The sequence below is a fragment of the Streptomyces sp. NPDC104814 genome (assembly GCF_055583185.1).
Genome location: NZ_JBVJOL010000005.1, coordinates 57672 through 169670 on the forward strand (window position 1 = coordinate 57672; position 111999 = coordinate 169670).

The 111999-nt window shown below is 70.9% G+C and carries 110 protein-coding genes, 1 pseudogene and 1 riboswitch (2 of these 112 running past the window's edge); of the genes and pseudogenes, 60 read left to right on the forward strand and 51 right to left on the reverse strand.

Translation table 11 applies throughout. The features are described from left to right. Positions 1-519 carry the 3' end of a sensor histidine kinase gene (locus tag ACZ64A_RS18560; protein ID WP_469811439.1) on the forward strand. The gene continues 927 nt to the left of window position 1, outside the view, so 519 of the gene's 1446 nt are visible here — the last part of the coding sequence; its start codon lies beyond the left edge, outside the window; its stop codon occupies positions 517-519. Between the two features lie 67 nt (positions 520-586). On the opposite strand, the gene ACZ64A_RS18565 is transcribed toward ACZ64A_RS18560, so the two are convergent. After that, positions 587-1207, reverse strand: coding sequence for a CGNR zinc finger domain-containing protein (locus ACZ64A_RS18565; RefSeq protein WP_469811440.1), 621 nt, complete (start codon positions 1205-1207; stop codon positions 587-589). Positions 1208-1300: 93 nt separating this feature from the next. On the opposite strand from ACZ64A_RS18565, the gene ACZ64A_RS18570 reads away from it, so the two are divergent. Beyond that, positions 1301-2077, forward strand: coding sequence for an MBL fold metallo-hydrolase (locus ACZ64A_RS18570; RefSeq protein WP_469811441.1), 777 nt, complete (start codon positions 1301-1303; stop codon positions 2075-2077). A gap of 151 nt (positions 2078-2228) precedes the next feature. Then, a complete protein-coding gene (locus ACZ64A_RS18575) occupies positions 2229-2768 on the forward strand; it encodes a flavoprotein (RefSeq protein WP_469811443.1) in 540 nt (179 codons plus the stop codon). Between the two features lie 82 nt (positions 2769-2850). On the opposite strand, the gene ACZ64A_RS18580 is transcribed toward ACZ64A_RS18575, so the two are convergent. From ACZ64A_RS18580 to ACZ64A_RS18590, 3 genes are all read right to left on the reverse strand, one after another. After that, a complete protein-coding gene (locus ACZ64A_RS18580; protein WP_469811444.1) occupies positions 2851-4035 on the reverse strand; it encodes an SPFH domain-containing protein in 1185 nt (394 codons plus the stop codon). 11 nt (positions 4036-4046) lie between these two features. After that, positions 4047-4298, reverse strand: a complete 252-nt coding sequence (locus ACZ64A_RS18585; protein ID WP_469811445.1) for a hypothetical protein — start codon at positions 4296-4298, stop codon at positions 4047-4049. Between the two features lie 124 nt (positions 4299-4422). Next, entirely contained in the window at positions 4423-5076 is a 654-nt protein-coding gene (locus ACZ64A_RS18590; protein ID WP_469811447.1) for a hypothetical protein, read from the reverse strand. Positions 5077-5370: 294 nt separating this feature from the next. Here ACZ64A_RS18590 and hemL point away from each other — a divergent pair, with 294 nt between their 5' ends. The 7 genes from hemL to ccsB all read left to right on the forward strand — a co-directional run bounded on the left by hemL (position 5371) and on the right by ccsB (position 13236). Next, positions 5371-6687, forward strand: coding sequence for a glutamate-1-semialdehyde 2,1-aminomutase (hemL, locus tag ACZ64A_RS18595; protein WP_469811448.1), 1317 nt, complete (start codon positions 5371-5373; stop codon positions 6685-6687). A 35-nt stretch (positions 6688-6722) separates the two neighbouring features. Continuing rightward, positions 6723-7370 (forward strand): histidine phosphatase family protein, encoded by a 648-nt coding sequence (locus ACZ64A_RS18600; RefSeq protein ID WP_469811898.1) that lies wholly within the window; start codon positions 6723-6725, stop codon positions 7368-7370. Positions 7371-7543: 173 nt separating this feature from the next. Beyond that, entirely contained in the window at positions 7544-8797 is a 1254-nt protein-coding gene (locus ACZ64A_RS18605) for a polysaccharide deacetylase family protein (RefSeq protein ID WP_469811449.1), read from the forward strand. Positions 8798-8999: 202 nt separating this feature from the next. Then, complete coding sequence (locus tag ACZ64A_RS18610) at positions 9000-9632, forward strand: TlpA family protein disulfide reductase (RefSeq protein ID WP_469811451.1); 633 nt, start codon at positions 9000-9002, stop codon at positions 9630-9632. Between the two features lies 1 nt (position 9633). Next, complete coding sequence (locus ACZ64A_RS18615; protein WP_469811452.1) at positions 9634-10413, forward strand: cytochrome c biogenesis CcdA family protein; 780 nt, start codon at positions 9634-9636, stop codon at positions 10411-10413. A 4-nt stretch (positions 10414-10417) separates the two neighbouring features. Then, positions 10418-12160 carry a cytochrome c biogenesis protein ResB gene (gene resB, locus ACZ64A_RS18620; RefSeq protein WP_469811453.1) on the forward strand — a complete coding sequence of 581 codons (1743 nt, stop codon included), beginning with the start codon at positions 10418-10420 and terminating at the stop codon, positions 12158-12160. Then, entirely contained in the window at positions 12157-13236 is a 1080-nt protein-coding gene (gene ccsB, locus ACZ64A_RS18625) for a c-type cytochrome biogenesis protein CcsB (RefSeq protein WP_469811454.1), read from the forward strand. Before resB ends, ccsB begins: the two co-directional genes overlap by 4 nt. A 142-nt stretch (positions 13237-13378) precedes the next feature. Here the strand turns inward: ccsB and ACZ64A_RS18630 are convergent, their stop codons facing one another. Next, entirely contained in the window at positions 13379-15307 is a 1929-nt protein-coding gene (locus tag ACZ64A_RS18630; RefSeq protein WP_469811455.1) for an AMP-dependent synthetase/ligase, read from the reverse strand. Positions 15308-15626: 319 nt separating this feature from the next. Here ACZ64A_RS18630 and ACZ64A_RS18635 point away from each other — a divergent pair, with 319 nt between their 5' ends. Further along, positions 15627-16508 carry a MaoC family dehydratase gene (locus ACZ64A_RS18635; protein ID WP_469811456.1) on the forward strand — a complete coding sequence of 294 codons (882 nt, stop codon included), beginning with the start codon at positions 15627-15629 and terminating at the stop codon, positions 16506-16508. Between the two features lie 52 nt (positions 16509-16560). Here ACZ64A_RS18635 and ACZ64A_RS18640 read toward each other — a convergent pair whose 3' ends face one another. The 11 genes from ACZ64A_RS18640 to ACZ64A_RS18690 form a co-directional block, all read right to left on the reverse strand. Beyond that, positions 16561-17211, reverse strand: a complete 651-nt coding sequence (locus tag ACZ64A_RS18640) for a TetR/AcrR family transcriptional regulator (protein ID WP_469811457.1) — start codon at positions 17209-17211, stop codon at positions 16561-16563. An 89-nt stretch (positions 17212-17300) separates the two neighbouring features. After that, the gene (locus ACZ64A_RS18645) at positions 17301-18614 is read right to left on the reverse strand and encodes a dicarboxylate/amino acid:cation symporter (protein ID WP_469811458.1); all 1314 of its coding nucleotides are present in this window, start codon (positions 18612-18614) and stop codon (positions 17301-17303) included. 64 nt (positions 18615-18678) lie between these two features. Beyond that, positions 18679-18780, reverse strand: a complete 102-nt coding sequence (locus tag ACZ64A_RS18650; RefSeq protein WP_361637927.1) for a putative leader peptide — start codon at positions 18778-18780, stop codon at positions 18679-18681. 132 nt (positions 18781-18912) lie between these two features. Beyond that, positions 18913-19224 (reverse strand): DUF4229 domain-containing protein, encoded by a 312-nt coding sequence (locus ACZ64A_RS18655; RefSeq protein ID WP_469811459.1) that lies wholly within the window; start codon positions 19222-19224, stop codon positions 18913-18915. Positions 19225-19309: 85 nt separating this feature from the next. Next, a complete protein-coding gene (locus ACZ64A_RS18660) occupies positions 19310-19834 on the reverse strand; it encodes a GNAT family N-acetyltransferase (protein ID WP_469811460.1) in 525 nt (174 codons plus the stop codon). A gap of 16 nt (positions 19835-19850) precedes the next feature. Beyond that, the gene (locus ACZ64A_RS18665; protein WP_469811461.1) at positions 19851-20498 is read right to left on the reverse strand and encodes a UdgX family uracil-DNA binding protein; all 648 of its coding nucleotides are present in this window, start codon (positions 20496-20498) and stop codon (positions 19851-19853) included. Positions 20499-20606: 108 nt separating this feature from the next. Beyond that, positions 20607-21770, reverse strand: coding sequence for an aminofutalosine synthase MqnE (gene mqnE, locus ACZ64A_RS18670; protein WP_469811462.1), 1164 nt, complete (start codon positions 21768-21770; stop codon positions 20607-20609). Between the two features lie 38 nt (positions 21771-21808). Continuing rightward, on the reverse strand, positions 21809-22264 hold the full coding sequence (locus ACZ64A_RS18675) for an Lrp/AsnC family transcriptional regulator (protein ID WP_469811463.1): 456 nt from the start codon (positions 22262-22264) through the stop codon (positions 21809-21811). A gap of 58 nt (positions 22265-22322) precedes the next feature. Beyond that, positions 22323-22991, reverse strand: coding sequence for a UbiX family flavin prenyltransferase (locus ACZ64A_RS18680; protein ID WP_469811464.1), 669 nt, complete (start codon positions 22989-22991; stop codon positions 22323-22325). A gap of 52 nt (positions 22992-23043) precedes the next feature. Continuing rightward, on the reverse strand, positions 23044-23946 hold the full coding sequence (mqnP, locus tag ACZ64A_RS18685) for a menaquinone biosynthesis prenyltransferase MqnP (protein ID WP_469811466.1): 903 nt from the start codon (positions 23944-23946) through the stop codon (positions 23044-23046). Then, complete coding sequence (locus tag ACZ64A_RS18690; RefSeq protein ID WP_469811467.1) at positions 23943-25394, reverse strand: menaquinone biosynthesis decarboxylase; 1452 nt, start codon at positions 25392-25394, stop codon at positions 23943-23945. The genes mqnP and ACZ64A_RS18690 overlap by 4 nt, the downstream gene beginning before the upstream one ends. An 88-nt stretch (positions 25395-25482) precedes the next feature. Between ACZ64A_RS18690 and ACZ64A_RS18695 the strand changes: the two genes are divergently transcribed. Both ACZ64A_RS18695 and ACZ64A_RS18700 read left to right on the forward strand, forming a co-directional pair. After that, positions 25483-25878, forward strand: a complete 396-nt coding sequence (locus ACZ64A_RS18695; RefSeq protein WP_469811468.1) for a PLD nuclease N-terminal domain-containing protein — start codon at positions 25483-25485, stop codon at positions 25876-25878. Then, positions 25878-26759, forward strand: a complete 882-nt coding sequence (locus ACZ64A_RS18700; protein ID WP_469811469.1) for a LysR family transcriptional regulator — start codon at positions 25878-25880, stop codon at positions 26757-26759. Before ACZ64A_RS18695 ends, ACZ64A_RS18700 begins: the two co-directional genes overlap by 1 nt. Positions 26760-26832: 73 nt before the next feature. Here ACZ64A_RS18700 and ACZ64A_RS18705 read toward each other — a convergent pair. Both ACZ64A_RS18705 and ACZ64A_RS18710 read right to left on the reverse strand, forming a co-directional pair. Then, positions 26833-27774 (reverse strand): annotated as a pseudogene (locus tag ACZ64A_RS18705) (DMT family transporter); the annotation flags it as partial. Between the two features lie 92 nt (positions 27775-27866). Further along, positions 27867-29864, reverse strand: coding sequence for a serine/threonine-protein kinase (locus ACZ64A_RS18710; protein WP_469811470.1), 1998 nt, complete (start codon positions 29862-29864; stop codon positions 27867-27869). A gap of 184 nt (positions 29865-30048) precedes the next feature. Here ACZ64A_RS18710 and ACZ64A_RS18715 point away from each other — a divergent pair, with 184 nt between their 5' ends. Next, entirely contained in the window at positions 30049-30642 is a 594-nt protein-coding gene (locus ACZ64A_RS18715) for a TetR/AcrR family transcriptional regulator (RefSeq protein ID WP_469811471.1), read from the forward strand. Positions 30643-31170: 528 nt separating this feature from the next. Here the strand turns inward: ACZ64A_RS18715 and ACZ64A_RS18720 are convergent. Both ACZ64A_RS18720 and ACZ64A_RS18725 read right to left on the reverse strand, forming a co-directional pair. After that, the gene (locus ACZ64A_RS18720; RefSeq protein WP_469811472.1) at positions 31171-31485 is read right to left on the reverse strand and encodes an AzlD domain-containing protein; all 315 of its coding nucleotides are present in this window, start codon (positions 31483-31485) and stop codon (positions 31171-31173) included. Beyond that, positions 31482-32165 carry an AzlC family ABC transporter permease gene (locus tag ACZ64A_RS18725; protein WP_469811474.1) on the reverse strand — a complete coding sequence of 228 codons (684 nt, stop codon included), beginning with the start codon at positions 32163-32165 and terminating at the stop codon, positions 31482-31484. Before ACZ64A_RS18725 ends, ACZ64A_RS18720 begins: the two co-directional genes overlap by 4 nt. A 71-nt stretch (positions 32166-32236) precedes the next feature. On the opposite strand from ACZ64A_RS18725, the gene ACZ64A_RS18730 reads away from it, so the two are divergent. Then, entirely contained in the window at positions 32237-32812 is a 576-nt protein-coding gene (locus ACZ64A_RS18730) for a helix-turn-helix domain-containing protein (RefSeq protein ID WP_469811476.1), read from the forward strand. A gap of 88 nt (positions 32813-32900) precedes the next feature. Here the strand turns inward: ACZ64A_RS18730 and ACZ64A_RS18735 are convergent, their stop codons facing one another. Next, complete coding sequence (locus ACZ64A_RS18735; protein WP_004984723.1) at positions 32901-33104, reverse strand: cold-shock protein; 204 nt, start codon at positions 33102-33104, stop codon at positions 32901-32903. Between the two features lie 288 nt (positions 33105-33392). On the opposite strand from ACZ64A_RS18735, the gene ACZ64A_RS18740 reads away from it, so the two are divergent. Both ACZ64A_RS18740 and ACZ64A_RS18745 read left to right on the forward strand, forming a co-directional pair. Beyond that, entirely contained in the window at positions 33393-34241 is an 849-nt protein-coding gene (locus tag ACZ64A_RS18740) for a menaquinone biosynthetic enzyme MqnA/MqnD family protein (protein ID WP_469811478.1), read from the forward strand. 722 nt (positions 34242-34963) lie between these two features. Continuing rightward, positions 34964-39439 (forward strand): FtsK/SpoIIIE domain-containing protein, encoded by a 4476-nt coding sequence (locus ACZ64A_RS18745; RefSeq protein WP_469811480.1) that lies wholly within the window; start codon positions 34964-34966, stop codon positions 39437-39439. Positions 39440-39517: 78 nt separating this feature from the next. Here ACZ64A_RS18745 and ACZ64A_RS18750 read toward each other — a convergent pair whose 3' ends face one another. Next, positions 39518-39778, reverse strand: a complete 261-nt coding sequence (locus ACZ64A_RS18750) for a WXG100 family type VII secretion target (protein ID WP_361630904.1) — start codon at positions 39776-39778, stop codon at positions 39518-39520. 206 nt (positions 39779-39984) lie between these two features. On the opposite strand from ACZ64A_RS18750, the gene ACZ64A_RS18755 reads away from it, so the two are divergent. The 5 genes from ACZ64A_RS18755 (at position 39985) to ACZ64A_RS18775 (ending at position 43832) form a co-directional block, all read left to right on the forward strand. Then, positions 39985-40245 (forward strand): WXG100 family type VII secretion target, encoded by a 261-nt coding sequence (locus ACZ64A_RS18755; protein ID WP_469811481.1) that lies wholly within the window; start codon positions 39985-39987, stop codon positions 40243-40245. Between the two features lie 36 nt (positions 40246-40281). Next, on the forward strand, positions 40282-41121 hold the full coding sequence (locus ACZ64A_RS18760; protein ID WP_469811482.1) for a hypothetical protein: 840 nt from the start codon (positions 40282-40284) through the stop codon (positions 41119-41121). Positions 41122-41140: 19 nt separating this feature from the next. Beyond that, entirely contained in the window at positions 41141-42586 is a 1446-nt protein-coding gene (locus ACZ64A_RS18765; RefSeq protein ID WP_469811483.1) for a PE-PGRS family protein, read from the forward strand. A 46-nt stretch (positions 42587-42632) separates the two neighbouring features. Further along, positions 42633-43196, forward strand: coding sequence for a hypothetical protein (locus ACZ64A_RS18770; RefSeq protein ID WP_469811485.1), 564 nt, complete (start codon positions 42633-42635; stop codon positions 43194-43196). A 183-nt stretch (positions 43197-43379) separates the two neighbouring features. Beyond that, positions 43380-43832 (forward strand): hypothetical protein, encoded by a 453-nt coding sequence (locus tag ACZ64A_RS18775; RefSeq protein WP_469811486.1) that lies wholly within the window; start codon positions 43380-43382, stop codon positions 43830-43832. Between the two features lie 7 nt (positions 43833-43839). On the opposite strand, the gene ACZ64A_RS18780 is transcribed toward ACZ64A_RS18775, so the two are convergent. From ACZ64A_RS18780 to ACZ64A_RS18835, 12 genes are all read right to left on the reverse strand, one after another. Continuing rightward, a complete protein-coding gene (locus tag ACZ64A_RS18780) occupies positions 43840-45276 on the reverse strand; it encodes a PE-PGRS family protein (protein WP_469811487.1) in 1437 nt (478 codons plus the stop codon). 125 nt (positions 45277-45401) lie between these two features. Next, positions 45402-46082 (reverse strand): hypothetical protein, encoded by a 681-nt coding sequence (locus ACZ64A_RS18785; RefSeq protein ID WP_469811488.1) that lies wholly within the window; start codon positions 46080-46082, stop codon positions 45402-45404. Positions 46083-46162: 80 nt separating this feature from the next. Next, complete coding sequence (locus ACZ64A_RS18790) at positions 46163-46897, reverse strand: hypothetical protein (protein ID WP_469811490.1); 735 nt, start codon at positions 46895-46897, stop codon at positions 46163-46165. 10 nt (positions 46898-46907) lie between these two features. Beyond that, positions 46908-47237: a hypothetical protein gene (locus tag ACZ64A_RS18795; protein WP_469811491.1), complete on the reverse strand. Its 330-nt coding sequence runs from the start codon at positions 47235-47237 to the stop codon at positions 46908-46910. Further along, positions 47227-48717: a C2 family cysteine protease gene (locus tag ACZ64A_RS18800; protein WP_469811492.1), complete on the reverse strand. Its 1491-nt coding sequence runs from the start codon at positions 48715-48717 to the stop codon at positions 47227-47229. The genes ACZ64A_RS18795 and ACZ64A_RS18800 overlap by 11 nt, the downstream gene beginning before the upstream one ends. Further along, the gene (locus ACZ64A_RS18805; protein WP_469811493.1) at positions 48717-49070 is read right to left on the reverse strand and encodes a hypothetical protein; all 354 of its coding nucleotides are present in this window, start codon (positions 49068-49070) and stop codon (positions 48717-48719) included. The genes ACZ64A_RS18800 and ACZ64A_RS18805 overlap by 1 nt, the downstream gene beginning before the upstream one ends. Positions 49071-49280: 210 nt before the next feature. Next, a complete protein-coding gene (locus tag ACZ64A_RS18810) occupies positions 49281-49856 on the reverse strand; it encodes a hypothetical protein (RefSeq protein WP_469811494.1) in 576 nt (191 codons plus the stop codon). 50 nt (positions 49857-49906) lie between these two features. Then, on the reverse strand, positions 49907-50803 hold the full coding sequence (locus tag ACZ64A_RS18815) for a hypothetical protein (RefSeq protein WP_469811495.1): 897 nt from the start codon (positions 50801-50803) through the stop codon (positions 49907-49909). A gap of 159 nt (positions 50804-50962) precedes the next feature. Then, the gene (locus tag ACZ64A_RS18820) at positions 50963-51346 is read right to left on the reverse strand and encodes a hypothetical protein (RefSeq protein ID WP_469811496.1); all 384 of its coding nucleotides are present in this window, start codon (positions 51344-51346) and stop codon (positions 50963-50965) included. Between the two features lie 175 nt (positions 51347-51521). Beyond that, the gene (locus ACZ64A_RS18825; protein WP_469811497.1) at positions 51522-51869 is read right to left on the reverse strand and encodes a hypothetical protein; all 348 of its coding nucleotides are present in this window, start codon (positions 51867-51869) and stop codon (positions 51522-51524) included. Further along, positions 51866-52210: a hypothetical protein gene (locus ACZ64A_RS18830; RefSeq protein ID WP_469811498.1), complete on the reverse strand. Its 345-nt coding sequence runs from the start codon at positions 52208-52210 to the stop codon at positions 51866-51868. The genes ACZ64A_RS18825 and ACZ64A_RS18830 overlap by 4 nt, the downstream gene beginning before the upstream one ends. A 17-nt stretch (positions 52211-52227) precedes the next feature. Further along, positions 52228-54414, reverse strand: coding sequence for an alpha/beta hydrolase (locus ACZ64A_RS18835; protein ID WP_469811500.1), 2187 nt, complete (start codon positions 54412-54414; stop codon positions 52228-52230). Between the two features lie 87 nt (positions 54415-54501). Here ACZ64A_RS18835 and ACZ64A_RS18840 point away from each other — a divergent pair, with 87 nt between their 5' ends. After that, the gene (locus tag ACZ64A_RS18840; RefSeq protein WP_469811501.1) at positions 54502-54747 is read left to right on the forward strand and encodes a hypothetical protein; all 246 of its coding nucleotides are present in this window, start codon (positions 54502-54504) and stop codon (positions 54745-54747) included. Positions 54748-54773: 26 nt separating this feature from the next. On the opposite strand, the gene ACZ64A_RS18845 is transcribed toward ACZ64A_RS18840, so the two are convergent. From ACZ64A_RS18845 to ACZ64A_RS18860, 4 genes are all read right to left on the reverse strand, one after another. Beyond that, a complete protein-coding gene (locus ACZ64A_RS18845) occupies positions 54774-55337 on the reverse strand; it encodes a hypothetical protein (RefSeq protein WP_469811502.1) in 564 nt (187 codons plus the stop codon). Positions 55338-55375: 38 nt separating this feature from the next. After that, positions 55376-55840: a hypothetical protein gene (locus ACZ64A_RS18850; RefSeq protein WP_469811503.1), complete on the reverse strand. Its 465-nt coding sequence runs from the start codon at positions 55838-55840 to the stop codon at positions 55376-55378. A gap of 55 nt (positions 55841-55895) precedes the next feature. Then, the gene (locus ACZ64A_RS18855; protein ID WP_469811504.1) at positions 55896-56789 is read right to left on the reverse strand and encodes a hypothetical protein; all 894 of its coding nucleotides are present in this window, start codon (positions 56787-56789) and stop codon (positions 55896-55898) included. 152 nt (positions 56790-56941) lie between these two features. Next, entirely contained in the window at positions 56942-57586 is a 645-nt protein-coding gene (locus tag ACZ64A_RS18860; protein ID WP_469811506.1) for a hypothetical protein, read from the reverse strand. A gap of 796 nt (positions 57587-58382) precedes the next feature. Here ACZ64A_RS18860 and ACZ64A_RS18865 point away from each other — a divergent pair. The 18 genes from ACZ64A_RS18865 (at position 58383) to ACZ64A_RS18950 (ending at position 74608) form a co-directional block, all read left to right on the forward strand. Continuing rightward, positions 58383-59102, forward strand: a complete 720-nt coding sequence (locus ACZ64A_RS18865) for a hypothetical protein (RefSeq protein ID WP_469811507.1) — start codon at positions 58383-58385, stop codon at positions 59100-59102. Between the two features lie 17 nt (positions 59103-59119). Continuing rightward, positions 59120-59980 (forward strand): hypothetical protein, encoded by an 861-nt coding sequence (locus ACZ64A_RS18870; protein WP_469811509.1) that lies wholly within the window; start codon positions 59120-59122, stop codon positions 59978-59980. After that, complete coding sequence (locus ACZ64A_RS18875) at positions 59977-61284, forward strand: CpaF family protein (RefSeq protein WP_469811510.1); 1308 nt, start codon at positions 59977-59979, stop codon at positions 61282-61284. Before ACZ64A_RS18870 ends, ACZ64A_RS18875 begins: the two co-directional genes overlap by 4 nt. Before the next feature lie 5 nt (positions 61285-61289). After that, positions 61290-62267 carry a type II secretion system F family protein gene (locus ACZ64A_RS18880; protein ID WP_469811511.1) on the forward strand — a complete coding sequence of 326 codons (978 nt, stop codon included), beginning with the start codon at positions 61290-61292 and terminating at the stop codon, positions 62265-62267. Further along, on the forward strand, positions 62264-63184 hold the full coding sequence (locus tag ACZ64A_RS18885) for a type II secretion system F family protein (RefSeq protein WP_469811513.1): 921 nt from the start codon (positions 62264-62266) through the stop codon (positions 63182-63184). The genes ACZ64A_RS18880 and ACZ64A_RS18885 overlap by 4 nt, the downstream gene beginning before the upstream one ends. 74 nt (positions 63185-63258) lie before the next feature. Then, positions 63259-63510: a hypothetical protein gene (locus ACZ64A_RS18890; RefSeq protein ID WP_103780267.1), complete on the forward strand. Its 252-nt coding sequence runs from the start codon at positions 63259-63261 to the stop codon at positions 63508-63510. Between the two features lie 62 nt (positions 63511-63572). Further along, positions 63573-63998 carry a TadE family protein gene (locus ACZ64A_RS18895; protein WP_469811514.1) on the forward strand — a complete coding sequence of 142 codons (426 nt, stop codon included), beginning with the start codon at positions 63573-63575 and terminating at the stop codon, positions 63996-63998. Between the two features lie 138 nt (positions 63999-64136). Beyond that, on the forward strand, positions 64137-64562 hold the full coding sequence (locus ACZ64A_RS18900; RefSeq protein WP_469811899.1) for a TadE/TadG family type IV pilus assembly protein: 426 nt from the start codon (positions 64137-64139) through the stop codon (positions 64560-64562). Continuing rightward, positions 64559-65008: a TadE/TadG family type IV pilus assembly protein gene (locus ACZ64A_RS18905; protein ID WP_469811516.1), complete on the forward strand. Its 450-nt coding sequence runs from the start codon at positions 64559-64561 to the stop codon at positions 65006-65008. Before ACZ64A_RS18900 ends, ACZ64A_RS18905 begins: the two co-directional genes overlap by 4 nt. Before the next feature lie 55 nt (positions 65009-65063). Further along, positions 65064-65717 (forward strand): hypothetical protein, encoded by a 654-nt coding sequence (locus ACZ64A_RS18910; RefSeq protein ID WP_469811517.1) that lies wholly within the window; start codon positions 65064-65066, stop codon positions 65715-65717. Next, a complete protein-coding gene (locus tag ACZ64A_RS18915) occupies positions 65717-66769 on the forward strand; it encodes a hypothetical protein (RefSeq protein ID WP_469811519.1) in 1053 nt (350 codons plus the stop codon). Before ACZ64A_RS18910 ends, ACZ64A_RS18915 begins: the two co-directional genes overlap by 1 nt. 23 nt (positions 66770-66792) lie before the next feature. Further along, complete coding sequence (locus ACZ64A_RS18920; RefSeq protein WP_469811520.1) at positions 66793-67287, forward strand: hypothetical protein; 495 nt, start codon at positions 66793-66795, stop codon at positions 67285-67287. A gap of 13 nt (positions 67288-67300) precedes the next feature. Then, entirely contained in the window at positions 67301-67720 is a 420-nt protein-coding gene (locus tag ACZ64A_RS18925; protein WP_469811521.1) for an RDD family protein, read from the forward strand. Positions 67721-68130: 410 nt separating this feature from the next. Then, entirely contained in the window at positions 68131-71124 is a 2994-nt protein-coding gene (locus tag ACZ64A_RS18930) for a BTAD domain-containing putative transcriptional regulator (protein WP_469811522.1), read from the forward strand. Continuing rightward, on the forward strand, positions 71121-71879 hold the full coding sequence (locus ACZ64A_RS18935; RefSeq protein ID WP_469811523.1) for a prepilin peptidase: 759 nt from the start codon (positions 71121-71123) through the stop codon (positions 71877-71879). Before ACZ64A_RS18930 ends, ACZ64A_RS18935 begins: the two co-directional genes overlap by 4 nt. A gap of 100 nt (positions 71880-71979) precedes the next feature. Then, positions 71980-73179 carry a cyclic dehypoxanthinyl futalosine synthase gene (gene mqnC, locus ACZ64A_RS18940; RefSeq protein ID WP_469811524.1) on the forward strand — a complete coding sequence of 400 codons (1200 nt, stop codon included), beginning with the start codon at positions 71980-71982 and terminating at the stop codon, positions 73177-73179. A gap of 7 nt (positions 73180-73186) precedes the next feature. Further along, positions 73187-73792, forward strand: coding sequence for an imidazolonepropionase-like domain-containing protein (locus ACZ64A_RS18945; protein WP_469811525.1), 606 nt, complete (start codon positions 73187-73189; stop codon positions 73790-73792). Between the two features lie 120 nt (positions 73793-73912). Continuing rightward, positions 73913-74608: a demethylmenaquinone methyltransferase gene (locus ACZ64A_RS18950; RefSeq protein ID WP_469811527.1), complete on the forward strand. Its 696-nt coding sequence runs from the start codon at positions 73913-73915 to the stop codon at positions 74606-74608. Between the two features lie 128 nt (positions 74609-74736). Here ACZ64A_RS18950 and ACZ64A_RS18955 read toward each other — a convergent pair whose 3' ends face one another. Continuing rightward, positions 74737-75078 carry a PASTA domain-containing protein gene (locus ACZ64A_RS18955; protein ID WP_469811528.1) on the reverse strand — a complete coding sequence of 114 codons (342 nt, stop codon included), beginning with the start codon at positions 75076-75078 and terminating at the stop codon, positions 74737-74739. Between the two features lie 93 nt (positions 75079-75171). Beyond that, positions 75172-75678, reverse strand: coding sequence for a GNAT family N-acetyltransferase (locus tag ACZ64A_RS18960; RefSeq protein ID WP_469811529.1), 507 nt, complete (start codon positions 75676-75678; stop codon positions 75172-75174). Positions 75679-75775: 97 nt separating this feature from the next. On the opposite strand from ACZ64A_RS18960, the gene ACZ64A_RS18965 reads away from it, so the two are divergent. Next, positions 75776-77068 carry a geranylgeranyl reductase family protein gene (locus tag ACZ64A_RS18965; protein ID WP_469811530.1) on the forward strand — a complete coding sequence of 431 codons (1293 nt, stop codon included), beginning with the start codon at positions 75776-75778 and terminating at the stop codon, positions 77066-77068. A gap of 181 nt (positions 77069-77249) precedes the next feature. On the opposite strand, the gene ACZ64A_RS18970 is transcribed toward ACZ64A_RS18965, so the two are convergent. Continuing rightward, positions 77250-78077, reverse strand: a complete 828-nt coding sequence (locus tag ACZ64A_RS18970; protein ID WP_469811532.1) for a C40 family peptidase — start codon at positions 78075-78077, stop codon at positions 77250-77252. A 766-nt stretch (positions 78078-78843) separates the two neighbouring features. Here ACZ64A_RS18970 and ACZ64A_RS18975 point away from each other — a divergent pair. Genes ACZ64A_RS18975 through nuoN form a run of 14 tightly spaced genes read left to right on the forward strand, consistent with a single transcriptional unit; the run spans position 78844 to position 94919 of the window. Then, complete coding sequence (locus ACZ64A_RS18975; protein WP_003992243.1) at positions 78844-79203, forward strand: NADH-quinone oxidoreductase subunit A; 360 nt, start codon at positions 78844-78846, stop codon at positions 79201-79203. Positions 79204-79217: 14 nt separating this feature from the next. Continuing rightward, on the forward strand, positions 79218-79772 hold the full coding sequence (locus tag ACZ64A_RS18980) for a NuoB/complex I 20 kDa subunit family protein (RefSeq protein WP_007383964.1): 555 nt from the start codon (positions 79218-79220) through the stop codon (positions 79770-79772). Continuing rightward, a complete protein-coding gene (locus ACZ64A_RS18985; RefSeq protein WP_469811534.1) occupies positions 79769-80530 on the forward strand; it encodes an NADH-quinone oxidoreductase subunit C in 762 nt (253 codons plus the stop codon). The genes ACZ64A_RS18980 and ACZ64A_RS18985 overlap by 4 nt, the downstream gene beginning before the upstream one ends. After that, complete coding sequence (locus ACZ64A_RS18990) at positions 80527-81867, forward strand: NADH-quinone oxidoreductase subunit D (protein WP_469811535.1); 1341 nt, start codon at positions 80527-80529, stop codon at positions 81865-81867. Before ACZ64A_RS18985 ends, ACZ64A_RS18990 begins: the two co-directional genes overlap by 4 nt. Next, positions 81864-82730 (forward strand): NADH-quinone oxidoreductase subunit NuoE, encoded by an 867-nt coding sequence (nuoE, locus tag ACZ64A_RS18995; RefSeq protein ID WP_469811537.1) that lies wholly within the window; start codon positions 81864-81866, stop codon positions 82728-82730. Before ACZ64A_RS18990 ends, nuoE begins: the two co-directional genes overlap by 4 nt. Then, positions 82730-84076, forward strand: a complete 1347-nt coding sequence (gene nuoF, locus ACZ64A_RS19000; RefSeq protein WP_469811539.1) for an NADH-quinone oxidoreductase subunit NuoF — start codon at positions 82730-82732, stop codon at positions 84074-84076. Before nuoE ends, nuoF begins: the two co-directional genes overlap by 1 nt. Then, complete coding sequence (locus tag ACZ64A_RS19005) at positions 84073-86577, forward strand: NADH-quinone oxidoreductase subunit G (protein ID WP_469811540.1); 2505 nt, start codon at positions 84073-84075, stop codon at positions 86575-86577. Before nuoF ends, ACZ64A_RS19005 begins: the two co-directional genes overlap by 4 nt. Beyond that, on the forward strand, positions 86574-87947 hold the full coding sequence (gene nuoH, locus ACZ64A_RS19010) for an NADH-quinone oxidoreductase subunit NuoH (RefSeq protein ID WP_469811541.1): 1374 nt from the start codon (positions 86574-86576) through the stop codon (positions 87945-87947). The genes ACZ64A_RS19005 and nuoH overlap by 4 nt, the downstream gene beginning before the upstream one ends. Then, positions 87940-88581 (forward strand): NADH-quinone oxidoreductase subunit NuoI, encoded by a 642-nt coding sequence (gene nuoI / locus ACZ64A_RS19015; RefSeq protein ID WP_469811542.1) that lies wholly within the window; start codon positions 87940-87942, stop codon positions 88579-88581. Before nuoH ends, nuoI begins: the two co-directional genes overlap by 8 nt. Beyond that, entirely contained in the window at positions 88578-89420 is an 843-nt protein-coding gene (locus tag ACZ64A_RS19020) for an NADH-quinone oxidoreductase subunit J (protein WP_469811543.1), read from the forward strand. Before nuoI ends, ACZ64A_RS19020 begins: the two co-directional genes overlap by 4 nt. Continuing rightward, positions 89417-89716: an NADH-quinone oxidoreductase subunit NuoK gene (nuoK, locus tag ACZ64A_RS19025; RefSeq protein WP_003974374.1), complete on the forward strand. Its 300-nt coding sequence runs from the start codon at positions 89417-89419 to the stop codon at positions 89714-89716. Before ACZ64A_RS19020 ends, nuoK begins: the two co-directional genes overlap by 4 nt. A 15-nt stretch (positions 89717-89731) precedes the next feature. After that, positions 89732-91696: an NADH-quinone oxidoreductase subunit L gene (gene nuoL / locus ACZ64A_RS19030; RefSeq protein ID WP_469811544.1), complete on the forward strand. Its 1965-nt coding sequence runs from the start codon at positions 89732-89734 to the stop codon at positions 91694-91696. A gap of 5 nt (positions 91697-91701) precedes the next feature. Further along, entirely contained in the window at positions 91702-93273 is a 1572-nt protein-coding gene (locus ACZ64A_RS19035; protein ID WP_469811545.1) for an NADH-quinone oxidoreductase subunit M, read from the forward strand. Then, on the forward strand, positions 93270-94919 hold the full coding sequence (gene nuoN, locus ACZ64A_RS19040; protein ID WP_469811546.1) for an NADH-quinone oxidoreductase subunit NuoN: 1650 nt from the start codon (positions 93270-93272) through the stop codon (positions 94917-94919). The genes ACZ64A_RS19035 and nuoN overlap by 4 nt, the downstream gene beginning before the upstream one ends. A 142-nt stretch (positions 94920-95061) precedes the next feature. Here nuoN and ACZ64A_RS19045 read toward each other — a convergent pair whose 3' ends face one another. Then, complete coding sequence (locus ACZ64A_RS19045) at positions 95062-95598, reverse strand: hypothetical protein (protein ID WP_469811547.1); 537 nt, start codon at positions 95596-95598, stop codon at positions 95062-95064. A 254-nt stretch (positions 95599-95852) separates the two neighbouring features. Here ACZ64A_RS19045 and recQ point away from each other — a divergent pair, with 254 nt between their 5' ends. After that, positions 95853-97889 carry a DNA helicase RecQ gene (recQ, locus tag ACZ64A_RS19050; RefSeq protein WP_469811901.1) on the forward strand — a complete coding sequence of 679 codons (2037 nt, stop codon included), beginning with the start codon at positions 95853-95855 and terminating at the stop codon, positions 97887-97889. Between the two features lie 63 nt (positions 97890-97952). Here the strand turns inward: recQ and ACZ64A_RS19055 are convergent, their stop codons facing one another. From ACZ64A_RS19055 to fahA, 8 genes are all read right to left on the reverse strand, one after another. Continuing rightward, positions 97953-100754 (reverse strand): fumarate reductase/succinate dehydrogenase flavoprotein subunit, encoded by a 2802-nt coding sequence (locus ACZ64A_RS19055; protein WP_469811548.1) that lies wholly within the window; start codon positions 100752-100754, stop codon positions 97953-97955. A gap of 20 nt (positions 100755-100774) precedes the next feature. Continuing rightward, the gene (locus ACZ64A_RS19060; RefSeq protein WP_469811549.1) at positions 100775-101569 is read right to left on the reverse strand and encodes an ABC transporter ATP-binding protein; all 795 of its coding nucleotides are present in this window, start codon (positions 101567-101569) and stop codon (positions 100775-100777) included. Beyond that, the gene (locus tag ACZ64A_RS19065; RefSeq protein ID WP_469811550.1) at positions 101553-102434 is read right to left on the reverse strand and encodes an ABC transporter permease; all 882 of its coding nucleotides are present in this window, start codon (positions 102432-102434) and stop codon (positions 101553-101555) included. The genes ACZ64A_RS19060 and ACZ64A_RS19065 overlap by 17 nt, the downstream gene beginning before the upstream one ends. Then, positions 102431-103774: an ABC transporter substrate-binding protein gene (locus tag ACZ64A_RS19070; protein ID WP_469811551.1), complete on the reverse strand. Its 1344-nt coding sequence runs from the start codon at positions 103772-103774 to the stop codon at positions 102431-102433. The genes ACZ64A_RS19065 and ACZ64A_RS19070 overlap by 4 nt, the downstream gene beginning before the upstream one ends. 16 nt (positions 103775-103790) lie before the next feature. After that, positions 103791-104018, reverse strand: coding sequence for a 4Fe-4S dicluster domain-containing protein (locus ACZ64A_RS19075; protein WP_053852588.1), 228 nt, complete (start codon positions 104016-104018; stop codon positions 103791-103793). Between the two features lie 133 nt (positions 104019-104151). Then, complete coding sequence (locus ACZ64A_RS19080; protein WP_469811552.1) at positions 104152-104940, reverse strand: GntR family transcriptional regulator; 789 nt, start codon at positions 104938-104940, stop codon at positions 104152-104154. Between the two features lie 204 nt (positions 104941-105144). Beyond that, positions 105145-106083 (reverse strand): M56 family metallopeptidase, encoded by a 939-nt coding sequence (locus ACZ64A_RS19085; protein ID WP_469811553.1) that lies wholly within the window; start codon positions 106081-106083, stop codon positions 105145-105147. Positions 106084-106317: 234 nt separating this feature from the next. Continuing rightward, positions 106318-107532, reverse strand: a complete 1215-nt coding sequence (gene fahA / locus ACZ64A_RS19090; RefSeq protein WP_469811555.1) for a fumarylacetoacetase — start codon at positions 107530-107532, stop codon at positions 106318-106320. 246 nt (positions 107533-107778) lie between these two features. Between fahA and ACZ64A_RS19095 the strand changes: the two genes are divergently transcribed. From ACZ64A_RS19095 to ACZ64A_RS19105, 3 genes are all read left to right on the forward strand, one after another. Continuing rightward, on the forward strand, positions 107779-109035 hold the full coding sequence (locus ACZ64A_RS19095; protein WP_469811903.1) for a carboxylate--amine ligase: 1257 nt from the start codon (positions 107779-107781) through the stop codon (positions 109033-109035). Between the two features lie 131 nt (positions 109036-109166). Further along, on the forward strand, positions 109167-110369 hold the full coding sequence (locus tag ACZ64A_RS19100; protein WP_469811557.1) for an FAD-dependent oxidoreductase: 1203 nt from the start codon (positions 109167-109169) through the stop codon (positions 110367-110369). A gap of 223 nt (positions 110370-110592) precedes the next feature. Then, entirely contained in the window at positions 110593-111399 is an 807-nt protein-coding gene (locus ACZ64A_RS19105) for an HAD family hydrolase (RefSeq protein WP_469811558.1), read from the forward strand. An 8-nt stretch (positions 111400-111407) separates the two neighbouring features. Here ACZ64A_RS19105 and ACZ64A_RS19110 read toward each other — a convergent pair whose 3' ends face one another. Continuing rightward, a complete protein-coding gene (locus ACZ64A_RS19110; protein ID WP_469811559.1) occupies positions 111408-111899 on the reverse strand; it encodes a transglycosylase SLT domain-containing protein in 492 nt (163 codons plus the stop codon). 3 nt (positions 111900-111902) lie between these two features. Further along, positions 111903-111999: riboswitch (cyclic di-AMP (ydaO/yuaA leader) on the reverse strand; it runs 88 nt beyond the window's last position.

Consider the following 111999-nt stretch of genomic DNA (forward strand, 5'->3'; position numbering starts at 1 on the left):
GAGCTGGTCGACCTCGCCGCCGGGCAGTCCGACAGCGAGCCGCCGCAGCGGGTGGACCTCGCCGACCTCGCCGAGGACGTCGCGGGCCTCGCCCGCCGCCGCAGCGGCCGCGAGATCGTGCTGCGCGCGAGCGGCGACACGACGACGTACGGCCGGCCGGGCATGCTCCAGCGGGCGGTGTCGAACCTGGTGGAGAACGCGACCAAGTTCGACCGCGACGGTACTGCGCCGATCGAGATCAACGTGGCCGGTCCGGCCCGCCCCGGCACGGTGCGTGTCGAGGTCCTGGACCGCGGGCCCGGCATCACCGACAGCGATCTGCTGCGCGTCTTCGACCGCTTCTACCGCGCCGCCGACGCGCGCTCCCTGCCCGGCTCCGGCCTCGGCCTGTCCATCGTGCGCGAGGTGGCCCTGGCCCACGGCGGAGCGCCGTTCGCGCAGCACCGCGAGGGCGGCGGCTCGGTGATCGGCTTCACGGTCGCGGGGGCGCCGTCCCGGCGGGAGAACGAGGCGGGCTGAGCCCGCGACGGGTCCCGAGCACGTCGAGCAGGTTCGCCGCGGACGGCTTCCCCCCGAACAGAGAGCGTCAGTCCTGGGGTTCCCGGCCCGTGCGGCGGGCGTAGGCGCGGGCCGCGCGGGCGCGGTCGCCGCAGCGCGTGGAGCACCACTGGCGGCGGCCGTGCCGCAGCAGGTAACGGGTGCACGGGGGTGAGCCGCAGGCGGTGAGGCGGTCGGCGTCGGGGCCGGTCAGCAGGTCGGCGGCGTCGGCGGCGAGCGTCGCCAGGGCGTGTTCGAGGATCTGGGTGGTGGGGTGGGCGGCGGCCCGGTGCAAGCCGCGCGTGGTGTCCCAGTGCAGCAGCGCGGTGGCCGGGGCCTTGGTCATCGCCTCGTTGACCGTCGCCAGGGCGCCGGCCGGGGCGGGCTGTCCCTCGACGCGGGAGGCGATCAGCGCGCGGATCTGCTCCCGCAGCGAGCGCAGTTGCGCCGCGCACACCTCCCGCAGACCGGCGTCGGCCGGGGCGAGGCCGCGTTCGGCCAGCCAGTGGTTGGCGTCCGCCGGGCCGATGAGCAGGTCGACGGTCTGCCCGCCGGGCAGGGCCATCGCGCTGTTGGCGAGGTCGAGCGACAGGTACTGCTCGGCGCCCGGCGCGGGCGGAGCGGCCGGTTCCAGGGGTTCGGCGAGCGCGGTCTCCGTCATGTATCTCATGGTACGGCTTGCGTGCATCCGTGAGAAACAGCTACCGTCTCTCACGGATAGCCGCTTGGTCATCCGTGAGACTCTTCTGTGAGGTGCTGCTCCGTGTCCGCTTCCGTCTCCTCGCCCGAGCTCCCCGTCCACCGCTACGGCGGTCCCACCGCCCTCTTCGAGTACGGCGGCCTGCGCTTCCTCACCGACCCCACCTTCGACGAGCCCGGCGTCTACCCGATCGGCGGCGGCCGCACCCTGACCAAGCTCGCCCCCTCCCGCACCACCCCGGCAGCGCTGGGCCGCGTCGACGTCGTGCTGCTCTCGCACGACGAGCATCCCGACAACCTCGACCACTCCGGCCGCGCCCTGCTCGCCGATGTGCCGCTCACGCTGACCACGACCGGTGGGGCGCGGCGGATCGGCGCCGGGGCCAGGGGGCTCGCGGACTGGGAGTCGGTCGAGCTGGACCGGCCCGGCGGCGGCACGGTGACGGTCACCGGCGTCCCCGCCGTGCACGGCCCCGGCACCAAGGAGCAGGTCGAGCCCGTCGCCGGCCAGGTCACCGGCTTCGTCCTGACCGGCGAGGGGCTGCCCACGGTGTACGTCAGCGGCGACAACGCCTCCCTGGACGCGGTCCGGGAGATCGCCGACCGGTTCGGCCCCGTCGACACCGCGGTGCTGTTCGCCGGAGCGCCCCGCACCGGCATCTTCGACGACGCGCTGCTCGTCCTGGACGGTGCCGGCGCCGCCGAGGCCGCCGGGCTGCTCGGCGCCCGTCATGTGGTGCCCGTCCACTGCGACAGCTGGGCCCACTTCACGGAGGGCCGCGAGCACGTGGTCAAGGCCTTCGCCGAGGCCGGGCTCGGCGACCGGCTCACCGAGGACTGACGCCGGCCCCGCTCCCCGGGGCTGTGCGCTCGGGTCGGCACCGCTCGCCCCGCCGGGGCCGTGCCCCCGGAGCCCGCCGTGTCCCGGTGCCGGCCGTTCCCCGTACGCTGCCGGAACCGCACCACGTCAGCCGACCCCCGGGGGAGCCCGCGTGACCACGCCTCGCAAACAGCCGTTCCTCTACGTCGTCGTCTGTGCGGCCGGGGTCGCCGGTGACGTCGGCAAGCTGATCTCGGCCGCGCAGGGGCAGGGCTGGGAGGTCGGCGTCGTCGCCACCCCGCAGGGCCTCGGCTTCATCGACGCCGCGGCGGTCGAGGCGCAGACAGGTCACCCGATCCGTTCCGCCTGGCGGCGCCCGGGTGACCCGCGCCCGCTGCCGCCGGCGGACGCGATCGCCGTCGCCCCGGCCACCTTCAACACGATCAACAAGTGGGCCGCGGGCATCTCCGACACCCTCGCCCTGGGCATCCTGTGCGAGGCGTACGGCATGGGCGTACCCATCGCCGCCCTGCCCTGCCTGAACGCGGCCCAGGCCGCCCATCCCGCGTACCGGCAGAGCCTGGAACGGCTACGCGAGATGGGCGTCCGGATCGGCGGCGCGGAGCCGTACCGGGGGACGGAGGCCGGGCGGGACGCGTTCTCCTTCCGCTGGGAGGAGGCGCTGGACCTGCTGGAGCCCGGGCGCACGTGACGGCGGCAGCCGTCCGGCGTCGGCGTCGGGGAGGGGGCCGGCCCGGGGAGGGCCGGCCGGGGAGGTGCGCCCGCCGGCGGGCTCAGTCGACGTCCACCCGGCCGTCGTTCGGCTTCTGCTCCTTGCCCGCGGCCAGTCGGAGCAGGCCGTTGTCCTCGTTCTTCTCGGGGCGGTGGCCGTCGGAGTCCTGGCCGTTCAGGTTCTGCCGGACCGAGTCGAGGATCGTCAGGCCCTGGGACACCAGGCCGGCGGCGATCTCGCCGAGGCCGTCGGCACCGTTGAGGACGTTGACGTTGGCGCCGGCGAGACCGCCGGCGGCCTCCTTGACGATCTGCGGGAGCTGGTCGATCAGCATCCGGTCGAGCGCGACCCGGTCGTACGAGGCCGCCGCCTCCGCCTGGATCTTCATCCGCTGTGCCTCGGCGGCCGCGAGGATCCTGACCCGCTCGGCCTCGGCCTCGGCGGGCTTCACGATCTCGGCCACCAACTGCTGCTGACGCAACTCGGCCTGCCTCTGGGCCAGTTCCGTCTGGGCGGCGAGCACCTCCTGCTGGGCGTCGGCCTGCGCGAGCGGTCCGGCCTGCGCGGACTTGGCCTGGGCGCGGTCCACCTCGGCCGAGTACTCGGCCTTGACGATGGCGGTCTGCCGGGCGTACTCGGCCTGCGCGCGGGCCGCCGCCTGCTCCGCCTCGGCCGCGGCCTGGGTGGCCTGCGCCTGCGCGATCTGGGCCTGCCGCTGGATGGCCGCCTTGTGCGGCGCGGACATCGCCTCGATGTAACCGGTGTCGCCGTCGTCGATCGACTGGATCTGCAGGGAGTCGACGGTCAGGCCGATCTTGGCCATCTCGACCTTGGAGGTGTCCAGGACCTCCGCGGCGAGCTTCTGCCGTTCGGTGACGATCTCCTCGACCGTCATCGAGCCGATGATCGCCCGCAGATGACCGGCGAAGATCCGGCCGGTGAGCACCGACATCTGCTCCTGGTCGGAGAGGAAGCGCTGGCCCGCGTTGATGATGCTTTCATGATCGTTGCCGACCTTGAAGGCGATGACCGCGCGGACGTGCAACGCGATGCCCTGCCTGGTCACACAGGTCTCGGTGACCTCGGACTCGCACATGGACAGGGTGAGGAACCGGACCTTGCGGAAGACCGGGAGCACGAACTTGCCATGCCCCGTCACCACGCGAAACGGCGCACCCCCCAGGCCCCGCCTTCCTCCCGAGATCAGCATCGCCTCGTCGGGGGCGGGGACGCGGTAACCGAACATGCCTGTACTCCTCAGTCGGCGTCGGCGGTGTGCTCGCCGAGCGCGTCCAATGGATCCACCCACTCGATGACACCGACCTCACGGCATCCCCGCGATTCGATCACGAGCACCGTCGCGCCCGCCGACAGGGGGTTCTCCGACCAGGCGAGGAAGGTCTCGGAACCGCCTCTGACCCGGACCAGGATCTCGCCGGGGCCCGCGGATCCGCGCGTTCCTATGAGTACCGTCCCCGTGCAGCCGACCACGGCCTCGTCCTGTGGCATCACCGGCCGTCCTCCTCGTCCTGGCCCCGTGATTCCGACGATAGACCCACCCCGGCCGGGACCCAACGGGCCGGAGCTCTCCTCGGCGCCGCCCGCGGGAATCCCCGCGAGCATCACCGCCGGCTCAGGGCCACACCAGGCAATAAGGCTGGTGACCGGCCTCGTGGAGCCGGTGTGAGAAGTCCTGCCACTCGTGCAGCAGCTGGTACACGTTGAACGCGTCCCGGGGGCCGCCGCGGTCCGGGACCGTGGACCAGATGAACGCCGCCGCGCCGACCGCTTCCTCGCCGATGTCGCGCAGGGGGTCGACGACCGTCATGGGGAGTTTCACGACCGCGTAGTCGGGGTGCAGGACGACCAGCTCCAGGGGCGGGACCTTGTGCAGGGGGACGCCCTCGATGCCCGTCAGGACCATCGCGGCCATCGTCTCCGGCTTGATCTTGGTGAACATGCCGTTCATGCCGAGCTCGTCGCCGCCGAGTTCCTCGGGGCGCATCGAGATCGGGACGCGGGCCGCCGTCGCACCGTCCGGCGCGCCGAAGTACTTGTACGTCACCCCCACCCGACCACCATTCCTGCTCCCCGCCCCGAGGCGGTCCACCCGGCTCAGCCGGTCCGGCCGCTCCGGGCCGATCGGCCGCTCGGGCTCGTTCGGTGCACCCTGTGCCTGCTGACGTGCGTCGTTCGCTGCCTCCGCGTCGCGCCGGTGCCTTCCCCGCCGGGCGCGTCGAGGACCCAGGTCATCGGTCCCCTCGCCCAGTCCGCCACCGCGATGCATATCTCCACCCGACTGCTTTTCTAGGCTGCGTGCCCGGGGCTGCGCAACCCGATCATCGTGTCAGTGACCTCCCCCACGGTCACACGCCGAAACGTGAGCTGGAACAGCTGTCCGCAGGTTTTGTCGAAAAGCCCCCGACACGACCCTTCGTCATGTCCATACGTATGCGGGGACCAGTTTCTCAGATGGGCGGGGTGCGGATCTCTCGTATCGGCGTGGTCGGCCTACCCTGAGGAGGTCACCCGGCAGCCCAGCCGGAGAAGGTCCCGGAAGAGGTCGGAGAAGCCGCACGTCATGAGCGAACTGCCCTATCCCTACGAAGCGCCTGCCTCCCAGGCACTGTTCGACCGTGCGGCGGTCGTCACGCCGGGTGGCGTGAACTCGCCGGTGCGGGCCTTCCGCGCCGTCGGCGGCACGCCCCGGTTCATGGTGTCCGGCAAGGGCCCGTACCTCACCGACGCCGACGGCCGCGAGTACGTCGACCTGGTCTGCTCCTGGGGCCCCATGATCCTCGGGCACGCGCACCCCGAGGTGCTCGCCGCCGTGCAGGAGGCCGTCGCCCGCGGTACGTCCTTCGGCACGCCCGGTGAGGGCGAGGTCGCGCTCGCCGAGGAGATCGTCGCCCGGGTGGAGCCCGTCGAGCAGGTCCGGCTCGTCTCCAGCGGCACCGAGGCCACCATGTCGGCCATCCGGCTCGCCCGCGGGTTCACCCGGCGCTCCAAGGTCATCAAGTTCGCCGGGTGCTACCACGGCCACGTCGACTCGCTGCTCGCCTCCGCCGGGTCCGGTGTGGCGACCTTCGCGCTGCCGGACACCCCGGGTGTCACCGGCGCGCAGGCCTCCGACACGATCGTGCTGCCGTACAACGACCTGGAAGCCGTGCAGGAGGCCTTCCACCGGCACCCCGGCGAGATCGCCTGTGTGATCACCGAGGCGTCGCCCGGCAACATGGGTGTCGTGCCGCCGCAGCCCGGCTTCAACCAGGGGCTGAAGGACGCCTGCCAGAAGAACGGCGCGCTGTACATCTCCGACGAGGTCATGACCGGCTTCCGGACCAGCCGCGCCGGGTGGTACGGCATCGACGGGGTCAAGCCCGACCTGATGACCTTCGGCAAGGTGATGGGCGGTGGCTTCCCCGCCGCCGCGTTCGGCGGCCGCGCCGACGTCATGGCCCACCTCGCCCCGGCCGGCCCCGTCTACCAGGCCGGCACCCTCTCCGGGAACCCCGTCGCCACCGCCGCCGGCCTCGCCCAGCTGCGCCTCCTCGACGACGCCGCCTACGACCGGGTGAACGCCGTGTCGGAGCAGATCCGCACGCTCGTCACCGAGGCGCTGGCCAAGGAGGGCGTCGCGCACCGGCTGCAGACCGCCTCCAACATGTTCTCCGTGTTCTTCACCGACCGTGAGGTGCGGAACTACGAGGAGGCGAAGAAGCAGGAGTCGTTCCGCTTCACCGCGTTCTTCCACGCCCTGCTGGAGAACGGTGTGTACCTGCCGCCGTCGTCCTTCGAGTCGTGGTTCGTGTCCACCGCGCACGACGAGCGGGCCATCCAGAAGATCGCCGACGCCCTCCCGGCGGCGGCCCGAGCCGCGGCGGAGGCCACCGCGTGAGCGACAGCAGCAAGGACATCACCGTCGTCCATCTGATGCGGCACGGCGAGGTCGCCAACCCGGACGGCATCCTCTACGGCCGGCTGCCCGGGTACCACCTGTCCGAGCTGGGCCGGAAGATGGCCGAGCGGGTCGCCGACCATCTCTCCTCCCGGGACGTGACGTACGTGTGCGCGTCCCCGCTGGAGCGGGCGCAGGAGACGGCCACCCCGATCGCCAAGGCGCACGGGCTGGACCTCGCCACCGACGAGCGGCTCATCGAGGCGGAGAACGTCTTCCAGGGCAAGACCTTCGGCGTCGGCGACGGCGCGCTGCGCAAGCCGGACAACTGGAAGCACCTGTTCAACCCGTTCAAGCCGTCCTGGGGCGAGCCGTACGTCGACCAGGTGGTGCGGATGATGGGCGCGCTGAACGCCGCGAAGGACGCCGCCCGCGGGCACGAGGCCGTGCTCGTCAGCCATCAGCTGCCGATCTGGATCGTGCGCAGTTACGTCGAGCGGCGCCGGCTGTGGCACGACCCGCGCAAGCGGCAGTGCACGCTCGCCTCGCTGACGACGTTCACCTACCAGGGCGACCGGATCGTCTCCGTCGGCTACACCGAGCCGGCCCGCGACCTGGTCCCGGCCCATCTGCTGTCCGGCGCCAAGCCAGTGAAGGGCCAGGGCAAGGCGTTCGGCGCGTGACGCGGCGCTGTCGGCTCAGCCGGCCGGGGGGAGCCGGCTCGTAGCTGACGGCGCGTCACTTGTCGCAATTTTGTTACGTTCGTGGCGTAACGCATACCCGCTCGCGGAACCCCCCGGATCGTCGCGCCCTCTGACTGGGTGACCACCCAAGGACGTGACGAATCGGGGAACTCATGCGCACCTTCTCCCGCAGGGGAATGCTCGGCCTGGGCGCGGGCGCCGCGGCGGCCGCCTCACTCGCGGGCTGCGGCACCTCGTCGGGCGGGTCGGACCACGGGTCCGGCTCGGGCGGCGGCGACGGTTCCGGGAAGGATCCCTCCGGCACCCCCACGACCGCCGCCCGTCCGATAGGGGACGGCTCGACGGCGTTCAGCGGCAAGCAGCCGCACCAGCCGGACGCGCCGCAGCCGCTGGAGCCGGGGCAGGAGCCGCCGCAGTTCGTCATCTTCTCCTGGGACGGCGCCGGCGAGGTGGGCAACGGCCTCTTCCCCCGCTTCCTGGACCTCGCCAAGGAGCACGGGGCGAGCATGACCTTCTTCCTGTCCGGGCTGTATCTGCTGCCCGAGTCGAAGAAGCGCCTGTACGACCCGCCGAACAACCGGCGCGGCGCGTCCGACATCGGCTACCTCACCGACGCCCACATCAAGTCCACGCTGGAGAACGTCCGCCGCGCCTGGCTCGAGGGCCACGAGATAGGCACCCACTTCAACGGCCACTTCTGCTCCGGGCACGGCACCGTCGCCCACTGGACGCCGCAGCAGTGGCGCAGCGAGATCGACCAGGCGAAGTCGTTCGTGAAGCAGTGGAAGACCAACACCGGCTGGAGCGACCTGCCGCCGCTGCCGTTCGACTACGACAAGGAGCTGGTCGGCGGCCGTACGCCGTGTCTGCTGGGCCAGAACAACCTGCTGCCCACCGCCCGCGAGCTCGGCTGGCGCTACGACGCCTCCTCGCCGGGCGGCCGTCAGATGTGGCCGTCCAAGAAGCTGGGCATCTGGGACCTCCCGCTCCAGCAGATCCCGTTCCCCGGCCGCCGCTTCGAGGTGCTGTCGATGGACTACAACATGCTGGCCAACCAGTCCGTCAACTCCACGAAGGCCCCGCCGGCCAACTACCCGGGCTGGCGGCAGCAGTCCGCCCAGGCGTACATATCCGGCTTCCAGCGGGCATACGAGACAAACCGGGCGCCGTTCTTCATCGGCAACCACTTCGAGCACTGGAACGGCGGCATCTACATGGACGCCGTCGAGGAGGCGTTCAAACACATCGCGCGCGAGAAGGAGAAGGGCGCGGACGTGCGCCTGGTCTCCTTCCGGCAGTTCGTGGACTGGATGGACGTGCAGAAGCCCGAGGTGCTCGCCAAGCTGCGCACCCTGGAGGTCGGGCAGCGCCCGGCCGGCGGCTGGAAGCAGTTCCTCACCGCGTGACCGCCCGCGAGCACGCCTCGGGCGGCTCGCACGACGCGTCCTGGACGGCTCGCGGCACGCGCCGCCGGCGGATTCCGCAACGCGCCCAGAGCGGGGCGCGCGACGCGCCGCGGGCGGCTCGCGAAATGCCGCCTGAAATGCGGGTTTCCGCCCGCAAGGGGGGTGCCCAAGATCCCCGATACGGACATGCGAAACTTTTCACATGAGTGCCGCCAGCCGCGCCCCCCAGCGCTCGTCCCGCACCCGGGCCGCCCGTAGCCGTGCCGCCTTGTTCGCCGTGACGGCCGCGGCGGCCGCGCTGACCCTGTCCGCGTGCAGCTCCGGCGGCACCTCCGGCGGAGGCGGCCAGAGCAACTTCGTCATGGGCAAGAACGGCATCGCCACCGCCGGCAAGGGCGAGCGCGACGACGCACCCGACCTGTCAGGCGAGACCGTCGACGGCAAGCAGCTCGACGTCGCCGACTTCAAGGGCAAGGTCGTCGTCATCAACGTGTGGGGCTCCTGGTGCCCCCCCTGCCGCGCCGAGGCGCCCGGCTTCGAGAACGTCTACCAGGAGCTCAAGGGCCAGGGCGTGCAGTTCGTCGGCATCAACACGCGCGACACCTCCACCGGCCCGGCGCGCGCCTTCGACAAGGAGTTCGGCATCAGCTACCCGAGCCTGTACGACCCCACGGGCAAGCTGATGCTGCGCTTCAAGAAGGGCACGCTCAACCCGCAGTCCATCCCGTCCACGCTCGTCATCGACCGCACCGGGAAGATCGCGGCCCGTACGCTGCAGCCCCTGTCGGAGGACAAGCTGCGGACGATGATCAAGCCGGTCCTGGCGGAGAAGTGACGTGAGCGAAGTCACCACGCTCGCCGCGGCGGCGGTCTCCGACCCCAACGGCACGGTGCTCAACGGAGCCCTGCTGGTGGCGCTGCCCATCGCGCTGCTCGGCGGGCTCGTCTCCTTCTTCTCGCCCTGCGTCCTGCCGCTCGTCCCCGGCTACCTCTCCTACGTCACCGGGGTCAGCGGCACCGACCTCGCCGACGCCCGGCGCGGCCGGATGGTCGCCGGCGCCTCCCTGTTCGTCCTCGGCTTCACCGCCGTCTACGTCTCCACCGGCGCCTTCTTCGGCTACTTCGGCCAGAGCGTCCAGCAGCACAAGGACGTCCTGAGCAAGGTCCTCGGCGTCGTCATGATCCTCATGGGCGTCTTCTTCATGGGCCTGATGCCGTGGCTGACGCAGCGCGAGTTCCGCTTCCACACCCGGCCGGTGGCCGGACTCGTCGGCGCGCCCGTCCTCGGCGCGCTGTTCGGCATCGGCTGGACCCCCTGCATCGGCCCGACCCTCGCCGCCGTGCAGGGACTGGCCATGGACCAGGCGAGCGCGGGCCGCGGCGCCCTGCTGACCGTCGCCTACTGCGTCGGTCTCGGTGTGCCCTTCGTGCTCACCGCGGTCGCCTTCCGCAAGGCGCTCGGCGCCTTCGGCTGGATCAAGCGCCACTATGTCTGGGTGATGCGCGTCGGCGGCACCATGATGATCGCGACCGGTCTGCTGCTGCTGACCGGCGCCTGGGACCGCCTCGTGCAGGACATGCAGACCTGGTCCGACGGCTTCACTGTGGGGATCTGACTCGATGAGCACTACCTCGAAGTACGGGTCCGACCCGACTCCGTCCGACGCCGAGGACCTCGGAGCGGCCGGCTCCCAGCTCTCCACGGCCCCCCGCGAGGAGCTGTCCGCGCCCCTCTCGCTCGGCGTCATCGGCTGGGCCCGCTGGTTCTGGCGCCAGCTCACCTCCATGCGGGTGGCGCTGCTGCTGCTCCTGCTGCTGTCGCTGGGCGCCATCCCCGGCTCCCTCATCCCGCAGACCGGCATCGACGCCACCAAGGTCGAGCTGTTCCGCCGGGACCACCCCACCCTCTCGCCGGTCTACGACAAGCTCGGCCTGTTCCACGTCTACAGCTCGGTGTGGTTCTCCGCGATCTACATCCTGCTGTTCGTCTCCCTCATCGGCTGCATCGTGCCGCGCACCTGGCAGTTCGTCGGACAGCTGCGCGGCCGCCCGCCGGGCGCGCCCAAGCGGCTGACCCGGCTGCCCGCGCACACCACCTGGCGCACCGAGGCCGGCCCCGAGCAGGTCCGCGAGGCCGCGCTCGCCCTGCTGAAGAAGCGCGGCTTCCGCGCCCATGTCGCGGGTGACGCCGTCGCCGCCGAGAAGGGCTATGTGCGCGAGCTGGGCAACCTGGTCTTCCACATCGCGCTGATCGTGATGCTGGTGGCGTTCGCCGCGGGCCAGCTGTTCAAGTCCGAGGGCGACAAGCTGATCGTCGAGGGCGGCGGCTTCTCCAACACGCTCACCCAGTACGACGACTTCAAGTCCGGCAGCCTCTTCTCCTCCGACGACCTGGAGCCGTTCAGCTTCAAGCTCGACGACTTCAAGGGGACGTACGAGGTCACCGGGCCCAACCGGGGCACGCCGCGCACCTACGAGGCGCACCTCACCTACAGCGTCGGCGCCTACGGCAAGGACACGAAGACCACCGTCAAGGTGAACGAGCCGCTGGAGATCGGCGCCTCCAAGGTCTACCTCGTCAGCCACGGCTACGCGCCCGTCGTCACCGTGCGCGACGGCAAGGGCAACGTCGTGATGAAGGACGCGGTGCCGCTGCTGCCGCAGGACGGCAACGTCACCTCCTCCGGTGCGATCAAGGTGATGGACGGCTACCGCAACCCGCAGGGGCAGAAGGACCAGCTCGGTTTCCAGGCCGTGTTCATCCCGACCTTCGCCGGCGAGGGCCGGGGCACGATGCTCTCCCAGTTCCCCGCGCTGCTGAACCCCCGCCTCGCGCTGAACGCCTACCACGGCGACCTGGGCGTGAACGCGGGCATCCCGCAGAGCGTGTACCAGCTCGACACCCAGCACCTGAAGCAGTTCAAGAAGGCGAACGGCGACCCCCTCGCCGAGCGTCTGAAGGTCGGCCAGACCATGCAGCTCCCGAACGGGGCCGGCTCGATCACCTTCGACGGCGTCAAGGAGTGGGCGGGCTTCCAGGTCACCCGGCAGCCCGCGAGCGGCTGGGCCCTGGGCGGCGCCATCGCCGCGATCTTCGGTCTCGCCGCGTCGCTGTTCATCCAGCGCCGCCGCGTCTGGGTGCGCGCGGTCCGGGGCGCCGACGGCGTCACGGTCGTCGAGATGGCCGGGCTCGGCCGCAGCGAGTCCGCGAAGGTACCCGAGGAGCTGGGGCAGCTCGCCGGAATCCTCTACGACCAGGCACCGGGCGCCCCCGAGCCCGAATCCGGCCCCGAGTCCGACCCCGGCCCCGCAGCCGACCCCTCAGAAGTCTCCGTACCCGCCGAAGGGGCTGAGAAGAAGTGACCCTCGCCGCCGCCACCAACGAACATCTCGCGAACATCAGCAATGTGCTGATCTACTCCTCGATGGCCGTCTACACCCTGGCCTTCTTCGCCTACATCGCCGAGTGGCTCTTCGGCAGCCGCAGCAAGGTCGCCCGCACCGCGGCCGCGCTGACCGCCGACCCGAAGGCGGCGAACGCCCCGGCCGTCACCGTCACCAAGGCCGGCGGCACCGCCGTACTGGAGCGGCCCAAGGTGACCGTCCGGTCCGCCACGGGCTCCCGCGACGTGCCCGACGGGCCCGGCGCGCACGGCGGGGACGCGCAGGGCGACCTGTACGGCCGGATCGCGATCTCCCTGACCGTGCTCGCCTTCCTGGTGGAGTTCGGCGGGGTCCTCACCCGCGCGCTGTCCGTGCAGCGGGCGCCGTGGGGCAACATGTACGAGTTCAACATCACCTTCTCCACCGTCGCGGTCGGCGTGTACCTCGGCCTGCTGGCGCTGAAGAAGAACGTCCGCTGGCTCGGCCTGTTCCTGATCACCACGGTCCTGCTCGACCTCGGTCTCGCGGTGACCGTGCTGTACACGGCGAGCGACCAGCTGGTGCCCGCGCTGCACTCGTACTGGCTGTACATCCACGTCTCCACCGCGATCTTCTGCGGCGCGACGTTCTACGTCGGCGCGGTCGCGACGATCATGTACCTGTTCAAGGACGCGTACGAGAACAAGCTCGCGACCGGCGGCAAGCCCGGCACCTTCGCCCGCTCCGTGCTGGAGCGCCTGCCCTCGTCGTCCTCGCTGGACAAGTTCTCCTACCGGATCAACGCGGCCGTCTTCCCGCTGTGGACGTTCACGATCATCGCGGGCGCCATCTGGGCCGGTGACGCCTGGGGCCGCTACTGGGGCTGGGACCCGAAGGAGACCTGGTCCTTCATCACCTGGGTCGCCTACGCCTGCTACCTGCACGCCCGCGCCACCGCCGGCTGGAAGGGCCGCAAGGCCGCCTACCTGGCGCTGCTCGCGTTCGCCTGCTGGCTGTTCAACTACTACGGCGTGAACCTCTTCGTCACCGGCAAGCACTCCTACGCCGGCGTCTGACCGGCAGGCGCGCGGGCCGGCCGCCGCAGGCACAAAAGGGGCGCGGGGAACTGCGCGACCAGCCACAACGAGACCCGCAGACGACAACGCACCCGGCGCCGCAGGCACGACGCGCCCGCCGGGTGCCGTGCCGTCCGGAGGTTCAGGCGCGCTCGGGGTACAGCCCCTCGACCACGTCCGCGAACGCCCGCAGGATCGTGTCGCGGCGGAGTTTCATCGACGGGGTGAGGTGTCCCGCCTCCTCGGTGAAGTCCACCGGCAGGACGGCGAAGCGGCGGACGGACTCGGGGCGGGAGACCATCCGGTTCGCCTCGTCGATCGCGCGTTGCAGGAGGGCGTACAGCTCCTCGTCGCCGATGAGCAGCTCGGCCGGCACCGGGTGCTTGCCGTTCATCCGGCGCCAGTGGCTGACGCCGTCCATGTCGAGGGTGATCAGGGCCGAGACATAGGGGCGGCCGTCGCCGACCAGCATGACCTGGGAGATCAGCGGGTGTGAGCGCAGCCAGTTCTCCAGCGGCGCCGGCGCGACGCTCTTGCCGCCGGCCGTGATCAGCAGTTCCTTCTTGCGGCCGGTGATCGTCAGGTACCCCTCGTCGTCCAGCTCGCCGAGGTCGCCCGTGGCCAGCCAGCCGTCCTGCGCGGCCGGGACCACACCACCGGCCGCCGGGTCCCAGTAGCCGCGCAGCACATGGTCGCCGGCGACCAGGATCTCGCCGTCGGCGGCGATCCGGATGCGGGTGCCGGGCAGGGGCCAGCCGACCGTGCCCAGACGCGGCTTGAGCGGCGGCGTCACCGTCGTCGCGCCGGTGGTCTCGGTCAGGCCGTAGCCCTCGAAGATCTCGATGCCGGCGCCCGCGTAGAACGCGGCGAGGCGCCGGCCGAGCGGGGAGCCGCCGCAGATGGCGTACCGCACCCGGCCGCCCATCGCCTGCCGGATCTTGCGGTAGACCAGCGGGTCGTACAGCGCCCGCCCCGCCTTGAGCGCCGCCGCAGGACCGCTGCCGGTGCCGGTCTGCCGGTCCTCGACCGCCTCGCCGTAGCGCCGGGCCACCGCCACCGCCCGGTCGAAGGCGCCCAGCTTGCCGCCCGACTCGGCCTTGGCGCGGGCCGAGTTGAAGACCTTCTCCAGCATGTAGGGGATGGTCAGCAGACAGGTGGGCCGGAAGGCCGCCAGGTCGGGCAGCAGTTCGTCCGGCTTCAGGCTGGGGGCGTGGCCGAGCCGGACCCGGGCGCGTATGCAGGCGATCGCCACCATGCGGCCGAAGACGTGGGACATCGGCAGGAACAACAGCACCGACGGCTCGTCCTCGCTCTTCGCCCGGAACACCGGGTAGAGCAGCTCGATGGCGTTGTCGACCTCGGCGAAGAAGTTGCCGTGGCTGAGCGCGCAGCCCTTGGGGCGGCCGGTGGTGCCGGAGGTGTAGATCAGGGTGGCGAGGGTGTCGGGGCCGAGCATCCCGCGCCGTACGTCCACCTCCTGGTCGGGGACGTGCGCCGCGCCGACCTCGGCGAGCTGCTCCACGTGGCCCTTCTCCATCACCCACACATGCCGCAGGTCCGGCAGGTGCGCCCGCTCGGGGCCGATCGCGGCGGCCTGCGCGACGGTCTCGGTGATCAGCGTGACGGCGCCGGAGTCCTGCAGGATCCAGCGGGTCTGGAAGGGCGAGGAGGTGGGGTAGACCGGCACGGTGACCAGGCCGGCCGCCCAGGCGGCGAAGTCGAGCAGGGTCCACTCGTACGTGGTGCGCGCCATGATCGCGATGCGGTCGCCCGGCACCAGGCCCTCGGAGATCAGGCCCTTGGCCACCGCCTGGACCTGCGCGGCGAACTCGGCGGCCGTCACGTCCGTCCACCGGCCGTCCGGATGGCGCCGGCTGAGGACCACCGCGCCGGGCGCGGCATCCGCGTTGTCGAAGGGCAGGTCGGCGAGGGAGCCGTGGCGGACGGGCTGGGCGAGGGGCGGGACGTACGCCTCGCGCACCGCCCCGCCCAGCCGCTTGGTCTCCGGTGCCACCAGGACGGGGCCCCGGGGAGCGGCGTAGTCGGCGGAAGTGGGGAACGGCGTGGACACGGGCGGCTCCTGGTGCGTGCAGCAGCGGCACTGCTTGCTGCAAGACGTACGTGCCTCGCCCGGCGGGGCGTTCACCGCTGGTGGCGTGAGCGGACGGTCACCGGCGGTTGGGCAGGGGAATCGTACGGGGCCCCTGTGGGGGCCTTGTGCGGGTTCCGAGGGGGTCCGGGGCCGGGGCTGTGCAGCGTCCGGAACCGTGTGAGAGAGGCTCATGTAGCCCAGGTCACACGGCAGTTGGCGCAACCACGGCCGGTCGACATAGACTTACCATCGGTAACCTTACTCCGGAGTAAGCAAATTGTGTCCAGCTGGGGGCGTGATGCGCGAGAAGACCCTCACCCGGCCGCCGGCCCTCACACCCCTGCTGGTGCGCGGAGCGCTGCTGGCCCCGCTGAAGCGGCCCCGCCCGGACGCGGCGGCCCCGGACGGCCGGCTGCCGCCCGGACTGCGCGTGTCCGGCCTGCACGTCGACCTCGCCCGCCTGGCCGCCTACGAGCGGGTGTGCGGCTTCGCCGCCGCCGGCGACGCCCTGCCGGTCACCTACCCGCACGTCCTCGGCTTCCCGCTCGCCCTGCGGCTGATGAGCGCCCGCACCTTCCCGCTGCCGCTGCCGGGGCTGGTCCACACGTCGATCGAGATCACCCGGCACACGGCACTCGCCGCCACGGGGACGTACGACGTGGGGGTGCGCGTGGACCGGCTGGTACCGCACCGGCGCGGCACCGAGGCGGTCGTGGTCACCGAACTGCGGGACGGCGGGGCCGTCGTGTGGGAGTCGACGAGCACCTACCTGGCACGGCACCGCACGTCGGCGGCCGCCACCGCGCCGGCCGGGTACGCGCCCGCCGGGGACGCGCCCGAGCCGCCCGTGGTCGCCGAGTGGCGGCTCGGCGGGGACCTCGGCCGCCGCTACGGCGCCGTCTCCGGCGACCGCAACCCCATCCACCTGCACCCGCTCACCGCCCGGCTGTTCGGCTTCCCGCGGGCCGTCGCGCACGGCATGTGGAGCGTGGCACGCTGCCTGGCCGCGCACGGCGTGCCCGACGCGGCCCACGTGCGGGCCGAGTTCCGGGCGCCGGTGCTGCTGCCGGGCACGGTGCGCTACGCACAGGACGGCGAGGGCCGGTTCGCGCTGCGCGGCGCCGACAGGGTCCACCTGAGAGGACTCGCGGTACCGCTCGGCTCACGCGGGCGGGGGTGACACCCGGGGGCCGAGGCTCACGCGGACGGGGGTGACACCCCGGGCGCGGTGCTCAGGCCGGTGGGGGTGACCAGCGGTGGCCCGCCATCAGGTTGCCGAGGCCGGACCAGGCGAAGTTCATCAGGGTCGCCGCCGACTGCCGGGCCGAGACGCCGTCGGTGGCGTTCCCCCATGCGGCGAGGGACTCCGCGGCGCCGACCAGGGCCTCGGCCAGCCCGGCGACCTCACGCTCGGCCAGGTCGGGATTGTGGTGGGCGTCGCGGGCGGCGACCACGATCAGCCGGGTCACGACGGCGACGAGTTCCGCACGCCGCGCGGCGACCTCGCTCGCGAACGGCTCGCCATGGGTGCGGGCTTGGAGATGCAGCACGGACCAGGCGTCCGGATGCTGCGCGGTGTGCGTGAAGAACGCCAGCAGCCCGTCCCACAGTTGGCGGTCGGCGGGCAGCCGCGGATCGACGGCACCGCGCACCGCCTCCGTGAGCGCCGCGGCCTCCCGGCGGATGACGGCCGTGAACAGGTCTTCCTTGGAGTTCAGGTACAGATACACCAACGGCTTGGAGACACCGGCGAGTTCGGCGATGTCGTCCATCGAGGCGGCCATGTAGCCGCGCTGCCCGAAGATGCGCACGGCCGCGTCCAGCATCTGCCGTTCACGGACCGCCCGGGGCATCCGCTTGGTCTTCACCGCACCCGAACCCATGCGCACCAGCGTACGGGCCGCGTCCAGCCTTCCGGATACGCCGAGGGCGGCGAGGCAGTTCGCCCCGCCGCCCTCCGGGCACGCTCGGGTCAGGCCGCCGCGGCCACCGGCTCGCGGTCCTCGGCCCGCTCCGGCTCGTCCACCAGCGAGGCGCCGCCCGCCGCGTCGTAGGCCGCGCGGTCCAGGAGGTTCTCCCGGGCCGCGACGATGACCGGGACCAGGGCCTGGCCCGCCACGTTGGTGGCGGTGCGCATCATGTCCAGGATCGGGTCGATGGCGAGGAGCAGGCCGACGCCCTCCATCGGCAGGCCCAGCGTGGACAGGGTGAGCGTCAGCATGACCGTCGCGCCGGTGAGGCCTGCGGTGGCGGCCGAGCCGACCACGGAGACGAACGCGATGAGCAGGTAGTCGCCCACGTTCAGGCCGATGCCGAAGATCTGCGCGACGAAGATCGCGGCGATCGCCGGGTAGATCGCGGCGCAGCCGTCCATCTTGGTGGTCGCGCCGAACGGCACCGCGAAGGAGGCGTACTCCTTCGGCACGCCGAGGCGCTCGGTGACCTTCTGCGTGACCGGCATGGTGCCGACCGAGGAGCGGGAGACGAACGCCAGCTGGATCGCGGGCCAGGCGCCCTTGAAGAACTGCAGCGGGTTGGCCTTGGCGACGGTCGCCAGCAGCGTCGGGTAGACGACGAAGAGGACGAGCGCGCAGCCGACGTAGATGTCGGCGGTGAAGGTGGCGTACTTGCCGATCAGGTCCCAGCCGTAGGTGGCGATGGCGTTGCCGATGAGGCCGACGGTGCCGAGCGGGGCGAGCCGGATGACCCACCACAGCGCCTTCTGCAGCAGCTCCAGCACGGACTCGCTGAGGGTGAGGATCGGCTGGGCCTTGTCGCCGAGCTGGAGCGCGGCGATACCGGCGACGGCCGCCATGAAGACGATCTGCAGCACGTTCAGCTCGGTGAACGGCGTGATGACGTCGGTCGGGACGATGCCGGTGAGGAAGTCCAGCCAGGAACCGGTGTGCTTGGGCTTGCCGCCGTCGGCCGGGGTGAGGCCGGTACCGGCGCCGGGGTTGGTGAGCAGGCCGATGGCCAGGCCGATGCTCACCGCGATCAGCGACGTGATCATGAACCACAGCAGGGTCCGGGACGCCAGGCGCGCCGCGTTGTTGACCTTCCGCAGGTTGGTGATCGAGACGAGGATCGCGAAGAAGACGAGCGGGGCGACGGCGAGCTTCAGCAGGCCGATGAAGATGTCGCCGATCTTCTCCAGCGTGGTCACCAGCCAGGACACGTCCTGGCTGCGGGCGATCCAGCCGAGCAGGACGCCCAGGACGAGGCCGGCGACTATCTGGGCCCAGAAGGGCAGCTTGAAGGACTTCGTGTTCGAGGACACGGACATGCTCCGTTGGGGACGCGTAGGGGCTGACGTGGACGGGGGGTCGCGAGACGGGGGTCGCGAGACGTCAGGGGCGACAGATCCCGGACGCGCACCGGCAGAGATCCACGTGCAGGCGCGCCACGAGCAGAAGGCTCGGGAGATGAGGGGACGCGGCTGCTGACTTCACCCTAAGACGTTAACACTTGAACTTTGGGAATCCCAAAGCCTTGCTTTGAGAGGCCGGACGCCGTATCCACCCATACAACGCAAAGCGCCCCGGCGACCGAGGTCACCGGGGCGCTCCGAAGCGCTGCGGGTGCTACGACGCCTGTCCCTGCGCGCGGGCGGCGTCGTCGGCGACGTCCTCCTGGCTCTGGTTCGCCTGGAGGTTCGCCTGCATGTTGGCACGCATGCGGTCGACCTTGGGCGCGATCTTCCGCGACGCCCGGTCCCGCTCCCCGCGCAGCGCGACGAAGCTGATGGGGGCGGAGATCACCAGGGAGAGCAGGACGACCCACATGCCGTTGGACGAGCCGAGGCCGCGCGGAACGACACCGGAGTAGACGAGACCCCAGACCACCACGAGGCAGCCCACGAAGATCCCGAGGCGCATCAGCGTGTAGCGGAGCATCTCAATCCACTCTTCCGATTCCAAACAGGGACAGTCTCCAGTGAAGCACGCCCCCGCAGCGATCACCGACGGGGGTGCCCCCGCGTCAGGGCAGCGGCAGCAGCATGGTGATGTCGTCGCGGTCGTCCCCCGGCGCCACCCGGATCGCCCCCGGCACCCGGCCGACCTCCTTGTAGCCGCAGGAGCCGTAGAACCGCTCCAGGCCGAGGCCGCCCCGGCAGGTCAGCCGGATCGCCTCGATGCCCTCGAAGCCGCGGGCCGCGTCCGCGGCGGCCGCCAGCAGGTCACGGCCGTAGCCCTTGCCCTGGTGGCGCGGGTGCACCATCACCGTGTACAGCCAGACCCAGTGCGTCATCAGCCGGTGGCTGTTGAAGGAGTAGAAGGCGGTCGCCGCCACCCGCCCGTCCTCGTCGTGGCCGACCAGCAGCCGGGTGCGTCCCTCGGCCATCCCCGCGAAGTGCTTGACCAGCTCCGGCCGGATCGTCTCCCGCGTCACCGGCGCGACGAAGCCGACGGCCCCGCCGGCATTGGAGACGTCCGTCCACAGATCGAGGATGCCGTCGCGCAGACCGGCGTCGACGGTGGGGTCCAGCGTGAAGGTAAGGGGCATGACCCCATCGTATCTATTACGCCAGCACGCGCGCCGCCGTTTTGAGATCCGAGACGAGCCCCTGGTACGCCGACTCCCGGTCGTCCGCACGCAGCACCGACGACGGATGCACGGTCGGCACCAGCCGCTCGCTGCGCCCGTGGATCTCCCGCTCCAGCACCGTCCCGCGCACCTCGGTCACCCGGAACGACGACCCGAGCAGCGCCTTGCCCGCCGTCGCCCCCAGCACCACGATCAGCTCCGGCTCCACGACCGCCAGCTCGGCGGCGAGCCACGGCCCGCACGCCGTCATCTCCCGCAGGCTCGGCGCCTTGTGGATACGCCGCTTCCTCGGCTCGGCCTGGGTGAACTTGAAGTGCTTCACGGCGTTCGTGACATACGCCTCGGCCGGATCGATCCCGGCCTCGGCGAGAGCCCGGTCCAGCAGCTTCCCGGCCGGCCCGACGAACGGCTTCCCCTGCCGGTCCTCCTGATCGCCCGGCTGCTCGCCGACGAGCATGACTCGGGCATGCGGGTTCCCGGCACCGAAGACGGTCTGGGTGGCGGCGAGGTGGAGTGGACAACCCCGGCACTCGGCGGCGGCTTTTCGCAGGGCGGGGATCCCGCCGCGCTCCGGAACGAAGGGCGCGGCGTCGTACTGGTCTTCGGGTGCCGTCGTTGGCATGCGTAAGGAGTACCCACCCAGGGGCGCGGGACCCTGTCCATATTCGGCTCCGCCGCAGGGCGCGACCAGCCCCCCACAACCCGCACCCGAACGACTACCTGCCGACGCTCAAACCCTCATCGGCTGAGGCGACTCCCGACGCCCGGCGTCCGGCCCGTCGTACTCCCGGATGATCTCGTACCGAGTGTTCCGCTCCACCGGCCGGAACCCCGCGTCACGGATCAGCTCCAGCAGGTCCTCACGGGTCAGCTTGTTCGGCGTACCGAAGTTGTCCGCGTCGTGGGTGATCTTGTACTCGACGACCGAGCCGTCCATGTCGTCCGCGCCGTGCTGGAGGGCCAGCTGGGCCGTCTGCACCCCGTGCATCACCCAGAACACCTTCACATGCGGCACGTTGTCGAACAGCAGCCGCGAGACGGCGAACGTCTTCAGCGCCTCCGCGCCGGTCGCCATCTGCGTCCGCGCCTGGAGCCGGTTGCGGACCTTGCCGTCCTTCATGTCCACGAAGTCGTGCTGGTAGCGCAGCGGGATGAAGACCTGGAAGCCGTTCGTCTCGTCCTGCAGCTCACGCAGCCGCAGCACGTGGTCCACGCGGTGGCGGGGCTCCTCGATGTGGCCGTACAGCATGGTGCACGGGGTCTTCAGACCCTTCTCGTGCGCCAGGCGGTGGATGCGGGACCAGTCCTCCCAGTGGGTGCGGTGGTCCACGATGTGCTGCCGGACCTCCCAGTCGAAGATCTCGGCGCCGCCACCGGTCAGCGACTCCAGGCCCGCGTCGATCAGCTCGTCGAGGATCTCGGAGGCGGTCAGCCCCGAGATCGTCTCGAAGTGGTGGATCTCCGTCGCCGTGAACGCCTTCAGCGACACGTCCGGCAGCGCCGCCTTCAGCTCCCGCAGCGAACGCGGGTAGTAGCGCCACGGCAGGTTCGGGTGCAGCCCGTTGACGATGTGCAGCTCGGTGAGGTTCTCCGACTCCATCGCCTTGGCGAGCTTGACGGCCTCCTCGATGCGCATCGTGTACGCGTCCTTCTCGCCCGGCTTGCGCTGGAACGAGCAGTACGCACAGGACGCCGTGCACACGTTGGTCATGTTCAGGTGCCGGTTGACGTTGAAGTGGACGACGTCACCGTTCTTCCGCGTCCGCACCTCGTGCGCCAGACCGCCCAGCCACGCCAGGTCGTCCGACTCGTACAGCGCGATGCCGTCCTCGCGGGTCAGCCGCTCACCGGAGCGGACCTTCTCCTCCAGCTCGCGCTTGAGCCCGACGTCCATGCCAACACCTTTCTCCGACAGCACCGCCAACGGTATCCCTAGACCTCTTCGGGAAGCTCCCCGACCCGGTTCTCCCACTTCGTGGAGAGCACGATGGTGGTACGGGTACGGGAGACGCCCCGGGTCCCGGACAGCCGCCGGATGATCTTCTCCAGGCCGTCCACGTCGGTCGCGCGCACCTTGAGCATGTAGGAGTCGTCGCCGGCGATGAACCAGCAGTCCTCGATCTCCGGCAGCTCCTTCAGCCGCTGCGCCACGTCCTCGTGGTCGGCGGCGTCCGACAGGGAGATGCCGACCAGCGCCGTGACCCCGAGCCCGAGCGAGGCCGCGTCGACAGTGGCCCGGTAGCCGGTGATGACACCGGCCGCCTCCAGCCGGTTGATACGGTCCGTGACGCTGGGGCCCGACAGGCCGACGAGGCGCCCCAGCTCCGCGTAGGAGGCCCGGCCGTTCTCCCTCAGGGCCTGGATGAGCTGCCTGTCCACCGCGTCCATGCGATTGAAAGCCTTCCGCTGAAGAGTTCTGGGAGTTCGTGAAAGTCGTTCGTGCCGCTCAGCCGTTCCCACCGCGCAGTTCGCCCTTCCAGCGGCGGTACAGCCCGTGCTCGACACCCGCGGCGTCGAGGACGCGGCCGGCGACGAAGTCCACCAGGTCCTGGATGTGCGTCGCCCCCGCGTAGAACGCCGGCGAGGCGGGCACCACACTCGCGCCCGCGTCGTCCAGGGCCACCAGGTGCCGCAGCGTCTGACCGTTCAAGGGGGTCTCCCGTACGGCCACGACCAGCGTGCGGCGCTCCTTGAGGGTGACGCTCGCCGCCCGCTGGAGCAGGTCCTTCGACAGCCCGAGCGCCACCCCGGCGACACAGGCCGTGGAGGCCGGCACGATCAGCATGCCCTTGGCCGGATACGACCCCGACGAGGGCCCGGCGGCCAGGTCGCCGGCGCTCCAGTACCGCACGTCGGAGACGTCCACGGCGAAGCTGTCCGGCTTGCCGTCGGCGCCGCGCGCCAGCCACTGGGTGAGGTCGTCCCGCCAGTGCGCGTCGCGGAAGGAGATGCCGGTCTCGTCGAGCAGCGTGAGCCGCGAGGCCCGGCTGACCACCAGGTCGACGCTCTCCCCGGCGGCGATCAGCGCCCGCAGCACGGCGGCCGCGTACGGCGTCCCGGATGCCCCGGACACCCCCACGATCCAAGGCGTGCGCTGCGATTTCCCTGCGTTCACGTCTTGAGCGTACCGGTGAACGGAGCGATGTTCCGGACCGGTACCGCTCGTGCTAGACGGTGAGCCCCCGCACGAGCAGGTCGATCAGCGCGCATACGAACAGCGCGATCCCGATGAAGCCGTTCACCTGGAAGAACGCCCTGTTCAGCCGGGTCAGGTCATGGGGGCGGACGATCGTGTGCTCGTAGACGAAGGCCGCGGCCACGATCAGCAGGCCCAGCCAGAAGAAGAAGCCCGCGTGCGTGACCACCGCGTACCAGGCGAACAGGGCCGTGGTGACGGCGTGACAGGCCCGTGCGCCCCAGATCGCCCCCGGGATGCCGAAGCGGGCCGGGACCGACATCACGCCGATCTCCCGGTCGGTCTCGACGTCCTGGCAGGCGTAGATCAGGTCGAAGCCGCCGATCCAGACGCCGACCGCGAGACCGAGGATCACCGCCGTCCACGACCACTCGCCGCTGATCGCCAGCCAGCCGCCGATCGGGCCCATCGCCTGGGCGAGGCCCAGGATGGCCTGCGGGAAGTTCGTGAACCGTTTGCCGTAGGGGTAGACCACCATCGGGATCACCGCGACGGGCGCCAGCGCCAGGCACAGCGGGTTCAGCAGCGCGGCCGCGCCCAGGAAGACCACCAGAGCGACCAGCGCGCCGGTCCACGCGTGGCGCACCGACATCGCGCCCGTGACCAGCTCGCGGTGGGCGGTGCGCGGGTTCCGGGCGTCGATCTCACGGTCGATGATCCGGTTGACGGCCATCGCGAAGGTGCGCAGGCCGACCATGCAGATCGTGACCAGCAGCAGCCGGGCCCAGTGGATGTTGCGGTCCCACTCGTACATCGCCGTCAGGGAGGCGATGTAGGCGAACGGCAGGGCGAAGACCGAGTGCTCGATCATCACCAGGCGCAGGAAGGCCTTCGTGCGTCCCGGCTGGGGGATCGCTGCGGACGCGCTGCTCACAGGCCGTACTCCTTCCAGCGGCGGTCCACCAGGGCCGCCGTCGCGGGGTCGGACTCGACCATGTCCGGCCAGCCGCCGTCGCGCGTGTAGCCCTCCTCGGGCAGCTTCCGCGTCGCGTCGATGCCCGCCTTGCCACCCCAGAACTGCTGGTAGGAGGCATGGTCGAGGTGGTCGACGGGGCCCTCGACGACCGTGAGGTCACGGGCGTAGTCGGTGTTGCCGAGGGCGCGCCAGGCGACCTCGTGCAGATCGTGCACATCGCAGTCGGAGTCGACGACGACGATCAGCTTGGTCAGGGACATCATGTGCGCCCCCCAGATCGCGTGCATCACCTTCTGCGCGTGCTTGGGGTACTTCTTGTCGATCGAGACGATCGCGCAGTTGTGGAAGCCGCCGGCCTCGGGCAGGTGGTAGTCCACGATGTCCGGGACGATGATCTTCAGCAGGGGCAGGAAGAAACGCTCCGTCGCCCGGCCCAGCGGCCCGTCCTCCGTCGGGGGGCGGCCGACCACGATCGACTGGAGCAGCGGGCGCCTGCGCATCGTCACGCAGTCGATCGTCAGCGCCGGGAAGGGCTCCTGCGGCGTGTAGAAGCCGGTGTGGTCGCCGAAGGGACCCTCCGGGAGCATCTCGCCCGGCTCCAGCCAGCCCTCCAGTACGACCTCGGCGTTCGCCGGGACCTGCAGCGGGACCGTCTTGCAGTCCACCATCTCGATCCGCTTGCCCGAGACGAACCCGGCGAAGAGGTACTCGTCGATGTCGCCGGGCAGCGGGGCCGTGGAGGCGTACGTCACCGCCGGCGGGCAGCCGAAGGCGATCGCGACGGGCAGCCGCTCACCGCGCCGCGCGGCCACCTGGTAGTGGTTGCGGCTGTCCTTGTGGATCTGCCAGTGCATGCCGATGGTGCGCCTGTCGTGGCGCTGGAGGCGGTACAGCCCAAGGTTGCGGACGCCCGACTCCGGGTCCTTGGTGTGGGTCAGGCCCAGGTTGAAGAAGGAGCCGCCGTCCTTGGGCCAGGTGAACAGCGCGGGCAGCCGCTCCAGGTCCACGTCGTCGCCGGTGAGGACGACCTCCTGCACGGGAGCGTCCTTGACCTTCTTCGGCGGCACGTGGGTCATCGCGCCGAGCTTGCCGAACGCCTCGCGCACCCCGACGAACCCGTGCGGCAGCTCCGGCTTCAGCAGACCGCCGATCCGGTCCGAGATCTCCCCGTACGACTTCAGGCCGAGCGACTTCAGCAGACGGCGGTCGGTGCCGAAGACGTTCATCGCCAGGGGCATCGCGGAACCCTTGACGTTCTCGAAGAGGAGGGCGGGCCCACCGGCCTTGTTCACCCGGTCGACGATCTCCCCGACCTCCAGGTACGGGTCCACCTCGGCCTTGATGCGCTTGAGGTCGCCCTCGCGCTCCAGCGCCCTGAGCAGGGAGCGAAGATCGTCGTAAGCCATGCGATCCAGTATCCGGTACGGGCTAGTCTGACCCCGTCACCGGGGCCCGTCGTGTGCCCCTCGCCGTCTGCTGGGGGATCTCCCGTCCATGCTCAGGTATCTGCCGTTCCTGCTGGTGCTGGCGCTGTGGATCTACGCGTTCATCGACTGCCTGAACACTCCGGAGGAGGAGGTGCGGGGGCTGCCGAAGGTGGTGTGGGTGATCATCATCCTGCTCTTCGGCGAGGTGCTGGTCGGACCGATCGCCTGGCTGGTGGCCGGCAGGCAGCGCGGGCCGCGTCCGGCGGGCGGCACCACCCCCTCGGAATGGCACCGCGGCCACCGCACCGAATGGGTCGCCCCCGACGACAACCCCGACTTCCTGAAGTCGCTGAAGGAAGAGAACAAGAAGGACGAAGCCCTGCTCAAGGAGTGGGAGGCCGACCTGCGCCGCCGCGAGGAGGAGCTGCGCCGCAAGGAGCGCGGCGAGGACGAGCAGAGCTGATGGAACTGCGGCTGCTCGTCACCTTCGAGAAGGTCGCCACCGTACTGAGCTTCACGCGGGCGGCGGCCGAGCTGAACTACGCCCAGTCCAGCGTGACCTCCCAGGTCCGCGCGCTGGAGGACGCGCTCGGCAGCCAGCTCTTCGACCGGCTCGGCAGCCGCATCCGGCTCACCGAGGCCGGCGAGCGGCTGCTGCCGTACGCCCGGCAGATCATCGAGCTGACCGAGGAGGCCCGCGCGGCGGTCACCGGCACCGAGGAGCCCTCCGGCACCCTCGCCGTCGGCACCATGGAGTCGCTGACCAACTACCGCCTGCCGCCCCTGCTGGAGTTCTTCCACCACCGCTACCCGAAGGTCCGCCTCGCCCTGCGCCCCACCCTCGGCGACGAGACCCGGCAGGCGCTGCGGCAGGGCATCTACGACCTGGGCTTCCTGATGGAGGAGGAGACCGAGCACCCGGGCCTGGAGAGCGAGGTGCTGGCCGTCGAGCCGCTGGCGCTGGTCGCGGCGCCCGGACACCGGCTGTACGGCACCGAGGTCACGGTCGCCGACCTGGTGCGCGAGCCGCTGCTGGCCACCGAGCCCGGCTGCGCCTACCGGGATCTGTTCGAGCGGGAGCTGACGGCCGTGGCGGCCGTGGAGTTCCGGGAGTTCGGCACGATCGAGGCCACCAAACGCGCGGCGGCGGCCGGCCTCGGGATCTGTCTGCTGCCCGAGGTCACGGTCGCCGCGGAACTCGCGGAGGGCTCACTGGTACGGCTGGAGTGGCAGCCGCCGTTCACGCTGTCGACGCAGCTGGCGTGGCGGGCCGGGAAGCGGCTGCCCGCGCACGCCCGGCTGTTCCTGGAGCGGGCGCGGCGGCTGGTGTCGGAGCAGGGGTGACCTCGGGCGTGCGGGCGGGGGTGGCCTCGGGCGTGCGGGCGGGGGTGACTTCGGGCGTCCGGGCCGCCGGGGCCGCCTTCCGGGTGTGGGCCGCGGCGGCCGTCGGGGCGTCGGCCGGGACGGTCTTCGGGGCGTCGGCCGGGACCGTCTTCGGGGCGCGGGCCAGGGTGACCTTCAGGCTCGCCAGGGCGATCAGCGGGACGCCGAGCGCCTGGACGAGGCCGATGTGGTGGCCGTACACCACCCAGTCCGCCACCATCGCCACCACCGGGTAGACGAAGGCCAGGACGGCGATCTTCGCGGTGGGCAACTGGGCGTAGGCGGCGTACATCAGGACGTACATCACGCCGGTGTGGATGAGGCCGAGGCCGGCCAGCCAGCCCCAGTCCCAGCCGGTCCCGGACATCGCGCCGAAGTCGGCGAACGGCAGCAGCAGCGGGATGCCGACGACAACCTGGACGAGGGCGATCAGATGCGGGCGCACCCCGGTGATCCTCTTCGTGACCAGGGTCGACAGCGCGTACAGCAGCGCGGCGAGGAGAGCCTGCCCGACGCCGAGGACGTACGTCCCGCCGCTGGCGAAGTCGGCCGGGGTGACGCCGGAGACGAGGACGAGCCCCGCGAAGGCCAGGGCGACCCACCCGACCTTCGCGGCGGTGAGCCGCTCGCGGAACAGCAGGGCGCCCAGCAGCACCACGTAGAAGGGCTGCGTGTGGTAGACGACCGTGGCGACCGAGATCGAGGTGTTCTCGTACGCCTCGAACAGGAACACCCAGTTGAAGACGATGAACACCCCGCCGAGAACGGCGAGTCCGAGCGTGCGCGGGGTGAAGCCGTGGTCGCGCAGCCAGCCGCGGGCGGTGACATAGCCGCCGAGCGCGAGCGCGCCGAACAGGACGCGGAAGAAGACGACGTTGAAGGGCGAGGCGCCCGACTCGACGACGAAGACGCCGAGGGTGCCGGAGAGCACCATCGCGGTCGTCAGCTGGGCCGTGCCCCGTTGCGATGAGGTCATGTCCACGACGCTACGAGCGCGCCGTGGACCCGGTCCACGAGCCAGTGGGGCGTCCTGCCGATGGGGTCATCGGCGGCGCCGATACCCGCCGCTCAGGACCTCGCCCACTGCTGGGACGCCGCCCCGCGCTGACACGTCTGCGTCGTCACGCCGCCGCCGAAGGCGAGGTCCAGGCAGCCGCCGTTGAACGCGCTGACCAGGGCGGAGCCCGAGACGCGCCACAGCCGGGCGCTGCTGAGCTGGGAGCAGTCGGCGACGACGACGGACTGGCCCTGGAAGTTGGCGCTCAGGCAGGAGCCGCTGGACTGGTTGACGACCTTCACGGTGCCGTTGCCGGCGCTGCGCACGGACCAGGTGGCGGCGGAGCCGGAGCAGGCGCCGAGGGTGGTGGAGCCGTAGACCTGGATCACGCACTTGCCGTTCTCGGCGTTGCGGAGGTGGGAGGTCGTGGGGGCGGGGGCCGGGGTGGGGGTGGGTTTGGGTTCGGCGGGAGGGCGGGGGGCGGTTCCGCCTGTGCCTGTGCCTCCGGCGGTGGTTCCGGTGCCTCCGGCGGTGGTTCCGGATCCGGGTTGAGATCCTCCGGTTCCGGTTCCGGTTCCGGATCCCGTTCCGGTGGACGTGGAGCCTGAAGTGCCGCTGCCTCCGCTGGTGTTGGTTCCGTTGGAGCCGGTTGAGCCTGCGCCTGCGCCGTTCTGGCCGGCTTGGGCGGGGCCGCCCGCCGTTCCCGGTGGGGTGGCGGGGGTGGGGGAGGCGGACCCGTAGGCGGACGGGTGCGCGGTCGTCGATGCCGTGGCGGAGGCGCTCGCCGGGGAGGCCGGGGCCCCCGAGGACGCCACCGGTGCGGAGGCTGTCGGCCGTGCCTCGTCGCCGCGTGACGGCGAGGAGGCGTACGGCAGCAGCTGCACGACGACGGTGGTGGCCGCCGCGACGACCACGACCGGTACGACGGCCAGGAGCGTGCGGCGGCCGCGCCGTTCGCGCTTCTGCGGGCGCTCGGTGGCGACGACGGGCGCCTCGTCCGGGGCCTGTGGCTGCTGCGGTTCCTCGGGCGTGGGGCCGGAGAGGGGGGCGGGGGCCGGTGCCGTGGCCGTCAGGTGGAGTGCGGGCGGTGTCGTCGCCGCGAAGGCCGCTCGCTCGGCGAGGCGTTCCGTGATCGTGCCGGGCCAGACGGGGGGCTGCGGGGCATGCGCGGCGGTCAGGTCGAGGAGTTCCGCGGCGGTGGGGCGGCCCTCGGGGTCCTTGTCCAGGCAGGAGGCGACCACGGAGGCGAGGTCGGCGTCGAGCGCGCGCAGCGGCTCCAGGTCGGGTTCCTCGTGGACGATCCGGTACAGCACGGCGTGCCCCGACTCGTCGCCGAACGGCGGCCGTCCGACGCCCGCGTACGCGACGACCGAGCCGAGCGCGAACACGTCGACCGCGCTGGTGAGCCGGCGGGCGCCCGAGGCCTGTTCCGGGGACATGTAGGCGGGCGTACCGACCACCATGCCGGTGCGGGTCAGCTGGCTCTGCTCGGCGGCGCGGGCGACCCCGAAGTCGATGAGGGTGAGGCCGTCCACGGTGAGCATCACGTTGGACGGTTTGACGTCCCGGTGCACCATGCCGAGGTCGTGCACCGGGGCGAGGCGCTTCGCGGACTCGTGCAGCAGCAGCCACAGGGCGTCGGCCGGGAGGGGGCCGCCGTTCAGGTCGACGGCCTCACGCAGGGTCAGGCCGGGGACGTAGGCGGTCGCGAACCACGGGGGGCGGGCCTCGCGGTCGCTGGCGAGGAGCGGGGCGGTGGCGTGCCCGGGGAGCCGGGCGAGGTTGTCCAGCTCGTGTCCGAAGCGGCGCAGGAAGTCCTTGTCCTCGCCGGCCACGGTGGGGAGGACCTGTTTGACGGCGGCGTAGCGGTTGCGGTTGCGGTTGTGGTCGCCGTCGCCGTCGCCGTCGGTGTCGGTGTCGGTGTCGGCGTGCACGCCGAGGTACACGCGGCCCATCCCGCCCGAGCCGAGCCGTCCCAGCAGCGGGAACGGTCCGATGCGGCGCGGATCGTCGTCCTGGAGCGGTTCGGCACCGCTGCCGGTGAGGTCGAAGCCGTCTTCCCCGTTCACGTTCTCCCCGTTCGTTCAGCGTGCGGCCAGTGTGGCGCAGGATCGGGCGGAACTAGAATGTGTTTCTAGAAAATAGTTCGGGAACATTCTCGGCCAGGTGCCGTGTGAGCAGGTGTTCTAGGCTGGCGGCCATGGCGCCCGTGCCGGGCGCCGGACCAGTACGGCACGCGAGGACGGTCGGCCGATGAGCCCCAAGCAGCAACGTGGCGAGGCCACCGTGGAGTTGCTCCTCGACGCCGCGCTGCGGGTGTACGCCGAGGCGGGGGAGCAGGGGGTCACGGTCGGTGCGGTGACCCGGGCCAGCGGGGTCAGCCTGGGCAGCCTGTACCACCACTTCGGCAGCGTCGACGGGCTCATGAACGCCCTGCTGACACGGTGGCTGGAGCGGCTGCTGGGGGAGCTGGGGGCGGCGCTGGCACACGCGCGGACCCCTCGGACGGGGGTGCGGGCGGTCGTACGGGCCTATCTGGCGTTCGTACGGGAGAACCCGGCGGCGGGGAGGCTGCTGCACTCGTCGTACGCGGACCGGCTGGGGATGGCGCAGGGCAGGCAGTTGCGGGACGCGCAGGAGGCGCGGCTGTCGCCGCTGGCGGAGCGGTTGGCCCTCTGGGCGGACAGGGGAGAACTGGCCGCGCTGCCGCCGGCGCTGCTGGAGTCGCTGGTGCTGGGGCCGGTGATCGGTGTGGCGCGGCGGTGGCTGTCGATGGGGGACGTGGACCTGGAGGAGGCGGCCCGGGTACTACCGGAGCGGATCTGGCGGGGGGTTCGGGGGGAGTAGGGGGGCGAGTAGGGGGGCGTCTTTTCGCCTGCGGGCCGGTGGGGGCTGGTCGCGCAGTTCCCCGCGCCCCTTTTTGTGCCTGCGGCGGCCCGTTGTGGTGTGTGGCCGGTTGCGGTCCGCGCCTCCGGCCGGTTTCTGAGTCGGGGCCGGGGTGGGGGGTGTCCGTCCTCGGTCCGGCCGCCCGTTTCCGACGAGGGGCGCCGTTGGTCGGTGCCGGCCGCTGCGGGCGGACACCCCCCACCCCGTCCCCTCCCCGCCGCGGGCGGGTGCACCTACGCGGTGGCGCGCGCAGCGGCGGCCGCCCTATCGCCGGAGCTGCGGGCAGTCGTGCCGCTGGGGCGGCACGGGTGGGCGCTGGGGCCCCCTGCTCGAAGAGCTTGGGGGAGGCACCCTGCCGGCGCCGGTGAGCGTCCCCGCCCCCGGCCAGCCGCAGCGCCGGGCTGCGCGACCCACCCCCGGTCGGCACCGGCCCCGGGTGCCGCCTCGAACGCCGGGGCACCCCAGCGCGCACCCCGCCGGCGGCATCTGTCAGGAGACCCCCGCCGCCCGCAGCAGCGCCGTCGTCGTTGCGGCGGCCAGGACGACCACGACGAACGGTGCGCGGCGCCAGGCGAGGATGCCGCCGGCCAGGACGCCGGCCGGTCTCGCCCAGCCCGCGAAGCCCCCGGCCTCGGTCAGCGCCCCGGTCGCCAGCAGGGCGACGAGGAGGACGACCGCGGCGGTGGACAGCAGTTCCTGCAGCCGCGGCGGCACCGTGACGCGTCCGTGCAGCACCGGGCCGACCAGCCGGAACGCATACGTCCCCACGGCCAGCGCGAGAATCATGGCGGCCGTCGCGTTCATCGCCGTACCCCCTTCAGGGCGGCCAGTCCGGCGAGCGCCAGCAGGACGGGCACGCCGGCCGGGACGAGCGGGGTCGCCGCCAGGGCGATCGCGGCGCCGAGCAGGGCGCTGCGCCGTACGGCGGAGTCGGCGCGCAGGGCGGGCAGCACCAGCGCGACGAGGACGGCCGGGAAGGCGGCGTCGAGGCCGTAGGTCGCGGTGTCGCCGAGCGCGCTGCCGGCCAGGGCGCCGCCCAGCACGCCCAGGTTCCAGACGGCGAACAGGCCGAGGCCGGAGATCCAGAACGCTGCCCGGCGGCGCGCCGGGTCGGTCTGGGCCAGGGCGAAGGCCACGGTCTCGTCGGTGACGAGGTGCGCCCCGACGAGCCGGGCCAGGCGGCCGGTGCCGATCACGTCGGCCACGGCGAGGCTGAACGCGGCCGTGCGGGTGTTGAGCAGCAGCCCGGTCGCCGCGGCGGCGAGCGGCCCGCCCCCGGCGAGGAGGATCCCGACCGCGCTGAACTGGGCCGATCCCGCGTAGACCACCAGGGACATCACCACCGGCACCCACATCGGCAGGCCGCCCGCCACGCAGACGGCGCCGAAGGACACGCCGACGACTCCGCTGGCCACCCACACGAGGGAGGCGTCACGGGTGAGAGGTGTCAGGATGGACGGTGGTGTTCGGAGCAGCGAACGCATGTTTTCCACGATGAACGCCGCGAGGTGCGTTCGTCAAGGCGAACGATCGTAATGATGGAGCGAACAGGATCATGACTGCCGACGGTGCCCCGACCCCGCCCCGCCTGCCTCTGGACTGGATCGCCGCGAGCCTGCGGCGCGAGCGCGTCCGGGCCGGGCTGTCCCTGTCGGAGCTGGCCAAACGGGCCGGAATCGCCAAGTCGACGCTGTCCCAGCTGGAGGCCGCGAGCGGCAACCCGAGCATGGAGACGATCTGGTCGCTGGCGGTGGCGCTGGGGGTGCCGTTCAGCACGCTGGTGGAGGCGCCGACGCCGGCCGTGCGCGTGATCCGCGCGGGCGAGGGACCCACCGTGCACTCCGAGCAGTCCAGCTATCTGGCGAGTCTGCTGTCGGCGAGCCCGCCGGGCGCACGGCGCGACATCTACACGGTGACCCTGGAGCCGGGCACGGTACGGGACTCGGAGCCGCACATTCCGGGGACGGTGGAACACATCGTCGTCAGCGCCGGGCGCGTGCAGGCGGGACCGCTCGGGGAAACGGTGCAGCTCGGGCCGGGGGACTACATGTCGTATCGCGGAGACGTGCCGCACACCTACGAAGCCGTGGAGCCGGGGACGATGTTCGTCCTGATCATGCAGCACGTGTGAGCGGAATCCGGCGGACGTGTGCCCGCACAGGGCAGGAGCCCCGTCGCCGAACGGCGCGGGGCTCCTTGGGTACTGCGCTAGGACGCGATCAGACGGGAGTGACGTTCTCCGCCTGCGGGCCCTTCGGGCCCTGGGTCACGTCGAAGCTCACCTGCTGGTTCTCCTCGAGGGAGCGGAAGCCGGTGGCGTTGATCGCGGAGTAGTGAACGAAGACGTCGGGGCCGCCGCCTTCCTGGGCGATGAAGCCAAAGCCCTTTTCGGCGTTGAACCACTTAACGGTTCCGGTAGCCATAAGCCCTCCTTGGGCCCAAAGGGTTGCCCTGCTCCAGAACCTGCAAGTGTGAAAACACGTCATGCATTCTTCTGAAAACGACTAGAGCCCGCGGTCACATGCTCCGCAGGCTCTGTACTGCAAGGGAAACCAAACTGCAACTTGCGGCGAGCCTAGCACGCGGAGGCCCGGAAGCAATAGAGGTCAAGATCACCTCACTCGAAGGTTTGACAGACGTGCGGCCGGTTGACGTAACGCGCGGCCGGGGTCGCCGGTGGCGGGGTGACCGATGGGGTCTAGTCTCGCGATGTGGACAATTCTCGCACCCGGCCGCGTGTCGGCCACATCCAGTTCCTCAACTGCCTGCCCCTGTACTGGGGGCTCGCGAGAACGGGCACGCTCCTCGACTTCGAGCTGACCAAGGACACGCCCGAGAAGCTCAGCGAGCGGCTGATCCGCGGCGACCTCGACATCGGGCCCGTCACGCTCGTCGAGTTCCTGCGCAACGCCGACGACCTGGTCGCCTTCCCCGACATCGCCGTCGGCTGCGACGGCCCCGTGATGTCCTGCGTGATCGTCTCGCAGGTCCCCCTCGACCGGCTGGACGGCGCCCGCGTCGCCCTCGGCTCCACCTCGCGCACGTCCGTCCGCCTCGCCCAGCTGCTCCTGGCGGAACGCTTCGGCGTACAGCCCGACTACTACACCTGCCCGCCCGACCTCAGCCTGATGATGCAGGAGGCGGAGGCCGCGGTCCTGATCGGCGACGCGGCCCTGCGCGCCAACCTGATCGACGGCCCGCGTTACGGCCTCGAGGTCCACGACCTCGGACAGCTGTGGAAGGAGTGGACCGGCCTCCCCTTCGTCTTCGCCGTCTGGGCGGCCCGCCGCGACTACGCCGCCCGTGAACCGGTGATCACCCGCCAGGTCCACGAGGCCTTCCTGGCCTCCCGCAACCTCTCGCTGGAGGAGGTCACCAAGGTCGCCGAACAGGCCGCCCGCTGGGAAGCCTTCGACGAGCAGACCCTCGCCCAGTACTTCACCACCCTCGACTTCAGCTTCGGCCCCGACCAACTGGCAGCGGTCACGGAGTTCGCCCGCAGAACCGGCCCGACGACGGGCTTCCCGGCCGACGTGCGGGTGGAGCTGCTGGGTTCGTAGCCGCACCCGCGTACGGCGGGAAGGGGACGGGGTGGGGGGTGTCCGCCCGCAGCGTCCGGCACCGTGACACCGAGCGCTCGTCGGAAACGGATGGCCGGACCGAGGACGGACACCCCCCACCCCGGCCCCGACGTGGAACCGGCCGCAGGCGAGGACCGCAACCACCCACCGGACGGTGACGGGCCGCCGCAGGCAAAAAAGGGGCGCGGGGAACGGCGCGCCCAGCCACGACGAACCCGCAGCCGAACGACGACCCAGCGCCGCAGGCACCCGCGGGAACGGCGCGCCCAGCCTCAACGAAACCCGCAGCCGACAACGAACCCGGCGCCGCAGGCACCCGCGGGGAACGGCGCGCCCAGCCTCAACGAAACCCGCAGCCGAACGACACCCAGCGCCGCAGGCACCCGCGGGAACGGCGCGCCCAGCCACGACGAACCCGCACCCGACAACGAACCCGGCGCCGCAGGCACCCCGCCCAGCCGCCGGCAGGCGCCTTGCCCCGCTTCGGCCGCGCCGACCCCGATGCCTTCACGCCCCCGTCACTCCCACCGGCTGCCGTGGTCACTACTGTGGCTGCGACAGCGAACGACGAGGACCCCACCACATCGCTCCCCCGGCCCGCGACGCGGCGTGACGGGGGTGACGGCGTGCGGGGAGCGGCAACCGGCTCGTGAGGGTGGAGACGGACGCGGCCGCAGGGGCCGACGGGGAGGATGACGACCATGCAGACGCTGGTCACGGTCGTGCGTGAGGGCGGTGAGCCGCAGGACGTCGTTGTCGTCACGGATGACACGGCCACGGCCGGCGACGTCGCCGAGGCACTGTCGACGGCCACCGGCGCGACCGTCGTGGCGCACGGGGGCACAGCCGGCAACGTGGTGCCCCTGCACCCGACGCCGGTGGCAGGCATGCCGGGCTACGGGACGGCTGTGGCGACCGCGCCGGTGCTGTGGGCCGACGGCGTGCCGTGCGATCCGGCGGTGCCCGCGACCACCGTGCTGCGCGACGGCATGCGGGTCTCGGTGGACGACTCCATAGGTCCGCTGCTGCGCAAGGGCGAGCCGGTCGGGCAGTACGAGCTGCGGGTGGCCGCGGGGCCGGGTTCGGGCCGCGTGGTCCGGCTCGGCGTCGGCGCCGCCACCGCCGGCGCGGCCCCGACCTGCTCGCTGCCGCTGCCGGACAGCTCGCTGCCGCAGGTCGCGCTGCGCCTCACCATCGACCTGCAGGGCGACGTCACGCTCGCACCGGAGGGCGAGGCGCAGGTCCGGCTCGACGACGAGACGGTGACCGGCAGGACGATGTGGCCGCTCGGCGGCGTCGTACGGGTCGGTGACTCGCTGCTGGTCCTGGACCGGGTGGTCGAACCGGACGCGCATCTGTCCCCGATGAGCGAGGGCGGCCTCGCCTACAACCGTCCGCCCAGGCTCTCCCCGCTGCGCCCGCGCCGCCGGCTGGTCGTGCCGGTGCCGCCCACCAAGGGCGAACGGGCCCGGTTCCAGTTCATCATGGCGTTCATGCCGCTGCTGTTCGGCGTGGGCATGTACTTCCTCACCAAGCAGATCTACATGCTGCTGTTCTGCCTGATGAGCCCGATGATGATGCTGGGCCAGTGGCTCAGCGAGAACCGTGAGGGCAAGAAGAAGCACAAGACCTCCCTCAGGCAGTACAAGAAGGACCTCGCCGCGCACGAGGCAGAACTGGCCGTCGTCGCCAAGGACGAGCAGCGCGCCCGCCGCGAGGACAGCCCCGACCCGGCCGAGATCCTGCTCTTCGCGACCGGGCCGCGCCGCCGTCTGTGGGAGCGCCGGCTGACCGACCCGGACGCCATGCAGCTGCGCGTCGGTGTGGGCGGCCTGCCGTCCGACGTCGAACTGGTCCTGGGCCGCGGTGGTTCGGGCTACGACGAGGACCGACCGGAACCGCCCCTGCTGACGGATGTGCCCGTCACCCTGCCCTTCAGCCGGCTGGGAGTGGTCGGCGTCGCCGGGGACCGGGCGCGTGCGATGGCCACCGCCCGCTGGCTGAGCGTGCAGGCCGCGGTGCTGCACAGCCCCCGGGACCTGTCCTTGGTCTCGCTCGCCGCGACCCCGGCCGCCGGCGCCGAGTGGCACTGGGTGCACTGGCTGCCGCACACCAACCCCGACCAGGGGCAGGACTGCATCGCCCTGGTCGGCTTCGACTCCGAGGGCATCACCCGCCGTGTCAACGAGCTGCTGAACGAGCTGGCCCGCCGCAAGGCCGCCCGCGAGCAGAACAACATGACCGGCCAGCTGTACCCGGACCCCACCGTCCTGCTGGTTCTCGACGGCGCCCGGCTGCTGCGCCGTGTTCCCGGTGTTCCCCAACTCCTCACGGAGGGACCGCAGTACGGCATCGTCGCCCTGTGCATCGACGAGGACGAGCGGCTGCTGCCCGAGGAGTGCAAGGCGGTCGTCGCCTGGTCGCCGGACGCCGCCCACCACGTCCGGGTCCGCGGCTACGGCCTGGAGTCCGCCGGTGAGGTGCTCGCCGACCAGGTCAGCTACGAGTGGTGCGAGCTGCTCGCCCGTTCCCTGGCACCTGTGCGTGACGTCAGCCGGGACGACGCCGACGCGGCCCTGCCCACCTCGGCGCGGCTGCTGAACCTGCTCAACATGCCCAACCCGACGGGCGCCGACGTGGAACGCATCTGGCAGTCGGGCGGTTCGACGACGTCCGCGCCGATCGGTGTCGCCGCCGACGGCCCGTTCGTGCTCGACATCCGCCGGGACGGGCCGCACGCCCTGGTCGCGGGTACCACCGGTGCCGGTAAGTCCGAGCTGCTCCAGACGATCATCGCCTCGCTGGCGGTGGCCAACCGCCCGGACGCGCTGAACTACGTCCTCATCGACTACAAGGGCGGCAGCGCCTTCATGGACTGCGCCCGGCTGCCGCACACCGTCGGCATGGTCAGCGACCTCGACGCCCACCTCACCGAGCGCGCCCTGGCCTCCCTGGCTGCCGAACTGCACCGCCGCGAACGGATCCTGTTCGACGCGGCCGCCAAGGACATCGAGGACTACAACGACACCCGCAAGCTCCGGCCCGAGCTGGAGCCGATGCCCCGACTGGTGCTGGTGATCGACGAGTTCGCGTCCCTGGTCGCCGAACTCCCCGACTTCATCGCCGGTCTGGTCGACATCGCCCGACGGGGCCGCTCGCTCGGCGTGCACCTGATCCTGGCCACCCAGCGCCCGGCGGGTGTGGTCAGCGCCGACATCCGCGCCAACACCAACCTGCGGATCGCGCTGCGGGTGACGGACGCCTCCGAGTCGATGGACGTAATCGACGCCCCCGACTCGGGCGCGATCGCCAAGTCCACGCCCGGCCGCATGTACGTCCGCTCCGGCGCCCAGTCCCTCGTCGGTGTGCAGTCCGCCCGTATCGGTGGCCGCCGGCCGGCGACCGGACAGACCGGCCCGAAGGCCACGCTGACGGCGCTGGCCTGGAACTCCTACGCCCGCCCGCTGCCCCGGCGGCAGGAGGCCGAGGACGACGGCACGATGGTGACCGACCTGGCCGTCCTGGTCGACGCGGTGCGCGAGGGCTCCGAGCGGATGGGCTTCGGCAAGCAGCGCAGCCCGTGGCTGGAGCCGCTGGCCGAGCAGGTCACGCTGGACCAGCTCGTCGCGTACGGCGAGGCCCCGCAGGCCGGCACGGACGTCGCGCCGATCCCGTACGGCCTGGTCGACCTGCCCGCCCACCAGAGCCGCAAGCCGCTCTCCCTGGACCTGGTGCACGGCGAGCACACCCTGCTGCTCGGCGGTGCCCGCTCCGGCCGCTCCACCGCGCTGCGCACGCTGGCCGGTTCGCTGGCCCGCTCCACGTCCCCGCACGAGGTGCACGTCTACGGCATCGACTGCGGCTCCAACGCCCTGCTGCCGCTGATGCGGCTGCCGCACGTCGGCGCGATCGTCACACGTGACGAACCGGACCGGGTGCGCCGTCTGATCGAGCGCCTGCTGGCCGAGATCGCGCGCCGCCAGCAGCTGCTGGCGATGGAGGGCGCGTCCAGCGCTGCCGAGCAGCGCGCGGGTGCCACCCCTGAGGAGCGGCTGCCCTGGATGGTGCTGCTGCTCGACAGCTGGGAGGGCTTCGCTTCGAGCTTCGAGGGCTACAACTACGGTCAGTTGCTCGAGTCGGCCCAGCGAATCTTCCGTGAAGGTTCGGCGGTGGGCCTGAAGGTGGTCATGACGGCCGACCGCACCGGTCTGAGCGGCCATGTCTCCTCGGCGTTCGCCGACCGTCTGGTGATGCGTTTCGCCGACCCGAACGACTACTCCACGGCCGGTCTGCAGGCCCGCGAGGTGCCGAAGAACATGCCTCCCGGCCGCGCCCTGCGCCTCACCGACACGGGCGTCGACGAGACGCAGATCGGGCTGCTCGGCGAGGACCCGGCGGGCCAGGCGCAGGTGCGTGCGCTGCGCGAGATCGCCGAGGAGGTGCGGAGCCGTTACGGCCGTGTCCCGGCGGGCCGCCGGCCGCTGCGGGTGGACGCGCTGCCGTCCCGGATCACGGCGACGGAAGCGCTGGCGCTGGACCCGGAGTTCGCACCGGCGTCTCCGCTCTGGGCGCTCATCGGCGTCGGCGGAGACGAACTGCACCCCGTCGGTATCGACCTGGAGGAGAACGGCCCCGGTTTCGTCATCGCCGGCCCGCCGAAGTCCGGCCGCTCGACGATCCTGCTGGCCGCCACCGAGTCGCTGCTGCGCTCCGGTACTCCGGTCGTCCTGGTCACCCCGCGCCGCTCGCCGCTGCGCGAACTGGAGGGCCGGGACGGGGTGCTCGGCGTCCTGAACGCCGACAGCCGCGAGGACGACCTCGAGGAGCTGGTGGCCAAGGCCCCGAACGGTTCGTACGTCGTCGTCGCCGACGACGCCGAACTCCTCTACGACACACGCCTGGACGAGGCGTTGGAGACCGTCGTACGCAAGGGTGCCGACGGCGGTATCGGCCTCATCGCGGCCGGTACGACGGACAGCCTGTCGGGCCAGTACCGCGGCTTCGCCGTCGAGGCGCGCAAGTCCCGCAACGGCCTGCTGCTGACGCCCCAGACCCCGTCCGAGGGCGAACTGTTCGGCATCCGCCTTCCCGCGAACAGCGGTGGCGGCCCGGCCGGCAGCGGCCTCTTCATCGCGGGCGGCACGTACATGCCGGTACAGGGTGTGATGCACGGCTGACGCCGACCGGTCGGATACGTCTGCGGGCCCCCCGCTCCGAGGAGCGGGGGGCCCGCAGTGTTGCTCGACCGCCTGGGATCAGGTGGCGCGCTCGATGTTGTCGGCGCTGGTGTTGGCGGACTTGCTGGCGTCGTTCAGCGTGTCGACCCACTTCTCGAAGGTCGGCTTCACGTTGTGCCAGTCGTCGCGGAACCGGTCGGCCTTCGGGCCCTTCCAGTAGCCCGTGCTGTCCGCGGTCGACGACTCCAGGTCCTTGATGAGGGCCTGCAAGTCGTGCGCCTTGCGCGCGTACAGCTTGGACAAGTCCCGGAGCCGCCCGAGATCTGCACCGCGATCCATAGCGATCCTCCCCGTGTAGTTCTGAAGCAAAAGCGGACTACCCGTTTGCAACAGTGGACGCTACCGCACCACCCGTAGTTCCCGTCCAGCGCTGCTGGAGATCCGAACATCCTGTGAATGAACGGTGTGTGCGGCCCGGGGGCCGAACCGGGCGCGATGTGGTACGTCGGTATGCTGAGGCCGTTGAAACACCGGGGGAGACTGCTATGGCAAATCCTGACATTCAGGAACTCAACCAGCGCGCCGGACAGTTGAGGGCACTCGCCGACCACATCGACTCGATCGTCGACGCCGCGAAGAACCACAGCACCACCGGAATGAAGACCTGGTCGGGTCCGAACGCGGACGAGGTGCGGGGCAAGCTGAAGACGTGGCACACCACCTGCGCGTCCGTCGCCAAGACGCTGCGTGACGAGGCCCATCAGTGCACTCAGGACGCCAAGGACCTGCAGGACAAGAAGAAGTAGCCGGAGCGCCCGCTCCCCGAGAGGAACCCACGACCAGTGCCTTCGTACGACAGCTCCCGTGCCCGTTTCCGCCTGGCCGACCGGCACGTCGCCGTGTTCGCCCACCTCCTGGAGGGCGAGACGCCGCCCGAGGAACTGTGGGAGTCGCTCGTCGAGCTCCAGCGCATCGGTCTGGTGGGCGAGGAGGGCGAACTGGCACCGCTGCTGCGCGACCTGCTGGGCGCGCTCGCCGACCCGATGCTGCTGGTCCAGGTCGAGGTCACCGGCGAGCACGGCCCGGTCAATCACGGTGTGGTCGTCGGCCAGGAGGCGGTGTTCTCGCACGACGGCTGGCCGGGCGACGAGGAGTCCGAGTACGTCTCCATCGAGCCCAACACGCTGGTCTGGGAACTGGCCCGCAAGGTCAACCTGCACCGCGGCGACAAGCCGGAGGAGGGGGCCGAAGAGGTCCGCCTCGCCACGACGATGGCCGCGCTGGACGCGGCGTTCGTCGCCCTGGAGGAGCCGGGTGCCGACGACGACGCCGCGCGGGAGAACGTCCGCAAGGCCCTCGTGGAGGCGGACCCCGCCCTGCGGGACCCGGACCTCGGCCGCTTCCTGGAACTGGTCGTCTCGCTGAACGCCACCTGGCGCATCACGACGGCCTGGGACGGCCGTCACGAGGGCCAGGAGTCCACGATGATCCGCGCCCTCGCGGTCTGGGACTGCGGCCCCCTCGGCTACTGGATCCGCGAACAGCCCGAAGAGCCCATCATGCCGGGCCAGGTGGGCCCCGACACGGCGCTGGTCCTGGCGAAGTCCACAGCGGGCAAGGTCTGGGAAAAGATCACCGACCTGCTGCCGGACAGGGAGGAACTGAACATCCAGGGCGAGTGAAGCGGAACGCCTTTCAACCATGAGGAACGTCAACCCGGACGACCTGGACCAGCTCGCCACTCTGCTGGACGGCCGAGGCGGCGTGCAGCCCAAGTTGGACGAGGCATTCAGCAGGGCTGCGCAGTTGGGAGTCAGTTCCAAGCTGACCGCTCTGAAGCCCATGCGGAGCTGGGTGTCCGACACGGCACCGGATCTGCGCCGGCGGTCCGCGATCGCCCGCCTGGAGGACGGAGACCCGGAAGCGGGCCTGCGCTGGGCGGGGTTCGATCCCAAGGACATCCTCAAGGCCGGCATCTATCTGAAGGCACCCGGGGTGCTGCTCATCGCCAACGCGATGGCCACCAGTGGTGACGCCAAGGCGGAGGTGTTCCGGCGCAGGTCGCGGGAGTCCCTCGACGACTGGGTCGACCGCCTGAGGGCTCACGGCATCGCCCAGATTCCGGCGCTCAAGCCGTACGAGAGCGAGATCGCCGAGATTCTCGGCGACGTCGGAGACGTGACGTCGACGATCGGCCACGGAGGAACGGCCGCCTTCCATGCCGTGAACCTCACCAAGGTCCTCGTGGGCAACTCGCTGGCCCAGGGCTTTCTGAAGACGCAGAAACTCAAGGCGGCCGCCTTCCTGCGCTGGCTGCCCATGCGCTACAGCTGGATGCCGGCCCGGGTCGGGGTGTGGGGGCGTTCGCTCCAGCAGTTCAGCCCTGTCATTCGATCGCTGTCGGCGCCAGGACAGTGGCTGCCGAGCAAGTTGGGGGCCTTGGCATCGGGTAGTGCCACGTTCCAGCGAGCCAGTGGCCTGCCCGTGGTCGGCACACGCATCAGCCAGGAGATCGGCGCCGGATACGACGCGCTGATGCGCAGCGGCATGATGACCAACCCCCTTGTAGGCAGATTCAGCGCCGCGGACATGGTGACCGCGCTGGTGGGTTCCGACAAGATCGCCAAAATGTACGGCGGTCTGACCCACGCCGGTCAGATCCCGGGGCGTGCCGCCCAGGCCAGCCTGTGGAAGGTGGCCGGAAACGTCTACGCCGACCAACGCCTCGTCGGCACCGGGCGGCTCGCGGCGATGGGGAGGGGGCTGAAGTTCGCCGGCCGGGCGGGCGGCCTGCTGCGCGGTGTGGGCATCGTGGGCGGAGTGGCCTCGACCGGCTACAGCGTCGCCAACGTCGTGGCCCAGGGCAACCCGGTCGACGCCTTCAAGAAGAAGGGAGCGGGATACGTCGCCGACGTCGCCGAGGTCGGCTTCAACGCGTCGTTGACCGCCGCCACGGTGGCACCCAACCCGTTCACCATCGGTGCGGTCGCCGTCACGGGGGCCGTGTACGCGGGTGCCAAGGTCGTCGAGCACTGGGACGACATCAAGAAGGGCGCGGGGAAGGCCGCGGACTGGGTCGGCGGCAAAGCCAAGGACCTGGGGAAGAGCATCGCGAAATCCAAAGCCAACCCGATGAACTGGTTCTAGTCGGTACCGGTGTCCACCCATTGCAAGCGCCAGGGAAAGATCCTCAGTGACTGATTTCGAATTCGACCTCTCTCCGATCACGACGCGTGACGCACAGGGGTACCGGGGGCATGTCGGACCGTTCGGAGACGTGGATGTGCGGTCGGTACTGACTTCCGGCACGACCCAGCACAACCAGACGGTGCTGACGGGAGAACAGTTCCCGGAGGCCGTGTTCAGCGGCGGCGGGAGCGGGGGCGTGCCGTCGCTGGACGGGGGGTGGCTTCGGGTCGACGGCGTCCCCGTGCGTATCGACCTCCGTGTCAAAGGAGTACGTAAGGGCTCCCGCTGGCTGGACATGTGGTACCTCGACCGGCAGTACAGCTACAGGTCGGCCGGCCAGGGCAAGCAGGCGGTACTGACCAGGGGACCGGCCACCGTCACCATCGACCGCGCCGTGGGCAAGCCCGGGGTCGAGCGCGTGGGCAAGGCGTTGGGCGGCGCGGACGTGACGGACCTGGCCATCGCCCTCGTCCTCGAACAGGTCGACACGTCCTGCCTGACACTGACAGGAGCGCTGCTAACCATTCCCAGAAACTTCCTCATGGGCAACGGGCGGGACGAGGGGTGACCGGTGACGACTGCTTCTCCCACAGAAGAACATTCGGCTGACCGGACGCCGCCGTGGGCGCCCCCTGGCCGGTCCCGGCGCTGGCCCGGCACCCTCGGTGTTCTTCTCGTCGCCCCGTCGGCGCTGACCGGCTGTGCCTGGCTTGCTCAGCGGCAGGGGACGTTCCTCGTCCTCGTCGGGGCGTTGACGGCCCTGCTCGTGCTCGTCGTCGCGTGGGCCATGTGCGGCGCCGGCCCCGGTACGTTCGTGGCGGTCCTCGGCTTCGCCTTCACGCTCTTCTGGGGCCCCGCCATGAACGACTACGTCCTCGACCACCGTGGCGTGCGGCACGACGCCGTCGTCGTCGACACCGGCTCGTACTACCGCAAGCACGGTGACGGGCGCACCTGCACCGTGGTGCCCACCGACTCCGGCCGGCGTCTCTCCTACGACGTCGACGACACCCACGGCTGCGCCGACGGCCTCCGACGCGGCAGCCGTGTCACGCTCGTCGTCGACCCCGAGGGCTGGCTGGCACCCCGGCTCGGCAGCGAGGTCAAGGGCCTGGCGCCGTACGAGGTGTGGACGTCCGCGGGGCTGTTCGCCGGCATGGAGGCGTTCATCCTGTACGGGCGGCTGCGCCGGCGCCGCCCGTGACCGCGCCTCAGAACCAGTTCATCGGATTGGCCTTGGACTTGGCGATGCTCTTCCCCAGGTCCTTGGCCTTGTTGCCGACCCAGTCGGCGGCCTTGCCGGCGCCTTCCTTGATGTCGTCCCAGTGCTGGACGATCTTCGCGCCGCCATAGACGATGCCCGTCCCGACCGCCAGACCGATGGTGATCGGGTTCGGGGCGACCATGGCCGCCGTCAGCGACGCGTTGAAGCCGACCTCGGCCACGTCGGCGACGTAGGCCGCGCCCTTCTTCTTGAACGCGTCGACCGGATTGCCCTGCGAGATGACGTTGGCGGCGCTGAAGGCGGTCGAGGCCACGCCGCCGACGATGCCGGCCCCGCGCAGGAACCCCGCCGTCTTGGCGGCGGCGCCGAGCCCCGTACGCAGCGCCCCCGCGCCACGCGCTGCATCGGTGGCCTCGGCCACGGAGTTGGCGAACCGCTGGCTGTTGGCCGCCTTGGTGAACACCTTCACCAGGCTCGCGTTGCCCGCACGGGCGACGGCCTGGCCGGAGTGCGTGAAGCCGCCGTACATCTTGGCGACGTCGTCCGAACCGACCAGGAAGTCGATGACGCCGTTGGCACGCAGGGTGTTCATCAACGGCGTGGCACGGGCCCAGTTGTACCCCTGACCGATGAGGTCGCCGCGCAGACCGCTGGTGAGCGGGATGCGGGAGAGGTTCTGGTACGCGGTGCTGCGCCCGAAAAGACTGCCGAGCTGCCCGGGCAGCCAGCTCCCGGGCGCGCTCAGGGAACGGATCTTCGGCGCCCACTTGATGAGACCGTTGCCGGCGGATCGTATGAGTCCGCTCCTGGAGCCCCGCAGGACCACGCCGAGCCGGGTCTTCCAGACGCGCAGCGCACCGGCCTTGAAGGAGTTGCCGAGCAGGACCTTGGTGAGCGAGGTGCCCTGGATGGTGACGACCGCGGTCGCCGCGGTCACGGATCCCCAGTCGCCGTAGAGACCGATCATCGAGGCGATCGTCGCCTCGTGCGGCTGGAGTCCGGGGATCTGGGAGATGGCGTGGGCCTCGAGCCGCTGGATCCAGTCGGCCAGCGACTCGTCGGGCTGCCGCTTGAACTTGTAGGCGTTCGGGTCGTCACTGGCGGCGACCGAGTTCGCCAGGAGCAGGGCGTCGGGACCGAGGCCCTCGCCCTTGTACTTCTCGATGTCCTTGGGGCTGAAACCGGCCCACAGCAGCCCCGCCTGGGGATCACCGCTCTCCAGGCGGGCGAAGATCGCGCGCTTGCGCAGGTCGGGAGCGGTGTCCGTGACCCAGCTGCGCAGGGGCTTGAGGGAGGCCACCTTGCTGGAGACGCCGAGCCGGGACGCTCTGGTGAACGCCTCGTCCAGCTTGTCCTGCATGCCACCTCGGCCGTCGAGCAGCTTCGCGAGCTGGTCGAGGTCGTCCGGATTGACGTTCCTCATGCCCATGATTCATCCCCCATTGCCTGCGTCCCCGGAATCCGTTGCCGAGGGAACCGAATCGCTTTCATGCCGCGGAGGGCACCGCCCGTGCCGTGCGCGGTCCTGTCGCCTTCACCACCGTGGACTCACCCGGCCCGCAGCAGCGCGTAGGCGAAGACCAGGCGCCGGTCCAGCCACGCCGCCCGGACGAGGAACCTGCGGTCACCGGTCGACGTCAGAACCAGCTCACCCTCCGAATTCCACTCCAGGGGCCGCGACGTGCCCGGCTGATCGCCGCCTTCGGCGCCCATGTCGGCCACCGCCTGCACGACTCCGAGCAGCAGCTTGCCGGCGCCGCGCTGAATCATCTCCTTGCGGCTGCCGGAGGCCCACTCCGCGCTGCTCACGATCTCGGCGTGCCCCGGCTGGTCGATGCGCCACGTCGGCTTGAGGGCGTGCTTGAGGGGCGGGATGCGCCGGATCGTGCCGATGACCTGGCCCTGACCATCGCGGACGGCATGGTGGCGCTCACCCTTCACGTCCTGGGGTTCGTCGACCGAGCAGAGCAGCCGCTGACCCTGCGCGTCCTCGTACAGGCGCAGGTCGCCCGCCCGTGCCGGTGGCTGCGGAGGGAAGAAGGCGCAGGGCGCGTTGACCCGCTGGGCGCCGCCCCCATGGGGGACGCGGAAGGCACGCAGGCCGAGCACGGCGTGCTTGCGCTGTGCGCCCGCCGGCCGTTCCTCGTCGGTGATGGCGAACTCCCACGCGCCGGTCCAGGGGACAGCGGGGACGGGGGGCTCGTCGACGTGCTTGTTCTTGCCGAACACCAGGGCCTCTCCAGGTCGCTGCGGGGACTGGTCCGACCATAGCCGCAGCCGCTCGCGGCGAGGCGCGAGCGGCCGCGTGACTACGCGCTCGTCCGTGTCAGCCGTACCGCCTTCTCCGTCAGCTGGGACACCGTGAACTGCACTCCCGCGAACTCCACCGGGTCGCCGACGCGGGCGTCCTTGTAGTTGGCCACGGGCAGCGCCGCGCAGACTCCGCCGAAGCCCGCGACGCCGGTGTCCGTGTCGATGTAGGAGACCCGGACCGACAGGCCGGTCGGGAAGCTCCACACGCCGCCGTTGCGCAGTACGGAGAGGGTCTGGCCGCGGGGCGGGAAGCCCTTGCTCGCCGCGGCCAGGACGGACGGGTTGTTCGAGAAGCACAGGCCGTTGTCGGCCTCGCCGCCGGCCGGCTTCAGCGAGCGGGGCGCGGCGACGGCCGCCGCCTTGTCCTTCGCGTCCACCGGTTCGAGGACCACGCGGTAGGAGCAGATCTGGGAGACCGTGAAGGCGTGTCCCGCGGCCGTGATCCGCTGCCCGGTGCGTACGGTCTGCTGCCGCTGACCCGTCTGGTACTTCGCGCCGTCGCGCAGGACGGCCGTACGGCTCGTGCCGTCGGCGTCCGCGGCGGTGTACTGCACGCCCCCGCCGCCGGGGAGGCGGAAGCCGCCGCCGCGCAGGACGTGCAGCCCGTCCGCCGGCGCCTGACCCACGCACACCGGGCCCTTGTCCGCGGCCGGTGCTGCCGTCGGCTGCTCGTGACCGCCGTCCCCGGAGCCGCCGCATCCCGCCAGCGCCAGCAGCGCCACGACACCCACGGTGGTGTGGCTAGAGACCCGCCTGAACACCACTGTCCTCCTCGCCGCCGCCTTGCACGCGCTCCAGTACGACACGGGTACGGTAGTCGACCTCCGCGACCCGCCAGCTGTCGCCGGTGATCTCCACGACGTCCCCGGGAGTGAGGTCGTCGTAGGCCGCGACGAGGCGGCCCTCGCAGCTGACCTTGATCTGACCGTGCACCGAAGGCTGCGCGAAGATGCTCGCCACGACCCGGTGCTGCCGTCCCTCGTGCTCGACGGTGTAGGGCCGGTGGTAGCGCAGCGGCCAGCGCCCGGCGACCTCGAAGGGGTATTTCACATGCGGTCGGTCAGGGAGCATCGAACGCCTCGGGGCCTTGGAAGTACTTGTTGAACTGGTCCTGCGACACGGTGATGGGCGGGTAGCTGGAGCCCCAGGGGTTGCCGAGGATGATCTTGCCGTCGTCGGTGAAGCCGCGGACGTAGTAGGCGTGGTTGGTGCAGTAGGACGGTTCCCACTCGGGCGGGTGGTTCTTCTCCAGGCTCTCGTCGTCCGGGGTGGAGACGGTGACGACCTTGCCGGAGTCGAAGGCCTTCTTCAGTGAGCCGATGTTCTTGTCGTCGTGCTCGCCGATGCCCAGGAAGCCGCCGGTGGTGAGGTCCTCGCCCTCCTTGCCGGTGAGGTAGGGGGAGGACTTCTTCGGGTCGTCGCCCTCGATGCCGCCGTAGCCGCGCTCGCCGTCGCCGTCGTCCGAGTAGACCATCGCGAAGGCCTTCTCGTAGTACGCCGGCCAGGACTCACCGTTGCCGTACGTGCTGATCGGGTTGCCGTTCTGGTCCGTCGGCAGATCGGCGGTCATGGTGACCCACTGGTAGTTGCCGGACTTGTCCCAGACGCGGACGCTGACCGTACCGTTGGGGTTCTGCTTGATGCCGTCCTGGACGAACTTCGGGTCCTTCTGGGCCAGGCCGGCCAGCGAGGCGACGTACCAGCAGTCGCCGAACTGGTGCTGGTTGACGTCGTCGGCGGAGACGCCGTCCTTGAACAGCGGATCGCTCGGGGTCGCCCAGTGGATGCCGCTGTTGCTCTGTCCGTTCTGGTTGTTGCCGCCGTCCTCGTACGCCCCGGTGTTGGTGAACGTCGGCTGCATGCCGGGGAAGGCGGCCTGGAACTTCGGGACGTTCTCGGGGCTGATCTTCGCCAGCATCTTGCTGAGGGTGTCCCGGCGCCTGTCCTCCGGGAGGCCGTTCTCGTCGAACGGGTTCCACATGGAGTCGTCGGTGGTCGTCAGCAGCTGGTTGTAGAAGGCGAGGTCCTTCGGGGAGGCCTTCGTCATCAGTGCGTCGAGTTCGGCGGCGGTCAGCCCGTCGAGCTCGCCGGAGATCTTCTCCAGGTCGTCCCGGTTGCCGTTGGTGCCGAAGTCCTTGCCCTGCAGCTCCTGCAGGTGGCGCAGCGCGTCGTCGATCTTCTTCGGGTCGGGCGGCTGCTCGTCGAGGAAGAGGGTGGCGTCGCCGACCGGGTAGCCACGCTGCTCCAGCTCCTGCAACCCTTCGAGCTGCTTGATACGGCGCTTCATCGACGCCTGCATGTCACCGAGCTCACCGCTGAGCGCACCCGGCAGGCGCCCGCGTCCGAAGAACGAGGGCATCGGTACGACGTCGCCGACCAGGTCCTGCAGGTCCGGGTTGCGGGAGGCGGTCTGGCCGGGCGGCAGGTTCTGCTGGGCCGTGGTGAGGAGCACGGCGAGACGGGAGTGCAGCTTGCCGGAGTTACGGGCGAGCGCGTCCAGGTCGTTCGCGAGCGTGGTCAGTTTGCCGGCGTCGAATCCACGGAAGGCCATCAGTTGCCGCCCGATCCGGCCTTGGCCTTGTCCTTCTCCTTGGCCTGCCGGTCCAGTTCGTCCGCCTGGCTCTCCCAGCGGGTGGCGTCCGCCAGCAGGGAGGTGCCCATCCCGTTCAGCGTGCTCTGCCGCTGCTTCAGCTTGCCGGTGCAGTCGTCGGCGAAGGGGCCCTGCCAGATCGCGCCCTCGTCGCCACCGGTACGGAAGGCGTCGGCGCGCGGGCCGGCCCGCTTCACCACGTCGTCCAGATACGGTCCGAGCTGCCGTGCCAGCGACCGCGCCTCACGCGCGCAGGCCCGCAGCTGCTCGGCCTTCTTCTTCAACTCGGCGCCGTCGTCGGCGGTCGGGCCCACGTCTGTCTTCCTCCCCGTCGGCTGCCGATCGTCGTCGTGTGATCGGCAGCACTGCTGGGGCAGCATATGAGGGCCCGCACGAGCCGCCCCCACCGGCACCGCGAATCTCCCCGACCAGCCACGGCGCCACCACAAAAACTCCGCGAACCTCTCACGCGGGGCGGGGGGCGGCGTCCAGTGCCGGGCGTCGGGTGGCGAGTGGGCGAGCCCCTACTCGTACCCACCGTTGCGCGGGTGCGGGCGCATGAGCGCGAACGGCGCGGTGGCGAGGGCTCCGCCCAGGGTGAGCGCGGAGGTGTCGACCGCTTCGAAGAGCAGGGCGAGCGCGAAATCCACGGCGTCTGCCGGGCCCGCCACGGAGACGGTCCGCAGCGACCTGTCACGGGGCGAATCGGGCGAGCCGGGTACGACAGTGATCTCCACACCGTCACGGCTGAGGAGAGCACCCTTGCCCAGCCCCAGCGACGTGTACGAGCAGGTCCGGCCGCGATGCTCCATCTTCAGGGCCCGGGCGTCCTTCTTGATGGCACGCGCATTGTGGCGAAGTGTCACGTCCTCCCCGCCGACGGTCAGCTGCCCCTCGGCGAGCGAGGGGAATCCGGACCCGAGGCCCGAGAACTCCACGTGCGGCAACCTCTCACCGAAGAGCTCGGCGAAGCCACGAAAGGCCCCCGGTGTGCCGTTGCGACGCTGCACGGTCGTATGCCCGAAGTCGCCCAACCGGCCCCGCCAACCGGTGTACGCCGAATCCTTGAACGGTTCGAGGGTGTACGTCTGCTGTTCCATGGGAGTCTGCCTCAGTCCTGTGTGATCGCTGTTCGTTTCGACCGAGACGGCTAGAACCAGTTCATCGGGTTGGCGGCGTGAGCCAGCTTCTTCGCTCCGCCGGTGAGCTTACCGACCTGCTTCCCCGTCCACTCGGCCGCAGTCCTGGCCCCGTTCTTGACGTCGTCCCAGTGCTCCACCACTTTCGCTCCCGCGTATACCGCGCCGAAAACGGCGGCCGCTCCGATCGTGAACGGATTGGGGCATACGGTCGCTGCCGTGAGGGAGGCGTTGAACCCGAACTCGGCGACGTCGGCCACATAACCGGCGCCTTCCTTACGATTCCCGAAGTGCTTGAGTGGATTTCCCTGGGTGTACAGGTTGTAACCGCTGTAGGCGGTGGAGGCCACCCCGCTGGCGATGCCGAACGTCCGCATGCCGCCGGCGACACGAAAGGCGTTGCCCACTCCCTCCAACAACGACGCACCCCGGCCCACCTCGGCGGCGCGCGCGGCGACGTAGGTGCTCCTGGTCACCTTGTACAGGCTGGCCTGGGCGGCCCGGGTGACCGGTTGCCCCGAGTGAGTGAAGCCGCCGTAGATGCGAGCCAGGGTGTCATTGCCGACCAGGCTCGTGACCAGCCGGTTCGCGCTCCAGCCGCCGACCGACGCCCGGGCGGCCCCACTCCTGAGAACCCGGTCCCAGGCGTCGCCCAGGTAGCCGGAGACGGAGTTGCGGATGAAAGGAATGCGGTTGGCGTTGCGGAACAGAGAACTGCTCGAAGCCAGGCCGGCCAAGCGACTGGGCAGCCAGGTGCCCGGCGCGGAAAGGGATTTGATGGTGGGCTGAAGGGTTTCGAGGCGGGTGGCCCAGACCTCCGCCTGCGGAAGGGGGAGACGCCTGACGAGCGTGTCCGCCGACCAGCGCTTGAGGGACATGCCCCAGCCGCGCGCGAACGAGTTGCCCACGACTACGCGGGTCAGGTTTCCCCCGTGGAGAATGGCGCGGGTTCCGAAATCGATCGTGCCCGTGACGTCGCCGTACAGGCCGATCAGATTCTTGATCTGCGTCTCATAGGGCCGCAGGGCGGGGATCTGCGCAATGGCATTCGCTCGAATGCGGTCCGCCTAGTCGTGTGCGGACTCGCCTTTCTGCCGCCGGAAGAACTCCGCCTTCGGGTCACCGCTGACAGCCATGGCGTACGCGAGGATGAGCGATTCCGGTGACAGCAGCCCGGCACCCGCCTCGGCGATGTCGCCCGGCCCGAAGCCCGCCCATTGAAGGCCGGCCGTCGGATCGCCGTTCTCGAAACGGGCGTACACCGCGCGCCGTCTGAGATCCCGTGCGGTGTCGGTCGACCACGACCGCATCGGCCTCATGGTGGCCAGCTTGCTGGTGACACCCAGCCGCGCAGCACGAGTGAAGGCCTCGTCGAGTCTGTCGGCCACCCCGCCCCTGCCGTCCAGGAGCTTTGCCAACTGGTCAAGGTCGTCGGGGTTCACCACTCGCACGCAAGGCTCCCTTCCGAGGGCAGGAGTCCGATCAAGACGGTCAACGCTATCGGCGGACTCCGTGGACCTCAGCCCCGCCGTCCTGTTCCAGGGCGTGGACACGGGCGACCTGTCGCTGCGCGGTGCCCCGATCTCGGCCCCGGGGCGTTTGATGGACCGGCTGGGCGACCAGGGGTCACACGTCGACCGTACCGGTGAACGTCAGGCCCTGGTTCGCGGCGTGGAGCCGGCCGCTCGCCAGGCCCGGTTTGACGACCCGGGCCGAGCGGTCGTCGCTGTCGGTGGCTTCCGGGTAGATCCGCCAGCCCCGCTGTGCCAGGTGGTCGGTGCTCAGCTTGAGCAGGCGGTCGTTGGACCGGGTCTCCTGCGGGTCCCAGCCCGCGACGCGGACCGAGGGGGCGGACGGTGCGCCGAACTCGTCGTTCGGGTAGACCGCCTTGGCGGTCGCCGCCTTGATGGCCGCGCGGATCTCGGCGGCGACGGCCTGCTGGCTCCTTTCGATGGCCTGCCGGGCGCCCGTCACGGGGTCTCCACCAGACCGTGGAAGGAAACGGCGGCCTTCTGCGCCGAGAAGGCACCGCCGCCGAGCCCGTCCTTGGCCGCGTGGAAGGTGGCCTCGGATTCCGACTCCGCCTCGGTGCGCATACGTTCGTCGACCGCCCAGCCGGTGGCTCGCAACCGGGAGACGAGCGCGTCGGCCAGCTCGCTCCCCGACCGGGAGTCCGAGGCGTCGAACGCGGTGAGGGCGACGGCGTCCGCCGCGATGACGGACGGCAGATCCATGACCGTCGCGCCCGGCAGAACGCTCTGGATGGCCGACGTGACCTCTTCGGTCAGGGCTGTGCGGTTGTTCCGTTCGGACACGGTGACTTCCCCTAGCTCTACGAGACGAAGTTGATGACGGAGTCGACGACGTCGCCGCCCTTGCTCAGTGCCTTCTTCCCGGTGTCCAGACCGCTGGCGAGCATATCTCCGCCCTTGTCCACGGTCTGATCGACAGCATCGTCCACGGAGTTGACGATGTCGGCGCCACCGCGGGCGAAGGACTCCCCGGTCGACTGGAAGGACTTGGCGATGTCCTGCGCGTTCTTGAACGCGTGGGTGGGGTGCACCAAGCTGTCTCCGAGACCGCTCGCGAGGTCACCGCCGGTGTCGAGGACGCTGCCCGCCATGTCGCCTCCGGCGGAGAAGACGCGGCCGGCGTCCCTGCCGAGGCCGTCGGCCAGGGCGGAGGCGTCGGCGGAGATGCTGTCCGCGCCGTCCCGGAGAATGCCGAACAACTGGCGGGTGTTGTTCTGCAGGCGATCCAACTCCAGCACCTTGACCACGGGCCAAGTGACGACGTTCAGTGTGGCCTTGGAGGCGTTGGCAGCGGTGGCCGCGGCGCCGGCCGCCACCCAGTCGGGGGCGCCGTGGTCCTTGGCGGCCTTGTAGGCCTGCTTGTACGCGAGCCGGGACGCGAGCGTCGTGATCTCGCCCATGAGCTCGTCCGGCTTCACGCGGTCGAGCATGTTGTATTTGTTCAGTACCGCGTTGAGCGGGAGCGCGATATCGGCGAAACCGCTCCTGCCGTTGAGCAGGCTCTGCACAATGGGGTCCAGATCGCCGCCCATCTTGTTGACCACCTCGGGCGGCACCTTCTTGTGGAGAAAGCCGACCAGGTCGCGTAGCTCCGAGGCGCCGGGCATCTCTTCGTCGAGGGTGGTGTGCTCGAAGGTCAGGGCTTTGGAGCCTCCGAAGAAGATACCCCGCATGTTTGTGAGGGCTTCGGTGCCTTCTTTGTAGTACTGGGAGTGGCCCGTGGCACCGTCCGTCTCGAGCCGTGTGATGTCCTTGAAGTCGGCTGGGTCGTCGCCATGCCCCTGTGTATACGAGACGAAATCCTGTGGGGCGCGCATGGCGTAGAACTTGGTGTTCGGCATGTGGAAGTCGGCGACCGAGTGAATGTTGGGTCCCAGGCCGGGACTTCCCATGAAGGTGACGTTATCGATGTTGGTGAGCCCGTTCTGAAGGGCCTTGCTGGTAACGAGGGTGCCATAACTGTGTGCGAAGATGCTCGTCTTCGCGTCCGGCCTCAGATTCACCGCGATGCCCTGGCGGAAGGCGTTCAGCTGCCGTCCGCCGACTTCCGCCTTCTGCGGGTCGACGGAGTCGCCGAGCTCCGGTGTGTCGTAGCCGAGCCAGCTGACCACAGCGGTGTCAGGCTGCTCGAAGCCCTTTTTGTCCGTCGTCAGTGCATAGCCGCCGGAAGAGAAGCCGTTGAAGTTGTCTAGGCGGTTGGTGATGCCGGGAACGCGGAACGCCACGTTGGTGGCGGTCTCGAGGTCACCGACGACTTCTGCGACCCGGCCGTCGGGATACGGCGACGCCTTCGGGTCCGCGGTCGATCCGAACTTCGTATCGAAAACAAGGAACTGACGGGGGACGTCTGCCTCTACCGGCCTGTTGGTCTTGGGATCGATGAACTTCTTCACGCGTGGGCTGAGGAAGCTGCGGAGCGTCTCTACGCGATCCTTGGTCCGCTTGTAGGCGGGGTCGTCCTCCGTCATGGTCTTGAAGCGTTCGGATTCTTCCTGGAACTCCTTCTGAATGGAAACCCGGTTGGCGGCGAAGCGCACATTGACGGGAGCGCCGTCAAGATTTCCCACGAGGTCCGGATTTGTTACTGCAAGGGCTGCCTGCTGTTCCGGTGAGAGCGTGCCGAAGTAGTCCTTCACGGCCTGGGCCTGTTCCTGCGGTGTGCCGTCCCGGTGCGCGGCGATGACGGCCTTGAGGCCCGACTCGAACTCTTTCCCGGCGCCCGGTTTCCGGGCGAGGGACGTCGGCAGGCCGAATGCGGAGAGGGAATCGAAAGGAGACTCGGCAGGCGCTCTGAGGATATGAGCTCGTCTGCGCAGATCGGCGGCTGTTTCACCTAACCAGGTGGCGATCGCAGGCAACCCGGACAGCTCATCGGTGACACCCAGGGTGGAGGCCCGCAACTTCAGATGAGGTATTTCTCCCGCCTTGCTGTCCAGGGACTTCGCAAGCCGGTCGAGCATCTCTGGATCCGCATAAACTAACGCCATGTCTAGTACGCTGTCCCATCGATAGGCTGCCGGAGCCGGGAATCGGAACCGGCGCCGGTGAATGTGGAGAGATAGCGGGGGATCTTCGTGGGAGCACAGGAAGAGGCGGGAAAGATCCGGCAGCTGGCGGAGGACGTCCGCAAGTTGCTCGACCAGCCGATCGAGATCGCAGCGGACAGGGGCGCCAAAGCTGATGAACGCTGGGCGGGGCCCACGGCCGAGAAGGTGCGGGGCGAGCTGCAGATCAGGAAGGGACGGCTGGGCTCGATGGCCGATGCCCTGGAGAAGTCCGCGACTCAGCGCGGCAAGGAGGGTGACGGCGGCGGGAACTGATCATTCTTGTGCCGCCGTCCGCCGTGTCAGGGTTTGTGCCAGTCGGGGTTGCGCAGACAGTCGGTGACCACGGTCGCGCCGAGAGTCTGGCTGATCTTGCCCGAGGTGAGCTTGAAGGGTGAGGCGGAGATGATGACGTTGCCGTGCATGCCGCTCTTCTTCACCCTCCGCTCGTAGCCGTCCGGTTCGCCGGGCGAGACGGTGGTTCCCTGCTGCACCGTCCACCCGAGGCCGGTCAGATGTCTCACGACCGCCTCCACCAGGTCCTTGGGCCCGCGTTTGTCCGCGGGATCACCTGGGGCGGTCAGGTAGAGCGTGCCCGTGCGCTTGCTGGCGTCCTTGCTGTCGATCCAGTCCCATCCTCCGCAGTCACTGGCGCCGTAACTTTCGTCCAGTTTCACGTGCGGCATCGTGGCCTGCAGGGCACTCGTGACGTCGGGCCGCATGGCCTCGAGAGCATCGGTATAGGTGGGTCCCGATGCTTCTTTCCTGTCCTTGCCGCGTCCCCCCGGCAGTGCCGAGCACCCGGCAATCGTGCTGACGATGGCGACGGCGGCCAGAGCCGTCCTCACCACTTGCTGCGCTCGCATCTGAAGTTCCCCCTGTTGCATGCGGCTGCTCGGGCGGGTCAGGCCCCGAGGCAGGCGGTGTTTCCGGTGAAGGTCAGGCTCTGGTTGGACGCGTTCAGCAGCCCCTCCGCGTAGCCGGCCTTGTCGATCCTCGCGGCCTGGTCGTCGCTGTCGCTCGGCACCGGAGAGATCTTCCAGCCCTGCTTCTCCAGATACGCGGTGCTCTTGGTGAGGAGTTCCTCGTTGGACTGTTTCTCGTCCGGGTCCCAGCCGGCGATACGGACGGTGAACCGGGTGCCGGAGCAGCCGGAGCCGGCGCTCGTCGCGGCGAACTCGTCCTTCGGGTGGACGGCCTTGGGGGTCGCCGCCTTGATCGCGGCGTGCAACTCGGTCGCGAGGGAGGTTTTGACCTGCTCGCTGCTGACGGGTTTCGCCGTATCGCCGCCGTTGCCGCCGCAGGCGGTGAGCGTGAGGGCGGCTGCCGCGGCTAACGCTGCGGTGATCAGCGGGGGACGGAGGTTCACGGTGACTCCAGGGAGGGCGCCCCGGCCGTCGCAGGGACGGGGCGCCCCATTGGTCTCAGTGGTTGACGGACTGGATTTCCTGCACCTTGACGTTCTGCGTGTTGCCGAACGTCCCGTTGGGCATGCTGTGCGGTCCGGGGGCGCCGGTACCGGTCCAGGTGATCTCCCAGGTGACCGTGGCGCGCAGCTGGTACGTGCCGTCGCCCGAGGAACGCAGGTACTTCAGGCCGCACGGCGGTGTCCGGTCGGCCTTGCCCTTGGCGTACGGCTCGCCGATGGAACCGTCGGCGCCGAAGCGGCACTCACCCGAGCCCGGGAAGGTCTCCGCGTCCGGTGTGCCGGGTTCGAGTCTGAGGGAGACGGGCTTGGCGGTCGTGGTGGCCTGGAGGGTGACCCCGCCCACATTGAGGCTGGCGGTGACCTGCACCGGCTGGAACTTCGCCCGGTCCAGCCACGCCCAGGTGTTCAGGTTCACCTTGGTGACGTTCGCGGGCGCGAGGCTGACCTCGGTGTCCGGAAGGTGGATCCGGTTGTAGGCCAGTTCGGCGAGGACCCGCGGGGTGACCGCGTTGGGAACGTCGGGGGTGACGCCGTTCTTCACCCAGAACGGCATCTTGTTGCAGACCTGCGCTTCCGGCTCCATCCACCGGCTCTCGTCACGGACGGCGACCCACCAGGTGCCCTCGTCCGCCTTGTCGAGGTTGTAGTTCTTGTACGTGCCGTCCTTGTAGTCCTGGCGCATCATGCCGACGGCGGCCTTGGCATAGCTGTGCTGGCCCGGCGTGTTGATGGTCTGGTTGTACATGTCCTCCATGTAGGTGGAGAACTCCTGGGCCGTGCGCGGCTCGTACCAGCAGGCGGGCGGCGTCCAGTCGCTGACCGGCGTCACGTTCCCGGTACCGCCGCCGCCCTTGCCGCCGCCTCCGGTACTGCCGGAGAAACGGACCATGGAGACGAGGTCACCCCCGGACCGCCCACCGCTCGACTCCGTCTTGCTTCCGTTGGACGTGCCGGCCGGACCCCATCCCGCCATCGCCGTTCCCGGGATCAGGGCACAGACCCCGGCGATCGCGCCAACGGCAAGCCATCTGCTTCGCCGGCTCAGGGCGTGCATGTCTTGTTCCCCCGTTCGGACTCGAGCTTCGTGGTCTGCCAGACCCCTTGCGGGTTCTTCTCCAGACGCGTGCTGTACAGCACGTACGCGTCCTTGGTGACGGGAGTCTTGTCGACCTTGTTCGTCTTACGGTTCTTGTTGAACGCCTTGCTTTCGTCGGAGCAGTAGGTCACCCCGGCGGTGTTCTTGTCGAACACGCTGATCTTGGGTGCGTAGTAGCGGACCGCGCCCGTGAAGGTGGAGCCGGAGTCGACGATCGTCTTGACCCAGTCCTGGCTGCCCGCCAGAGCCGTACCCACTTGGTAGAACTTCAGGGCGGCATCCTCGGGATCACCGTGAACGACGGCATGGGTGACCGCGGTCTGGGCGTGGCCGGCGTCGGCCAGGACCGCGTCCTTCGTGGCATCGCCCGTCTTCCAGCCCTCGAACGACTCCGTGACGTCACCCGGCAGTGTGAGGTCGGGACGGGCGGGCCCGGCTGAGGGAGTCGGCGAAGCCTTCGTCGGCTCCCCCTTGTCCGCGCCTGCGATCGTGTCGTTGCCCTTTGACTTATCCCCGCTCCCGCATGCCGTCAGCAGCAGAGCTGCGGTTGCGGCGAGCGCGGCAGCAACGGGCAGAGTACGGCGGTTCACGGTCAGCTCCCAGTGGGGCGAGGGTCAAGTCAGGGACAGGGACGTTACCGGTGTGCTTCTCGGTTTCGCCAGAGCGAATCCGGTGAAGCGCCCGCAAGCCGCCCACGGCGGCCCCGTGCCGACGAGCCTTCCGGGTGGGGCCATGGACGCGCATGAGTATCCGTACTCATGTGCCTTCCCCGTACGGGAGTTGAGACTGTCGGGGTGTTCGAGACCACTGCCCGGAGCTCAGCCCGGCCGCGCGTTGTGTGCCCTGAGAGGCGTCGTGTTCAGCTTCGCGTCGCCCGGTGTTCCGTTCGCGATGGCCACTCCGTTCACCGAGAAGTGCACGACCGCGAGGGCGTCGGCGCGTACGGCCTCGGTGCGCAGCCCACCTCGACCGGCGTCACCGGCTTCCGTGCGCGGGCGTGTTCATGCCCGATCCGCCCCGCTGTGAGTGAACCGTGCAGAAATGATGCGTGGCCGGTGACGAAGAAACACCGGTCTGCGGGGAGTGCCTGTCGACGGGGGCGGCCGCGTCTTCGCTGCCGCACAGCGGGGGGACGGGGCAGGACCCATTGTTCAACGGCACGTCGTACGGCCGCGGTTGCAGAAGTGCAAGGCGACACCTCCACTCCAGGAGGGAACCGGCTCGCCTTGAGGGCCTTATGTGCGGCTGATACCGTGCGATCGCTTGACACTCGCCCTCGCGCAGGTTAAACGCGCTGATCCGAGAGGATCTCTGGCGAAGTGTCCGGATTGCAATGAATGCAAAGAAGTTGGCCGACAACAGCTTGGGTGTACGGGGAGCGGTTGCGTGAAGATCCAGGAGCGTACGGGGGCGGGCGCGGGACGTTCCGCGGCTCCGGCTCAGGCGTCGGTCGGGGACCGGCTTCCCACGCCGCCGCGGGAGCGCAAGCCGGCGCTCGCGGCGCTCGCGGTGCTGCTGATCCTGGTGGGCGCGCTCGGGGCGACCATGCTCGTGCTGCGCGCCGGGGACCGGATCGAGGTCGTCAAGGTGACCAAGGACATCCAGGCCGGTGAGTCCGTCGGCACGGACAACACGACCTCCGTGATGGTCGCCGCCGACGACACCATCCACTACGTCAAGTGGGAGCAGCTCAAGGCGCTCGGCAAGCTCAAGGCCAAGTCCACCATCTACGCGGGCACGGTCGTCGTAGGAGACATGTTCGCCGAGAAGGCCGAGGTCCCCGCCGGCAAGGCCTCCGTGGGGCTCGCGCTGAAGGAGGGCCAGTACCCCTCCAACATCAAGGCCGGTGACCACGTCGCCGTCTACAACGTGGACGCCTCCGGCTCCACCTCCTCCGGCAAGACCGGCACCGGTTCGTCCTCGTCGTCCTCCGGTGGCCCGCTCGTGCCGAACGCGCTCGTCAACGACGTCAAGGACAACGGCGACGCCACCGTCAGCACCGGCAACCTCTCGCTGACGCTCCTCGTCGACCAGGCCGACGCCGCCGCCGTGGCGCGTGCCGCCTCGGCGAACGCCGTCGCCGTCGTGCGCGTTCCCGGCAACTAGAAGGCGGCACCCGACCCATGGCCCTCATCGCCCTCGCCGCCGACAAGGGTTCCCCCGGCGTCACCACCGCGGCCGTCGCCCTCGCGGCGGTCTGGCCGCGGCGTGTGCTGCTGGCCGAGACCGACCCGGCCGGCGGTGACCTCGTCTACCGCAGCGCCGCCGCGCACGGCGGGCCGCTCAATCCGAACCTCGGCATGCTGTCGATCGCCGCGACCGCCCGCCGCGGCCTCGTCCCCGACCAGCTGTGGGACCACGTCCAGCCGCTCAGCGGCGGCCTGGAGGTCCTCGTCGGCCTCGGTGTCGCCGAGCAGGCCGCGGGTCTGACCGGTCTGTGGCCGACCCTCGGGCACGCCTTCGCCTCGCTCGCGGACTCCCCGCACGCCCCCGCCGACGTCATCGCCGACTGCGGCCGGGTCAGCGGGGACACCCCGGCCGTCGAGCTGTTCCCGCACGCCGCGCTGGTGCTGCTGATCGCGCGTACCGAGGCCGAGTCCCTGGCCCGGGTCCGGGACCGGGCCGCCGCCCTCGCCGCCAAGCTGCACGGCGGGCCGCGCGGGACCGCGAGCCTGGCCAACCCGGTGATCGGCGTCGTCCTGGTCGCCGACCCGAACAACGCGGGCAAGCTGGTCAACCAGGTCAACGACATGCTCGTCCACGCGCAGACCGGCGCCCGGGTGGTCGGCACGATCGCCGACGACCCGGCCGGCGCCGAGCAGCTCGCCGGCCGCCGACGCGGCCGCCTCGACAAGTCGCTGCTGATCCGCTCCGCCCGCAAGGTCACCGCCGACCTCTACCAGAGTTACGGCGCCGCCTGGTCCGTACCCGCGAACGGGCCGATGAACGGGCCGATGAGCGGGCACGCGGGGGCCGGGCGATGACCGCTGTCGACCACCAGTTGGTCAAGCGGTTCCGGCAGGACGCCGGTGACCGCATCGCCGAGCAGCGGCGTCTGGACCAGGCGAGCGGTGTCACGCCGATGTCCAGCGAGGACGAGCGGCAGTACGCCCGCGCCGTCATCGCCCAGATACTCGAGGAGTACGCCCGCTCCGAGATCAACGCGGGCCGTACTCCGCTGGACGCGGAGACCGAGGAGCAGTACGCGGCCGCCGTGCACGCCGCACTGTTCGGCGTGGGCCGGCTCCAGCCGCTGCTGGACGATCCGCAGGTCGAGAACATCGACATCAACGGCTGTGACCAGGTCTTCATCGGCTACGCCGACGGCCGGGAGGCCAAGGGGGAGCCGGTCGCCGAGACCGACGAGGAGCTCATCGAGCTGATCCAGGTGCTCGGCGCGTACTCCGGTCTGTCCTCGCGTCCCTTCGACTCCGCGAACCCGCAGCTCGACCTCAGGCTGCCGGACGGTTCGCGTCTGTCGGCCGTGATGGACGTCGCCCGGCGGCCCGCGCTGTCCATCCGCCGGGCCCGCATGGGCAAGGTGTTCATCTCCGACCTGGTCGGTAACGGCACCCTCACCCCGGAGCTGGGGCACTTCCTGGCCTGCGCGGTCCGCGCCCGCAAGAACATCATGATCGCGGGCGCGACCAACGCCGGCAAGACGACGCTGCTGCGCGCCCTCGCCAACGAGATCCCGCCCCACGAGCGCCTCATCACCGTCGAGCGCGCCCTGGAGCTCGGTCTGGACACCTTCCCCGAACTCCATCCCAACGTCGTCGCGTTCGAGGAGCGGCTGCCCAACTCCGAGGGGCAGGGCTCGATTCCCATGGCCGAGCTGGTGCGCCGCTCGCTGCGTATGAACCCCTCCCGGGTCATCGTCGGCGAGGTCCTCGGCGACGAGATCGTCACCATGCTGAACGCGATGTCGCAGGGCAACGACGGCTCGCTGTCCACGATCCACGCCAACAGCTCGCACGAGGTGTTCAACCGCATCTCCACCTACGCCCTGCAGGCCGCCGAGCGGCTGCCGATCGAGGCCAGCCAGATGCTCATCGCGGGCGCGGTGAACTTCGTCGTCTTCATCCAGCGGCGCAACAACTACCAGACGGGCGGCCGCCTGCAGCGCATGGTCACCTCCGTGCGCGAGGTCAACGGCGTCGACGGACGCGTGCTGTCCAGCGAGGTGTTCGCGGAGGCGCCCGACGGCCGGATCGTCCCGCACGCGCCCATCGCCTGCCTGGAGGACCTGATCGCACACGGCTACCAGCCGCACGGAACGTGGGGGTGAGCGCCATGACGACCACCTTGGCCCTCGGCTCGTTCGGCTCCCTCGGCGCGATGGGCGGGCTGTTCTCCACGACCGTCCTGTACGCCCTCGCCTGCGGCGTCGCCGTCGGCGGCGGACTCGCCCTGCTCCTGCTCGCCGTCCGCGGTCTGCCCGCGAAGCCCGAGCACGAGAAGCGGCAGGCGAGCGAGCGCGCGAGCGAGCTGCTGCGGTTCGCCGGGCAGCGCGGCTCGCTCGCCGCGATCGTCGGCCTGGCCGTGCTGCTGCTGACCCGCTGGGTCGTGGCCGGCGCCGCCGCGGCCGTCCTCGTCTTCTTCTGGGACCGCCTCTTCGGCGGCGCGGCGGAGGAACGTGCCGCCATGAAGCGGGTGGAGGCCCTCGCCTCCTGGACGGAGTCGCTGCGCGACACCATCGCCGGCGCGGTCGGCCTGGAACAGGCCATCCCGGCGTCCGCGCGCGCCGCCGCTCCCATTCTGCGCCCGCACCTGGACGCCCTCGTCGACCGGCTGCGCTCGCGCACCCCGCTGCCGGACGCGCTGCAACTGCTCGCCGACGAGATCGACGACGCCTCCGCCGACATCATCGTCGCGGCCCTCATCCTCAACGCCCGTCTGCGCGGCCCCGGTCTGCGGCAGGTGCTCGGCGCGCTCGCCAAGTCGGCGCGCGAGGAGGTCGACATGCGGCAGCGCGTGATGGCGCAGCGCGCCTCGACCCGTCGTTCGGTGCAGATCGTCGTCGCGGTGTCCATCGCGTTCGTGCTCGGCCTGTCCATCTTCAACCGGGACTTCGTCTCGCCCTACGGCACGCCGGTCGGCCAGCTCGTGCTGGCCTGCGTGTGCGGCCTGTTCGCGCTCGGCTTCTGGTGGCTGCGCAAGCTGTCCACCATCGAGACGCCCGAGCGTTTCCTCGTGCGCGACGAGTCGTCGGTGCAGTTCGTCCGTCCCCGCACGCCCGTGCAGCAGCAGGAGGAAGGGGTACGCCGGTGAACCTCACGATGCCGATCGTGGTCGGCGTGGTCTTCGGCCTGGGCGTCTACGCCCTCGTCCGAGCCCTGATGCCGAGCAAGCGCAGCGCGCTCCAGCAGGTCGCGCGGATCGACGCGATGCGGGCGCGCGGCTCGGCGTACGAGACGCAGGCGCGGGCGCAGGAGACCGGCAGGTTCGGCGCGGTCCGCGGCCGGGTCGGCGCCCGGGTCGCGGAGTTCTACCTCCAGCAGGGCTGGGAGCAGCGCTCGCTGCGCGCGGACCTGGCGGTGCTGGACCGCAGCTGGGAGAGGTTCCTGGCGACCAAGGCGCTGCTCGCGGTGGCCGGCCTGTTCTTCGGGCCGTTCCTGTTCGCGGTGGTCTGGACGCTGAATTTCGCCAGCAGCCCGATCATCCCGGTGTGGCTGGCGCTGATGTGCGGCGCGGTGTTCTTCTTCCTGCCCGACCTGGAGGTACGGCGCGACGCCGCCGACAAGCGGCGTGACCTCAGGCGTGTCATCGGGGCGTATCTCGACCTGGTGTCGATGAGCCTGGCCGGCGGCCGGGGTCTGCCCGAGGCGCTGATGGCGGCGGCGGAGGTCTCCGACGGCTGGGCCAACCAGCGCATCAAGTACGCCCTCGCCGACGCCCGGATCACCGGTGTCAGCCAGTGGCAGGCGCTCGGCGCGCTCGGCGAGGAACTGGGGGTGGAGGAGCTGAAGGACCTCTCGGCCTCCCTGGCCCTGGTCGCCGACGACGGCGCGAAGGTCCGCGAGTCCCTGGCCTCCCGGGCCGAGACGATGCGCCACCGCGAGCTCTCCGAGATCGAGGGCAGCGCGGGTGAGAAGTCGCAGTCGATGCTCGTCGCCCAGCTGCTGCTGTGCGCGGGATTCCTGGTGTTCCTGATCTTCCCGGCGGCGATGCGGGTGTTCCAGGTCTGACACGTCTGACGTCAAAGACGACCCAAGTCTAATGTTTGCCAGCCTTCGACAGGCTCTCGAGAGGACAACTCACCATGAACGGACGGAACTTCTCCACCGGCATCCCGGCGGTGGACTTCCTGGTCACCTTCCTGCGCGGCCGCGTCGAGCGCGCCCGCTCCGGCGAGCTGGACCGCGGTGCGTCCGCGGTCGAGTGGGTCATCATCTCCGCGGTCGTCGTGGCGATCGTCGGCGTGGTGGCCGCGATCATCAACGCCGCGCTGAGCGAGGGCGCCAACAAGGTCGGTGACTGCATCAAGGGTGCGGACGCGGGCAAGACCTGCTGAGCGCCTTCACTACGGGGTTGACGGGGAGACACGTGGGCGTGGGCGGATGGATGCGCCGCAGGATGTCGGCCGTACGCGAGGCGGCGGCCCGGCGCGGCGACTCCGGCATGACGGCGATCGAGTTCGTGCTGCTCACCCCCGTCCTGTTCTTCATGATCTTCGCGACGGTGCAGTTCGCGCTGTACTTCTTCGCCGACCATGTGGCCCAGGCAGCCGCCCAGGCCGGTGCCCGCAAGGCCCGTGCGACGGCGCACGACGAGCCGGGCGCGTGGCGGGGCAAGGCGCGTGACGTGGTCGACGACTACATCCGCCAGCTCGGCCCGCAGCTGGTGCTGTCGCCGGACGTGAAGCTGATCCAGCCGGAGCAGAACACGGTCGGCGTGGAGATCTCGGCCCGCATCCCGACGGTGTTCCCCGGCCTGGACCTCACGGTGCACGCGCAGTCGGCGGGGCCGGTGGAGCGGTTCGTACGGGAGGGGGAGAGGTAGATGGGCTCCCTGCGGAAACGCCTGCGGCGCGAGAACCGGGGCCTGGCCCTGGTCGACGACTGGGGCCTGTGCACGGCCGAGGACCGGGGCCTGTGCACGGTCGAAGACAGCGGCCTGCGTACGGCCGACGACCGGGGCCTGCCCACGGTCGAAGTCCGAGGCCTGTGCGCTGCCGACGACCGGGGTCTGTCCACGGTCGAGGTCGTGATCCTGGCCCCCGTGATGATCCTCTTCATCCTCGTCCTGGTCGCCTTCGGGCAGTTGGTCGAGGGGCGCGGCGCGATCGACGGCGCGGCCCGGGACGCGGCGCGCGCGGGTTCCATCCAGAAGGACCACGGCACGGCCATGGCGGAGGCGCGCAAGGCGGCGGAGGCGGATCTGGCGGACGTCTGCTCCGGCCCGGTGTCGGTCGTGCAGACCAGCCAGGGCTTCGCCCCGGACACCATCTTCACGGTCGAGGTCAGCTGTCAGGTGCGGGGCCTGGCGATGCTCGGCCTGAACGTGCCGACGACCCTGACGGCGAGCTTCAGCTCCCCGCTGGACCCGTTCCGGAGGTCGGCGTGAAGCGGTGGTGGCAGCGGCGTCTCGCCCGCCTGGACGACCGGGGCTCGGGCGCCGGCGCGGTGATCATCTTCGCGCTGGTCTTCCTGGCGCTGTCGGCGTTCGTCATCGACGGCGGCCTGTCCATCTCCAAGCGGGAGCGGGCGGCCGACATCGCGGAACAGGCGGCGCGGTACGCCGCGCAGGACATCGACAAGGAAGCCCTCTACGACAACGTGGGCGGCCCGGCACCGATCAACTACCAGAACTGCGACGCCCGGGTGAAGGCCTTCGCCCGCGAGATGGACATGACCGGCGCGGACATCGCCGCGACCCACTGCGTGGCAGCCGACGCCCAGCAGGTCGAGGTCGAGGTCCAGCTGACGTACAGCCCGGTCTTCACCGGCATGTTCTACGGCGGCGACGTGGTGGTCCACGGCCGGTCGGTGGCGGAGAACGAGGTGGGCTGACGTGCCCTTCCTGCTGTCCCTTTGTGAACGATCCCCCCTCGGAGGTTACGACCCGATGCGCACACGCACGACGGCGGCCGCGGCTGCCCTGACGACGACGGCGGTTCTGCTGCTGTCCGCCTGCGGCGGCGGCTCGGACTCCGGCGGCAACGACAAGATCGCCGGCGCGGACACGGACGCGTCGGCAAGCGCGTCACCGACACCTTCGGCGAGCGCGGACGGGATCCAGCGGCCGGAGATCAAGTTGCCGGGCGACATCCAGAACGTCTTCGAAGGGGGGACGACGGGGGATCCGAAGAAGGACGCGGTACTGGCGGACAACGAGCGGCGGATCAACTCGATCACCGAGGCGATCACCGTGGACGCCAAGGAGCATCCGGCTCTGAAGTTCTACTCCAAGGACGGCGCTCTTCTGTCCTCCGCCGCCTTCATCAAGGGTTTCTACGACAAGAACCGCAGCTACGCGGGCAAGGCCCGCTACTACGACCGCGAGGTGAAGATCCTCTCGGATGGCGCCGCGGCGGTGTCGTACTGCGAGGACGGTACGCAGACCTTCCCCAAGGATCGCAAGACCGGCAAGGTGGACCGGTCCGTCAAGGGCTCGGCCAGCGATTACGTCTTCTACAACACCCGGCTGGAGCGCAATGCCCAGGGTGTCTGGCAGACCACGAGCGTGTCCTCCACCGAAGCGGCGAAGAGGTGCATGTGATGCGGAACAAGGCGGTCACCCGGCTGCTGTTCGTCCCGGCGATAGCGGTCGCGCTGACGGCGGTGCCGTCCCAGGCCTTCGCCGGCGGTGGCATCGGCGGTGGCGGAACCCATGAGGGCAGCGCCAGCGGCTCGTCGCAGGACGGTGTCATCCGGGCACAGACGAAGGTCACCACGACGGTGAACGGCGGCGGTTCCCACTCCGCCAAGACGGGGACCCTCACGCCCAGCAACAGCACCTGGACACCGCCCGCCTGCTGGTACGAGCCCTCGTTCTCACCCAAGGAGATCGAGTCGACGGTCAAGGCGTTCCGGAGCCTCGACGGACTGCCCTTCTTCGGCGGCATCGGCCAGGCGGTCGGCGACATGCTCGACGCGTACTACAAGGACGGCGATCCCTACAAGGACTACAACCTGGATCAGCAGGGCAAGGGGATGTTCTGGGCGGCGGTGAAGAACCCGAACCGCCTGGACGACCCGGAGGCCAACGCCTGCAACAAGCTGCCCTTCTGGGTCCCCAACGGCCAGCCCCCGAAGGAACCACTCGCCGTTTCACCCAAGGTCCTCGCCGAGTACGCCTACGACGAGCTGCCCATTCCCGGAACCGACGTCAAGATGGCGCCGGCCGGGACCTCGACGGTGAATCTGCCGACCTGGATCTGGCTGAACAAGGCCGACTTCCATCCGGTCTCCGTCACCGCCAGCCTCCCCGGCACGGGCCTGTCGGCCACCACCACCGCCGAACCGCTCTCCCTGCACATCGACCCCGGCACCAGCGACGCCGAGACCTTCCCCGCGTCCGGAGACTGCATGTTCGTCAACGGCGCCATCGGCGAGGAATACACGAAGGGCAAGGCGAACGAGACCCCGCCCTGCGGCGTCCGCTACCTCCGTTCGACCGGGGCGAACGGTTCCTACGCCATGAAGGCCACGGTCACCTGGAAGATCACCTGGACCAGCACCACGGAATCCGGTGTGCATCCGCTGCCCAGCGGCACCTTCGGCGACACGAAAAACGTCACCGTCCGTGAGATCCAGTCCGTGAACCGCTGAGCGAGCAGGGCCGGAAGGAACCCATGCTGTACGAAGAGAAGATCACCAAGACCTGGCTGGCGATCACCACCGTGCTGTACCTGGTCGGTATCGCCGCCATGGGCGCGGGCAGCCTGCCCGGCGACTTCGGCCTGTGGCTCGGACTGTCGGCGATGTTCCTGGTGCTGATCTGGGTGCCGTTCAACGCCGTACCGCTGTCGAAGTACTTCTTCAACCGCATCCGGATCGACGCGCAGACCCTGCGCGTCGGCCGGGAGCGGATCGCCCTCGCGGACCTCGACCCCGCCGGCGTGCACGCGGCGTCCCGGCAGGCGGTGCCGACGGCTCCGCAGCGCTACGCGACGTCGCTGAACACCAACGCACCGGTCGAGGCCCGACTGGTCGGCGGCGGCTGGAGCGTGCCCATGGGAATGGACAGCGTGGTCCTCACCACCCGCCGCGGCGAGGCCCTGACCATCGCCACCCGCGACCGCACGGCGTTCCTGGCGGCCCTGGGTGCCGCCGTCGGGGCGCGGTGAGCCGGTGAGCGGCATGCCGTTCACGACGGGCGCGGCCGGTGAGGGCCGCCGGCTCACGGCGGTGTGCCTGGACGCCTTCCTCGCCGCGGCCGTCGGTCTCGGGGCCGCGGCCGCCATCGGAGTGCGCAGCGGCGAGACGGCGGCCCTGCATCTGATCCCGGGTGCCGGTGCGGCCGTCCTCGCCGTCTCCTTCACCAATCATGTCCTGCTCACCTGGGCGACCCGCGCGAGCCTCGGCAAACTGGCCGCCGGACTGCGGGTGGTGCGGGACACGGACAGCGGCCGCGCCGGCCCCGCCCGCCTCGCGGCACGGTGGCTGTGGGGTCTCGCCTGGGCCGTCCTCGCCGTACCCCTGCATGTGGCCACCGACAGCGATGTGGGGCAGCAGGACGCGATGGGGCTGCGCGTGGTGCGGCGGCCGGACGGTGTCTGACGTGACGGAGGTGTGGTGTGTTCGGCCGCAACAGAAGCGAAGCGGCGGTCGCGCCGGTTTCGGCGCGGAGGACGGCAGCACCGGACCGCCGCACACCCCGAAGCCGGTCACCTGGCCGGCCGGTGACGAAGTGGCGCTGACCGCAGAACAGTTGGGCGGCGTCCGGGCGTGTCTGCCCGAGGCCGGACGGCCGGGCCGGCGGTCGGCCTTCGCGCCGGCCGGGCTGAGGCAGGCGTGAGGGCCGTGGGCGGACAACTCCGGCTTCCGTGGCAAGCGGTGAGCAATCCTCCGGGCAGGCCCTCCGGGTGTGTTCCGGTTCCGTCCCGGTCGCCCGGCGCTGTCAGTCCCAGTCCATAAGATCTCTGTAGTCTCAAACGACCCCTCCCGCACTCGACCCCAGGACATCCGCCATGGCGCGACGCAGGACTTCCAGCTCGACGGGAAGCTCGGGCAATTCGACGGGCCCGCGGAACCGGACTCCGCAGCCGGTGCGGGTGCGTCGGCGTACCTTCGGGGACTTCGTCAAGGCGTTCCTCGCCTTTGTCGCCCTCGTCGCGCTCGTCGTCGGGGTGCCACTCGCGCTGGCCGTGACGGTCGGCTGGCCTCTTCCGCACGGTGTGCCCAGTCTCGACTGGCTCCAGCAGGAGATCACCGTCCAGACGTTCCTGCACATCCTGACCGTCGTCGTCTGGCTCGCGTGGGCGCAGTTCACCGCGTGCGTGCTCGTCGAGGTCAAGGCCGCGGTGTCCGGGGTCGGCGTGCCGGGGCGGGTGCCCGGTGCCGGGCCGAGTCAGCTGCTCGCACGCCAGCTCGTCGCCGCGCTGCTGCTCGTCGGCGCGACCGCCGCCAGCCTCACGCCGGGGCTGTCGCAGCTGAACCACAGCCTGGAGGGCAACCAGAAGCCGGCGGTCGCCGCCGCCCAGCAGACGCCGGGCCTGTTCGCGCAGACGCAGGAGCAGACCGCGAACGCCGCGTCCGCGCTCGCCGAGCAGGCCGCACACGCGCGTGCCGACAGCCAGGCCAGGCACGGGGACACGAAGTACTACCGGATCCAGCCGCCGGAGGGCCGCCACCACGACTCCCTGTGGGAGATCGCGCAGCGTCACCTCGGCGACGGCCGCCGGTACAAGGAGATCTACGAGCTGAACAAGGACCGGATCCAGCCCGACGGCTCCCGGCTGTCCGAGGCCAGCCTCATCCGGCCCGGCTGGATCATGGAGATGCCCGGTGACGCCCGCGGCGGCGACCTCGTCGAGATGCCCGCCGACACCGCCCAGGTCTCGCCCGAGATCCAGCACCAGATCCACGACTACGCCAAGAGCGGCCACCACGCCCAGGGCGGCGACCACGCGCAGGGCGGCGACCACGCGCAGGGCGGCGGCGCCCAGGGCAGCGGCGGCGGTGCCCACGGCGGTGGGCACGTGTCCGTGCCCGAGCAGCGGCCCGGCCCCGGCCCGCAGCACCAGCAGCCGCATCACCAGCAGCACGACCAGCGGCAGCAGGCCGCCGACGACGCCTCCTTCCGGCTCGGCCAGGCCCTCCTCGGCGCCCCCCTGCTCGCCGCCGGTCTGCTCGGCGCCCTCGGCCGGCGCCGCCGGCAGGCGCTGTGGCAGTCGGCGGTCAGCACGGTCCGCGGCCGCGGCATGGAGCCGCCCACGCCGACCGGTGACGCGCTCGACGCCCAGGACGCGCTGCTCGTCGGCGCCGACCCCGAGGGCGTACGCCTCCTCGACCGCTCGCTGCGCGGCCTCGCCGCCGCCCTGGCCGCCGAGTCGCGGCCGCTGCCGGTCGTCTACGCGGCCTGGCTGACCGGCGGCGAACTGCACCTGCAGCTCGCCCAGCCCTCCGGCAAGCCGCCCGCGCCCTGGCAGCTCGGCCAGGACCAGACCTTCTGGGTGCTGTCGGGCAGCGACGCCCGGTCCTACGGCGACACCGACACCGCCGCTCCCTACCCGGGCCTGGTCAGCCTCGGCACCATGGACGACTCCCGGCTCCTGCTCAACCTGGAGGCCGTGCCCGGCATCGTCTCCCTGAGCGGCCGCGAGGCCGACCGGGACGCCGTGTTCGCCTCCGTGGCCGCCGAACTGGCCACCAACGGCTGGTCGGACCGCATGACCATCACCCTCGTCGGCTTCGGCGAGGACCTCACCGCGCTCGCCCCCAACCGGCTGCGCCACCTCGACGGCATCGAGGCCCTGCTGGAGACCATGGAGGCCGAGACCCGGCAGCGGCGCGGCGCCCTCGGTGCCGCCGGCCACGACTCGGTGCTGACCGGCCGTACCGGACCCGCGCAGCACGCCCGCTGGGCGCCGCACCTGGTGCTGCTCGCCGCGCAGCCGTCCGCCGAGGACGCCCGCCGGCTCGCCGAGCTGGCCGCGGACGCCGGCCGCCTCGGCATCGGCTACCTCGTCGGCAGCGAGAGCGGTGAACTGCCCGGCGCCGCCTGGGAGATGGAGATCTCCGGGGACGGCACGCTGCGCGCGCCGCTGCTCGGCCTGGAACTCACCGCGCAGATGCTGCCCGCCGCGCTGCGGAAGGCCGTCGTCGAGCTGTTCGTCAAGGCCGACCCCGAGCACGGCGGTCCGGACGGGCCGACGACCACGCCGCCGTTCCTCGTCGACGTCAGCGAGCAGGGCCGCCCCGCCGTCTACGCCCGCCTCGTCGGGTCGTACGAGATCATCGGTCTTGAGGCGCCCGACGACGAGCGCAGCGCACTGCTGCACGAGGCGCTCGCCCTGCTCCTGCTGCACCGCGAGGGCGTGCACCCGCGTGTGCTGTCCTCCGCGCTGTGGCCGCGCGGTGTCACCGACGACGTCCGCGAGGCGCTGCTGGAGCGGTTGCGCGCCTGGCTCGGTGCCGACCCGGACGGCACACCGCGTCTGACCACCGACGCCACCGGCCGGCTCGTCCTCGCCAAGTCGGTCGTCTCCGACCTGGACGTGCTGCGCTCCCTCTACCACGAGGCCACGCAGGGCCGGGGGGTCGGCAGCCGCGCCGTGCGCGGACGGCTGCTCACCGACGCGCTCGTCCTGGTGCGCGGCCCGCTGCTCGCCGACCGTCCCGCCGGCCGCTACCGCTGGCTGACCCACGAGATCGTGGACGCCCAGCTGCCGCTGCTGGTCGCCGACATCGGGCTCGCGTTGTCCGAGTTCCACCTGGAGAAGGACCGCGCCGAGCGGGCCATCGAGGCGCTGAACGCCGCGCTGCGCACCGCCCCCGACGACGAGCGCCTGTGGCACGAGCTGCTGCGCGCCACCCACGCCACCGGTGACCCGGAGCGGCTCGCGGCGCTCGCAGGCGACCTCGTCGCCCGCAGCGGGGCCCGTGGCGTGCCGCCGCGCACCGAGGCGCTCCTCGACGAGCTGCTGCCGACGTGGCGCGAGGACGCCGCGGCCGTCGGATGAGCGACCTGATCCTGGCCGCCGTCGCCGCGCTGTGGGGTGCGGTGGCGGGGTCACGGCTGCCCCGGGCGGCGTACCGCTTCGGCGTGCCCTCCGCCGCGGAGGGCGAGGAGCAGCAGGCGTGGCGGCGGGAGTGTCCGCAGGGGCACCCCGTCCGCGGCTGGCTGGGGCCGGCCCGCTGCCGCGCGTGCCCGCCCGCGAACGGCGCCCGGGCGTACGGCCCGCACGCCTGGCGGCCGGCCGTCGTCACCGCCGCGCTGTGCGCCGCGCTCGCCGCCGCCACCGGCACCCGGCCCGAGCTGTTCGTCTGGCTGCTGCTGACGCCCGTCGGTGTCCTGCTCGCCGTGGTCGACCTGCGGGTGCAGCGGCTGCCCGACCCGCTCACCCTGCCCCTCGCGGGCGCCGCCGCCGTCCTGCTGGGCCTGGCCGCGCTGCTGCCCGAGCACGCCGGGCACTGGACGACGGCCCTGCTCGGCGCCCTGGCGCTGGGCGGCGGCTACTTCCTGCTGTTCCTGATCAACCCGGCGGGCATGGCCTTCGGCGATGTGAAGCTGGCGCTCGGCGCGGGCGCCGCGCTCGGCTGGTACGGCTGGCCGACGCTGCTGCTCGGCACCTTCGCCGGGTTCCTGTTCGGCGCGCTGTACGGCGGTTTCCTGGTCGTCGCGCGGGGCGCCGGGCGGCGTACGGCGATCGCGTTCGGGCCGTTCCTGCTCGCGGGGGCGTTCGCGGGGGTGCTGGTGGGGGCGTACACGGCCTGAGGAGCACCCGGCCGGCTCGGGCAAGGGCAAGGTCAGCGCTGTCAGGGTGCTGGCGTACGCTGGTTCGGTCCGTTACACCCCTTATGAAAAGGACGCTCCGGTGACCGAGAAGGCCGACCTCCAGTCCGTCCTCGACCGTGCCGCCGCGGGCGGACGGATCACGCCCGAGGAGGCGCTCGACCTCTACCGCGACGCCCCGCTGCACGCGCTCGGCGCCGCCGCCGACGCCGTGCGGCGCCGCCGGTACGCGGGCACCGAGCACATCGCGACGTACATCATCGAGCGGAACATCAACTACACGAACGTGTGCGTCACGGCGTGCAAGTTCTGCGCCTTCTACGCCGCCCCCAAGGACACGGCCAAGGGCTGGACCCGCGACCTCGACGACATCCTGCGCCGCTGCGCGGAGACCGTGGAGCTGGGCGGCACGCAGATCATGTTCCAGGGCGGCCACCACCCCGACTACGGCGTCGAGTACTACGAGTCGCACTTCAAGGCCATCAAGGACGCCTTCCCGCAGCTGGTGATCCACTCGCTGGGCGCGTCCGAGGTCGAGCACATGGCCCGGATCAGCGGGGTGTCGGTCGAGGAGGCCATCACCCGCATCCACGAGGCCGGCCTCGACTCCTTCGCGGGCGCCGGCGCCGAGCTGCTGCCGGAGCGGCCGCGCAAGGCGATCGCCCCGCTGAAGGAGTCCGGCGAGCGCTGGCTGGAGATCATGGAGACCGCGCACCGGCTGGGCGTGGAGTCGACCTCCACCATGCTGATGGGCACCGGCGAGACCAACGCCGAGCGCATCGAGCACCTGCGGATGATCCGTGACGTCCAGGACCGCACGGGCGGCTTCCGCGCGTTCATCCCGTACACCTACCAGCCGGAGAACAACCACCTGAAGGGCCGCACGCAGGCCACGCTCTTCGAGTACCTGCGGATGATCGCGATCGCCCGTCTCTTCCTCGACAACGTCGCCCACATCCAGGGCTCGTGGCTGACCACCGGCAAGGAGGTCGGCCAGCTCTCCCTGCACTACGGCGCGGACGACCTCGGCTCGATCATGCTGGAGGAGAACGTCGTGTCCTCCGCCGGCGCCAAGCACCGCTCCAACCGCATGGAGATCATCGACCTGATCCGCAAGGCGGACCGCGTCCCGGCGCAGCGCTCGACGACGTACGAGCACCTGGTCGTGCACGACGACCCGGCGAACGACCCCGTAGACGACCGCGTGGTCTCCCACATCTCCTCCACCGCGATCGAGGGCGGCACGGCTCATCCGGAACTGAAGCTGCTCACGTCCAACTGACGCCGCGATGCTGACGATTCACGCCGACTCCCGGGGCCGCGCGCTGGTCGTGCAGGGCGAGTGGATCGCCGCCGCCGGGCCCTTGGAGGAGGTCCGCGCCGCGCATCCGCGGGCGCGGGTGCGCGAGTGGCCCGGCATCCTCACTCCGGGGCTGGTCAACCTGTACGGCAACGAGCTGCTGGAGGAGGCCTACCATCCGGACCCGCGCGAGGCGGACGAGCTGGGCACGGAGCCGCTGACCGGTGACGCGGCGGCGAGGCTCGCCCTGGACGACGCCCGCTGGGGTGCGAGCGCCCGGCGGGGAGTGCAGCGCATGCTGGCGCACGGCACGGTCGCGGCCGCCTGCGAGCCGCTGCGCAACCGTGCGGTGCAGGACGCGGTACGGCGCACCGGGCTGGGCGTGGTGGGCCGGGTCGGCAGGCCGCAGGGGCGTGCGTCCCTCGATCCGTACGCGTGCGGGGCGCCCGTGGAGTTCGCGCCCGAGCGGGAGGCCGGCTCGGCCGCCCGGTTCGCGGTGTTCGACGTACGGGACGAGACGGAGCTGCTGGAACGCGGCGCGGGGACCTGCGTGGCGACCGTCGTCGCGGGCCGGCTGGTGTACCGGCGCCGCTGACCATCCCCCAGGGTGCGGGTGCGGGTGCGGGTGCGGGTGCGGGTGCGGGTGCGTGGGGGACGTGGCGGCACGCCAGAAGCCGACGCTTCCACCCGCAGGCCCCCCTGCCACAATGGTCCGGTGACCCGCGCATCCCTGGACAAGCAGCCGCACGAAGTCGCTTCGATGTTCGACGACGTGGCGGACCGGTACGACCTGACCAACGACGTGCTGTCCCTGGGGCAGGACCGCCGCTGGCGCAAGGAGGTGGCCAAGGCGGTCGACGCCCGGCCCGCGCAGAAGGTGCTGGACCTGGCCGCCGGTACGGCGACCTCCTCGCTGCCGTTCGCGCAGACCGGCGCCTATGTCGTCCCCTGCGACTTCTCCCTGGGCATGCTCCAGGCCGGCAAGCGCAAGCGCTCGTGGCTGCCCTTCACCGCCGGGGACGCGACGAAGCTGCCGTTCAAGGACGACACCTTCGACGCGGTGACGATCTCCTTCGGGCTGCGCAATGTGCAGGACTTCGACACGGCCCTGCGGGAGATGCACCGGGTGACCCGGCCCGGCGGGCGGATCGTCATCTGCGAGTTCTCGCACCCGACGTGGGCGCCCTTCCGGACCGTCTACACCGAGTACCTGATGCGCGCGCTGCCGCCGGTCGCCCGCGCGGTGTCCTCCAGCCCGGACGCGTATGTGTACCTCGCCGAGTCCATCCGTGCCTGGCCGGACCAGCCCGCCCTCGCCGAGCACCTGCGCAAGGCCGGCTGGACGAAGGTGGCCTGGCGCAACCTGACCGGGGGCGTGGTGGCGCTGCACCGGGGCTTCAAGGAGAGCTGAGCCCTCCCGGCGGTTCCGGGGGCCGGTGGGGGAGGGGCGGCCCGGCGGCCGGTGGGGACGGTGCGTCCGGCAGCCGGTGGCGGAGGTGCCGCCGGCCGCCCGTGGCGGAGGTACGGTCCGGCGGCCGGTCAGTGGCCGATCACCGCGTACGGGCCGCCCGGTTCGTCCAGTTCCCGTTGCAGCCCGCCGTGCGGCGGCTGCGGCAGGCGCGGCTCGTGCACCCCCGCTCCGCCGCCTCCCTCGCCCTCGCCGAGGTCGAACCACACGGTGACCACGGCCCCGCGCGGCACCTCGACTCCGGGCGGCGGGTACTGCCGTACGACGTAGTCGACGACGGTCCTGCGGAAGTCGGGCCGGTCGGGAGCGGCGAGCAGCACCCCGTGCGCGGTGGCTCTCTCGCGCGCGTCGACGGCCATCAGACCGACGAGCCTGGGCACACGGACTTCCGGTGTTCTGGGTGTTATCGGCACAGATGTCACCCCCAGCGGTACTGGCAGGGTAACCGCCCGGAGGTGCCCACCGGAAGCGTCGTGTCGCAGTCCGTAGTGACCTGTTACCGAGAGTTACAGGTCGAGTCGGTAGCAGTGCCCCTCGCGCTCCGACTTCGGCGTGGTGAAGGTCTCCGCCAGCCGCATCCCCAGCCGCTGCGTGACCGCGATCGAGCGGGCGTTGCGGGCGTCGACCATGGCGACAACGCCGCCCACGCCCGCCGCGCGCACCCGCTCCAGCGTCATGAGCGCGGCCGCGGTGACGTACCCCTTGCCCCAGTGCTCCCGGCCCAGCCGCCAGCCGATCTCGATCTCACCGGCCGGTCCCCAGGCGTGCGGCCAAGGCTGGGCGCCGGTGAAACCGATGGCCCGGTCCTGCTCGTCCACCAGCGTCCACAGGCAGAAGCCGCGCTCGGCGTCGTGTCTGCGCTGGCGGGCGGTGAGTTCCTCGTAGACGGACAGCTCGGCGGGTCTGCCGCCGTGGAACTCCATGACGTCCGGGTGGGCGAAGGCCCGGTGCCAGGCCACCGCGTCCTCGTCGGTGGGGACACGCAGCCGTACCACGGGCAGAGTTCGGTTCACGGGGCAGCCCTTCAGCCGATTGATCAATGCTGCTGAATAGACTGCCCATGTCCCGTGCCGCTCGGCACACAGATTTCAGACTTGGGGAGATCCCGCCGTGAGTGTCGTGACCGAGCCCCTCTCCGAGAACACCGCCGATGTGATCGTCGTGGGCGCGGGCCCGGCCGGCTCCACGACCGCGTACCACCTGGCCCGGGCCGGGCTGGACGTGCTGCTGCTGGAGAAGACCGCGTTCCCGCGGGAGAAGGTGTGCGGTGACGGCCTCACCCCGCGCGCCGTGAAGCAGCTCGTCGCCATGGGCATCGACATCTCCGAGGAAGCCGGCTGGCTGCGCAACAAGGGTCTGCGCATCATCGGTGGCGGGGTGCGTCTCCAGCTGGACTGGCCGGATCTCGCCTCCTTCCCGGACTACGGTCTGGTCCGCAAGCGCGACGACTTCGACGAGCAGCTGGCCCGCCAGGCCCAGAAGGCGGGCGCGCGCCTCTTCGAGCGCTGCAACGTCTCCGGCCCCATCGTCGACGACCGCACCGGCCGCATCACCGGCGTCACCGCCAAGCTGGGCGAGGAGAAGCGCGAGGTCACCTTCCACGCGCCGCTCGTCGTCGCCGCCGACGGCAACTCCACCCGGCTGTCCCTGGCGATGGGCCTGCACCGCCGCGAGGACCGCCCGATGGGCGTCGCGGTGAGGACGTACTTCGAAAGCCCCCGCCACGACGACGACTACCTGGAGTCCTGGCTGGAACTGTGGGACCGGCGCGGCCCCCAGGACCGGCTGCTGCCCGGCTACGGCTGGATCTTCGGCATGGGCGACGGCACCTCCAACGTCGGCCTGGGCGTGCTCAACACCTCAGACTCCTTCAAGGAGCTGGACTGGCGCGAGGTGCTCAAGGCGTGGTGCGCGTCCATGCCGGAGGACTGGGGCTACACCCCCGACAACATGACCGGCCCGATCCGCGGCGCCGCCCTGCCCATGGCCTTCAACCGCCAGCCGCACTACACCAAGGGCCTGCTGCTCGTCGGCGACGCGGGCGGCCTGGTGAACCCCTTCAACGGCGAGGGCATCGCCTACGCCATGGAGTCCGGGCAGCTCGCCGCCGACGTCATCGTCCAGGCGCACGCCCGTGCCACGCCCGGCCAGCGCGAACTCGCCCTCCAGCGCTACCCGCGCATCCTCAAGGACACCTACGGCGGCTACTACACGCTCGGCCGCGCCTTCGTGAAGCTCATCGGCAACCCCAAGGTCATGCAGATCGCCGCTCAGCGCGGTCTGACCCACCCGGTGCTGATGAAGTTCACCCTCAAGCTGCTCGCCAACCTCACCGACCCCACGGGCGGCGACGCGATGGACCGCATCATCAACGGCCTGAGCAAGGTGGCCCCGAAGGCGTAGCCCTCCGCGCGGACAGCGACAGCCGGCGCTTCCCTCGGGGGCGCCGGCTCTTGCGTCCTGAGTGGCTCCGGCTCTGCTTGCCGGAAGGCGGGGGACGCTGTGCGTGCAGCACGCCGAAGGGCCGCAGTCATAAAGTGACTTGCGGCCCTTCGTCCCTTTTACGGGTGTACGTATGCGTGTGTCAGAGGACGCGCACCGCACCGCTCGGCGGGTCGTACGACAGGTCCCGCTCGACGACGCCCGTGGACGGGTTCTGCGCACCGACGAACATGCCGTCACCGACGTACACAGCCACGTGGTAGGCGCTGCCCGCGCCGCCCCAGTAGAGGATGTCGCCCGGCTGAAGGTTGCTCAGGGAGACCTGGGTGCCGGCGGTCGACTGGTCCTGGGAGACGCGCGGCAGGTCGATGCCGACCTGCTTGAAGGCCGTCTGCACCAGGCCGGAGCAGTCGTAGGCGGACGGGCCGGTGGCGCCGGAGACATAGGCCTTGCCGACCTGCGCCTTGACGAAGTCGACGACGGCGGCGGCCGAACCGGTCGCCGAGGACGAGCTGGTGGAGACGTCGGCGCTCACGGAGGCGGAGAGCGTGGGGCGCTCGGAGCTGCGCGAGGCGCGCTGGGCGGCCTGCTCGGCGGCGGCCTTGCGGGCGGCCTCCTCCTCGGCCTTCTTCTTGGCCTCCGCGGCCTTCTTCTTGGCCTCGGCGAGGTTCTTCTCGGCCTGCTGGGCGGCCTTCGCCGCGGCCGCGTCACGCTCGGCACGCAGCTCGTAGTTCGCGGCGGCCAGCTGGGTGGCCTCAGCGGACTGGGCGACCTGGGCGGAGATGTCCGCCGTCAGGGTGGGCAGTTCAAGGGTCTGCGTCACCGGCTCCGCGGCGTTCGCCGAGGAGGCCGACGCACCGGCGACTGCCAGGGTGCTGAGGACGCCACCGGCAACTCCGGCCCGCATCGCGATTTTCGACGCGCTGCGGCGGGGCTTCCGGTGGCTGCGTATGTGAGCGGTGTGGGACATGGGTACAAGCGGTATCAGGGGCTCCTTCATACCTTCAAGAAACGTGGCCTGCGCCACAGTTGCTCAGTCGTGACCCCGAATCCCGGGCGTGTCGTTCCTTATTGACGCCGTAACGGACATTGCGGACTCGGCTCAACACGGCTTTGATCACGTACTTTCGTTATTACGCCCGAATTGCCCTCCTCCTACCACTGGTTGGGCTCGATGGCCAAGCCCGGTTCTCAGGCGCCCCTTATGGGTGTGGCGGAGGTCACGGAACGGCCCCCGGACGGCCTGCGTCCGCGCAGCATGATCACATCCTGATCACGGCGCGATCTCGACGGTGCGACTTCGTGAACGCGTGCACGCGTCCACCGCGTGCACGGGAGGTCCCCCTGATGTGTGAACGCGGGCTCTAGCAAGAGATCACGTCCATCGCGAATTTGCCCGGCGGTGGAGTCTCTTGATATTGGACCGACCCCTCTGAGCTGGCCCGACGAGCTGAAATGTCACCTCTGGTGATCACTCGGACGCTTCCTGTACGAAGATCACTGCTCATACGACTTCATGATCCTTCGTCAGGTGGTGGAGATCACAAAGCTTGTGCAATACCCCGTGTCGCAGATCACAGACCGGCAGGCATAAGATGCACGCGGTTGGGCTTGTGACCTGCTTCACATGTTCTCGATCTTCGCCGGGGCGGGCGGGGTTCGTGGGGCCGATGAGGCGGCCGTGAGACCGACCGCAACCGCCAGCAGTCAGTGCCGACTGAGAGGAGCGAGGAGCGGTGAACGCGTATGCGCCCATCCTCGTACTGGGAGCCCTCGGGGCAGGCTTTGCGATCTTCTCCGTGGTCATGGCCACGCTGATCGGTCCGAAGCGGTACAACCGCGCCAAGCTCGAGGCCTACGAGTGCGGTATCGAGCCGACCCCCACGCCGGCCGGCGGCGGGCGCTTCCCCATCAAGTACTACCTGACGGCGATGCTCTTCATCGTCTTCGACATCGAGATCGTCTTCCTCTACCCCTGGGCCGTCACCTTCGACGCCCTGGGGATCTTCGGGCTCGTGGAGATGCTGCTCTTCGTGCTCACCGTCTTCGTCGCCTACGCCTATGTCTGGCGGCGCGGCGGCCTGGAATGGGACTGAGGGGCCTTAAAGACATGGGACTCGAAGAAAAGCTTCCGAGCGGCTTCCTGCTGACCACCGTCGAACAGGCCGCGGGCTGGGTGCGCAAGGCGTCCGTCTTCCCCGCGACCTTCGGCCTCGCCTGCTGCGCCATCGAGATGATGACCACCGGCGCCGGCCGTTACGACCTGGCCCGCTTCGGCATGGAGGTCTTCCGCGGCTCACCGCGCCAGGCGGACCTGATGATCGTCGCCGGCCGGGTCAGCCAGAAGATGGCGCCGGTCCTCCGGCAGGTCTACGACCAGATGCCGAACCCCAAGTGGGTGATCTCCATGGGCGTGTGCGCCTCCTCGGGCGGCATGTTCAACAACTACGCGATCGTCCAGGGCGTCGACCACATCGTCCCCGTCGACATCTATCTGCCCGGCTGCCCGCCGCGGCCCGAGATGCTGATGGACGCGATCCTCAAGCTCCACCAGAAGATCCAGTCCTCCAAGCTCGGCGTGAACGCGGAGGAAGCGGCCCGGGAGGCGGAGGAAGCGGCGCTGAAGGCCCTGCCCACGATCGAGATGAAGGGGCTGCTGCGGTGAGCGACGCGAACGGCACCAACGGCGCGAGCAAGGCGAACGGGGTCAACCCGGAGAAGGACCTCAGCGCGTCCAACCTCCCCGGCCAGCGCGGCGAGGGCGGCGAGGAGATCCGCGTCCAGCGCGGCATGTTCGGCGCCAACAACGGCGGCGACACCTCCGGTTACGGCGGCCTGGTCCGCTCGGTCCGCCTTCCGGGGCCGGCGAGCAGGCCGTACGGCGGCTGGTTCGACGAAGTCGCCGACGAACTCGAAGGCGCGCTGGAGGAGCAGGGCCTGCTGCCCGAGAACGCCATCGAGAAGACGGTCGTCGACCGCGACGAGCTCACCTTCCACATCGAGCGCGAGCACCTGCTGCGCGTCGCCCGTACCCTGCGCGACGACCCGGCCCTGCGCTTCGAGCTGTGCACCGGCGTCAGCGGCGTGCACTACCCGAACGACAAGGGCCGCGAGCTGCACGCCGTCTACCACCTGCGCTCGATCACCCACAACCGGCTGATCCGCCTCGAGGTCAGCTGCCCCGACAGCGACCGGCACGTCCCGTCGCTGGTCTCCGTCTATCCGACGAACGACTGGCACGAGCGCGAGACCTACGACTTCTTCGGGATCGTCTTCGACGGTCACCCGGCCCTGACGCGGATCATGATGCCGGACGACTGGCAGGGCCATCCGCAGCGCAAGGACTACCCCCTCGGCGGCATCCCCGTCGAGTACAAGGGCGCCCAAATCCCGGCTCCGGACCAGCGGAGGTCGTACTCGTGAGCAACACGCAGTCACACGCCGCGTCGGCCGCCTCGGCCCGCGAGACCACCGAGGGCACCGTCTACACGGTGACCGGTGGCGACTGGGACGAGGTCGTCCAGTCCGCGGCCAAGGCCGACGACGAGCGCATCGTCGTCAACATGGGTCCCCAGCACCCCTCCACCCACGGCGTGCTGCGCCTGATCCTGGAGATCGAGGGCGAGACGGTCACCGAGGCCCGCTGCGGCATCGGCTATCTCCACACCGGCATCGAGAAGAACCTCGAGTACCGGACCTGGACGCAGGGCACCACGTTCGTGACGCGCATGGACTACCTGACGTCCTTCTTCAACGAGACCGCGTACTGCCTCGCCGTGGAGAAGCTCCTCGGCATCGAGGACCAGATCAGCGAGCGGGCCAAGATCATCCGGGTGCTCCTGATGGAGCTGAACCGGATGTCCTCCCACCTGGTGTGCATCGCCACCGGCGGCATGGAGCTCGGCGCGACCACGATCATGATCTACGGGTTCCGCGACCGCGAGATGATCCTCGACCTCTACGAGCTCATCACCGGCCTGCGCATGAACCACGCCTACATCCGCCCCGGCGGACTCGCCCAGGACCTGCCGCCCGGCGCGGTGGACCAGATCCGCGAGTTCGTGAAGAAGATGAAGAAGAACCTCCCGGAGTACGACAAGCTCGCCACCGGGAACCCCATCTTCAAGGCCCGCATGCAGGACATCGGCTACCTCGACCTGGCCGGCTGCATGGCCCTCGGCGCCACGGGCCCCATCCTGCGCTCCACCGGCCTGCCGCACGACCTGCGCAAGACCCAGCCGTACTGCGACTACGAGACGTACGACTTCGACGTCCCGACCGCCGACAGCTGCGACGCCTACGGCCGCTTCCTGATCCGGCTCGAGGAGATGCGCCAGTCGCTGCGCATCGTCGAGCAGTGCCTGGACCGGCTCCAGCCCGGCCCGGTCATGGTCGCCGACAAGAAGATCGCCTGGCCCGCCCAGCTCGCCCTGGGACCGGACGGACTGGGCAACTCCCTCGACCACATCAAGAAGATCATGGGCACCTCCATGGAGGCCCTGATCCACCACTTCAAGCTGGTCACGGAGGGCTTCCGCGTACCGCCGGGACAGGCGTACGCGGCGGTCGAGTCCCCCAAGGGCGAACTCGGCGTGCACGCCGTCTCCGACGGCGGCACCCGCCCCTACCGGGTCCACTTCCGCGACCCGTCGTTCACCAACCTGCAGGCCATGGCGGCGATGTGCGAAGGCGGCCAGGTCGCCGACGTCATCGTCGCCGTCGCGTCCATCGACCCCGTGATGGGAGGCGTCGACCGGTGACCACCTCTTCTTCGGAGCGGGGCGTCAGCCTGGGGATGCCCGAGCTGCCCGCGCCCGACTACCCGGACGAGGTCCGAGCCCGGCTGGAGGCGGACGCGCGCGAGATCATCGCCCGCTACCCCGACTCCCGCTCGGCGCTCCTTCCGCTGCTGCACCTGGTGCAGTCGGAGGAGGGCCACGTCACGCGCACCGGGATGCGGTTCTGCGCGGACACGCTCGGCCTGACCACGGCCGAGGTCACCGCCGTCGCCACCTTCTACACCATGTACCGCCGCCGGCCGAGCGGCGACTACCAGGTCGGGGTGTGCACCAACACGCTGTGCGCGGTGATGGGCGGCGACGCGATCTTCGAGCAGCTCCAGGAGCACCTCGGCGTCGGCAACGGCGAGACCACCGACGACGGCAAGGTCACCCTGGAGCACATCGAGTGCAACGCGGCCTGCGACTTCGCGCCCGTCGTGATGGTCAACTGGGAGTTCTTCGACAACCAGACCCCCGACAGCGCCCGCCGCCTCGTCGACGACCTGCGCGCGGGACGCCCGGTCACGCCCACGCGTGGTGCGCCGCTGTGCACCTTCAAGGAGACCGCGCGGATCCTGGCCGGCTTCCCCGACGAGCGTCCGGGTGCCGTCGAGGCGGGCGGCAGCGCGGGACCGGCGTCGCTGGTGGGCCTCCGCCTGGCCAAGGGGGAGGCCGGACCCGCGCGCGTGGTCCATCCGCGCGGCGGTCCTCATCAGGAGCCGCAGGACAGGGTGCACGAGCCGTCGCCGGCCGAGCACCTCAGCTCCCATGACGCGCCGCAGGACACGTCGGCCAGCGACTCGGCCCACCCGGCCGGTCCCACCGCCGAGGAGGGGGAGTGATGACCTTGGCACCCGAACTGAAGGAAAACAGCCCCGAGAAGCTGCTCGCGCCCGTGCTGTCGTCCTTCTGGGACGAGGACCGGTCCTGGTCCCTGGACGTCTATCGGCGGCACGAGGGGTACGAGGGGCTCCGCAAGGCGCTCGCCATGACGCCGGACGACCTGATCGCGTACGTCAAGGACTCCGGTCTGCGCGGGCGCGGCGGCGCGGGATTCCCGACGGGCATGAAATGGCAGTTCATCCCGCAGGGTGATGGAAAGCCGCACTATCTTGTTGTCAACGCCGACGAGTCGGAGCCCGGGACGTGCAAGGACATCCCGCTCCTCTTCGCGAACCCGCACAGCCTCATCGAGGGCATTGTGATCGCGTGCTATGCGATCAGGTCGTCGCATGCCTTCATCTATCTGCGGGGTGAAGTCGTCCCCGTTCTGCGGCGGTTGCACGAGGCCGTGCGCGAGGCCTACGAGGCCGGTTACCTCGGGACGAACATCCTCGGCAGCGGACTCGACCTCGATCTCACCGTGCACGCCGGGGCCGGGGCGTACATCTGCGGTGAGGAGACCGCGCTGCTGGACTCGCTCGAAGGCCGCCGGGGTCAACCGCGGCTCCGTCCCCCCTTCCCTGCTGTGGCGGGCCTGTATGCCTGCCCGACTGTTGTGAACAACGTCGAGTCGATCGCGTCGGTTCCCGCGATCCTCCATCGGGGCAAGGACTGGTTCCGGTCGATGGGAAGCGAGAAGTCCCCGGGCTTCACGCTCTACTCCCTCTCCGGCCATGTCGCGAGCCCCGGCCAGTACGAGGCGCCGCTCGGGATCACGCTGCGTCAGCTGCTCGACATGAGCGGCGGCATGCGCCCCGGCCACCGGCTGAAGTTCTGGACGCCGGGGGGCTCCTCGACCCCGATGTTCACCGACGAGCACCTCGACGTCCCCCTCGACTACGAAGGGGTGGGCGCCGCCGGTTCCATGCTCGGCACGAAGGCCCTGCAGTGCTTCGACGAGACGACCTGCGTGGTGCGCGCCGTGACCCGCTGGACGGAGTTCTACGCCCACGAGTCCTGCGGCAAGTGCACGCCCTGCCGTGAAGGCACGTACTGGTTGGTGCAGTTGCTGCGGGACATCGAGGCCGGCAAGGGCACGATGAGCGACCTCGACAAGCTCGCCGACATCGCCGACAACATCAACGGCAAGTCCTTCTGCGCCCTCGGCGACGGTGCCGCCTCGCCGATCTTCTCCTCGCTGAAGTACTTCCGTGAGGAGTACGAGCAGCACATCACGGGCCGCGGCTGCCCCTTCGACCCGGCCAAGTCGACGGCCTGGGCCGACCGCACGGAGGTGAACGCATGACCGTGACCACCAGCGCCCCCACGGGCGGGGGAGAGGCGGCCCTCCCGCCGCAGGACCTGGTGACGCTGACCATCGACGGCGCCGAGATCAGCGTGCCCAAGGGCACCCTGGTCATCCGGGCCGCCGAGCAGCTCGGCATCGAGATCCCCCGGTTCTGCGACCACCCCCTGCTCGATCCGGCCGGCGCCTGCCGCCAGTGCATCGTCGAGGTCGAGGGCCAGCGCAAGCCGATGGCCTCCTGCACGATCACCTGCACCGACGGCATGGTCGTCAAGACGCAGCTCAGCTCCCCGGTCGCGGAGAAGGCCCAGAAGGGTGTGATGGAGCTGCTGCTCATCAACCACCCGCTGGACTGCCCGGTCTGCGACAAGGGCGGTGAGTGCCCGCTGCAGAACCAGGCGATGTCGCACGGCAACGCCGAGTCCCGCTTCGAGGGAAAGAAGCGGACGTACGAGAAGCCGGTGCCGATCTCCACGCAGGTGCTGCTGGACCGCGAGCGGTGCGTGCTGTGCGCGCGCTGCACCCGCTTCTCCAACCAGATCGCCGGCGACCCGATGATCGAGCTGGTCGAGCGCGGTGCGCTGCAGCAGGTCGGCACCGGTGAGGGCGACCCGTTCGAGTCGTACTTCTCCGGCAACACCATCCAGATCTGCCCGGTCGGCGCGCTCACCTCGGCCGCCTACCGGTTCCGCTCCCGGCCCTTCGACCTCATCTCCTCGCCGTCGGTGTGCGAGCACTGCTCCGGCGGCTGCGCCACGCGCACCGACCACCGGCGCGGCAAGGTCATGCGGCGGCTGGCCGCCTTCGACCCCGAGGTCAACGAGGAGTGGGTGTGCGACAAGGGGCGCTTCGCGTTCCGCTACGCCCAGCAGAGGGAGCGTCTCACCACGCCGCTGGTGCGCAACGCGGAGGGCGAGCTGGAGCCGGCGTCCTGGCCGGAGGCGCTGCAGATCGCCGCGCAGGGGCTGCTGGCCTCGCGGGGCCGCACCGGTGTGCTGACCGGTGGGCGGCTCACCGTCGAGGACGCCTACGCCTACAGCAAGTTCGCGCGCGTGGCGCTCGACACCAATGACATCGACTTCCGCGCGCGCGTGCACAGCAGCGAGGAGGCCGACTTCCTCGCCGCCCGGGTCGCCGGGCGGGGCCGTGACCTGGACGGTACGGGCGTCACGTACACCTCCCTGGAGAAGGCGCCGGCGGTGCTGCTGGTCGGCTTCGAGTCGGAGGAGGAGGCGCCCGGCGTCTTCCTGAGGCTGCGCAAGGCCTGGCGCAAGCACGGGCAGAAGGTGTTCGCGCTGGCCACGCACGCGACCCGGGGCCTGGCCAAGGCGGGCGGCACGCTGCTGCCGGCCGCTCCCGGTACCGAGACCGAGTGGCTGGACGCCCTCGCGAGCGGCGTCGGCCTGGAGGACGACGGGGCCAGGGCCGCCGAGGCGCTGCGGGCCGCGGGCGCGGTGATCGTGGTCGGCGAGCGGCTGGCCGCGGTGGCCGGCGGGCTCACCGCCGCCGTCCGGGCCGCGTCCGCGACCGGGGCGGATCTGGTGTGGATCCCGCGGCGGGCCGGGGAGCGCGGCGCGATCGAGGTCGGTGCGCTGCCGTCGCTGCTGCCGGGCGGACGCCCGGCCACCGATCCACGCGCGCGTGAGGAGGTCGCCGCCGTCTGGGGCGTCGCCGAACTCCCGCACCGCTACGGCCGTGACGCCGGGCAGATCGTGGAGGCCGCCGCCGGCGGTGAACTCCAGGCGCTGCTGGTGGCCGGGGTGGAGGTCGCCGACCTGCCCGACCCGGCACGCGCGCGTGCCGCCCTCGACGAGGTCGGTTTCCTGGTGTCGCTGGAGCTGCGGCCCAGCGAGATCACCGAGCGCGCCGATGTCGTCCTGCCGGTCGCGGCGGTCGCCGAGAAGCCGGGCACCTTCCTCAACTGGGAGGGCCGGGTCCGCTTCTTCGACGCCGCCCTCAAGCCCGACCAGATGACCCGCCGTATCGAGCCGACCGACGCGCGCGTGCTGCAGATGCTCGCCGACGCCATGGACGTCCACCTGGGCCTGCCCGATCTGCGCACCACCCGCGCGGAGATCGACCGGCTCGGCCCCTGGGACGGGCCGCGCGCCACGGACCCGCTGGAGACCGCGGGTCAGCTGCCCCGGCCCGCCGCCGGTGAGGCGGTGCTCGCCGGGCACCGGCTGCTGCTCGACCAGGGCGTGCTCCAGGAGGGCGACGAGGCGCTCGCCGGTACCCGGCACGCCGCCCACGCGCGCGTGTCGCCCGCCACGGCCGCCGAGGCGGGCGTCGAGGACGGTGGCCTGCTCGCCGTGACCGGTCCGGCCGGCACCACCGAACTGCCGCTCGAGGTCACCGAGATGCCCGACCGTGTCGTCTGGCTCCCGCTGAACTCCGTCGGTGGCGGCGTCGCCTCCGACACCGGGGCGAAGCCCGGCTCGCTCGTCCGCATCGGCCCGGCGACCGCCGTCGCCGACGCCCCGAAGGAGGTGGAGGCATGAGCCCGTACTTCGCCGCTGAGGACCTCTCGATGTTCGGCCGCGACCCGTGGTGGCTGGTCGTCATCAAGGCGGTGTTCTGCTTCGCCTTCCTGATGGTGACGGTCCTGTTCTCCATCGTCTGGGAGCGCAAGGTCGTCGCCTGGATGCAGCTGCGCATCGGCCCCAACCGGCACGGCCCCTGGGGCATGCTCCAGTCGCTCGCCGACGGCATCAAGCTGATGCTGAAGGAAGACGTCATCGTCAAACGCGCGGACAAGGTGGTCTACGTCCTCGCGCCGATCGTCGCCGCCATCCCGGCGTTCATGGCGATCGCGGTGATCCCCTTCGGCCCGGCCGGCAACGAGATCTCGATCTTCGGCCACCGCACCACGATGCAGCTCACCGACCTGCCGATCGCGATGCTGTACATCCTCGCGGTCGCCTCGGTCGGCATCTACGGCATCGTGCTCGCGGGCTGGAGCTCCGGCTCGACGTACCCGCTGCTCGGCGGTCTGCGCTCCTGCGCGCAGATGATCTCCTACGAGATCGCCATGGGCGCCGCGTTCGCCTCGGTGTTCCTGTACTCCGGGTCGATGTCGACGTCGACGATCGTCGAGCAGCAGCACGACCGCTGGTACATCCTGCTGCTGCCGGTGTCGTTCATCATCTACGTCGTCACCATGGTCGGCGAGACCAACCGCGCCCCCTTCGACATGCCGGAGTCCGAGGGCGACCTGGTCGGCGGCTTCAACACCGAGTACTCCTCGATCAAGTTCGCGATGTTCATGCTCGCCGAGTACGTGAACATGGTGACGGTGTCGGCGGTGTCGACCACCCTCTTCCTCGGCGGCTGGCGCGCCCCCTGGCCCATCAGCACCTTCTGGGAGGGCGCCAACCACGGCTGGTGGCCGCTGCTCTGGTTCGTGATCAAGGTCCAGCTGCTGCTGTTCTTCTTCATCTGGCTGCGCGGCACCCTGCCCCGCGTCCGCTACGACCAGCTGATGAAGCTCGGCTGGAAGGTCCTCATCCCGGTGTCGGTGGTCTGGCTGATGCTGGTGGCGACCGTGCGGGCGCTGCGCAACGAGAACTACGACTTCGCGGACATCGCCCTCTACGTCGGCGGCGCCGTCCTCGCCCTGCTGCTGTTGTCCTTCGTCGTCGACGTGTTCCGCGCGAAGGCGAAGAAGGACGGGGCGGACGGGGCGCCCGCCGAGCAGCCGGCCGGTTTCGACCCGATGGCCGGCGGATTCCCCGTGCCACCGCTGCCCGGACAGGAGCTTCCGCCCGTGCCCCGGCGTCGCTCGCGCCGCGAGCGGGAGCTGATTGTCAGTGGTGGGTCCGATACTCACAGTGACGGATCTCTGGATGGAAAGGAGGCGTCCGATGGCTGAGGAGCCCAAGGAGACCGAGCCCGGTTTCCTCAACCCGGTGGCCGGCTTCGGCGTGACCTTCAAGGCCATGTTCAAGAAGCGGCTGACCGAGCAGTACCCGGAGCAGAAGAAGACCACGGCTCCGCGGTTCCACGGACGGCACCAGCTCAACCGCCATCCGGACGGCCTGGAGAAGTGCGTCGGCTGCGAGCTGTGCGCCTGGGCCTGCCCCGCCGACGCCATCTATGTGGAGGGCGCGGACAACACCGACGAGGAGCGCTACTCGCCGGGCGAGCGGTACGGCCGCGTCTACCAGATCAACTACGCCCGCTGCATCCTGTGCGGGCTGTGCATCGAGGCGTGCCCCACCCGCGCGCTGACGATGACCAACGAGTTCGAGCTGGCCGACTCCAGCCGTGCCAACCTCATCTACACCAAGGAGCAGTTGCTCGCCGGCCTCGAGGACGGCATGGTCGACTCGCCGCACGCGATCTACCCGGGGATGGACGAGCAGGACTACTACCGGGGCCTGGTCACCGAGGCCGCCCCCGGCACGGTCCCGCAGGTCGCCGTCTCCAAGGGGGAGGTCCCGCAGGAGGCCGCGTCCACCTTCGGCGAGGAGGAACCGGCGTCGGAGAAGGTGATCGGGCGATGACGACGCAGCTCGCCGCCTACTCCACCTCCACCGGAGAGGCCTTCCAGTTCTGGGTCCTCGGCACGGTCGCGGTGATCGGCGCCCTGTGCACCGTCTTCATGAAGAAGGCCGTGCACAGCGCCCTCTGCCTCGCCGGGACCATGATCGTCCTGGCGGTGTTCTATCTCGCCAACGGCGCCTACTTCCTGGGCATCGTGCAGATCGTCGTCTACACCGGCGCGATCATGATGCTGTTCCTCTTCGTGGTGATGCTCGTCGGTGTCACCGCGGCGGACTCCCTGAAGGAGACCATCAAGGGCCAGCGCTGGCTCGCCCTGCTGTGCGGCCTCGGCTTCGGCATCCTGCTGTTCGCCGGGATCGGCAACGCCTCCCTGAAGGAGTTCGACGGCACCGGCCAGGCGAACGCGCACGGCAATGTGGAGGGGCTCGCGTCCCTCATCTTCACCAAGTACGTCTTCGCCTTCGAAATCACCGGCGCCCTGCTGATCACGGCCACCATCGGGGCCATGGTGCTCACCCACCGGGAGCGCACCGAGCGGGCCAAGACCCAGCGGGAGATGGCCGAGGAGCGCATCCGCGAAGGCGCGCACATCCCGCCGCTGCCGGCGCCCGGCGTGTACGCCCGGCACAACGCCGTGGACATCGCGGGCCTGCTCCCCGACGGCACCCCGTCCGAGCTCACCGTCAGCAAGACGCTGCGCGAGCGCGGTCAGATCCGTGACGTGTCCACCGAGGCCCTGAGCGACCTCAAGGCGCTGGAGCAGCGCGCACAGGACCGACTGGAGCGCGGCGCGATCGCCCCGGCGACCTTCAAGCGGACCGAGGAGGCGTCACAGTGAACCCGGTCAACTATCTGTATCTGGCGGCGCTGTTGTTCACGATCGGCGCCACCGGCGTGCTGATCCGGCGCAACGCCATCGTGGTCTTCATGTGCATCGAGCTGATGCTGAACGCCTGCAACCTCGCGTTCGTCGCCTTCTCCCGGATGCACGGCAACCTCGACGGTCAGATCATCGCGTTCTTCACGATGGTCGTCGCGGCGGCGGAGGTCGTGGTCGGCCTCGCGATCATCGTGTCGCTGTTCCGTTCCCGCCACTCGGCCTCGGTCGACGACGCCAGCCTGATGAAGCTGTAAGGGGTCGGAAGAATCGTGGAGAACCTGATCGCGCTGCTCATCGCGGCGCCCCTGCTCGGAGCGGCCGTCCTCCTGGTCGGTGGCCGGCGCCTGGACCGCGCCGGCCACTGGATCGGCACGCTGCTGTCCGCCCTGTCCTTCGTGTTCGGTCTCGTCCTCTTCTCCGACCTGCTGGGCAAGGACGCCGCACACCGCACCCTGACCCAGCACCTGTTCAGCTGGGTGCCCGTCGAGGGCTTCCAGGCGGACGTCGCCTTCCGCCTGGACCAGCTGTCCATGACGTTCGTCCTGCTGATCACCGGCGTCGGCTCGCTGATCCACCTGTACTCCGTCGGGTACATGGAGCACGACGAGCGCCGCCGCCGCTTCTTCGGCTACCTCAACCTGTTCCTCGCGGCGATGCTGCTGCTCGTCCTCGCCGACAACTACCTTCTGCTCTACGTCGGCTGGGAGGGCGTCGGTCTCGCCTCCTACCTGCTCATCGGCTTCTGGCAGCACAAGCCCAGCGCGGCCACCGCGGCGAAGAAGGCCTTCCTGGTCAACCGCGTCGGCGACATGGGTCTGTCCATCGCCATCATGCTGATGTTCACCACCTTCGGCACCTTCGCCTTCGGGCCCGTCCTCGGCACCCACGGGGCGCCCGGCCTGGTCGGCGGCGCCACCGAGGGCAAGCTCACCGCGATCGCCCTGATGCTGCTGCTCGCCGCCTGCGGCAAGTCCGCCCAGGTGCCGCTGCAGTCCTGGCTCGGTGACGCCATGGAGGGCCCGACCCCGGTCTCCGCCCTCATCCACGCGGCGACGATGGTCACCGCGGGCGTCTACCTCATCGTCCGCTCCGCGGCGATCTTCAACGCGGCGCCCGACGCACAGCTCGTCGTCACGGTGGTCGGTGCGGTCACGCTGCTGTTCGGTGCGATCGTCGGTTGCGCCAAGGACGACATCAAGAAGGCGCTGGCCGGCTCGACCATGTCGCAGATCGGCTACATGGTGCTGGCCGCGGGACTCGGCCCGATCGGCTACGTCTTCGCGATCATGCACCTGGTGACGCACGGCTTCTTCAAGGCCGGCCTCTTCCTCGGCGCCGGTTCGGTGATGCACGGCATGAACGACGAGGTCGACATGCGCCGCTACGGCGGCCTGCGCACATACATGCCGGTCACGTTCATCACCTTCGGCCTCGGCTACCTCGCGATCATCGGCTTCCCGGGCCTGTCCGGCTTCTTCTCCAAGGACAAGATCATCGAGGCGGCGTTCGCCAAGGGAGGCACCGAGGGCTGGATCCTCGGCGGCGCGGCCCTGCTGGGCGCGGCCATCACCGCCTTCTACATGACGCGGGTGATGCTGATGACGTTCTTCGGCGAGGAGCGCTGGCGCAACGCGCCGACGCCGTCCCCGGCCGAGCCCAGCGTGGAGCCCGCGGCTGAGACCCGCGGCGCACACAGTGAGCCGCACCCGCACGAGTCGCCGAAGGTCATGACGATCCCGATGATCGTGCTGGCCGTCGGATCGGTCTTCGGCGGCGCGTTCTTCAGCATCGGCGACCGCTTCCTGAACTGGCTGGAGCCCGTCACCGGGCACAGCGAGGGCGACTCGCCGCTCAGCGCGGCGGTGGTCACCGGCGCCACCATGGTGTGCCTCGTCATCGGCGTGGCCATCGCCTGGGCGCAGTACGGCCGCAAGCCCGTCCCGGCCGTCGCCCCGCGCGGCTCGCTGCTCACCCGGGCCGCCCGCCGCGACCTGCTGCAGGACGACTTCAACCACGTCGTCCTGGTCCGCGGCGGCGAACACCTCACGCGCTCCCTGGTCTACGTCGACCACACGCTGGTCGACGGTGTCGTCAACGGCACGGCGGCCTCGGTCGGCGGCCTGTCCGGACGGCTGCGGCGACTGCAGAACGGCTTCGCGCGGTCGTACGCGGTCTCGATGTTCGGCGGTGCGGCACTCCTCATTGCCGCGACCCTGCTGATGAGGGCGGTCTGATACCGATGTCCTTTCCTCTGCTGACAGCGACGGCGGCGCTCCCGGCCATCGGGGCCATCGCCACGGCCGCCGTCCCGGCCGCGCGGCGCACCGCCGCCAAATGGCTGGCGCTGCTGTTCTCGCTCGCCACGCTCGCCCTGGCGATCACCGTCCTCGTCCGCTTCGACCCGGGCGGCGGGCGCTACCAGCTCACCGAGTCGCACGCCTGGATCGCCGCCTTCGGGGTCCGCTACGAACTGGGCGTGGACGGCATCGCGGTCGCGCTGGTCGCGCTGACCGCCCTGCTGATCCCGTTCATCGTCCTGGCGGGCTGGCACGACGCCGACCCCCTGGAGACCGGCAGCCGGCGCTGGCGGCCCACGCAGGGCTTCTTCGCGCTGATCCTGGCCGTCGAGGCGATGGTGATCCTCTCCTTCGAGGCCACCGACGTCTTCCTGTTCTACATCTTCTTCGAAGCCATGCTGATCCCGATGTACTTCCTCATCGGCGGCTTCGGCGACCGTGCCCACGAGCACGGCGAGGAGGCGGCGTCCAGGCAGCGCTCGTACGCGGCCGTGAAGTTCCTGCTCTACAACCTGGTCGGCGGTCTGATCATGCTGGCCGCGGTGATCGGCCTGTACGTGGTCGCCGGGAACTTCAGCCTCGCCGAGATCGCGCAGGCCCGGGCCAACGGCTCGCTGCACATGGCGACGAACACCGAACGCTGGCTGTTCCTCGGCTTCTTCTTCGCCTTCGCGGTGAAGGCGCCGCTGTGGCCGCTGCACACCTGGCTGCCCAACGCCATGCAGGAGTCCACCGCGCCGGTCGCCGTCCTCATCACGGCGGTCGTCGACAAGGTCGGCACCTTCGCGATGCTGCGCTTCTGCCTCCAGCTCTTCCCGGAGGCGTCGAAGTGGGCGACGCCGGTGATCCTCGTTCTGGCCCTGATCAGCATCATCTACGGCGCGTTGCTCGCCGTCGGCCAGCGCGACATCAAGCGCCTGGTGGCGTACGCGTCGATCTCGCACTTCGGTTTCATCATCCTCGGCATCTTCGCGATGACCAGCCAGGGCCAGTCCGGCGCGACGCTGTACATGGTCAACCACGGGATCTCGACGGCCGCGCTGATGCTCGTCGCCGGCTTCCTGATCTCCCGGCGCGGCTCGCGGCTGATCGCGGACTACGGCGGTGTGCAGAAGGTCGCCCCGGTGCTCGCCGGCACGTTCCTGATCGGTGGTCTCGCGACCCTGTCGCTGCCGGGGCTCGCGCCGTTCGTCAGTGAGTTCCTCGTCCTGGTCGGCGCGTTCTCCCGCTATCCGGCCGCCGGCATCGTCGCCACCTTCGGCATCGTGCTGGCCGCGCTGTACACGCTGGTGCTGTACCAGCGGACGATGACCGGTCCGGTGAAGCCGGAGGTCTCCGCGATGCCCGATCTGCGGGTGCGCGAGCTGGTCGTCGTCGCGCCGCTGGTCGTCCTGCTGATCTTCCTGGGCGTCTATCCGAAGCCCGTCACGGACATCGTCAACCCGGCGGTCAAGCAGACCTTGTCCGACGTACACAAGAAGGACCCCCGGCCCGAGGTGGAGGCGGCCAAGTGAGCACACCAGCCGTCCACAGCCTGTGGACAACTGCGGCCGACCCGATCTCCAAGATCGACGCGCCGAAGATCGAATACGGGCAATTGTCGCCCACCCTGATCGTCATCGGCGCGGCGATCGTGGGCGTCCTGATCGAGGCGTTCGTGCCGCGCAAGGCGCGCTACCACGCCCAGCTGTTCGTGTCCGTCGTCGCGCTCGCCGCCGCCTTCGCCGCGGTCGTCGCGCTCGCGGCGGACGGTTACGGCACCACCAAGGCGCGCATCGCCGCGATGGGCGCGATCGCCGTCGACGGACCCTCGCTGTTCCTGCAGGGCACGATCGTGCTGGCCGCTCTGGTCGGCCTGTTCACCTTCGCCGAGCGGCGTCTGGACCCGGCGGCGCACGGCCGGCCGGTGGACTCCTTCGCCGCGCAGGCCGCGTCCGTGCCCGGCGGCGACAGCGAGAAGGCGGCCGTGAAGGCCGGCTTCACCACCACCGAGGTCTTCCCGCTCCTGCTGTTCGCGGTCGCCGGCATGCTCGTCTTCCCGTCGGCCAACGACCTGCTGACCCTGTTCGTCGCGCTGGAAGTCTTCTCGCTCCCGCTGTACCTGCTGTGCGCCCTGGCCCGCCGCAAGCGGCTCATGTCGCAGGAGGCAGCGGTCAAGTACTTCCTGCTCGGCGCGTTCGCCTCCGCGTTCACCCTGTTCGGCATCGCCCTGCTGTACGGCTACGCCGGCTCGGTCTCCTACGGCACGATCGCCCAGGTCGTCGACGGCTCGATCAGCAACGTCGACCCGGCGCTGGCGAACACCATGGGCAACGATGCGCTGCTGCTGCTCGGCACCGCGATGATCGTGATGGGTCTGCTGTTCAAGGTCGGCGCGGTGCCCTTCCACATGTGGACGCCGGACGTCTACCAGGGCGCTCCGACCCCGGTGACCGGTTTCATGGCCGCCGCCACCAAGGTGGCGGCGTTCGGCGCGCTGCTGCGCATCCTGTACGTCGTCCTGCCCGGGCTGCGCTGGGACTGGCGGCCGGTCATGTGGGGCGTCGCGATCGTCACCATGCTGGGCGGCGCGATCGTCGCCATCACCCAGACCGACATCAAGCGGCTGCTGGCGTACTCGTCGATCGCGCACGCGGGATTCATCCTCGCGGGTGTCATCGCGACCACGCCGGACGGCGTCTCGTCCGTGCTGTTCTACCTGGCCGCGTACTCGTTCGTGACGATCGGCGCGTTCGCCGTGGTCACGCTGGTGCGCGACGCGGGCGGCGAGGCGACGCACCTGTCGAAGTGGGCGGGGCTCGGCCGGCGCTCGCCGCTGGTGGCGGCCGTGTTCGCGGTGTTCCTGCTGGCCTTCGCGGGCATCCCGCTCACCTCCGGCTTCGCCGGGAAGTTCGCCGTCTTCAAGGCGGCAGCCGAGGGCGGCGCGGCCCCGCTGGTCGTGATCGGTGTCATCTCGTCGGCCATCGCGGCGTTCTTCTACATCCGCGTGATCGTGCTGATGTTCTTCAGCGAGCCGCGTCCGGAGGGACCGACGGTCGCTGTGCCGTCGCCGCTGACGATGACGGCGATCGGCGTCGGTGTGGCGGTCACGCTGGTGCTCGGTGTGGCGCCGCAGTACTTCCTGGACCTGGCGAGCCAGGCGGGCGTGTTCGTGCGCTGAGCCGTTGTCCCGTACGGCTGTGGGGCCCCGGTTCCTCCCTGGAGGAACCGGGGCCCCACGCGTGTGTGCGGGCCAGCGGCCGGTGCGGGGCGCCTGCGCCGGCGAGGCGGGGGCGCGCGTGCGGGGGCGAGGCGGGTGGGCGTCAGGCCTTCGGCATGTCGGAGGCCGGGCAGGTCACGTCCGGGTTCCACTGGGCGAACAGGCCGTTGCGGTTCGGCTTGTACAGCCAGGCATGCAGGTCGTAGTGGCGCGGCATGCCGGGGTAGTGGCCGGCCATGGGGCCCTGGAAGTCCTGGCCGAAGATCTGCGGCCGCTTGCCGTGGGCGTCGGCGGTCGGGACGACCCACTCCACGCCGACGAGCCGGCGTCCGCCGTTGCCGTCGTCCTCGTAGAGCAGGCCGGCCGGCTTGGCGGGGTCCAGCGAGCCGAAGCGGGACTCGTTGAAGTAGTGGTAGCCCATCCCGCCCTGGTCGCGGGCGAGGCACATGTGCGCCTGGTAGCCGTCGGCGAGCGCGTTCGGCAGGTAGCCGTACTTCGCGGTCGCCTCGTAGGTGCGGGCGAGCTGCCCCCGCAGCACCGGGTCAGGGCCCGCGGAGTCGGCGTGGGCGGGAGCGGCGGCCAGGGGCAGGGTGAGGGACGCGGTCAGGGCGAGGACGGCCTTGGCGAGACGGGGGCGCATGAGGGACATCTCCTCGGGCGACGGACGGACACGACGGCTGCGGGTCCCCCCGGGGCCCGCCCGAGCAGCATGTCCCGCACGTCGGGGGCTCGCCACGTCGGACGGTCCATTGGGCTGAGGTGCGACGACGGCACAGGCGTGCGGTGTCCAGGCCGGATGATCACACCGCACGCCTGTGGATAACTCGGGGGCTGTCAGCGCGGGCCCCTATCGTGGAGGCAGTGGTCGAGGGACGACGCACGGGGGACGGGACGATGGCCGGGACGGGCGTGATCAGCGAGATGGCAGAGATGACCGGGGCGCCGGGCGCGGGCGAGAGCGAGGCGCTCGCCACGCTGCACCGGGTCTTCGGATACGAGGCCTTCCGCGGCCAGCAGGAAGCGATCGTCGAGCATGTGGTGGCCGGCGGGGACGCGGTCGTCCTCATGCCGACGGGTGGCGGCAAGTCGCTGTGCTACCAGATCCCGGCCCTGGTCAGACCGGGTACGGGGATCGTCGTCTCGCCGCTCATCGCGCTCATGCAGGACCAGGTGGACGCGTTGCGGGCGCTCGGGGTGCGCGCCGGGTTCATCAACTCCACGCAGGACTTCGACGAGCGGCGCGTGGTGGAGGCCGAGTTCCTGGCGGGCGAGCTGGATCTGCTGTACCTGGCGCCGGAGCGGCTCCGGGTCGACGCCACCCTGGACCTGCTCTCCCGGGGGAAGATCTCCGTCTTCGCCATCGACGAGGCGCACTGCGTCTCCCAGTGGGGCCACGACTTCCGGCCCGACTACCTCACCCTGTCCCTGCTCGGCGAGCGCTGGCCGGACGTCCCGCGCATCGCGCTCACCGCGACCGCGACCCACGCCACGCACCGGGAGATCACCGAGCGGCTGAACATGCCGCGGGCCAGGCACTTCGTGGCCAGCTTCGACCGGCCCAACATCCAGTACCGGATCGTGTCGAAGTCGGACCCGAAGAAGCAGCTGCTGAGCTTCCTGAGCCAGGAGCACCCGGGGGACGCCGGCATCGTCTACTGCCTGTCGCGCAACTCCGTGGAGAAGACGGCGGAGTTCCTCACCCGCAACGGCGTCCGGGCGGTGCCGTACCACGCGGGTCTGGACGCCGGCACGCGCGCCGCGCACCAGTCGCGCTTCCTGCGGGAGGACGGTCTGATCGTGGTGGCGACGATCGCCTTCGGCATGGGCATCGACAAGCCGGACGTGCGCTTCGTCGCCCACCTGGACCTGCCGAAGTCGGTCGAGGGCTACTACCAGGAGACCGGCCGCGCCGGCCGTGACGGACTGCCGTCCACGGCCTGGATGGCCTATGGCCTCAACGACGTCATACAGCAGCGCAAGCTCATCCAGTCCGGTGAGGGCGACGAGGCCTTCCGGCGGCGGGCCCAGTCGCACCTGGACGCCATGCTCGCCCTGTGCGAGACGGCCCGCTGCCGGCGCGGTCAGCTCCTCGCCTACTTCGGGCAGGAGCCGGAGGCGGCGGAGTGCGGCAACTGCGACACCTGCCTGACCCCGCCGGAGACCTGGGACGGCACGGTCGCGGCGCAGAAGGTGCTGTCGACGGTGGTGCGCCTGCAGCGGGAGCGGGGGCAGAAGTTCGGCACCGGTCAGATCGTGGACATCCTGCTGGGCAAGCGCACCGGCAAGGTGATCCAGTTCGACCACGACCAGCTGTCGGTGTTCGGCATCGGCCCGGAACTCGGTGAGGGCGAGTGGCGCGGTGTGGTGCGCCAGCTGCTCGCCCAGGGCCTCCTCGCCGTCGAGGGAGAGTACGGCACGCTGGTGCTGACCGAGGCCAGCGGGTCGGTGCTGCGGCGCGAGCGGGACGTGCCCCTGCGCAAGGAGCCGAAGAAGCCGGCGGCCTCCCGGGCGGCGTCGGGGTCCTCGGGCTCCTCCGGCCGGGGCGGCAGGCCGAAGACCGCGGCCGCCGAGCTGCCCGGGTCGCTCCAGCCCGCCTTCGAGGCCCTGCGTGCCTGGCGCGCCGAGCAGGCCCGCGAGCAGGGCGTCCCGGCGTACGTCATCTTCCACGACGCGACGCTGCGCGAGATCGTCACGGTGTGGCCGACGTCGGTGCAGCAGCTGGGCACGGTCAGCGGGGTGGGCCTGAAGAAGCTGGAGACGTACGGGGAGGGCGTGATCGAGGTCCTGGCCGGCCTGGGCGAGCAGCCCGGCGCGGCAGCACCGCAGGGGGACGGTGCCAAGGCGGCGGTGCCGCAGGATGCCAGGACGGACGCGGCGGAGCCGGAGGACGACTGGCCCGACGTCGAACCGGAGCCCGAGGACTGGATGTAGGGCGCGGGGTGCGCGGTGGTCGCTGTCCGGCGGCGACCCTCACGCACCCACCGAACCCGCTCGTCACAGCCCCCGTGTCGCGTACGCCCTGACGTCGGCGTCCGTGTCCGCGGTGGCCGTGGCGAGGGCAGCGCGGGCGCCCTCGGCGTCGCCGTGCCGGGTGAGGGCGAGGACGGCGGCCTTGCGTACGTCGGCGTTCGGATCGGCGACCGCCTTGGCGAGCGCGGGGACGGCCAGGGCGGCGTCCGCGGCCGACAGGGCGGTGGCGGCACCGGCGCGGACCTGCCAGGCCGCGTCGGCCAGGGCGGCGACGGCGTGCGCCGCCAGGTCGGCAGGGCAGCCGGCGGTGCCCAGCGCCTCGTAGGCCGCCCCGCGCACCAGCGCGTCGGGGTCCTCGGTGAGGCCGGCGAGCGCGGCGAGGACGGTACCCGGTGACGCGGAGGCCGGGGAGTCGGCCGCCCGGCTGGTCACCGCCACCGTGGCCAGCGCCTTGGCGAGCGTGACCCGGACCTCGCGGGAGGGGTCGGCGCCGGCGGCTCGGGCCAGTTCGTCGGCGGCGTCGACGGAGACGAGGGCCCGTACGGCCGCGATGCGCACGGTGATGTCGGTGTCGGTCAGCGAGCCGGCGAACAGGCCGGCGTCACCGAGACGCAGGGCCCGCAGGGTGTCGAGGGCGGCGGCGCGGACGACAGGGTCCGCTTCGGTCAGAGCGGCGGCCAGACCGTCGCGCAGCGGGGGCTCGGGCGGCAGGGTCTCGACCAGCTCACGGAGGGAGGCGGCGGCAGCGGACCGCACCTCGGCGGCCGTGTCACGCAGCGCGGCGGCGAGGGCGGGCCCGGTCCCGGCGGGCAGCGTCTCGGTCAGGACGGCGACCGCCTCACGCCGGACGGCGGCAGCCGGGTCCGCCAAGTAGGGGCGCAGGGCGTCGAGTTCCGGCTGTTCCTCGGCGAGGGCGACCAGCTCCAGGAGGCGCTCGGCGGACGGCCCGGTGCGGGGCAGGGCGTCCGGCGGTTGCGGGACGGACCCTTCCGGCGCGGGGTGCTCGTCGGCGACGCCCGTGACCGCCACGGGTGCCGCGTCCCGCGACCCGGCGGTGGCCACGTCCTGCGGGCGCACCTCGCCGAGGGCCCGGGAGGCACCGCCGACCGGCGCGTACCCCTCCACGGGGACCAGATAGGGAGCCACGGGACGGGCCGTGAACTCCATTGCACCAGAGGGGGACTTGTGCAGATCGAGGTGGTGGAACCAGGAGGCGTCGTCACGGGCCGGATGGTCCAGGCGTTCGTGGTAGAGGCCCCAGCGGGACTCGGTGCGGGCCAGGGAGGCGCGCGCGGCCATCTCCGCGCAGTCGCGGATGAAGGTGACCTCCGCGCACCGCATCAGTTCGTGCGGGGTCGCCGCCCCCATCGCGGCGATGTCGCCGCGCATCCGCTCGAACGCCTCCAGCGCCAGCGAGAGCCGGGCGCCCGACTTCGGCGGGGCGACGTAGTCGTTCACGAAGCGGCGCAGCTTGTACTCGACCTGCTGCTGCGGCGGGCCGTCCGGGTTGCGCAGCGGGCGGTAGATCAGCTCGTGCGCCTCGCGCAGCTGGTCCTCCGGCAACTCGCCCTCGTAGGCCGTGTACTGGGCGGCGTCCGCGCCGGCCAGGTCGCCGAAGACGAAGGCGCCGATCATGTAGTTGTGCGGCACACATGCCAGGTCGCCGGCCGCGTACAGGCGGGGCACGGTCGTGCGGGCGTGGTCGTCGACGCGCACGCCCGAGGCGGAGTGGCCGCCGCACAGGCCGATCTCGGAGATGTGCATCTCGATGTCGTGGGTGCGGTAGTCGTGGCCGCGTCCGGCGTGGAAGGTGCCGCGGGTGGGGCGTTCGGTGGAGTGCAGGATCGACTCCAGCGCCGTGACCGACTCCTCCGGCAGATGGCTGAGCTTGAGATAGACCGGCCCCCGGTCGGAGGCCACCTCGGCGGCGAACTCCGCCATCATCTGCCCCGACCAGTAGTCGGAGTCGACGAAGCGCTCGCCGTGCCGGTTCACCTGGTAGCCGCCGAAGGGGTTCGCGACATAGGCGCAGGCCGGGCCGTTGTAGTCCTTGATCAGCGGATTGATCTGGAAGCACTCGATGCCGGTGAGTTCGGCGCCGGCGTGGTAGGCCATGGCGTAGCCGTCGCCCGCGTTGGTGGGGTTCTCGTAGGTGCCGTACAGGTAGCCGGAGGCGGGCAGGCCCAGGCGGCCGCAGGCGCCGGTGGCGAGGATCACCGCGCCCGCGCGCACCACCACGAAGGCGCCCGTGCGCGTGTTGAAGCCGACCGCTCCGACGGCACGCCCCTGCGCCGTCAGCACCCGTACCGGCATCACCCGGTTCTCGATGCGGATCCGCTCGCGCATCTCCCGCCGCCGCAGCTGCCGGTAGAGGACCTTCTTGACGTCCTTGCCCTCCGGCATGGGCAGCACATAGGAGCCGGAGCGGTGCACCTGGCGGACCGCGTACTCGCCGTGCTCGTCCTTCTCGAACTTCACGCCGTACGACTCCAGCCGCTGCACCATGGCGAAGCCGCGCGTCGCCGTCTGGCGGACCGTGGACTGGTCGACGATGCCGTCGTTGGCGCGGGTGATCTCGGCGACGTAGTCGTCGGGTTCGGCGCGGCCGGGGACGACCGCGTTGTTGACGCCGTCCATGCCCATGGCGAGCGCGCCGGAGTGGCGGACGTGGGCCTTCTCCAGCAGCAGCACGTCCGCGCCGCGCTCGGCGGCTGTCAGTGCGGCCATCGTGCCGGCGGTGCCACCGCCGATGACGAGGACGTCGCAGGTCAGCTCCTCGGCGTCACCGAGGGCGGGGATCGCCAGGGGAGTGTCCACAGTGTTCACGACAGTCACCGGGGTGCCTTTCACGTACCGAGCGAGGAGAGGATGTCGCGGCGCAGCGCCACGCGCGCGGGGTCGTCGTGCGCCGTCCGGTCACGGGGGCGCGGCACATCGCGTACGGCGGTCAGTTCGCCGGAGCCGATCAGCGCCACGCGGTCGCCGAGGAACAGCGCCTCGTCGACGTCATGGGTGACGAAGACGACGGTGGCGCCCGTGCCCTGCAACCCCTCCACCAGCAGGTCCTGCATGCCGGCCCGGGTCTGGGCGTCCAGCGCGCCGAACGGCTCGTCCATCAGCACGGCGCGGGGCCGGCCGGCCAGGGCGCGGGCCAGCTGGGCGCGCTGGCGCTGTCCGCCGGAGACGCGGTGGGGCAACTGCCCGGCGTGTTCGGCGAGATGGACGCGGGCCAGCCAGTCCCCGGCCCGGTCCCGGCGCACGCGGCGCGGGACGCCGGCGATGGCGAGCGGGAGTTCCACGTTGCCGCGCAGGGTGCGCCAGGGCAGCAGCGCGTCCTCCTGGAAGACCAGGGCGCGCTCGGCCGCCGGTCCGGTCAGTGGCCGGCCGTCCTGCTCGACCGTGCCGGCGAGCGGGGGCAGCAGCCCGGCGAGGGTGCGCAGCAGGGTCGACTTGCCGCAGCCGGAGGGGCCGACGACGGTGAGGATCTCACCGGGCGCGATGTCCACGTCGACGCCGTGGACGGCGGGTGCGTCCGGGCGGCCGAGGGTGACGCCGCACAGGGTGAGCCGGGTGCCGCGGGCGGCCTGTGCCGGGCGGGTCGCGGGCCGGGTGGGCGTGCGGGTCTCAGACGAGGTGCTCATCACGGGCCTCCTTGCTCGGCGCGGGGGACGCCGTGGCCACGGCGGTGCCGGCCGGCGCCTTCGGTACGGCGGTCCGGGCGGGGCGGACGCGTGCCGTGGCGGCAGGGGACGTGCGGGGCAGCCAGCGGGTCAGGCGGCGGCCGAGGAGTTCCACGGCGGTGGAGGTGATCCAGCCGAGCACGCCGATCGTGACCATGCCGACGAAGACGCCCGGGTAGTCGACGACGGTGTAGTCCTGCCAGGTGCGGTAACCGACGCCGTACTGACCGGAGATCATCTCGGCGGAGATCACGCAGATCCACGACACGCCGATGCCGACCGACAGCCCGCCGAAGATGCCGGGCAGGGCACCCGGCAGCACGACCGAGCCGAGCACACGCCACCGGCCGCCGCCCATGGTGCGCACCGCCTCCTCCCACACGGGGGCCAGGGCGCGCACCGCGTGCCGGGTGGAGACGAGGACGGGGAAGAAGGCGGCGGTGCAGGTGATGAAGACGATGCCTTGTTCGTTGGAGGGGAAGAGCAGGATCGCGACGGGGACGAGGGCGATGGCGGGGATGGGGCGGACCACTTCCAGCACCGTGCCGAGCAGGTCCTCGGCGAGCCGCGAGCGGGCCACGAGCACGCCGGTGGCGACGCCCAGGACGGCCGCGAGGAGGAAGCCGGAGGCGATGCGGGTCAGGCTGTCGGTGAGGTCGGTCCAGTAGTCGGGGCCGGACAGCCGCCGGGCGAAGGCGTGGGCGACGTCGGTGACCGTGGGGAACTGCGAGAAGCGCAGCCACAGGTCGACGTCCAGGCTGGTCAGCAGCTGCCACACGCCGAGGGCGGCGGCGAGGGAGATCACGCGCAGCGCGTACCGGGTCATGAGGCCAGCCCCAGAGCTCTGGCGTACGTGACGACGCGTGCTCCGCCGTGGCCCAGGACGTAGGCCCGGGCGGTGGCCGGGGCGACGAACGGCAGCAGCTTCTTGCCGTCGGCCACCCAGATCGCCTTGTCGGCGAACCAGGGGGTGCCGGTGGTGGCGTCGGCGACGTAGGCGGCGCGGACGGTGTCGCGGTGGCGCTTCACATGGCTGAGGAGCGCCGCGGGGGAGGGCAGTTCGAGGGTCTTGTCCGCGCCCTTGGGCCAGATCTCGGCGGCGGCCGGGGCGGGCGCGGCGGTCAGGCGCCGGGCGTAGGAGGCGCCGAGGGCCTGTTTCACGTAGTGGTCGTCGACGAAGGCGTCCACGTCGATGTCGCCGGTCAGTTTCGCGGCCTTCAGGATGGCCACGTCCTGCTTCAGCGCGGAGACGAGCTGGGGTTTGACGGCCGGGTCGAAGGTGGCGATGCCGTGGGCGCCGTTGTAGAGGTAGACGACCTCGGCGGGCAGCCCGGTGGCGTCGGCGACCTTCTCGGCGGCGGTCACGGGGTGGGCGTCCAGGTAGTCGGTGGCCTCGGCCTGGGCCTTGAGGAAGGCCCCGAGCACGGCGGGGTGCTTCTTCGCGAAGTCCTCCCGGGCGGTGACGCCGTGGAAGGTGGGCAGGTTCAGCTGGGCACCGTCGTAGAGGGCCTTCGCCTTGCCCTGGTAGGCGAGCAGGCCCGGCCAGGCGACGAACTGCGACAGCGCGTCGGTGCTGCCCGCGGCGAGGGCGGAGGCGCCGACGGCGGGCTGCTGGTTGAGCTTCTCGATGCCCTTGTCGGGGTCGATCCCGGCGCGCTGCAGGGCCCGCACGAGGGTGCCGTCGGCGGCGGAGCCGACGGAAGTGGAGACCTTCTTGCCCTTCAGGTCCGTCACGGAGGCGAGCGTCGAGCCGGGTGCGGTGACGATGGTGTTGAGGCCGCCGCGGAGGTTGTAGCCGGTGACGGAGACCAGGTGGGTGGGGCGGTCGAGCTGCTTGCCGCGGGCGGCGTTGATGAGCAGCGGGAAGTCACCCATCGAGCCGATGTCGATCTTGCCGGCGGTCATCTGGGCGGTGATCGGGGCGCCGGTGGCGTAGTCCTGCCAGGCGACCTTGTAGGTGTGGCCGTCGTGCAGGGCGTTCAGCTGCTTCTCGAAGTAGCCGAGGGAGCGCAGCAGGGTGCCGGCGGTGACGGTGTTGATGGTCTTGGACTGGTAGCCGACGGTGACGGTGACCGTCGAGTCGTCGCCGCCGGCGGAGGCGGTGCCGCCGCAGGCGGTCAGGGGCGCGAGGAGCAGGACGGCGGCGGGAAGGGCTTTGCGGTTCATGGGTGTGGGTGACCTCTCACCGGAGCAGGTAGGGCATGTTGACCGTCACGGCTCCGGTGGGACAGCGGGCCGCGCACGGGCCGCAGTACCAGCACTCGTCGACGTGCATGTACGCCTTGCCGCTGGAGGTGTCGATGGCGAGGGAGTCCAGCGGGCACATGTCGACGCAGAGGGTGCAGCCGTCGATGCACTTCGACTCGTCGATGGTCACGGGCACGTCGGCCCGCTGGGGCACCAAGGGCATGGCTGTCTCCAGGAAATCCGCGGAAAAAGGTCCCCGAGGCCGTGAACCGGTCGGGCCCCGCCGAACGATGAAGAGGTGAGGGGCCGGACGGGACGAACGGAAGGGGGCGGGGCGGGATGAGGACGGTGAGAGGTCAGACGGAGCGGTGCAGCAGACCGCTCATGGAGATGCGGTCGCCGCGGAAGCGGATGAACTCGAGGTCCACCGGGCGCCCGTCACACAGGTGCGTGAGGCGCTCCAGCATCAGGACGGCCGCTCCCCGCGGTGCCTCCAGTACGGCGGCGGAGTGGGCGTCGGCGTTCACCGACTCCAGGGTGATCTCGGCGTGGCCGAGACGTCGGCCGGTGATGGCCTCCAGGAGACGGAAGACGTCGGTGTTCTCCAGGTCGGCGCCGAGCAGGGCGGTGCCGATGTCGAGCGGGACATAGGTCAGGTCGAGCGAGAGCGGCAGGCCGTTGAGGCGGCGCAGCCGTTCGATGTAGAGGACGTCGGCGCCGGGCGGGACCTGGAGTCGGTCGGCCACGGGGCCCGGCGCGGGGACGGGGCCCATGGTGCGGACCTCGTTGGTGACACGGCCGTGTTCGTGCAGGGTTTCGGCCAGTCCCATCAGCCGGTCGAGCCCGTGGGGGTACTTACGGGCGACGACGACCGTGCCGACGCCGGGCAGGCGGTCGACGAGGCCCTCGGAGCGCAGCAGGTCGAGAGCCTGCCGGACGGTGTTGCGGGAGGTGCGGTAGTCGGTGGCGAGAAGGGATTCATGGGGGAGCGTGCCGCTCTCGAAGCCGCCGGTGAGGAGCTGGCGGCGGAGGAGATCGGCGAGCTGCCGGGCCCGGTCCGCACGCAGCCGGCGCCGCGCACGGTGGGCGGCGACGGTGGTCGCGCCCTGGCCGGCGTGGTCTCGGATGCGGTCGGTGGCTGGCATGGCTGGAACCATACCGAGCCGGTAGGAAAAGGAGGATTGCTGAAATGTTGCGCCACCTGACGGCCCGTCGAATATGGGGCTGACCTCGGGTTCCGGCGGGAATTGGGGAAGATCTGCCACCCGGGAGCAGTCCCTGGCAGCCGCGTCGGCCCGGTGCCGTGACGCCGGCCGGTGTCAGGCCGGTGCGTGTCAGGCCAGTGCGTGTCAGGCCAGTGCCGTGAGACCGGGTGCGAAGGCGATCAGGAGCGGCAGCAGGGGGACCAGTGCGGCCACGGTGGTCGTCAGCGCCCGTCGGCTGCGGTCCAGCCGCGGCGGAGGCTCCAGCAGGCGGTCGACCCGCTCACCGAGCAGGCGGTGGCTGGAGGCGCAGGACAGCACGCCCCGGTGCTGATTGAGCTCGATCAGGGCCAGGGCGGTGGTGATGTGGCCGCAGCGGCGGGAGGCGGTGTCGTCGGCGGCCAGCTCGACCAGGCGGTGGGTCTGGTCGCAGAAATGGGCGAAGAGCGGGATGCGGGGGAAACCGGTGGCCAGTGCGGTGGACAGGTGCAGCAGCCAGTCGTGGTGGGCGCGGGCGTGGCCGCGCTCATGGGTGAGGACGGCGTCGAGCTGGTGGGCGGTGAGGCGGTGCAGGGCGCCCGTGGTGACGACCAGCTGGGGCGGATGGCCGGGCATCCACCAGGCGTCGGGGTATTCGTCCTCCAGCACGAGCAGGGGGCCACGCGCGGGGCCCAGGCCGGCCGGCAGTTCGGGGGCTCGTTCGCGAAGGTGGGCGCGGGTCACGCCACGGCGTCGGCGGGCCTCGACCAGCTCGCGGGCGAGCATGGCGGTGGTCCAGCCGGCACCGCAGGCCAGCAGCAGGGTGAGCGCCACCGCCCAGGGCGGCGCCGACGACAGGTCGTACGCCTCGGTCACGCCGGGCGGCGCGGGCGCGAAGAGCTGGGTGCGCACGGTGTGGAAGACGGCGGCGGTGCTGAGGGACAGGGCCGCGACGCAGCACAGCAGGACGGTCGCGACGAGGCACTGCCACACCCACAGGGCGACGACCGGCTCCCGCTCGGGCCAGGCGGCCCGGGTCAGCGCGCGCGGGACCGGCACAGCGGCCGTCAGAGCGACGACGCTCAACAGGAGCAGGCAGACGGTCATGCCACGGGCTCCGGATCCTGGGCGGACAGGGCGGGGGTGGTCGTACGGGCGACGGACGCGATCGCTCGACGGCTCGGTGAGCGCGTCCGTCGCCAGTATGACGGCCCCGGGGGCGGTGCGTCAGCCCTTGGCTGGAGGCACTGCGGGGGTTGAGGGGCGGCGCGTGATCACGGCCCCGCGGTGGCGGGGGCCGGCCGGTGGTGCCCCCGTCACGGTGCGGCTTCGTCGGGGGCGTCAGCGCGTGACGATCCGGCCTGTCACCTCACCGAGGCCCACCCGGACGCCGTCCGGGCCGGGCGCCCACGCGGACAGGGTCACCACGTCGCCGTCCTCCAGGAAGGTCCGCTTGCCGTCGGGGAGTTCCAGGGGCTCCTGGCCGTTCCAGGTCAGCTCCAGCAGGGAGCCGCGCTGGGCGGGGTCGGGGCCGCTGACCGTGCCGGAGCCGTAGAAGTCGCCGGTGCGCAGCGAAGCGCCGTTGACCGTCATGTGCGCCAGCTGCTGGGCGGCCGTCCAGTACATGGTGGAGAAGGGGGGCTCGGAGACGACGTGACCGTTGATGGCGACGGAGATCCGCAGGTCGTAGCCGCCGGGTTCGTCGGCGGAGTCGTCGAGGTAGGGCAGCAGCGGGTGGGTGCGCTCCGGGGGTGCGACCCGGGCCTCGTCCAGGGCCTCCAGCGGGGTGATCCACGCGGAGACCGAGGTGGCGAAGGACTTGCCGAGGAAGGGGCCGAGGGGGACGTACTCCCAGGCCTGGATGTCACGGGCCGACCAGTCGTTGAGCAGGCACAGCCCGAAGACATGGTCACGGAAGTCGCCGAGGGCGACCGGTTCGCCGAGGGAGGAGGGAGTGCCCACGACGAAGCCGACCTCGGCCTCGATGTCGAGGCGGACGGACGGGCCGAAGACGGGTGCCGCATCGGCCGGGGCCTTGCGCTGGCCCGAGGGACGCACGATGTCGGTGCCGGAGACGACGACGGTGCCGGAGCGGCCGTGGTAACCGATCGGCAGGTGCTTCCAGTTGGGCGTGAGGGAGTCGGCGGCGTCGGGGCGGAAGATCCGGCCGACGTTCCGGGCGTGGTTCTCGGAGGCGTAGAAGTCGACGTAGTCCGCGACCTCGAAGGGCAGGTGCAGGGTCACCGAGGACAGGGGGTGGAAGAACGGCTCGACGGTCTCGCGGTGCGAGGGCACCGTCACCCACGCCGTCAGCGCGCGCCGGACGTCGGACCAGGTGGTGCGGCCGGCGGCGAGGAGCGGGTTCAGCGAGGGCTGGGCGAGCAGCGTGGCATAGGGGGAGCCGAGCGCCATCGCCGCCGCTCCCGCGTCGAGCACGTGGTCGCCGAGCCGGACACCGACCCGCCGCTCGGCCGGGGAACCGGCGGGCGAGAAGACGCCGTACGGAAGGTTGTGCGCACCGAAGGGGTCGCCCTCGGGGACGTCGAAGGGGGGCATGCGGTGCCGCCTCGCTTTCGTGCACGTCGGACACGGCGCCAGGGCCGCGTGATCCAAGTGGTTCGCGGCACACGTTACGGCCGAGGCGGCTGTCTTGGGCAGTGTCTAAAGAGTTTGCAATGTCCGTTATGGCCTTGTCGGAGGTGGCAATTCCGGCTTAGCGTCCTTTGCGGGGAACACGGACGGAGGGCATCCGTTCCGTCGGGGGGACACGTGGGGGGACCCGTGGCCAGCAGTGCCGCAAGCCTGCCGTTCCAGGCCGACCGTGAAGTACCGGGCCTGATCGTGAAGTTCGGAAACTACCCGCTGCACCACGGCGGGGTCGGGGCGATCCGCAGTCTGGGGCGTCTGGGCGTGCCCATGTACGCGATCACCGAGGACCCCTACACGCCGGCCGCCGCCTCCCGTTATCTGCGGCGCGCGTTCGTGTGGCCGACGACGGGCACGGAGGAGGCGGGGCACCTGGTCGAGGGGTTGCTGCGGATCGGGCGCCGGATCGGGCGGCCGACCGTGCTGATCCCCACCGACGAGGAGGCGGCGGTGCTGATCGCCGAGCACCAGGAGGACCTCGCCGGGCCGTTCCTCTTCCCGCGCGTCGCCCGGGACCTGCCGCGCCGGCTGGCCAGCAAGCAGGGGCTGCACGAGCTGTGTGCGGAGCACGGCATCCCCAGCCCGGCGGCCGCGTTCCCGCGGTCGTACGACGACATCGTGGCGTTCGCACAGAAGGCCCGCTTCCCGGTGGTGGCCAAGAACCGTGAGGCGTTCGTGCGCCGCAGGCAGCCGGCCGTCAACGGCACCACCCGCATCACCACCCGCGACGGCCTGCTCGCGCTGGCGCGGCACTGGGGGGAGCCGCCCGGGGTGATCCTTCAGGAGTATCTGCCGCGCGAGCAGGCCGAGGACTGGATCGTGCACGCCTGCTTCGGCGCCGACTCGGCACCGCTGGCGATGTTCACCGGCGTCAAGGTCCGCTCCTGGCCGCCGCACGCCGGGATGACGGCGAACGCCTACGTCGTCGACAACCCGGAACTCGCCGACCTCGCCGCACGTTTCATCAAACAGATCGGCTTCACCGGAATCATCGACCTCGACCTGCGCTTCGACCGGCGCGACGGACAGTACAAGCTCCTCGACTTCAACCCGCGCATGGGCGCCCAGTTCCGCCTCTTCGAGAACGAGGCGGGGGTGGACGTGGTCCGGGCCATGCACCTGGACCTGACCGGCCGCACCGTTCCGGAGGGGGAACAGCGCGCCGGCCATCGCTACATCGTGGAGAACATCGACCTGGCCGCCCTGCTCGCCTACCGCCGCAGCGGCTACACGACGCCGCACGCACCGGCCCGGGCGAGCGGCACGGAGCTGGCCTGGCTCGCGGGTGACGACCCGCTGCCCTTCCTCACGATGCTCGCGCGCTTCGTGCGACCCGGCGCGAAGCACCTCTATCAGCTGTGGCGGACACACCGCCGTGGCAGCACCGGACCGGGTGGACGCCACCAGTCGTAGCCTCCTCCCGGCCGGAACACGAAGTGACGACACCACGAAGTGACGACACCACGAAGTGACGACACCGAGAGGTGACGCCACCGTGACGACACACCGCGAAGTGACGACATGACGTCCTGGGGAGGGACTTCGTGAACCAACCGGTAGCAGTCCTCGGGGCAGGCCCCTTCGGCCTGTCCACCGCCGCCCATCTGCGCGCCCGTGGCGTGCCCGTCCGCGTCTTCGGCGACCCCATGGTCAGCTGGCGCGACAACATGCCCGCGGGCATGCTCCTGAAGTCGACCCCCGCGGCCTCCAGCATCGACTGCCCCCAGCGCGGGCACACCCTCGCCGACTACTGCGACGCGGCCGGCATCCGGCGGCTGGTGAACGACGAGGACATCATTCCCGTGGAAACGTTCATCGCCTACGGCGAGTGGTTCCAGCAGAAGCTGGTGCCCGAGCTGGAGCGGGTGCGGGTGGTGTCCGTGGACCGGCGCACCGGGGGCGGCTTCGAGCTGAAGCTGGACTCCGGGGAGCAGTTCACCGCGCGGGCCGTCGTCGTGGCCACCGGGCTGTCCGGCCTGTCCCACCTGCCCCGCGAGCTGGCCGCGGCCGCGCCGGACGGGCCCGCCGCCACGGCGCCCGTCTCGCACAGTTCCCAGCACCACGACCTGACCCGCTTCGCCGGCCGGGAACTGATCGTCGTCGGCGCCGGACAGTCCGCGCTGGAGACGGCGGCGCTCGCCGCCGAGGCCGGGGCCCGGGTGCGGGTGGTGGCCCGCGGCCGGGGCCGGGTCGCGTTCGGCGCGGCCCCCTGGGACCAGCCCCGGCTGCGCCCCGAGTCGCCGTTCGGCCGGGCCTGGTCGCTGTGGGCGCTGAGCTATTACCCGCATCCCTACCGCTATCTGCCCGCCGAGATACGCCACTACCTGGTCCGCCGGGTCCTCGGCCCGCTCGGCGCCTGGTGGCTGCGCGAGCGCTTCTCGGGGAAGGTGCAGGTCAGCGAGGTGCAGCGGATCGTGCGGGCGGAGCCGACGGGCGAGGGCGCCACCCTCACCGTGCGCAGCCACACCGGCCGCACCGAGCGGCTGGCCGCCGACCACGTCATCGCGGCCACCGGCTACCGGGTGAACATCGCGGCGATGGACTTCCTCGGCCACGGGCTGCGCACCACCCTCGCCACCAGCCGCGGCACCCCCAGGCTCGGCGCCGGGTACGTCTCGTCGGTCCCCGGCCTGTACTTCACGGGTCTGCCGGCGGCCGGGTCGTACGGCCCGGTGATGCGGTTCGTGTGCGGCACGGAGTTCGCCTCGCCGCGCCTGGCCCGCCACCTGGTGGCGGCACACGGCTGAGGGGCGAACCACGGGCGTGGCGGTCCGGCGGGCGCGGCGGGCCGGTCCGGCGGGCGCGGTGGTCCGGTCGATCCTTCCGCGCGTGCCGCCGGGCCGGGAAACCGGCGATGAGCCCGGGTGGGCCGGCCGCCTCGGCGGCCTCCGCATCCCTGCCGGAACCCGGGCCGGAGGAGGCCGGATCGGGCGGTGAACGGGTGCCCCGCGGGGTCCGTATTCTCTGATCATGGCCGCACCCCTCGCATATGCCCTCATTGCCACTGACCTGGACGGAACGCTGCTGCGCGGCGACGACACGCTCTCCGACCGGTCCCGGGCCGCGCTCGCGCGGGTGGCGAAGGCCGGCGCGCGCCACCTTGTGGTGACGGGCCGCCCGGCGCCCCGGGTACGGCCGCTGCTGGAGGACCTCGGCTGCACGGGGCTCGCGGTGTGCGGCCAGGGCGCGCAGGTGTACGACGCGGGGGCCGGCCGTCTGCTGTGGTCGGTGACCCTCGACCGGGAGCTGGCCGAGACCGCGCTCGGCAAGATCGAGGCCGAGGTGGGGGAGGTGTACGCCGCCGTCGACCAGGACGGCGTGGACGGGCTGACGCTGATCGAGCCCGGCTACCGGATGCCGCACCCGACGCTGCCGGCGGTGCGGGTCGGGCGGCGCGACGATCTGTGGGGCGAGCCGATCAGCAAGGTGCTGCTGCGCCATCCCGAGCTGTCCGACGACGAGCTGGCGGCGACGGCGCGCGCGGTGGTCGGTTCCCTGGCGACGGTGACCATGTCGGGGCCGGGGACGGTGGAGCTGCAGCCGTGCGGTGTCACCAAGGCGACGGGGCTCGCGCTGGCGGCCGGCCATCTCGGGCTGGGCGCCGAGCGGGCGCTCGCGTTCGGGGACATGCCGAACGACATCCCGATGTTCGCCTGGGCCGCCCGCGGGGTGGCCATGGCCAACGCCCATCCGGAGCTGAAGGCCGTGGCCGACGAGGTCACCATGTCGAACGAGGACGACGGCATCGCCGTCGTCCTCGAGCGGTTGTTCCCGTGAAGTGCGGCCTAGTAGGCGCTGAACACGTTGTCGATCGAGCCGTAGCGGGCTGCCGCGTAGTTGCAGGCCGCGGTGATGTTGGCGATCGGGTCGTACGGGTCCATGGAGGTGCCGGACACGTGGTAGGCGAGGAACGTCGGGTCGATCACCTGGAGCAGGCCCTTGGACGGGGTGCCGGCGGCCGCGTTGGAGTCCCACAGGTTGATGGCGGCGGGGTTGCCGGAGGACTCGCGGATGATGTTGCGGTAGATCCCGTCGTAGGTGCCCGGGATGCCGTGCTGGGACATGATGGCCAGCGACTGGCGGATCCAGCCGTCGAGGTTGTTCGGGTAGGCCGAGTTGGCGGCCGTGATCACGGTGGCGCTGGCCGGGGTGGCGGCGGAGGCGCTGGTCGCGCCGAAGAGCGGCAGCGCGAGGGCGGCGGCACCGGTGCCGGCGACGGCGAGGGTGCGGACGAGGCGGGACGTGCGGGTGCGGCGGTGCTGACCGGCAGCAGACATGACGAAGTTCCTCTCCGGCGCCTGCGAGGTGAGCTGTCGGGTTCGGGCTGGAGATGCCCGGCCGGCCGCGGATGCGGCACGGCTTCACCCCGAGCCGGTC

What these genes read in the sequence shown, in the direction of transcription:
- ACZ64A_RS18565 (WP_469811440.1), bottom strand. Translation starts at nt 1,207, where the DNA reads ATGAGATACATGACGGAGACCGCGCTCGCCGAACCCCTGGAACCGGCC.
- ACZ64A_RS18580 (WP_469811444.1), bottom strand. Translation starts at nt 4,035, where the DNA reads ATGTTCGGTTACCGCGTCCCCGCCCCCGACGAGGCGATGCTGATCTCG.
- ACZ64A_RS18585 (WP_469811445.1), bottom strand. Translation starts at nt 4,298, where the DNA reads ATGCCACAGGACGAGGCCGTGGTCGGCTGCACGGGGACGGTACTCATA.
- ACZ64A_RS18590 (WP_469811447.1), bottom strand. Translation starts at nt 5,076, where the DNA reads ATGCATCGCGGTGGCGGACTGGGCGAGGGGACCGATGACCTGGGTCCT.
- hemL (WP_469811448.1), top strand. Translation starts at nt 5,371, where the DNA reads ATGAGCGAACTGCCCTATCCCTACGAAGCGCCTGCCTCCCAGGCACTG.
- ACZ64A_RS18600 (WP_469811898.1), top strand. Translation starts at nt 6,723, where the DNA reads ATGCGGCACGGCGAGGTCGCCAACCCGGACGGCATCCTCTACGGCCGG.
- ACZ64A_RS18605 (WP_469811449.1), top strand. Translation starts at nt 7,544, where the DNA reads ATGCGCACCTTCTCCCGCAGGGGAATGCTCGGCCTGGGCGCGGGCGCC.
- ACZ64A_RS18610 (WP_469811451.1), top strand. Translation starts at nt 9,000, where the DNA reads ATGAGTGCCGCCAGCCGCGCCCCCCAGCGCTCGTCCCGCACCCGGGCC.
- resB (WP_469811453.1), top strand. Translation starts at nt 10,418, where the DNA reads ATGAGCACTACCTCGAAGTACGGGTCCGACCCGACTCCGTCCGACGCC.
- ACZ64A_RS18635 (WP_469811456.1), top strand. Translation starts at nt 15,627, where the DNA reads ATGCGCGAGAAGACCCTCACCCGGCCGCCGGCCCTCACACCCCTGCTG.
- ACZ64A_RS18640 (WP_469811457.1), bottom strand. Translation starts at nt 17,211, where the DNA reads ATGGGTTCGGGTGCGGTGAAGACCAAGCGGATGCCCCGGGCGGTCCGT.
- ACZ64A_RS18645 (WP_469811458.1), bottom strand. Translation starts at nt 18,614, where the DNA reads ATGTCCGTGTCCTCGAACACGAAGTCCTTCAAGCTGCCCTTCTGGGCC.
- ACZ64A_RS18655 (WP_469811459.1), bottom strand. Translation starts at nt 19,224, where the DNA reads ATGCTCCGCTACACGCTGATGCGCCTCGGGATCTTCGTGGGCTGCCTC.
- ACZ64A_RS18660 (WP_469811460.1), bottom strand. Translation starts at nt 19,834, where the DNA reads ATGCCCCTTACCTTCACGCTGGACCCCACCGTCGACGCCGGTCTGCGC.
- ACZ64A_RS18665 (WP_469811461.1), bottom strand. Translation starts at nt 20,498, where the DNA reads ATGCCAACGACGGCACCCGAAGACCAGTACGACGCCGCGCCCTTCGTT.
- mqnE (WP_469811462.1), bottom strand. Translation starts at nt 21,770, where the DNA reads ATGGACGTCGGGCTCAAGCGCGAGCTGGAGGAGAAGGTCCGCTCCGGT.
- ACZ64A_RS18675 (WP_469811463.1), bottom strand. Translation starts at nt 22,264, where the DNA reads ATGGACGCGGTGGACAGGCAGCTCATCCAGGCCCTGAGGGAGAACGGC.
- ACZ64A_RS18690 (WP_469811467.1), bottom strand. Translation starts at nt 25,394, where the DNA reads ATGGCTTACGACGATCTTCGCTCCCTGCTCAGGGCGCTGGAGCGCGAG.
- ACZ64A_RS18695 (WP_469811468.1), top strand. Translation starts at nt 25,483, where the DNA reads ATGCTCAGGTATCTGCCGTTCCTGCTGGTGCTGGCGCTGTGGATCTAC.
- ACZ64A_RS18700 (WP_469811469.1), top strand. Translation starts at nt 25,878, where the DNA reads ATGGAACTGCGGCTGCTCGTCACCTTCGAGAAGGTCGCCACCGTACTG.
- ACZ64A_RS18715 (WP_469811471.1), top strand. Translation starts at nt 30,049, where the DNA reads ATGAGCCCCAAGCAGCAACGTGGCGAGGCCACCGTGGAGTTGCTCCTC.
- ACZ64A_RS18720 (WP_469811472.1), bottom strand. Translation starts at nt 31,485, where the DNA reads ATGAACGCGACGGCCGCCATGATTCTCGCGCTGGCCGTGGGGACGTAT.
- ACZ64A_RS18725 (WP_469811474.1), bottom strand. Translation starts at nt 32,165, where the DNA reads ATGCGTTCGCTGCTCCGAACACCACCGTCCATCCTGACACCTCTCACC.
- ACZ64A_RS18730 (WP_469811476.1), top strand. Translation starts at nt 32,237, where the DNA reads ATGACTGCCGACGGTGCCCCGACCCCGCCCCGCCTGCCTCTGGACTGG.
- ACZ64A_RS18735 (WP_004984723.1), bottom strand. Translation starts at nt 33,104, where the DNA reads ATGGCTACCGGAACCGTTAAGTGGTTCAACGCCGAAAAGGGCTTTGGC.
- ACZ64A_RS18745 (WP_469811480.1), top strand. Translation starts at nt 34,964, where the DNA reads ATGCAGACGCTGGTCACGGTCGTGCGTGAGGGCGGTGAGCCGCAGGAC.
- ACZ64A_RS18750 (WP_361630904.1), bottom strand. Translation starts at nt 39,778, where the DNA reads ATGGATCGCGGTGCAGATCTCGGGCGGCTCCGGGACTTGTCCAAGCTG.
- ACZ64A_RS18755 (WP_469811481.1), top strand. Translation starts at nt 39,985, where the DNA reads ATGGCAAATCCTGACATTCAGGAACTCAACCAGCGCGCCGGACAGTTG.
- ACZ64A_RS18765 (WP_469811483.1), top strand. Translation starts at nt 41,141, where the DNA reads ATGAGGAACGTCAACCCGGACGACCTGGACCAGCTCGCCACTCTGCTG.
- ACZ64A_RS18780 (WP_469811487.1), bottom strand. Translation starts at nt 45,276, where the DNA reads ATGAGGAACGTCAATCCGGACGACCTCGACCAGCTCGCGAAGCTGCTC.
- ACZ64A_RS18795 (WP_469811491.1), bottom strand. Translation starts at nt 47,237, where the DNA reads ATGCTCCCTGACCGACCGCATGTGAAATACCCCTTCGAGGTCGCCGGG.
- ACZ64A_RS18800 (WP_469811492.1), bottom strand. Translation starts at nt 48,717, where the DNA reads ATGGCCTTCCGTGGATTCGACGCCGGCAAACTGACCACGCTCGCGAAC.
- ACZ64A_RS18810 (WP_469811494.1), bottom strand. Translation starts at nt 49,856, where the DNA reads ATGGAACAGCAGACGTACACCCTCGAACCGTTCAAGGATTCGGCGTAC.
- ACZ64A_RS18835 (WP_469811500.1), bottom strand. Translation starts at nt 54,414, where the DNA reads ATGGCGTTAGTTTATGCGGATCCAGAGATGCTCGACCGGCTTGCGAAG.
- ACZ64A_RS18845 (WP_469811502.1), bottom strand. Translation starts at nt 55,337, where the DNA reads ATGCGAGCGCAGCAAGTGGTGAGGACGGCTCTGGCCGCCGTCGCCATC.
- ACZ64A_RS18855 (WP_469811504.1), bottom strand. Translation starts at nt 56,789, where the DNA reads ATGGTCCGTTTCTCCGGCAGTACCGGAGGCGGCGGCAAGGGCGGCGGC.
- ACZ64A_RS18870 (WP_469811509.1), top strand. Translation starts at nt 59,120, where the DNA reads ATGGCCCTCATCGCCCTCGCCGCCGACAAGGGTTCCCCCGGCGTCACC.
- ACZ64A_RS18875 (WP_469811510.1), top strand. Translation starts at nt 59,977, where the DNA reads ATGACCGCTGTCGACCACCAGTTGGTCAAGCGGTTCCGGCAGGACGCC.
- ACZ64A_RS18880 (WP_469811511.1), top strand. Translation starts at nt 61,290, where the DNA reads ATGACGACCACCTTGGCCCTCGGCTCGTTCGGCTCCCTCGGCGCGATG.
- ACZ64A_RS18890 (WP_103780267.1), top strand. Translation starts at nt 63,259, where the DNA reads ATGAACGGACGGAACTTCTCCACCGGCATCCCGGCGGTGGACTTCCTG.
- ACZ64A_RS18895 (WP_469811514.1), top strand. Translation starts at nt 63,573, where the DNA reads ATGTCGGCCGTACGCGAGGCGGCGGCCCGGCGCGGCGACTCCGGCATG.
- ACZ64A_RS18910 (WP_469811517.1), top strand. Translation starts at nt 65,064, where the DNA reads ATGCGCACACGCACGACGGCGGCCGCGGCTGCCCTGACGACGACGGCG.
- ACZ64A_RS18915 (WP_469811519.1), top strand. Translation starts at nt 65,717, where the DNA reads ATGCGGAACAAGGCGGTCACCCGGCTGCTGTTCGTCCCGGCGATAGCG.
- ACZ64A_RS18920 (WP_469811520.1), top strand. Translation starts at nt 66,793, where the DNA reads ATGCTGTACGAAGAGAAGATCACCAAGACCTGGCTGGCGATCACCACC.
- ACZ64A_RS18925 (WP_469811521.1), top strand. Translation starts at nt 67,301, where the DNA reads ATGCCGTTCACGACGGGCGCGGCCGGTGAGGGCCGCCGGCTCACGGCG.
- ACZ64A_RS18930 (WP_469811522.1), top strand. Translation starts at nt 68,131, where the DNA reads ATGGCGCGACGCAGGACTTCCAGCTCGACGGGAAGCTCGGGCAATTCG.
- ACZ64A_RS18935 (WP_469811523.1), top strand. Translation starts at nt 71,121, where the DNA reads ATGAGCGACCTGATCCTGGCCGCCGTCGCCGCGCTGTGGGGTGCGGTG.
- ACZ64A_RS18945 (WP_469811525.1), top strand. Translation starts at nt 73,187, where the DNA reads ATGCTGACGATTCACGCCGACTCCCGGGGCCGCGCGCTGGTCGTGCAG.
- ACZ64A_RS18970 (WP_469811532.1), bottom strand. Translation starts at nt 78,077, where the DNA reads ATGTCCCACACCGCTCACATACGCAGCCACCGGAAGCCCCGCCGCAGC.
- ACZ64A_RS18980 (WP_007383964.1), top strand. Translation starts at nt 79,218, where the DNA reads ATGGGACTCGAAGAAAAGCTTCCGAGCGGCTTCCTGCTGACCACCGTC.
- nuoF (WP_469811539.1), top strand. Translation starts at nt 82,730, where the DNA reads ATGACCTTGGCACCCGAACTGAAGGAAAACAGCCCCGAGAAGCTGCTC.
- ACZ64A_RS19005 (WP_469811540.1), top strand. Translation starts at nt 84,073, where the DNA reads ATGACCGTGACCACCAGCGCCCCCACGGGCGGGGGAGAGGCGGCCCTC.
- nuoH (WP_469811541.1), top strand. Translation starts at nt 86,574, where the DNA reads ATGAGCCCGTACTTCGCCGCTGAGGACCTCTCGATGTTCGGCCGCGAC.
- nuoI (WP_469811542.1), top strand. Translation starts at nt 87,940, where the DNA reads ATGGCTGAGGAGCCCAAGGAGACCGAGCCCGGTTTCCTCAACCCGGTG.
- ACZ64A_RS19020 (WP_469811543.1), top strand. Translation starts at nt 88,578, where the DNA reads ATGACGACGCAGCTCGCCGCCTACTCCACCTCCACCGGAGAGGCCTTC.
- ACZ64A_RS19035 (WP_469811545.1), top strand. Translation starts at nt 91,702, where the DNA reads ATGTCCTTTCCTCTGCTGACAGCGACGGCGGCGCTCCCGGCCATCGGG.
- ACZ64A_RS19045 (WP_469811547.1), bottom strand. Translation starts at nt 95,598, where the DNA reads ATGCGCCCCCGTCTCGCCAAGGCCGTCCTCGCCCTGACCGCGTCCCTC.
- recQ (WP_469811901.1), top strand. Translation starts at nt 95,853, where the DNA reads ATGGCCGGGACGGGCGTGATCAGCGAGATGGCAGAGATGACCGGGGCG.
- ACZ64A_RS19060 (WP_469811549.1), bottom strand. Translation starts at nt 101,569, where the DNA reads ATGAGCACCTCGTCTGAGACCCGCACGCCCACCCGGCCCGCGACCCGC.
- ACZ64A_RS19065 (WP_469811550.1), bottom strand. Translation starts at nt 102,434, where the DNA reads ATGACCCGGTACGCGCTGCGCGTGATCTCCCTCGCCGCCGCCCTCGGC.
- ACZ64A_RS19070 (WP_469811551.1), bottom strand. Translation starts at nt 103,774, where the DNA reads ATGAACCGCAAAGCCCTTCCCGCCGCCGTCCTGCTCCTCGCGCCCCTG.
- ACZ64A_RS19075 (WP_053852588.1), bottom strand. Translation starts at nt 104,018, where the DNA reads ATGCCCTTGGTGCCCCAGCGGGCCGACGTGCCCGTGACCATCGACGAG.
- ACZ64A_RS19080 (WP_469811552.1), bottom strand. Translation starts at nt 104,940, where the DNA reads ATGCCAGCCACCGACCGCATCCGAGACCACGCCGGCCAGGGCGCGACC.
- ACZ64A_RS19085 (WP_469811553.1), bottom strand. Translation starts at nt 106,083, where the DNA reads ATGACCGTCTGCCTGCTCCTGTTGAGCGTCGTCGCTCTGACGGCCGCT.
- fahA (WP_469811555.1), bottom strand. Translation starts at nt 107,532, where the DNA reads ATGCCCCCCTTCGACGTCCCCGAGGGCGACCCCTTCGGTGCGCACAAC.
- ACZ64A_RS19105 (WP_469811558.1), top strand. Translation starts at nt 110,593, where the DNA reads ATGGCCGCACCCCTCGCATATGCCCTCATTGCCACTGACCTGGACGGA.
- ACZ64A_RS19110 (WP_469811559.1), bottom strand. Translation starts at nt 111,899, where the DNA reads ATGTCTGCTGCCGGTCAGCACCGCCGCACCCGCACGTCCCGCCTCGTC.